The sequence below is a fragment of the Nocardia sp. NPDC058518 genome (genome assembly GCF_042719655.1).
Lineage (GTDB): Bacteria > Actinomycetota > Actinomycetes > Mycobacteriales > Mycobacteriaceae > Nocardia.
The window spans coordinates 135,140-250,482 of record NZ_JBHXNJ010000010.1 but is presented as its reverse complement, the minus strand read 5'-3'; the positions used below and the strand labels follow the sequence as shown (position 1 = coordinate 250,482).

91 protein-coding genes (1 of these 91 cut by a window edge) are annotated in these 115,343 nt (G+C 68.6%); 32 read left to right on the top strand and 59 right to left on the bottom strand.

Annotated elements, in window-relative coordinates:
* A protein-coding gene (locus ACFWPX_RS19735) for a PIG-L deacetylase family protein (RefSeq protein WP_378920188.1) crosses the window boundary here: on the bottom strand, positions 1–4 show its 5' end (the start). It extends 707 nt beyond the left edge of the window; the window shows 4 of its 711 coding nt (coding positions 1–4); the start codon lies at positions 2–4; its stop codon lies beyond the left edge, outside the window.
* A gap of 23 nt (positions 5–27) precedes the next feature.
* The gene (locus ACFWPX_RS19730) at positions 28–195 is read right to left on the bottom strand and encodes a hypothetical protein (protein WP_378920186.1); all 168 of its coding nucleotides are present in this window, start codon (positions 193–195) and stop codon (positions 28–30) included.
* Positions 196–359: 164 nt separating this feature from the next.
* Between ACFWPX_RS19730 and ACFWPX_RS19725 the strand changes: the two genes are divergently transcribed.
* Both ACFWPX_RS19725 and ACFWPX_RS19720 read left to right on the top strand, forming a co-directional pair.
* Positions 360–1,055 (top strand): maleylpyruvate isomerase family mycothiol-dependent enzyme, encoded by a 696-nt coding sequence (locus ACFWPX_RS19725; RefSeq protein WP_378928611.1) that lies wholly within the window; start codon positions 360–362, stop codon positions 1,053–1,055.
* 68 nt (positions 1,056–1,123) lie between these two features.
* Positions 1,124–2,617 (top strand): carboxylesterase/lipase family protein, encoded by a 1,494-nt coding sequence (locus ACFWPX_RS19720; protein ID WP_378928610.1) that lies wholly within the window; start codon positions 1,124–1,126, stop codon positions 2,615–2,617.
* A gap of 66 nt (positions 2,618–2,683) precedes the next feature.
* Here ACFWPX_RS19720 and ACFWPX_RS19715 read toward each other — a convergent pair whose 3' ends face one another.
* From ACFWPX_RS19715 to pgsA, 5 genes are all read right to left on the bottom strand, one after another.
* Positions 2,684–3,559 (bottom strand): hypothetical protein, encoded by an 876-nt coding sequence (locus tag ACFWPX_RS19715; RefSeq protein WP_378928609.1) that lies wholly within the window; start codon positions 3,557–3,559, stop codon positions 2,684–2,686.
* A gap of 105 nt (positions 3,560–3,664) precedes the next feature.
* Entirely contained in the window at positions 3,665–4,489 is an 825-nt protein-coding gene (gene pspA / locus ACFWPX_RS19710; protein ID WP_056811431.1) for a phage shock protein PspA, read from the bottom strand.
* Positions 4,490–4,684: 195 nt separating this feature from the next.
* Positions 4,685–5,137, bottom strand: a complete 453-nt coding sequence (locus tag ACFWPX_RS19705) for a helix-turn-helix domain-containing protein (protein WP_063004535.1) — start codon at positions 5,135–5,137, stop codon at positions 4,685–4,687.
* A 91-nt stretch (positions 5,138–5,228) separates the two neighbouring features.
* Complete coding sequence (locus tag ACFWPX_RS19700) at positions 5,229–5,720, bottom strand: CinA family protein (RefSeq protein ID WP_378928608.1); 492 nt, start codon at positions 5,718–5,720, stop codon at positions 5,229–5,231.
* Positions 5,717–6,352, bottom strand: coding sequence for a CDP-diacylglycerol--glycerol-3-phosphate 3-phosphatidyltransferase (pgsA, locus tag ACFWPX_RS19695; protein ID WP_378920176.1), 636 nt, complete (start codon positions 6,350–6,352; stop codon positions 5,717–5,719). The genes ACFWPX_RS19700 and pgsA overlap by 4 nt, the downstream gene beginning before the upstream one ends.
* Before the next feature lie 256 nt (positions 6,353–6,608).
* Between pgsA and ACFWPX_RS19690 the strand changes: the two genes are divergently transcribed.
* Positions 6,609–7,175 (top strand): amino-acid N-acetyltransferase, encoded by a 567-nt coding sequence (locus ACFWPX_RS19690; protein WP_378920174.1) that lies wholly within the window; start codon positions 6,609–6,611, stop codon positions 7,173–7,175.
* 28 nt (positions 7,176–7,203) lie between these two features.
* On the top strand, positions 7,204–7,488 hold the full coding sequence (locus ACFWPX_RS19685; protein WP_378920172.1) for a YciI family protein: 285 nt from the start codon (positions 7,204–7,206) through the stop codon (positions 7,486–7,488).
* Positions 7,489–7,552: 64 nt separating this feature from the next.
* On the opposite strand, the gene ACFWPX_RS19680 is transcribed toward ACFWPX_RS19685, so the two are convergent.
* Both ACFWPX_RS19680 and ACFWPX_RS19675 read right to left on the bottom strand, forming a co-directional pair.
* Positions 7,553–8,533 (bottom strand): TerC family protein, encoded by a 981-nt coding sequence (locus ACFWPX_RS19680; protein WP_378920170.1) that lies wholly within the window; start codon positions 8,531–8,533, stop codon positions 7,553–7,555.
* Between the two features lie 438 nt (positions 8,534–8,971).
* Complete coding sequence (locus ACFWPX_RS19675; RefSeq protein WP_378928607.1) at positions 8,972–11,524, bottom strand: DNA translocase FtsK; 2,553 nt, start codon at positions 11,522–11,524, stop codon at positions 8,972–8,974.
* A gap of 296 nt (positions 11,525–11,820) precedes the next feature.
* On the opposite strand from ACFWPX_RS19675, the gene ACFWPX_RS19670 reads away from it, so the two are divergent.
* The gene (locus ACFWPX_RS19670) at positions 11,821–12,204 is read left to right on the top strand and encodes a DUF4189 domain-containing protein (RefSeq protein WP_378920280.1); all 384 of its coding nucleotides are present in this window, start codon (positions 11,821–11,823) and stop codon (positions 12,202–12,204) included.
* A gap of 34 nt (positions 12,205–12,238) precedes the next feature.
* A complete protein-coding gene (locus ACFWPX_RS19665; RefSeq protein ID WP_378928606.1) occupies positions 12,239–12,793 on the top strand; it encodes a hypothetical protein in 555 nt (184 codons plus the stop codon).
* A 59-nt stretch (positions 12,794–12,852) separates the two neighbouring features.
* Here ACFWPX_RS19665 and ACFWPX_RS19660 read toward each other — a convergent pair whose 3' ends face one another.
* Positions 12,853–14,955, bottom strand: a complete 2,103-nt coding sequence (locus ACFWPX_RS19660; RefSeq protein WP_378928605.1) for an RNase J family beta-CASP ribonuclease — start codon at positions 14,953–14,955, stop codon at positions 12,853–12,855.
* On the bottom strand, positions 14,952–15,860 hold the full coding sequence (dapA, locus tag ACFWPX_RS19655; RefSeq protein WP_378928604.1) for a 4-hydroxy-tetrahydrodipicolinate synthase: 909 nt from the start codon (positions 15,858–15,860) through the stop codon (positions 14,952–14,954). Before dapA ends, ACFWPX_RS19660 begins: the two co-directional genes overlap by 4 nt.
* A gap of 114 nt (positions 15,861–15,974) precedes the next feature.
* Between dapA and ACFWPX_RS19650 the strand changes: the two genes are divergently transcribed.
* A complete protein-coding gene (locus ACFWPX_RS19650) occupies positions 15,975–16,421 on the top strand; it encodes a hypothetical protein (protein WP_378928603.1) in 447 nt (148 codons plus the stop codon).
* Positions 16,422–16,430: 9 nt separating this feature from the next.
* On the opposite strand, the gene ACFWPX_RS19645 is transcribed toward ACFWPX_RS19650, so the two are convergent.
* The 8 genes from ACFWPX_RS19645 to ACFWPX_RS19610 all read right to left on the bottom strand — a co-directional run bounded on the left by ACFWPX_RS19645 (position 16,431) and on the right by ACFWPX_RS19610 (position 23,230).
* Positions 16,431–17,630, bottom strand: a complete 1,200-nt coding sequence (locus tag ACFWPX_RS19645; RefSeq protein ID WP_378928602.1) for a winged helix-turn-helix domain-containing protein — start codon at positions 17,628–17,630, stop codon at positions 16,431–16,433.
* A gap of 40 nt (positions 17,631–17,670) precedes the next feature.
* The gene (locus ACFWPX_RS19640; protein ID WP_378920156.1) at positions 17,671–18,696 is read right to left on the bottom strand and encodes a hypothetical protein; all 1,026 of its coding nucleotides are present in this window, start codon (positions 18,694–18,696) and stop codon (positions 17,671–17,673) included.
* Complete coding sequence (locus ACFWPX_RS19635; protein WP_378928601.1) at positions 18,696–19,910, bottom strand: sensor histidine kinase; 1,215 nt, start codon at positions 19,908–19,910, stop codon at positions 18,696–18,698. Before ACFWPX_RS19635 ends, ACFWPX_RS19640 begins: the two co-directional genes overlap by 1 nt.
* On the bottom strand, positions 19,907–20,596 hold the full coding sequence (locus ACFWPX_RS19630; RefSeq protein WP_378928600.1) for a response regulator: 690 nt from the start codon (positions 20,594–20,596) through the stop codon (positions 19,907–19,909). Before ACFWPX_RS19630 ends, ACFWPX_RS19635 begins: the two co-directional genes overlap by 4 nt.
* Positions 20,597–20,697: 101 nt before the next feature.
* Positions 20,698–21,150 (bottom strand): flavodoxin family protein, encoded by a 453-nt coding sequence (locus ACFWPX_RS19625; protein WP_378920150.1) that lies wholly within the window; start codon positions 21,148–21,150, stop codon positions 20,698–20,700.
* A gap of 7 nt (positions 21,151–21,157) precedes the next feature.
* On the bottom strand, positions 21,158–21,655 hold the full coding sequence (locus ACFWPX_RS19620) for a hypothetical protein (protein ID WP_378928599.1): 498 nt from the start codon (positions 21,653–21,655) through the stop codon (positions 21,158–21,160).
* Positions 21,652–22,398 carry a 4-hydroxy-tetrahydrodipicolinate reductase gene (gene dapB / locus ACFWPX_RS19615; RefSeq protein ID WP_378920146.1) on the bottom strand — a complete coding sequence of 249 codons (747 nt, stop codon included), beginning with the start codon at positions 22,396–22,398 and terminating at the stop codon, positions 21,652–21,654. The genes ACFWPX_RS19620 and dapB overlap by 4 nt, the downstream gene beginning before the upstream one ends.
* A gap of 88 nt (positions 22,399–22,486) precedes the next feature.
* A complete protein-coding gene (locus tag ACFWPX_RS19610; protein ID WP_378928598.1) occupies positions 22,487–23,230 on the bottom strand; it encodes an AraC family transcriptional regulator in 744 nt (247 codons plus the stop codon).
* Between the two features lie 54 nt (positions 23,231–23,284).
* Between ACFWPX_RS19610 and ACFWPX_RS19605 the strand changes: the two genes are divergently transcribed.
* Positions 23,285–24,484, top strand: coding sequence for an MFS transporter (locus ACFWPX_RS19605; RefSeq protein ID WP_378928597.1), 1,200 nt, complete (start codon positions 23,285–23,287; stop codon positions 24,482–24,484).
* Here ACFWPX_RS19605 and ACFWPX_RS19600 read toward each other — a convergent pair.
* The gene (locus ACFWPX_RS19600; protein ID WP_378928595.1) at positions 24,468–25,574 is read right to left on the bottom strand and encodes an alcohol dehydrogenase catalytic domain-containing protein; all 1,107 of its coding nucleotides are present in this window, start codon (positions 25,572–25,574) and stop codon (positions 24,468–24,470) included. The genes ACFWPX_RS19605 and ACFWPX_RS19600 overlap by 17 nt on opposite strands.
* Before the next feature lie 135 nt (positions 25,575–25,709).
* On the opposite strand from ACFWPX_RS19600, the gene ACFWPX_RS19595 reads away from it, so the two are divergent.
* Positions 25,710–26,105 (top strand): VOC family protein, encoded by a 396-nt coding sequence (locus tag ACFWPX_RS19595; RefSeq protein ID WP_378920278.1) that lies wholly within the window; start codon positions 25,710–25,712, stop codon positions 26,103–26,105.
* A gap of 41 nt (positions 26,106–26,146) precedes the next feature.
* Here ACFWPX_RS19595 and ACFWPX_RS19590 read toward each other — a convergent pair whose 3' ends face one another.
* A complete protein-coding gene (locus tag ACFWPX_RS19590) occupies positions 26,147–27,367 on the bottom strand; it encodes an MFS transporter (protein WP_378928594.1) in 1,221 nt (406 codons plus the stop codon).
* Between the two features lie 80 nt (positions 27,368–27,447).
* Between ACFWPX_RS19590 and ACFWPX_RS19585 the strand changes: the two genes are divergently transcribed.
* Positions 27,448–27,789 carry an ArsR/SmtB family transcription factor gene (locus ACFWPX_RS19585; protein WP_378920138.1) on the top strand — a complete coding sequence of 114 codons (342 nt, stop codon included), beginning with the start codon at positions 27,448–27,450 and terminating at the stop codon, positions 27,787–27,789.
* On the opposite strand, the gene ACFWPX_RS19580 is transcribed toward ACFWPX_RS19585, so the two are convergent.
* The 6 genes from ACFWPX_RS19580 to ACFWPX_RS19555 form a co-directional block, all read right to left on the bottom strand.
* Complete coding sequence (locus tag ACFWPX_RS19580; protein WP_378928592.1) at positions 27,786–29,300, bottom strand: tetratricopeptide repeat protein; 1,515 nt, start codon at positions 29,298–29,300, stop codon at positions 27,786–27,788. The two genes, ACFWPX_RS19585 and ACFWPX_RS19580, sit on opposite strands and share 4 nt — an antisense overlap.
* 103 nt (positions 29,301–29,403) lie before the next feature.
* The gene (locus ACFWPX_RS19575) at positions 29,404–30,735 is read right to left on the bottom strand and encodes a M16 family metallopeptidase (RefSeq protein ID WP_378928622.1); all 1,332 of its coding nucleotides are present in this window, start codon (positions 30,733–30,735) and stop codon (positions 29,404–29,406) included.
* A gap of 264 nt (positions 30,736–30,999) precedes the next feature.
* On the bottom strand, positions 31,000–54,096 hold the full coding sequence (locus ACFWPX_RS19570; RefSeq protein WP_378928591.1) for a non-ribosomal peptide synthase/polyketide synthase: 23,097 nt from the start codon (positions 54,094–54,096) through the stop codon (positions 31,000–31,002).
* A 594-nt stretch (positions 54,097–54,690) separates the two neighbouring features.
* Positions 54,691–56,964 (bottom strand): polyribonucleotide nucleotidyltransferase, encoded by a 2,274-nt coding sequence (locus ACFWPX_RS19565; RefSeq protein WP_378928590.1) that lies wholly within the window; start codon positions 56,962–56,964, stop codon positions 54,691–54,693.
* Positions 56,965–57,363: 399 nt separating this feature from the next.
* Positions 57,364–57,633 (bottom strand): 30S ribosomal protein S15, encoded by a 270-nt coding sequence (rpsO, locus tag ACFWPX_RS19560; RefSeq protein WP_056811493.1) that lies wholly within the window; start codon positions 57,631–57,633, stop codon positions 57,364–57,366.
* Positions 57,634–57,759: 126 nt separating this feature from the next.
* Positions 57,760–58,728 (bottom strand): bifunctional riboflavin kinase/FAD synthetase, encoded by a 969-nt coding sequence (locus ACFWPX_RS19555; RefSeq protein WP_378912284.1) that lies wholly within the window; start codon positions 58,726–58,728, stop codon positions 57,760–57,762.
* A gap of 101 nt (positions 58,729–58,829) precedes the next feature.
* Here ACFWPX_RS19555 and ACFWPX_RS19550 point away from each other — a divergent pair, with 101 nt between their 5' ends.
* Positions 58,830–59,591 carry a metal-dependent transcriptional regulator gene (locus ACFWPX_RS19550; RefSeq protein ID WP_378928589.1) on the top strand — a complete coding sequence of 254 codons (762 nt, stop codon included), beginning with the start codon at positions 58,830–58,832 and terminating at the stop codon, positions 59,589–59,591.
* Between the two features lie 9 nt (positions 59,592–59,600).
* Here the strand turns inward: ACFWPX_RS19550 and ACFWPX_RS19545 are convergent, their stop codons facing one another.
* Complete coding sequence (locus ACFWPX_RS19545; RefSeq protein ID WP_378928588.1) at positions 59,601–60,437, bottom strand: hypothetical protein; 837 nt, start codon at positions 60,435–60,437, stop codon at positions 59,601–59,603.
* Positions 60,438–60,565: 128 nt separating this feature from the next.
* Positions 60,566–61,681 (bottom strand): LuxR C-terminal-related transcriptional regulator, encoded by a 1,116-nt coding sequence (locus tag ACFWPX_RS19540; RefSeq protein WP_378928587.1) that lies wholly within the window; start codon positions 61,679–61,681, stop codon positions 60,566–60,568.
* A 209-nt stretch (positions 61,682–61,890) separates the two neighbouring features.
* On the opposite strand from ACFWPX_RS19540, the gene ACFWPX_RS19535 reads away from it, so the two are divergent.
* Positions 61,891–63,429 carry an FAD/NAD(P)-binding protein gene (locus ACFWPX_RS19535; RefSeq protein WP_378928586.1) on the top strand — a complete coding sequence of 513 codons (1,539 nt, stop codon included), beginning with the start codon at positions 61,891–61,893 and terminating at the stop codon, positions 63,427–63,429.
* Between the two features lie 51 nt (positions 63,430–63,480).
* Here the strand turns inward: ACFWPX_RS19535 and truB are convergent, their stop codons facing one another.
* The 3 genes from truB to ACFWPX_RS19520 all read right to left on the bottom strand — a co-directional run bounded on the left by truB (position 63,481) and on the right by ACFWPX_RS19520 (position 66,198).
* Positions 63,481–64,413, bottom strand: coding sequence for a tRNA pseudouridine(55) synthase TruB (gene truB / locus ACFWPX_RS19530; protein ID WP_378928585.1), 933 nt, complete (start codon positions 64,411–64,413; stop codon positions 63,481–63,483).
* Positions 64,413–65,084, bottom strand: coding sequence for a 4'-phosphopantetheinyl transferase Npt (gene npt / locus ACFWPX_RS19525; RefSeq protein WP_378912290.1), 672 nt, complete (start codon positions 65,082–65,084; stop codon positions 64,413–64,415). The genes truB and npt overlap by 1 nt, the downstream gene beginning before the upstream one ends.
* A gap of 157 nt (positions 65,085–65,241) precedes the next feature.
* Positions 65,242–66,198: a metallophosphoesterase family protein gene (locus ACFWPX_RS19520; RefSeq protein ID WP_378928584.1), complete on the bottom strand. Its 957-nt coding sequence runs from the start codon at positions 66,196–66,198 to the stop codon at positions 65,242–65,244.
* A gap of 174 nt (positions 66,199–66,372) precedes the next feature.
* Between ACFWPX_RS19520 and ACFWPX_RS19515 the strand changes: the two genes are divergently transcribed.
* The gene (locus tag ACFWPX_RS19515; protein ID WP_378928582.1) at positions 66,373–67,254 is read left to right on the top strand and encodes a TerD family protein; all 882 of its coding nucleotides are present in this window, start codon (positions 66,373–66,375) and stop codon (positions 67,252–67,254) included.
* Between the two features lie 4 nt (positions 67,255–67,258).
* Here ACFWPX_RS19515 and ACFWPX_RS19510 read toward each other — a convergent pair whose 3' ends face one another.
* Positions 67,259–68,644 (bottom strand): MATE family efflux transporter, encoded by a 1,386-nt coding sequence (locus tag ACFWPX_RS19510; RefSeq protein ID WP_378928581.1) that lies wholly within the window; start codon positions 68,642–68,644, stop codon positions 67,259–67,261.
* 227 nt (positions 68,645–68,871) lie between these two features.
* Between ACFWPX_RS19510 and ACFWPX_RS19505 the strand changes: the two genes are divergently transcribed.
* Positions 68,872–70,056, top strand: coding sequence for an MFS transporter (locus ACFWPX_RS19505; protein WP_378928579.1), 1,185 nt, complete (start codon positions 68,872–68,874; stop codon positions 70,054–70,056).
* Here ACFWPX_RS19505 and ACFWPX_RS19500 read toward each other — a convergent pair.
* The 7 genes from ACFWPX_RS19500 to rimP form a co-directional block, all read right to left on the bottom strand.
* Complete coding sequence (locus ACFWPX_RS19500; RefSeq protein WP_378912295.1) at positions 70,040–71,038, bottom strand: bifunctional oligoribonuclease/PAP phosphatase NrnA; 999 nt, start codon at positions 71,036–71,038, stop codon at positions 70,040–70,042. The two genes, ACFWPX_RS19505 and ACFWPX_RS19500, sit on opposite strands and share 17 nt — an antisense overlap.
* A 116-nt stretch (positions 71,039–71,154) precedes the next feature.
* The gene (rbfA, locus tag ACFWPX_RS19495; protein ID WP_378912296.1) at positions 71,155–71,601 is read right to left on the bottom strand and encodes a 30S ribosome-binding factor RbfA; all 447 of its coding nucleotides are present in this window, start codon (positions 71,599–71,601) and stop codon (positions 71,155–71,157) included.
* Between the two features lie 90 nt (positions 71,602–71,691).
* The gene (locus ACFWPX_RS19490) at positions 71,692–71,985 is read right to left on the bottom strand and encodes a DUF503 domain-containing protein (RefSeq protein ID WP_358105906.1); all 294 of its coding nucleotides are present in this window, start codon (positions 71,983–71,985) and stop codon (positions 71,692–71,694) included.
* Between the two features lie 93 nt (positions 71,986–72,078).
* Positions 72,079–75,108: a translation initiation factor IF-2 gene (gene infB / locus ACFWPX_RS19485; protein ID WP_378928578.1), complete on the bottom strand. Its 3,030-nt coding sequence runs from the start codon at positions 75,106–75,108 to the stop codon at positions 72,079–72,081.
* Positions 75,109–75,216: 108 nt separating this feature from the next.
* Complete coding sequence (locus tag ACFWPX_RS19480) at positions 75,217–75,528, bottom strand: YlxR family protein (RefSeq protein ID WP_378912298.1); 312 nt, start codon at positions 75,526–75,528, stop codon at positions 75,217–75,219.
* A gap of 69 nt (positions 75,529–75,597) precedes the next feature.
* Positions 75,598–76,626: a transcription termination factor NusA gene (gene nusA, locus ACFWPX_RS19475; protein ID WP_378912299.1), complete on the bottom strand. Its 1,029-nt coding sequence runs from the start codon at positions 76,624–76,626 to the stop codon at positions 75,598–75,600.
* Positions 76,623–77,255 (bottom strand): ribosome maturation factor RimP, encoded by a 633-nt coding sequence (gene rimP, locus ACFWPX_RS19470; protein WP_378912300.1) that lies wholly within the window; start codon positions 77,253–77,255, stop codon positions 76,623–76,625. Before rimP ends, nusA begins: the two co-directional genes overlap by 4 nt.
* A 363-nt stretch (positions 77,256–77,618) precedes the next feature.
* Between rimP and ACFWPX_RS19465 the strand changes: the two genes are divergently transcribed.
* Together ACFWPX_RS19465 and ACFWPX_RS19460 are read left to right on the top strand one after the other, a co-directional pair.
* Entirely contained in the window at positions 77,619–78,194 is a 576-nt protein-coding gene (locus ACFWPX_RS19465; protein WP_378928577.1) for a hypothetical protein, read from the top strand.
* Entirely contained in the window at positions 78,191–78,622 is a 432-nt protein-coding gene (locus ACFWPX_RS19460; RefSeq protein WP_378912302.1) for a ferritin-like domain-containing protein, read from the top strand. The genes ACFWPX_RS19465 and ACFWPX_RS19460 overlap by 4 nt, the downstream gene beginning before the upstream one ends.
* Positions 78,623–78,735: 113 nt before the next feature.
* Here ACFWPX_RS19460 and ACFWPX_RS19455 read toward each other — a convergent pair whose 3' ends face one another.
* The 3 genes from ACFWPX_RS19455 to ACFWPX_RS19445 all read right to left on the bottom strand — a co-directional run bounded on the left by ACFWPX_RS19455 (position 78,736) and on the right by ACFWPX_RS19445 (position 83,345).
* On the bottom strand, positions 78,736–80,487 hold the full coding sequence (locus ACFWPX_RS19455; protein WP_378928576.1) for an acyl-CoA dehydrogenase family protein: 1,752 nt from the start codon (positions 80,485–80,487) through the stop codon (positions 78,736–78,738).
* A 127-nt stretch (positions 80,488–80,614) separates the two neighbouring features.
* Positions 80,615–81,361 (bottom strand): hypothetical protein, encoded by a 747-nt coding sequence (locus ACFWPX_RS19450; RefSeq protein ID WP_378928575.1) that lies wholly within the window; start codon positions 81,359–81,361, stop codon positions 80,615–80,617.
* A 235-nt stretch (positions 81,362–81,596) separates the two neighbouring features.
* Positions 81,597–83,345, bottom strand: coding sequence for a proline--tRNA ligase (locus ACFWPX_RS19445; protein ID WP_378928574.1), 1,749 nt, complete (start codon positions 83,343–83,345; stop codon positions 81,597–81,599).
* A 259-nt stretch (positions 83,346–83,604) separates the two neighbouring features.
* Here ACFWPX_RS19445 and ehuB point away from each other — a divergent pair, with 259 nt between their 5' ends.
* The 5 genes from ehuB (at position 83,605) to yaaA (ending at position 87,509) form a co-directional block, all read left to right on the top strand.
* Positions 83,605–84,492, top strand: a complete 888-nt coding sequence (gene ehuB / locus ACFWPX_RS19440) for an ectoine/hydroxyectoine ABC transporter substrate-binding protein EhuB (protein WP_378912309.1) — start codon at positions 83,605–83,607, stop codon at positions 84,490–84,492.
* 7 nt (positions 84,493–84,499) lie between these two features.
* Entirely contained in the window at positions 84,500–85,216 is a 717-nt protein-coding gene (gene ehuC / locus ACFWPX_RS19435; RefSeq protein ID WP_378912310.1) for an ectoine/hydroxyectoine ABC transporter permease subunit EhuC, read from the top strand.
* Entirely contained in the window at positions 85,213–85,860 is a 648-nt protein-coding gene (ehuD, locus tag ACFWPX_RS19430; RefSeq protein ID WP_378928573.1) for an ectoine/hydroxyectoine ABC transporter permease subunit EhuD, read from the top strand. The genes ehuC and ehuD overlap by 4 nt, the downstream gene beginning before the upstream one ends.
* Before the next feature lie 7 nt (positions 85,861–85,867).
* Positions 85,868–86,623: an ectoine/hydroxyectoine ABC transporter ATP-binding protein EhuA gene (ehuA, locus tag ACFWPX_RS19425; protein WP_378912312.1), complete on the top strand. Its 756-nt coding sequence runs from the start codon at positions 85,868–85,870 to the stop codon at positions 86,621–86,623.
* A 139-nt stretch (positions 86,624–86,762) separates the two neighbouring features.
* Positions 86,763–87,509, top strand: coding sequence for a peroxide stress protein YaaA (yaaA, locus tag ACFWPX_RS19420; protein WP_378912313.1), 747 nt, complete (start codon positions 86,763–86,765; stop codon positions 87,507–87,509).
* Here the strand turns inward: yaaA and ACFWPX_RS19415 are convergent.
* The 3 genes from ACFWPX_RS19415 to ACFWPX_RS19405 form a co-directional block, all read right to left on the bottom strand.
* Positions 87,499–87,891 (bottom strand): VOC family protein, encoded by a 393-nt coding sequence (locus tag ACFWPX_RS19415; protein WP_378912735.1) that lies wholly within the window; start codon positions 87,889–87,891, stop codon positions 87,499–87,501. The genes yaaA and ACFWPX_RS19415 overlap by 11 nt on opposite strands.
* Positions 87,891–88,172, bottom strand: coding sequence for an ArsR/SmtB family transcription factor (locus ACFWPX_RS19410; protein WP_378912314.1), 282 nt, complete (start codon positions 88,170–88,172; stop codon positions 87,891–87,893). Before ACFWPX_RS19410 ends, ACFWPX_RS19415 begins: the two co-directional genes overlap by 1 nt.
* Before the next feature lie 78 nt (positions 88,173–88,250).
* Positions 88,251–89,195, bottom strand: a complete 945-nt coding sequence (locus tag ACFWPX_RS19405; RefSeq protein ID WP_378928572.1) for a LysR family transcriptional regulator — start codon at positions 89,193–89,195, stop codon at positions 88,251–88,253.
* A gap of 50 nt (positions 89,196–89,245) precedes the next feature.
* On the opposite strand from ACFWPX_RS19405, the gene ACFWPX_RS19400 reads away from it, so the two are divergent.
* Complete coding sequence (locus ACFWPX_RS19400; protein WP_378928571.1) at positions 89,246–89,935, top strand: type 1 glutamine amidotransferase domain-containing protein; 690 nt, start codon at positions 89,246–89,248, stop codon at positions 89,933–89,935.
* Between the two features lie 35 nt (positions 89,936–89,970).
* Here the strand turns inward: ACFWPX_RS19400 and ACFWPX_RS19395 are convergent, their stop codons facing one another.
* Together ACFWPX_RS19395 and ACFWPX_RS19390 are read right to left on the bottom strand one after the other, a co-directional pair.
* Positions 89,971–90,603: a metal-dependent phosphohydrolase gene (locus ACFWPX_RS19395; RefSeq protein WP_378928570.1), complete on the bottom strand. Its 633-nt coding sequence runs from the start codon at positions 90,601–90,603 to the stop codon at positions 89,971–89,973.
* A gap of 70 nt (positions 90,604–90,673) precedes the next feature.
* Positions 90,674–91,351: an NADPH-dependent F420 reductase gene (locus ACFWPX_RS19390; RefSeq protein WP_378928569.1), complete on the bottom strand. Its 678-nt coding sequence runs from the start codon at positions 91,349–91,351 to the stop codon at positions 90,674–90,676.
* 86 nt (positions 91,352–91,437) lie between these two features.
* Here ACFWPX_RS19390 and ACFWPX_RS19385 point away from each other — a divergent pair, with 86 nt between their 5' ends.
* On the top strand, positions 91,438–92,082 hold the full coding sequence (locus tag ACFWPX_RS19385; RefSeq protein ID WP_378928568.1) for a LysE family translocator: 645 nt from the start codon (positions 91,438–91,440) through the stop codon (positions 92,080–92,082).
* Positions 92,083–92,104: 22 nt separating this feature from the next.
* Positions 92,105–92,953 carry an SGNH/GDSL hydrolase family protein gene (locus tag ACFWPX_RS19380; RefSeq protein WP_378928567.1) on the top strand — a complete coding sequence of 283 codons (849 nt, stop codon included), beginning with the start codon at positions 92,105–92,107 and terminating at the stop codon, positions 92,951–92,953.
* Between the two features lie 12 nt (positions 92,954–92,965).
* Here the strand turns inward: ACFWPX_RS19380 and ACFWPX_RS19375 are convergent, their stop codons facing one another.
* Entirely contained in the window at positions 92,966–94,588 is a 1,623-nt protein-coding gene (locus ACFWPX_RS19375) for a PucR family transcriptional regulator (RefSeq protein WP_378928566.1), read from the bottom strand.
* Between the two features lie 110 nt (positions 94,589–94,698).
* Here ACFWPX_RS19375 and ACFWPX_RS19370 point away from each other — a divergent pair, with 110 nt between their 5' ends.
* Both ACFWPX_RS19370 and ACFWPX_RS19365 read left to right on the top strand, forming a co-directional pair.
* Positions 94,699–96,189 (top strand): CoA-acylating methylmalonate-semialdehyde dehydrogenase, encoded by a 1,491-nt coding sequence (locus tag ACFWPX_RS19370; protein ID WP_378928565.1) that lies wholly within the window; start codon positions 94,699–94,701, stop codon positions 96,187–96,189.
* A gap of 131 nt (positions 96,190–96,320) precedes the next feature.
* Complete coding sequence (locus ACFWPX_RS19365; RefSeq protein ID WP_378928564.1) at positions 96,321–97,658, top strand: aspartate aminotransferase family protein; 1,338 nt, start codon at positions 96,321–96,323, stop codon at positions 97,656–97,658.
* A 51-nt stretch (positions 97,659–97,709) separates the two neighbouring features.
* Here the strand turns inward: ACFWPX_RS19365 and ACFWPX_RS19360 are convergent, their stop codons facing one another.
* Positions 97,710–98,294, bottom strand: coding sequence for a DUF1345 domain-containing protein (locus tag ACFWPX_RS19360; protein WP_378912324.1), 585 nt, complete (start codon positions 98,292–98,294; stop codon positions 97,710–97,712).
* A gap of 152 nt (positions 98,295–98,446) precedes the next feature.
* On the opposite strand from ACFWPX_RS19360, the gene ACFWPX_RS19355 reads away from it, so the two are divergent.
* Positions 98,447–98,860, top strand: a complete 414-nt coding sequence (locus ACFWPX_RS19355; protein WP_378928563.1) for a PPOX class F420-dependent oxidoreductase — start codon at positions 98,447–98,449, stop codon at positions 98,858–98,860.
* A 19-nt stretch (positions 98,861–98,879) separates the two neighbouring features.
* On the opposite strand, the gene ACFWPX_RS19350 is transcribed toward ACFWPX_RS19355, so the two are convergent.
* Complete coding sequence (locus ACFWPX_RS19350) at positions 98,880–100,340, bottom strand: MFS transporter (protein WP_378912736.1); 1,461 nt, start codon at positions 100,338–100,340, stop codon at positions 98,880–98,882.
* Between the two features lie 78 nt (positions 100,341–100,418).
* Positions 100,419–101,660, bottom strand: coding sequence for a uroporphyrinogen-III C-methyltransferase (gene cobA, locus ACFWPX_RS19345; protein ID WP_378912326.1), 1,242 nt, complete (start codon positions 101,658–101,660; stop codon positions 100,419–100,421).
* Positions 101,661–101,806: 146 nt separating this feature from the next.
* Here cobA and ACFWPX_RS19340 point away from each other — a divergent pair, with 146 nt between their 5' ends.
* Both ACFWPX_RS19340 and ACFWPX_RS19335 read left to right on the top strand, forming a co-directional pair.
* Positions 101,807–102,274, top strand: coding sequence for a nucleoside deaminase (locus ACFWPX_RS19340; RefSeq protein ID WP_378912327.1), 468 nt, complete (start codon positions 101,807–101,809; stop codon positions 102,272–102,274).
* The gene (locus ACFWPX_RS19335) at positions 102,271–103,230 is read left to right on the top strand and encodes an isopenicillin N synthase family dioxygenase (RefSeq protein WP_378928562.1); all 960 of its coding nucleotides are present in this window, start codon (positions 102,271–102,273) and stop codon (positions 103,228–103,230) included. Before ACFWPX_RS19340 ends, ACFWPX_RS19335 begins: the two co-directional genes overlap by 4 nt.
* 16 nt (positions 103,231–103,246) lie before the next feature.
* On the opposite strand, the gene ACFWPX_RS19330 is transcribed toward ACFWPX_RS19335, so the two are convergent.
* The gene (locus tag ACFWPX_RS19330) at positions 103,247–104,593 is read right to left on the bottom strand and encodes a DoxX family protein (protein WP_378928561.1); all 1,347 of its coding nucleotides are present in this window, start codon (positions 104,591–104,593) and stop codon (positions 103,247–103,249) included.
* Positions 104,594–104,794: 201 nt separating this feature from the next.
* Here ACFWPX_RS19330 and ACFWPX_RS19325 point away from each other — a divergent pair, with 201 nt between their 5' ends.
* Together ACFWPX_RS19325 and ACFWPX_RS19320 are read left to right on the top strand one after the other, a co-directional pair.
* A complete protein-coding gene (locus tag ACFWPX_RS19325; RefSeq protein WP_378912330.1) occupies positions 104,795–105,925 on the top strand; it encodes a phosphotransferase family protein in 1,131 nt (376 codons plus the stop codon).
* 2 nt (positions 105,926–105,927) lie between these two features.
* Entirely contained in the window at positions 105,928–107,031 is a 1,104-nt protein-coding gene (locus tag ACFWPX_RS19320) for a hypothetical protein (protein ID WP_378928560.1), read from the top strand.
* Positions 107,032–107,270: 239 nt separating this feature from the next.
* Here the strand turns inward: ACFWPX_RS19320 and ACFWPX_RS19315 are convergent, their stop codons facing one another.
* From ACFWPX_RS19315 to mqo, 6 genes are all read right to left on the bottom strand, one after another.
* Positions 107,271–107,687: a cobalamin biosynthesis protein gene (locus tag ACFWPX_RS19315; protein WP_378928559.1), complete on the bottom strand. Its 417-nt coding sequence runs from the start codon at positions 107,685–107,687 to the stop codon at positions 107,271–107,273.
* A 15-nt stretch (positions 107,688–107,702) separates the two neighbouring features.
* On the bottom strand, positions 107,703–109,145 hold the full coding sequence (locus ACFWPX_RS19310; RefSeq protein ID WP_378928558.1) for a cobyrinate a,c-diamide synthase: 1,443 nt from the start codon (positions 109,143–109,145) through the stop codon (positions 107,703–107,705).
* Positions 109,139–109,753 (bottom strand): cob(I)yrinic acid a,c-diamide adenosyltransferase, encoded by a 615-nt coding sequence (gene cobO, locus ACFWPX_RS19305; protein ID WP_378928557.1) that lies wholly within the window; start codon positions 109,751–109,753, stop codon positions 109,139–109,141. Before cobO ends, ACFWPX_RS19310 begins: the two co-directional genes overlap by 7 nt.
* 111 nt (positions 109,754–109,864) lie before the next feature.
* Complete coding sequence (locus ACFWPX_RS19300; RefSeq protein ID WP_378928621.1) at positions 109,865–111,958, bottom strand: VWA domain-containing protein; 2,094 nt, start codon at positions 111,956–111,958, stop codon at positions 109,865–109,867.
* Between the two features lie 162 nt (positions 111,959–112,120).
* A complete protein-coding gene (locus tag ACFWPX_RS19295) occupies positions 112,121–112,561 on the bottom strand; it encodes a GNAT family N-acetyltransferase (RefSeq protein ID WP_378928556.1) in 441 nt (146 codons plus the stop codon).
* A 2-nt stretch (positions 112,562–112,563) separates the two neighbouring features.
* Positions 112,564–114,168: a malate dehydrogenase (quinone) gene (gene mqo, locus ACFWPX_RS19290; protein ID WP_378928554.1), complete on the bottom strand. Its 1,605-nt coding sequence runs from the start codon at positions 114,166–114,168 to the stop codon at positions 112,564–112,566.
* A 153-nt stretch (positions 114,169–114,321) separates the two neighbouring features.
* Here mqo and ACFWPX_RS19285 point away from each other — a divergent pair, with 153 nt between their 5' ends.
* A complete protein-coding gene (locus ACFWPX_RS19285; protein WP_378928553.1) occupies positions 114,322–115,287 on the top strand; it encodes an alpha/beta hydrolase in 966 nt (321 codons plus the stop codon).
* The last annotated feature ends 56 nt before the right edge of the window (positions 115,288–115,343 follow it).

Sequence of the window (115,343 nt, the reverse complement as noted above, 5' to 3'; positions counted from 1 at the left end):
CCACCCCGCCATGCTAACCAGAGACGGCTAACTGATCGGGGTCTTGTCGCTGCCCGAGATCGCCTTGTACAGCAGGTACAGGCCGGTACCGATCGCCCCGATCACCAGGATGGGCATCAGCGCCTCGATCAGCGCGCCGAGAATCCAGAACGCGATCACCGCGACCACGACGATGCCGATGACTTTCAGAACCATGATGTGACTCCTCGCCAGCTCTACGACCGCTGTCCAGCGATCCGATATCTCGATGCTCCCACCCCGCGAGCTATAGATCACCAGGTCAGCACCGATATCCGGGTGTAGATCAGGGTTCACCCCGAGACCGGCACGGGGTCGGGTACCGGGCTACCGTGATCGGCATGGATTACTTGGCGTTGCTCTGCGCGAAGCTCACCGCCTTCGGTGAGCTCATCACTCCCGACACCGATCTCGCCGCGCCGGTGCCATCCTGCGGCGACTGGGTGTTCTACGACCTCGTCGACCATGTCGGGCGCGGCAATCTGTGGGTGGTCACCGCGGTGGCCGAGCTGCGCGGCGATTTCGAGGGCGAGCCGGCGCCGAAAGATCCCGCCGCCCTGCGGGAGTGGTACGAGTCGACCGCCGACGCCATGGTGACGTCGCTGTCCGCGGACGAGGACCAGGAGGCGTGGACCTTCACCCGGTCCATGCCTCGCACTGTCGGTTTCTGGCGCCGCCGCCGCGCCCACGAGACGCTCATGCACCTGTGGGACGGTCAGAACGCCCTCGGCAAGGCCGACCCGTTCGACCCCGATCTCGCGGTCGACGGCATCGACGAGGTCTTCGAGCTGTTCGCGCCCCGGATGATCCATCGCGGCCTCGCGGTCGAACCCGAGGTGGCGCTGCGGCTGCGGGCCACCGACACCGGCGGCAGCTGGACCTACGGTCCGGGCGAGTCCGTCGCCGACCTGGCGGGCACCGCATCGGACCTGCTCCTGGCCCTGTGGGCCCGCAAATCCGGCGACGACCCGGAGTTCACCTGGGACGGCGACCGCGCGGCGGGCGAGCGAGTGCTGGCCGGACCGCTCGTTCCATAGGCAAACGACTGACGACGAACCGGACAAGCGCCCATAATCGGGGCTCACCGCGCGTAGGAGGACTTCTCATGGAACCCATCGTCACGACCACGAGCGGCGCGATCCGCGGCCACACCGAGGCCGGGGTCACCCGCTTTCTCGGGGTGCCGTACGCGGCGGCGCCGGTCGGGCCGAAACGTTTCCAGCTCCCCGAACCCGCCCCGGCCTGGGCGGGCGTACGAGACGCGACCGAAATGGGCGCCACCTGCGCACAGACGCCGTATCCCGCGTATGCCGACGCGCTGATCGGCAGCGACCACATTCCCGGCGACGAGTATCTCAATGTGAACGTGTGGACGCCCGATCCCAGCGCCACCGGGCTGCCGGTGCTGGTGTGGATTCACGGTGGCGCGTTCACCCGAGGGTGCAACGCGAAGCCGATCTACGACGGGACCGCGTTCGCCCGCGACGGCGTGATCATGGTGGGGATCAACTACCGCCTCGGGGTGTCGGGCTTCGCCGTGCTCGAAGGCGCACCGTCGAATCGCGGTCTGCACGACCAGATCTTCGCGCTCCGGTGGGTGCGCGAGAACATCGCCGCCTTCGGTGGCGATCCCGGCAATGTGACGATTTTCGGCGAGTCCGCGGGCGCGATGAGTGTGGCGGCCCTGATCGCCGCGCCGCAGACGGCCGGGCTGTTCCACCGGGCGATCATGCAGAGTGGCAACGGCGCCGTCGCCGCCGATGCCGAAGACGCGCGCAAAGTGTCCGCCGCACTGGCCGCCGAGCTCGGAATCTCACCTACCGCCGAAGATTTCGGCGCACTCGGCCCGGACGAGTTGCGTGCCGCGCAGAACGCCGTCGCGCTGGCCGTGATGACCGACCCCGATCCGCAGCGTTGGGGTCCGTCGATCATCCAGCTGGGCGGGGGCATCATGAGCATGTTCCCGGTCGTCGACGACGACATCGTCGAGGGCACGCCGACCGAGGTCCTGCGCGCTCACCCCGACCGCGCGGTACCCCTCATCGCGGGCACCACGGCCGACGAGTTCCGCTTCTTCACCGTCCCCGCGGGCCTCGCCGCCGCCATCACCGCCGACACTCTCCCCTTCGTCCTCACCCGCTACGGCATCGATCCCGAAGTCGCGCAGACATATTCGACCGAGCGCCCCGACGCCACCCCCGCAGAGATCTTCAACGCCATCCTCACCGACTTGAGCTTCCGCGCGGGCACCTACGACTTCGCCGAGGCCAACGCCGTCACCGCCCCCACCAACGTCTACGAATTCGCCTGGCCCACCGATCTTCCCAGCCTCGGCGCCTGCCACGTGCTGGAAATCCCGTTCGTCTTCGACACCATCGATGACGCCCACACCCTCACCGGGCCCACCCCACCACAGTCCCTCGCCGATGAAATCCACGCTGCCTGGGTCGCTTTCGCCACCAACGGCACCCCCGGCTGGCCCCTCTTCACGTCCGACGAGAAGACCGTCCGGATCTTCGACGCCCCGGGCTCTGCCACCGTCACCGATCCTCGCCCCACAGAACTCGCGGCCCTGCGCAAGGCCATCGCCTCGGTCTGATCTCCGGTCGGCACGCCGTGTCTCGGACCGGTGTGTCGACCGCAAGCCGCGGCGGCTCGAGGAGCTCTAGCGGACGGAATCCGTTCCGCCGGCGAACAAGTCTGTGCCCTGGTCGGCCATTTCGGTCAGGGCCTGGGCCCAGCCGTCGAGGCGGTCGGCGGCTTCACGCAGGTCGGCGACGATGCCGTTGAACTGGTAGGCCAGGACCGAGTCCTCGGGGACCGCCAGGATGCGGGCCGCGGCGGCGACCAGCTGTTCGTATTCGACCACGCCGGTTTCCAGGCGGGTGAGCACGCCGAGGACCGTGGTTTTCAAGGCCGCGACGGTGTCGGGGTTGGCTCGGCCGACGGTGTCGGCGGCCTGTTCCATCGCGACCACGTCGGCGGCGAGCGCGTGCAGGGCGGCCGCACCGGAGCGGGCCGTCTCGAGCAGGTCGCGCAGTTCGTCTTCGGGGAGACGGCGGGTGCGCGCGATCTGGGCACCGAGGTCGTAGAGCGCCCGTTCGGCGCGGATCAGGCGCTGGATGGGAGCGCGCGCGGCCGATCGCAGGCCGGGCGATTTGCGGGCGACGAACGCCGCCTGGGGCAGGGGTTTGCCGCGCAATTCCAGATAGCGGCGGGCGGTGAGCGCGGTTCCGGTGACGAACGCGACGGCGCCACCGCCGATCACCATGACCGCCCAGGCGGGCGCCGAGATCACGGCCAGCCCGACCGCGCCGACCGTGGTGATGCCGGAAACGGTGCCCAGCTGGAAGCTGCGCCTGCGCACCCGGCGCCGACGGCGCAGCTCACGTTCACGCGGGTCGGCCCAGCGCCGTACCGCGACCATGGCCTGCTCGCCGACCCCGCGCAGGGTCGCGGGCACCGAGCCTGTCATCGCGGCCTGCGCGAGCGCCGCCGGATCCACGATCTCGGCACGTTCGCGCCGCATTTTCCCGCTCATCGCCTGTCCTTCCCCCGGGTGCCGGTCGTCGCGGAAACCGTTGATGGCGCGGCCACCGGGCGTCACCGCCGGGTTTCCGCGCCCTCGCCGGACTCCACGTACTGCTTACTGCTGAGCCGCTTGGCCCTTGTTGATATTCGGCGCCGGTGCGGCCTGTGGCTGCGCCGGGTCGATCGCCGCGTTGTTGTTGCCCGTGGGCAACGCGTCACCACGCATCGAGGCGCGGATCTGCTCGAGCTTGCTGTGCCCGGCCATCTGGACGCTGGCCTGCTGCACCTCCATCATGCGACCCTGCACCGTGTTCTGCGCCAGCTCGGCCGAACCGAGCGCGTTGGCGTAGCGGCGCTCGATCTTGTCGCGCACGGCGTCCAGGCTGGGCGTGGAGCCCGGCGCGGACAGGGTGGAGTCCATCTGCTGCAGCGAAGCCGAGACCTGCTCCTGCATCTTGGCCTGCTCGAGCTGGCTGAGCAGCTTGGTGCGCTCGGCGACCTTCTGCTGCAACATCATCGCGTTCTGCTCGACCGCCTTCTTGGCCTGTGCGGCGGCCTGCAGGGACTGATCGTGCAACACCTTGAGGTCCTCCACCGACTGCTCGGCGGTGACCAGCTGGGCGGCGAACGCCTCGGCGGCGTTGGTGTACTGGATCGCCTTCTCGGTGTCGCCCGCCGCCTGCGCCTGATCGGCCAGGGTGACGGCCTGACGGGCGTTGGCGTTGAGCTTCTCGACCTCGTCGAGCTGACGGTTCAGCTTCATCTCCAGCTGACGCTGGTTACCGATCACCGACGCCGCCTGCTGCGACAGCGCCTGGTGCTGACGCTGCGCCTCCTCGATAGCCTGCTGAATCTGGACCTTCGGATCCGCATGCTCTTCGATCTTGGAGTCGAAGAGGGCCATCATGTACTTCCAGGCCTTCACGAACGGATTAGCCATCGATTGATCCCGCCTCCATCTGTGCGTCGCTCGTGCGACTGGTGGTACGCGACCGTCACGCACCAGATACGTGCTTATCCTTCACCATGCGGCACCCGAACCGGAATGACCGGACCGATCGACGCCTGATGAGAATCTATCCGTTCTCATCAGCGGTGTGCAGCGTCTCGCGCGCCGGGCGCAGGGTTCGCCGCGTCACATTCCCTTCACCAGTACCAGCATCTCGGCCCTCGGGGCCGGGATGACGATGCGGGTGTCTTCGGCGATGCCGATGCGCGCGCCCTGCTCGGCCGCCGCGCTCGCGGAGGCGGATGCCTCGCCCGCGGCCGGTTCGGGCAGAGTCGCAGGCTCGGCTTCGGTCGGCTCGCGCTCGGCGGCGGGGCCGGTCAGCGCGGGTTCGCGCGGCGCGGAGCCGTCGGCGCCCGCCATCAGGGTGCTCACGTCCCACAGCACGCGCGAGAGCGGCACGTCGAGTGCCTCGCAGATGCTGGCGAGCAGTTCACTGGAGGCTTCCTTACGGCCGCGCTCCACTTCCGACAGATAGCCGAGGCTCACGCGCGCCGAGGTCGACACCTCGCGCAGCGTTCGATGCTGGGCGAGACGCGCACGCCGCAGACTGTCCCCGATTGCCTCCCGCAGCAGCGTCATCTCGTTCTCCTCCACCTCGTGTCACCGCCGTAGCGGTGCTCACCTCTTTCTGGCACAACGTCGAGCATGGACCGGTGGTTCCCGAACCCGGCTACTTCACACTGACACAGCGCAGCAACTCCCGCACCGCACTGTGCACCGCACCGAGTCTGATCGTCCACCGGTCACCGTGCAGTTTCAACCGGACCACTTCGCTGTGACGTGGACCGGCCAACCCGAGGTATACCGTGCCGACGGGATGCCCGTCCTGGGAATCGGGTCCGGCGACCCCGGTCAATCCCACGCCCCAGTCCGCGCCACACTGCTGCCGCGCCCCCACGGCGAGCTGTTCGGCGGTCGAGGCGGCGACCGGTCCGTCGGTGCGAAGGAGGTCGTCTTCGACGCAGGCCAGACGGCTCTTGAGGTCGGTGGCGTAGACGATCAACCCACCCCGCAGCACCGCGCTCGCACCGGGGACCCCCGCCACGGTGGCAGCCAGCAGACCCGCGGTGAGCGATTCGGCCGTGGCGACGGTCTGACCCGCCGCGTTCAGGGCCCTGACCAGTTCGGCGACCGGCGCACCGTCGACGAGCGGATCGCTCACGAGCGCGACCGTCCACCCGCCAGCCACACTCTGGCCGCCTGCCCCACGTAGTCCAGGCCGGTGACCACCGTCAGCGCCACGGCCAGGTACATCAGCCACATGCCCGCGGTGGCGAAGACACCCGAGAGCGGCAGCACCAGCAGCGCGATCGCCACGGACTGCACCAGCGTCTTCAGCTTGCCGCCGCGCCCCGCCGGGATCACCCCGCGCCGCACGACCACCAGCCGCAGCAGCGTGATGCCGATTTCGCGGCCGCAGATGACCAAGGTGATCCACCACGGCAGATCGCCGAGCACCGACAGCCCGATCAGCGCCGCTCCGATCAGCGCCTTGTCCGCGATGGGGTCGGCGAGCTTCCCGAAATCGGTGACCAGCCCGTATTTGCGGGCCAGTTGCCCGTCGAAGCGGTCGGTGATCGCGGCCACCCCGAAGACCGCCGCGGCGATGACCCGCCAGCGGGTGTCGTGCCCGCCCTCGGCGAACAGTGCCAGCACGAACAGGGGCACCAGCACGATGCGCGCGATTGTCAGCACATTGGCGATATTGAGCAGGGGAACCTGGGTCTCCGGCACCGGGTGCATCGGTGTCGGCGCACTCGACCCACGATCGATCTCTTCGGGTCGCACGCTCATCCTGTGTCTCTCCGGCATGCTCGGACGGCCTACGTGGTGACGCTTCGCAACCGCCTCCGGCCGCTGACCGCTCATGCCCTGCCCTCTCGGCACTCACCGGCACTGCGCCGAAATCCAACGGTTTCGCGAGCTGTTTGCCCGCACGATCGGTGCCACCCGATCCGGTCGTCGAGCCCGGCGCGATGCGAGGAGCGGAACGACAGGATGTGCGGCACATGTTCAGACTATCGGTAACCCGGCCGACTACTGTGCACCCATGACCTCACGGGGACCCTCGAGTAGTCCGACCAGCGACGCGCATGTTGTCGCGCCCACTGTGGCGCCTGTTTCCGGCGTGGTCGTGCGACGAGCGAGAACCTCCGATGTCCCCGAGATCAAGCGCCTGGTCGACGAGTACGCCGGCCGCATCCTGCTGGAGAAGAACCTGGTCACGCTGTACGAATCGGTGCAGGAGTTCTGGGTCGCCGAGCTCGACGGACAGGTCGTCGGCTGCGGTGCGCTGCACGTGCTGTGGGCCGATCTGGGCGAAGTACGCACTGTCGCGGTGGATCCCGTCGTCAAGGGCCGCGGAGTCGGCGGCGCGGTGGTCGAGCATCTGGTCACCGTCGCCCGCGAACTGCAGTTGCAGCGCGTGTTCGTGCTGACCTTCGAGGTGGACTTCTTCGGCAGGCACGGGTTCGTCGAGATCGACGGCACGCCCGTCACCGCCGAGGTGTACGCGGAGATGTGCCGCTCCTACGACACCGGTGTCGCCGAATTCCTCGATCTCAGCTTCGTCAAGCCGAACACCCTCGGCAACACCCGCATGCTGCTGACCCTGTAGAAACTCCATCGCCAGAAAGTGATCGACTGTGCCGATCTTCGCTGTCCACTACACCTACTCCGAGTCCACCGCGGCCGACCGCGCGACCAACCGGCCCGAGCACCGCGGCTGGCTGAACGCTCTCGTCGACGCGGGCACAGTGCTCAGTAGCGGCCCCTACCCCGACGGTTCGGGGGCGCTGCTGCTGTTCCGCGCCGAGGACGCGCCCTCGCTGACCGAACTGCTCGGCAACGACCCGTTCGCGAAGCTGGACCTGATCGACGCCGTCCGCGTGGTCGAGTGGTTGCCGGTGATGGGCGCCTTCGCCGAGTAGCGCGGCCCGGAGACAGAGCTGCCCGGAACCCTTGGAGTTCCGGGCAGCGTCGTCCGCGGTGGTGTCAGGCTTTGTCGGTGTTACGGGTGCGCAGCAGGCTCGCCACCGTCGCGATGACCAGAATGCCGATGATCACGCTCAGCGAGAACGCCGTGGAGATCTCCGGCACGCTCACGTGCTCACCACCGTTGATGAACCCCAGCGTGTTCTCGTGCAGCGCGTGCAGCACCAGCTTGACGCCGATGAACGCCAGGATCGCGGCCAGACCGTAGGACAGGTACACCAGGCGGTCGAGCAGCCCACCGATGAGGAAGTACAGCTGGCGCAGGCCCATCAGCGCGAAGGCGTTGGCGGTGAACACCAGGTACGGCTCCTCGGTGAGACCGTAGATCGCCGGAATCGAGTCCAGCGCGAACAGCAGGTCGGCGAAACCGATGGCCAGCAGCGCGAGCAGGAGCGGAGTCACCACGCGTTTGCCGTTGATCCGGGTGACGAGCTTGTCGCCGTCGTACTCGTCGGTGGTCGGCAGGACCCGCTTGGCCAGCGAGACGATGTAGCTGTCGCGCTTCTGCTCGTGTTCGACCTCGTGCCCGCTCTCGCGCAGCAGGTTGATCGCGGTGTAGATCAGGAACGCGCCGAACAGGTAGAACACCCAGCTGTAGGCGCTGATCGCGGCCGCGCCGACCGCGATGAACACACCGCGCATCGCCAGCGCCAGCACGATGCCGATCAGCAGCACCTTCTGCTGGTAGATCCGCGGCACCGCGAAGGTGCTCATGATGATGAGGAAGATGAACAGGTTGTCGACCGAGAGCGCTTTCTCGGTGACGAAGCCCGCGTAGTACTCCCCCGAGAACGTGCCGCCCCATTTCCAGGCGACGAACAGGCCGAACAGCAGCGCCAAGCTGATGTAGACGGCCGACCAGATGCCCGATTCCTTGAAGGTGGGCTCGTGCGGGGTGCGCACGTGGGCGAAGAAGTCGAAGACGAACAGGCCGAGGATCACCAGTCCGGTGATCACCCACTCGAGCGTGGTCACCTGCATGTGGTGGTCCGATCGATGAAGTTCATGTCGTCCATCATGCCCGAATTGTCCGTTTCAGTTGGCTTGCAGAACGATTGCCCGCCATGATTTCACACACATCAGCGGGCCACCCCACCGCCGCGCACGCGGAAAAGCCCTTTCGCCCGATTCACGACCGCTGCTACCGTCACCGCATCATCGGCGAACGATACAGACCCGAGAGGAGCGAGCCGTGTACGAATCCAGCGCGCAACTACTGCGCCCCACCGCGAAGCACCGGCTCTGCCCCGGTGTTCTGATGTCGGGTACCCGCCTCGTGCGCGCCCGCTTCACCGCCTGACCAGGCGATTCCCGCCCGGCCCCGTGTCCGGGCACCCTTCCCGACCATGAGCCGTGCCAGGTCCCTCCTCGTTCGTCGCCGCCTGCTTCCGGCACGGTCAGAGCAAACCGGGAACGGCGTTACTCGTCCTCGGACGCGCCCGGATCGCCGCCACGAATCGACCACAGCAAACCATCGAGCTCATCGGGCTTGACCAGTACGTCGCGCGCCTTGGAGCCCTCGCTGGGACCCACCACCCCGCGTGTCTCCATCAGATCCATCAACCGGCCCGCCTTGGCGAAGCCGACCCGCAGCTTGCGCTGCAACATCGAGGTCGAACCGAACTGCGAGGTGACCACCAGCTCCACGGCCTGCAGCAGCACGTCCATGTCGTCACCGATATCGGGGTCGACGTCCTTGACCTCGCCGGCCTTGGCCGCGGTGACACCCTCCTGGTATTCGGGTTCGGCCTGGGTCTTGCTGAACTCGACGACGGCCTGGATCTCCTCGTCGGAGATGAACGCGCCCTGCAGGCGGGTCGGCTTGCCCTGGCCCATCGGCAGGAACAGCCCATCGCCCATGCCGATCAGTTTCTCCGCGCCCGGCTGATCCAGGATGACGCGCGAGTCGGTGAGCGAGGAGGTGGCGAACGCCAGCCGCGAGGGCACATTGGTCTTGATCAGACCGGTCACCACGTCCACCGAGGGGCGCTGGGTGGCCAGCACCAGGTGGATACCGGCGGCACGCGCCTTCTGGGTGATCCGCACGATCGCGTCCTCGACGTCGCGCGGGGCGGTCATCATCAGGTCGGCGAGCTCGTCGACGATGGCCAGGATGTACGGGTAGGGCCGGTAGACGCGTTCGCTGCCCAGCGGGGCGGTGATCTTGCCCGATCGCACATTCTTGTTGAAGTCGTCGATGTGGCGAACCTTGTTGGCCTGCATGTCCTGGTAGCGCTGTTCCATCTCCTCGACCAGCCAGGCCAGCGCGGCGGCGGCCTTCTTCGGCTGGGTGATGATGGGCGTGATCAGGTGCGGAATGCCCTCGTACGGCGTGAGCTCCACCATCTTCGGGTCGATCAGGATCATCCTGACCTCCTCGGGAGTGGCCCGGTGCAGCAGCGAGATCAGCATCGAGTTCACGAAGCTCGACTTACCCGAACCGGTGGAACCGGCCACCAGCAGGTGCGGCATCTTGGCCAGGTTCGCCGAGACGAACTCGCCCTCGATGTTCTTGCCGAGGCCGATCACCAGCGGATGGTGGTCGTTGCGGGTGTGCGGCGACTTCAGGACATCGGCCAGGCGCACCAATTCGCGGTCGGCATTGGGCACTTCGATGCCGACCGCCGATTTACCGGGGATGGGCGCGAGCAGGCGCACGTTCTCGGTGGCGACCGCGTAGGCGAGGTTGCGGGCCAGCGCGGTGATCTTCTCGACCTTGACGCCGGGACCCAGTTCCACCTCGTAGCGGGTGACGGTCGGGCCGCGCACGAAGCCGGTGACCGCGGCGTCGATCTTGAACTGCACCAGCACCTCGGTGATGGCCTCGATCATCGATTCGTTGGCCGCGGAGCGCTTCTTGGGCGGGTCGCCGTCGAGCAGCAGGGTGAGCGGGGGCAGCGTGTAGTCGCCGTCGACGACCCGGTCGGTGACGAACTCCGGTTCCGGTAGCGGCAGCGGGGTCTGGTCGACCGGCTTGACCGCAGGCCGCTTACGCGCCGGTTTCGGCGCGGGTGCGGGCGCGGGCGGTTCCTCGATCGGCTTGGCATCGCGCAGCGGCGGTTCGCCCAGTGACTCGGTGACCGCGTCGGAGCCGCCGAATTCGTCGGGCGGGTAGTTGTCGTCGGGGTTGCGGCCACGGCGCCGGGTTCGGTTGCGGTGCACCGGGAATCCGTCGGCGTCATAATTGGCCGGATCATAGGGGTCGCTGTCGTCGGCGTATTCGCCGAGACCGAAGTATTCGCGCAGCTTGCCCGGTACCTCGCGCACGGTGGTCCCGGTGAGCAGCAGCACGCCGAACATCATGGCCAGCAACAGCAGCGGCAGCGCGAGCCAGGGTGTGAGGCCCTGGCCGAGCGGTCCACCGATCGCGTATCCCAACGCGCCCGCCGCCGTGGCGCGGCCGTCCGCGTCGGTCGGGGACCCGGCCGCAAGATGCCACACCCCCAGCGCGGGGAGCACGACGAGCAGCCCACCGAGGACCAGCCGTGGCCGGATCTCCGGATGTGGTTCGGTGCGCATCAGCACCACGGCGAGCGCGACCAGCAGAATCGGCGCCAGCACGGCCGCGGAACCGGCGATCGCGCGCACGACGTCTTCGAGGAACCGCCCGACCGGTCCGCCCGCCGAGAGCCACATCGCGGCGGCGATGATCGCGCTCAACGCGATGAGCGCCAACCCGATTCCGTCGCGCCGGTGCCCGTGATCGAGGTCGCCTGCCCGGCTCAGCGTGCGGGTGGTGGCACCGAGGCCACGCGCCAGCATGGTCCAGCTGCTCCCGATGCCGCGGCCGATCACCGCCAGGGGTGCGGTGTCGGAGGCGCGTTTGACCGGCCTGCGCACGGGCGTGGTGCGCCCACGTGGAGCCGCCGTCGCTCGCGGGGTCGCCGAGCGAGACCGCGCCGCCGGCGTCTGCCCCCTGGTCGATCCCGCCCGCGCACGAGAGGTCGTGGTGCTGCGGGACTTACCTGCCATGACCATCAGGCTAGCCGCTCCAACACCTCCGAGACCATCCGCAACACTGGTCCCACCCCGCTGACGGGCCCGATCCGACCCGGATGCGCAGGTCGCGGCGCCCCGGTCAGCGCGGGGAAATCTCGCCGGGAACCGCGTTTCGCGGGCCCGAACTTATGGAATCCTTGCCGAACTCCTCTATTTCGGCCGTTCTGGGCTCGCGATGCTGGCGCGAGCACCGGCCTGCTCGGTACTTTGACAGCGCTCTATCGGGTCGTCGACCCGTGCATATGAAGGGGACGCTACAAGTGAAGAGAATGCTCACCAGCGCGGCCGTGCTGGGTGCCACCGCAGTCGCGATTTTCGCGGGGCACATCGCACCGGCCCAGGCGCAGTCGGGCAATTACGGCGCCATCGCGGTGTCGGTCAAACCGGGGGTTTACGGATACGCAACGGATTACGGCAGCTACGCCGATGCCGAAGCCGGTGCCATGGCGGCCTGCCGCCGCGGCGGTGGCGGTGGCGGGTGCGATGTGAAGGTGTCCTACCGCAACGGCTGTGGCGCCATCGCGATCTCGCGCGGGTGGTGGAGCTACGGCTCCGCGTCGACGATCGGCGGCGCCAAACGCGAAGCGCTGAACAACAATCCGGGCAACGCCTACATCAAGCACTGGAACTGCACCAGCGGCTACCAGCTCTAGCCCGACCGTTTCGACCATGATCATGGGAGTTGTAGTGAATATCCGTCCAGTGAAAACCGCTGCCGTTCTCGTCGCGATCGTCGCGGCGCTCGGCCTCAGCGCGTGCAGTTCCGACGAGGGCTCGACCAGCAATGGCGCGGGCACGACGACCAGTAAGGGCGGCGCCTTCGAATCGGGCGACGCCAAGTCGGGCAAGGAAGAGGGTGGCGAGCCTGCGGCCACCACCGTGCCCAACCTGCCCAAGCCCACCGCCGCCGACCTCAACGCCCGGTTGACCAAGGCCCTGGCCGGTCAGCTAACCGGCGACGAGAAGAAGACCTACATCGAGGACGCCGACCAGGATCCGATGCTGGTCGACAAGTTCGTCGAGGCGGCAAAGCAGAACAATGTCAAGATCGTCATCACCACCGTCGGCGACCCCGCCGACGGCAAGCTCAAGGCGAATGCCGATGTCACGATCGACGGCACCCCGGTCAAGGATGCCTTCGTCGATTTCGTCGCCGAGGACGATTCCTGGAAGGTCTCGCACGTGTTCGCCTGCAATATCGTGAAGTCGGCCCAGCTCGACTCCGCGGCCTGCCAGGCCTGAGAACGAACGAAAACCGCCGAGCAACGTTGTCGCCCGGCGGTTTTCGGTTAGCGCATAGATCAGACGGCGACGACCGTCGGCACGATCATCGGGCGACGACGGTAGACGTCGGCGACCCAGCGGCCGACCACCCGGCGCACGCCCTGGGCGATGCGGTGGGTGTCGGTGATGCCCTCACCGGCCAGGCGCAGCAGTTCCGCCTCGACCAGTTCGTTCGCGCCGTCGAGCGCGGTCCGGTCGTCGGAGAAGCCGCGGCCGTTGAGCTCGGGCGTGCTGACCGCCTTGCCGGTGGTCGAGTCGATGACGATGGTGATCGAGATGAAACCGCCCTCGCCGAGGACCAGGCGGTCCGACAGGGTCGACTCGCCGACGTCACCGACCGAGAGGCCGTCGACGTAGACGTGCCCGACCGGCACGCGGCCGACGATGGAGGCGATGCCGTCGACCAGGTCGACCACCACGCCGTCCTCGGCGAGCATGACCCGCTCCTCGGGCACACCGGTCGCCACGGCCAGTGCGGCGTTGGCGCGCAGGTGACGCCATTCGCCGTGCACGGGCATGGCGTTGGTCGGGCGCACCGCGTTGTACAGGTACAGCAGCTCACCCGCGGAGGCGTGACCGGAGACGTGCACCTTCGCGTTCTGCTGGGTGATCACGGTCGCGCCGAGCCGGGCCAGGCCGTTGACCACGGCGAACACCGAGTTCTCGTTGCCCGGGATCAGCGAGGACGCCAGCACGACCAGGTCGTCGGCGCGGATATTGATCTGCCGGTGCTCGCCACGCGCCATCCGTGACAGCGCCGACAGCGGCTCGCCCTGCGAACCGGTGGAGATCAGCACCAGGCGGTTGCCGGGCAGGTTCGCGGCCTGATCGAGGGTGACCACGACATTGTCGGGCACCGTCAGGTAACCGAGGTCCTGCGCGATCTCCATGTTGCGGACCATCGAGCGACCGACGAAGCAGACCTTGCGGTTGTACTTCTGCGCGACGTCGACAACCTGCTGGATGCGGTGCACGTGGCTGGCGAACGACGCCACGATCACGCGGTTGGTGGCCTTGCCGATGACATTGTCGAGCACGCCACCGATCTCGCGCTCGGGGGTGACGAAGCCGGGGACCTCGGCGTTGGTGGAGTCGACCAGGAACAGGTCGACACCTTCGTCGCCGAGGCGGGAGAAACCGGCCAGGTCGGTGAGGCGGCCATCCAGGGGCAGCTGGTCGAGCTTGATGTCACCGGTGTGCAGCACCACGCCCGCACCGGTGCGGATGGCCACGGCCAGCGCGTCGGGAATCGAGTGGTTGACCGCGAAGTACTCGAGCTCGAACGGGCCGTGCACGGTGGTCTCGCCCTCGGCGACCTCGCGCAGCTTGGGCTGCAAGCGGTGCTCGCGAGCCTTGGCCGCCACCAGGGCGAGGGTGAACTTGGCGCCGATCACCGGGATGTCCTGGCGCAGGCGCAGCAGGAACGGCACGGCACCGATGTGGTCCTCGTGGCCGTGGGTCAGCACGATCGCCTCGACGTCGGCCATCCGGTCCTCGATGGGCCCGAAGTCCGGCAGGATCAGGTCGACACCGGGCTGCTGGTCCTCGGGGAACAGCACACCGCAGTCGACGATCAGCAGCTTGCCGCCGTATTCGAACACGGTCATGTTGCGGCCGATTTCGCCGATACCGCCCAGTGCGAACAGGCGAAGACCGTTCTTCACCAGCTTCGGCGGCGGGCCCAGCTTGTCGTGGGCGGCCTTCTCGCGCGGCTCGGCGACCGGTGCCGCACCTCGACCGCGACCGCCACCCTGCCTGCCACGACCGCCGCCGCGCGACTGCTCGGCGGCGGGCTTGGTCTTGGCTTCGGCCTGCTTGCCCTTGGCTTCGGTGGCCGGCTTGGTCCTGGCGCGGCGCGGCGCGGTCTTCTTCGCGGCGACGCGTTCCTCGGCGACGTTCTGCAGGTCGGTGCCCCCTTCGGCGGAACCGACCAGGTTCGCCTCGGCGGTGACCTCGGCGATCGGTTCGGCGATCGCCGGTTCCTTCGCAGCGGGGGCGGGCTCGGGGGCGACGACCTTCTTCGCCGCGGCCTGCACACTCTCCACCGGTGTCGGCTCTGGCGCACCGGCGGCGCGCGATGCCGAACGGCGACGGGGCTTACGGGCTACGGGTTCGGTCATGCCGACACCCCCGCGGCCTGCAGGTCCAACGCCAGTTCCTCCAGCTGTGCCTGCGTCGGCATCAGCTGGGGCAACCGGGGCTCACCTACGTCGATGCCGAGCAATCGGAGTCCTCCCTTACACATCGCCACACCTCCCAGGCGGGTCATGGCCGCGTACAGCGGCAGTAGTGTCGCGTTGATCTCTCGCGCCCTGGCCACGTCACCGGTGGTGTAGGCCTGGTGGATCTCGCGCAGTCGTTCCGGCACGAGGTGTCCGATGACGCTGATGAATCCGACCGCACCGACCGAGAGCCAGGGCAGATTCAGTCCGTCGTCACCGGAGTAGAAATCCAGATCGGTGGTCGCGATGAGATCGGCTCCGGAGACGAGATCGCCCTTGGCATCCTTCACCGCGACGATGTTGGGATGCTCGGCAAGGCGCCGGATCGTGTCGATGGCGATAGGCACCACCGACCTCGGTGGAATGTCGTAGAGCGTGACCGGCAGGGCGGTGGCGTCGGCGACCGCGGTGAAGTGCGCGATCAGGCCTTCCTGCGTCGGCCGCGAGTAATACGGCGTCACAACGAGCAGACCGTGCGCGCCCGCGTTCTCCGCGGCACGCGCCAGTTCGATCGAATGCGCGGTGTCGTAGGTACCCGCACCGGCGACCACGGTGGCCCGGTCGCCGACGCCGTCGACGACCGCACGCAGCAGGTCTGCTTTCTCGGTTTCGCTGGTGGTCGGCGACTCGCCGGTGGTACCCGAGATGATCAGCAGGTCGACCCCACGGTCGACCAGGTGTGCCGCCAGTGCGACACCGGCATCGACGTCGAGCTTGCCCGCAGCGCTGAAGGGGGTCACCATCGCGACACCTACCGTGCCGGACGCGCGCAGCTCCGTTGGCGTCGATTCACCGTTCGTCATGGTCAGAAAGGCTACCCGGTCGCCGGATGTGCCTCGACACCCTAGCGCCCGAAGCGGCTGCCGGTGGGTGTTTTTCACCTTGCGTGATGTCAGATATGACGTCACAATGATGTCATGGATCTGAATGCTCATACCGCGCGGTTGCGCGAGGAACTGATCGCCGCCGCCGCGCTCGGCGACGAGAAAACGCAGGCCACCGCCGCCGCCCTCGCCGCCGCAGTGGAGAGCTCGAGCCGCCTGGTGCTGTTCTCGGCGCTGTCGGAACTGGCCGCCGAGATCAGTACCGAACTCGGTGACCGCACCGTGCACGTCCGCCTGGAGGGCACCGAGGCGAAAGCCGACGTGCGCAAGAACACGCCGTCGGGGGCGGAGGAACCCCAGACTTTCGAGGAGATGACCGGCGATATCAGCCGGGTCACCCTGCGACTGGTCGAACAGCTCAAGTCGCGCGCGGAGGAGGCGGCCCAGCAGAACGGCCAGTCGCTGAACTCCTGGCTCTCCGGTGCCGTCAGTGGCGCGCTGAAGGATCAGATGCGCGGATACGGCGGCAAGGGCTGGTAGGCGCCACGTTCACAGCAGCGGGGCCAGGTCGCCGCGTTCGCCGATAACGACTTCGTCGAGTTCGAGCCAGTCGGCCATTTCCCGCAGCGCCCCGCGCAATGCCTGGGCGGTCTCGGCGGTGGCGTAGCCGGGTTCGGCGAAAGCGGCGGGGGCGAGTAATCGGCCGGTGGCGCGTTCGGCGCGCAGATCCACCCGGCCGACGAGCTTGCCGTCGACGAGCAGCGGGAAGACGTAATAGCCGTGCACCCGTTTGGGTTCGGGGGTGTAGATCTCGATCCGGTAGTGGAAGTCGAAGACGCGCTGGGTGCGCGGGCGGAAGAAGATCAGCGGATCGAACGGGCACAGCAGCGCGGTCCCGGTGATCCGGCGCGGGGTGGCGGCCTCCGGGTGCAGGTAGGCGGGCGCGTCCCAGCCGTCGACGTCGACCGGCAGCAGTTCGCCCGCGTCGACCAGGTCGGCGATCGCCGGGGCACTCTGACGACGGGCCAGACGGTAGTAGTCGCGCAGGTCGGCCTCGGTGCCGATGCCGAGGGCCCGGCTGGACCGGCGGATCAGCTCGCGCACGGCGTCGTCCTCGCCGATCTCCCGGTCGAGCACATCGGCGGGGACGACTCGTTCGGTGAGGTCGTAGTGCCGGGTGAACCCGACCCGGCGCGCGGTGGCCAGCTCGCCCGCGGCGAAGAGCTGCTCACAGATCATCTTGGTATCGCTCAGGTTCCACCAGGTCCCCTTCGGACGCGGCTTGTCCAGCTCCAGATGACGTTCGATCTCCCCCGCGCTAGCGGCACCCACCTCGGTCACGACATCGAGAATGTCCTTGCCCAGCGTCGGATTGCGGTCGACGACCTTGCGCATGCCCGACCAGCGCCCGTGCCGGTACTCCGCCATCCGCCAGCGCATCAACGGCCAGTCGGCGACCGGGATCAGCGCGGCCTCGTGGGCCCAGTACTCCACCAGCCCCCGCCGTGCCTTCGCGCTGTCACTCCAGGCGGCGCCGTCGAGCAGGCCACGATCGTAGGGGCCGATCCGGCTGAACACCGGCGCGTAATGCGCGCGCACCACCGCCGAGACCGAATCTATTTGCAGCAGACGGGTTCTGGCGACCACATCGAGCACGGCCCGACGCTTCGGGTTGGTCGGCCTGCGCTTGCCGAAGCCCTGCGCGGCCAGTGCCGTTCGGCGGGCCTGCGCCGCATTCATCCGCTGCATTGCCTCAGCCTGACACAGGGGTCCGACAGGTTTTCGGCGCTCAGGTGGAGACCCGGACCTCGCCCGCGGTGTCGATCTCGGTCCGTCGGTCCCCGCCCGGCGCGGCAGCCAGCACGGTCGCCACCCAGCGCCTGCCGACTGGCAGCACCCGCACGGTCACCGAGCCCGCTCCTGCCATGTCGAGCTCGCCGACCGCGGCTTCGATCACGTTGTGGCGCACCCATTCCGGCACACCGCGGAAGCCGCCGTCATCGAGCAGGGTGACCTCGACCCCGCGCGATCGCGCCCCGCGCGCCGCGGCGCTGAGCCGGTCGGTGACCAGTTGCGGCGCCCGAAGACCGTCGCGCAGTTCGGCTTCGAGCAGCCTGCACTGTTCGCGTTCGGTGTCGGTGAGCTCGATCCCCGCGGCGATGCGGGCGAGCAGTGGCCCCGCCACCCGGTCCAGCGCCCCCAGCTGACGATCACGTTCGGCGTTGGCCGCGGCCAGCGCGGCCTCGGTCGCGGCCCGGCGATTGGCCTCGCTGCGCAGTTCCCGCAGCGAACGCTGGGTGGGCCGGATGATCGACATGAACACCGTCACCGCGCCGACCGTGGCGATCGGGGTCAGCGCGCGCACCACGGTTTCGGCATGCCAGGTGGTGAACACACCCATCGTGATCAGCACCGTCGCGGCGGCGGCCACGCCGAGCCAGGCCGCGATTATCCGCCCGCGCAGGACCAATATCGCCAGCAGATACGACGTGGGATAGGCGGTCCACAGCTGATGGGAGAACCCCGACGCGCTCTCGAGCCACGGCACGGTCAGCGCCATCGCCGCGGGCCCCGCGCAGGCCACGAAGATCGTGGCGGGCCATGGCAGGGGATCCACCGGGAACACCAGCACCACCAGTGCCGCCACGGCCATCAGCACCAGCGCGGCGAACGCGGCCGCGGGCGGCGCGATATCGAAATTCACCCGCAGATACATCACGATGGTGGCTTCGAAGATCACCACGAACAGCCATGCCGTGCCGTCGCTGAGGCCGAACAGGTCGCGCATCGCGAACGGCAGATCACGCTCGACCATCAACTACCCCACACCAGAGTCACCACGGTCCCCGCGCCCGGCGCCGATTCCACGAATGCCGCGCCACCGGCGAGCGCGCGCATCCGTCCCAGGATGCTGCCCGCGATGCCCATCCGATCGGCCGACACCCGCGCCGGGTCGAACCCGGCGCCGTCATCGGAGAGCACCACCCGGATGCCCCCGGTCGCGATAGTGACCGACACGCCGCGCCGCACCGTGCGGCCTGCGACATCGGCATGGCGCAAGCTGTTGCGCACCGCCTCCGAGAGCGCGGCCCCGAGCACCTGGGCGGCCTCGATCGGCAGACACAGATCGGCCGTGCGCCGCGAGGACACCTGCACCGGAATCTCGGACTCCACCTCGCGCACCGCCTCGCGCAGGAACTCGATCGTCGCGGCGGCGTCGAGGTGGTCGATCTCGGGCGCGGTCCGCGACTGCTCGAGCTGTTCGAGGGTGCGCCCGGCCTGGTTGCGCAGCACCGACGAGGACTGTTGCGCACGCGAGGCTTCCAGCAGCGTCGAGAGCACCGCGTCGTGGATGAGCGCCGCGAAACGCGCGCCCTCGCGTTCCCTGGCCGCCGTCGCCGCGACCGCCGCCGCCCGGCTGCGCTGCCGGACCGCTTCCCGGTCGACACGTTCAGCGGCGGCGCGCGCGTACACCACACACCACAGGAACAGCGCTGCCACGCCGAGCGCCCTGGTGATGTCGCCGAACAGCGCCCCCATCGAACTGTCCGGTACGACAAGAGCATTCGACACACTGGTCGCCACCGCCAGCACCGCCCCGAAGCCTGCCGCAACGCGCCGCGGCCACGCGAGCCCCGCGGCCATCACACCCACGGCCAGTCCGCGATAGGGCCAGGACGCGAACGAACCGATGTGCACCACCGAATACACCAGCGGCGTCGCCACGGTCGCCGCGAGATAGCACACCGCGGCCGCGGCGGCGGTGTGCCGGATCGCGCGGGCGGTGCCGCGCGCCGACACGATCGCCAGCGCCCCGAACATCAGATACGCGGCCACCAGATGCAGTTCCGGCCAGAGGGACTGGTTGATCGGCTGAACCAGCACCGCGGGCAGTTCCAGCACCATCACGATCGTGGCGCCGGTCCCGATCACCAGCCCGAGTCTGCGCAGGATCTGTTCGGTCGCCGCCCGCGAGAATTCGACGTCACCGACCGGTGCGGGCGCCGTCGCGACCGCGAGATCACTCACGTGCGCTGCTGCCGCTCCGGCACGGGCAGCCACCCGTCCTCGACGGCCCGTTTGTACAGATCGGTCTTGGTCGGGGCCGGCCTGCCCGCGTCGGAGTACTTCTGCCGGATGCGGCCCAGGTAGTCGTTGACGGTCTGTTCCGACAGCCCGGTCAGCCGGGCCACCCGCGAGGCCTTCTCCCCCGAGGCGTACAGCATCAGCACTTCCTCCTGACGCGGGCTGAGCCCGACGTCGGAGAGCTTCGGATCACCGTCGATGGCCGCGGCCCAGTCGGTGGTCACCACCTGCTCCCCCGACGCGGCCCGGCGCACCGCCGCGACCACCGTCGCCACACTCTCGGACTTGCGCAGCACCCCGAGCACGCCCGCTTTGGCGGCGGAGCGGACCAGAAAGGCGTTGTCGGCGCCGGTGAAGACCAGCACCTCGATGCCGCGTTCGCGCAGTGCGGTGACATTGTCCTCGGGCGCCGACCCGTCGGGCAGACGCAGGTCGAGGACGACGAGATCGAGGTCGGTGGTCTCGGCGAGCAGCCCGGCGACCGATTCCGCCACCGCCACCAGCTCCAGATCGGCTTCGGGACCGAGCATGGCCGCCAACCCGATCGCCACGGACTCGTGGTCCTCCACCAGACCGACCCGTCGCACCGTGCGCGTCTGCTCCAACTCGCTCACCCGACCACTCCCCATCTTCGAACACCCACCGCGGCCAGCCCGCAACACGTCGGTCTCGAGTTCTACCGCATCCCGAGCCCGCGTGTCAGCCCACCAAAATTCGGGGCGGGCCCGATTCAGTCCATCAGACCAGCGGCGATGGTCGCACCGAGTTCCCAGCACTTCTCCAGATCCGCCTTGCTCGGCGGTCCCGAGACCACCACGGCCGCGGCGGCGCGCTGCCAACCCAACCCGGTGGTGATCCGCTCCACGCTGCTCTCGGCGCCTTCGGTGCCCTCGTTGCCGTGCAGGTAGAGGCCATAGGGACGGCCGCCGGTGGAGTCCAGACACGGGTAGTAGATCGTGTCGAAGGCGTGCTTGAGCGCGCCGCTCATGTAGCCGAGGTTGGCCGGGGTGCCGAGCAGGTATCCGTCGGCTTCGAGCACGTCGACGGCGGTGACCGCGAGCGCGGCCCGGCGCACCACCTCGACCCCCTCGATCTCCGGGTCGCTGGCCCCGGCGAGGACCGCTTCGAACATCGCCTGGGTGTGCGGCGAGGGGGTGTGGTGGATGATCAGCAACCGGGCCATGGGCTCGCTACTCTCCTGGGTCGCGTTCCAGTTTTTCCAGTGCCACCGCGCGGCGCATGGTGTCGCGGGCGCGGCCACGGTCACCGGCGTAGTCGTAGGCGCGGGCCAGCCGGTAGGAGGAGCGCCAGTTGTCCGGGTCGGCTTCCCACTCGGTCTTGATCTGGGCGAACAGGGCGTCGGCCGCGTCGCGTTCGATCCGGCCGGAGGGTCGGCGCGGCAGTTCCGAGGTGTCGACCTCGAGGCCCTCCTCGTGAATACGCCGGGCCAGCCGTTGATGATCGAACGCCGCGCTCAAGGTCGCCCACAGGATCCAGATGCCGACCACGGGCAGCAGCAGCATGCCGATGCCGATCGCGATACCCGCGAACGTGCCGTCGGCGATGTAGGCGATGGCGAGCCCGCCGAGCCGGACGAAATAGAACAGCAGCGCGACAACCAGAAATGCCACGACCGCAACGGTTTTCAGGACCTGCCGATCAGGTCGCTGCGCGTCGGAGGTGCTCACAGATCCAGGAACGGGTCGAGCCCGACGGTCAGACCCGGCCGCCCGGCGATCTCGCGCACCCCGAGCAGCACACCCGGCGCGAACGAGGACCGGTCGATGGAATCGTGGCGGATGGTCAGGGTCTCGCCCTGCGTACCGAACAGCACCTCCTGGTGGGCGACGAGCCCGGCCAGGCGCACCGAATGCACTCGCACACCGTCGACGTCGGCGCCGCGCGCGCCCTCGAGTTCGGTGGTGGTGGCATCGGGGCTGATCCCCACCCCGGCCTCGGCGCGGGCCGCGGCGATCACCGCGGCGGTGCGGTAAGCGGTGCCCGAGGGCGCGTCGGCCTTGTTCGGGTGGTGCAGCTCGATGACCTCGACCGATTCGAAGAACCGTGCCGCCTGCTCGGCGAAGCGCATCGACAGCACGGCGCCGATGGCGAAGTTCGGTGCGATCAGGACCCCCACCTCGGGCCGCTGCGCCAGCTGCCCGCGCACCTCGGCGAGGCGGGCCTCGTCGAAGCCGGTGGTGCCGACGACCGCGTGGATGCCGTTCTCGATCAGGAACTTCAGGTTGCCCATCACCACATCGGGGTGGGTGAAATCGACGACCACCTGGGTGCCGTTCTCGGTGAACGTCTCGAGCGCGTCACCCTTGTCGACCTGCGCCACCAGCTCCAGATCGGGCGCCGCCTCCACCGCCGCGCAGATCGCCTGCCCGACCTTGCCGCGTGCTCCGAGCACTCCGACCCGAATGGTCACCGCATCTCCTCGTCCTCGACTCAGCTTTCCCGGAAAGCCTATCGAGCAGCGGCGCACACACCGGCGCCGACCTCTGCCGGTCGGGGTACTAGCGGGGTCGGCGTGTTCCGGGAGTGTGTCCGAAGGTACGGCGGAAGACATCGATGAACGTACTGGCCGAGGACCAGCCGCACAGGTGCGCCACCGTGGTCACGGGAGTGTTCTCGGCCAGCAGGACAAGGGCGTGGTAGAGGCGCAATTGGGTGCGCCATTGCGGGAAGCTCATGCCGAGGTCGGCTTTGAAGAGGCGCGACAGCGTGCGATCACTGGCGCCGACCTGCCTGCCCAGCGCGGCCAGGGTGCGATCATCGGCCGGGTTCGCGTGCAGGATCTCGCACACTGCCCGCAGCAGCGGGGCGGTCGGTGTGGGCAGATACAGGGGCTGCTGGACCGAGGCTCGCAGTTGATCGAGCAGGACCGCGCGCAGTCGTGCGCGTTCCGGGCTGTCGTCGTGCGGGTTGTGCGTGTAGGCGAGGATCAGTTCCCGCAGGAGAGGACCGACGGTGAGCACGGTCGGCGCGTCGAGGCCGAGCGGATTGTCGGCGGCGGGCAGGCCGACCAGGTGCAGTTCGAGCTCGCCGTGCGCCTGGTGCGCGTGCATGGTGCCCGCGGGCACCCAGATGGCGCGCGTGCTCGGCGCGATCCAGACACCGGCGCTGGTCGTCACGGCCAGCACTCCGCGGCCCGCGTAGACGATCTGGTGGTCGTCGTGGCGGTGCGCGTCGATGGCGCCGCCGGGCATCATCGGTTGGGTGCGGGTCGGCGCTACCGGCACGTGGCGGATTTCCGTCATCAGTTGGCAGATTATCGGAAGCACGACAGATGGCTCGTCGATGAGCATGGTGACGTGGCAAAGAACCGAGCGATCGTCATGCTGTCGACCAGCCATTCCTGCGTGGACATCTATCAGGGCGCGGTGGCCGCACTCGTCCCGTTCTTCGTCGCGGAGCACGCCTACAGCTATGCCGCGGTATCGGGCATCGTGCTCGCCGCGTCACTGCTGTCCTCGGTGGCCCAGCCGGTGTTCGGCCTGCTCACCGACCGCTGGGCGATGCCGTGGCTCCTGCCGGTCAGCACGATCCTGGCCGGACTCGGCATCGCGCTGAGCGGACTGAGCGGCTCCTACGCCATGACCCTGGCGTTCGTGGCGGTGTCCGGGATCGGGGTGGCCGCCTACCACCCCGAGTCCGCTCGCGTCGCGCGGCTCGTCAGCCAGGGCAGTCACAGCGCGATGGGCTGGTTCGCCCTCGGCGGCAATCTCGGATTCGCGGCGGCGCCGCTCATGGTCACCGTCGTCATCGCCACCGACGGCCTGCACCTCTCGCCCCTGCTGATGGTGCCGGCGCTGGCAGGCAGCGTGCTGTGCCTGCCCGTCCTGCGCGCAGTGCGCAAGTCAGCCCTCGGTGGCGACGGCGTCATTGTCGGCACGAACATCGACGACAAGGCATCGTTCGTGAAACTGTCGCTGGCCGTGGCCTTTCGGTCCATCGCCTTCGTCGGCCTGAGCACCTTCATCGCGCTGTACGCCCAGCAACGAATGGGCGGCAACGTAACAGCAGGCACCACGGCACTGTTCGTGCTCTATCTCGGCGGCGCGGTGGGCTCCGTGCTGGGTGGCAGCCTGGCCGGCCGCTGGGATCGGGTTACCGTCGCCGGCTGGTCCTACCTGTGCACCGTCGCCGCCATCGCGGGGATCGTGTTCGTACCCGGCCCCGCGCTGTACATGTTCATCGCGCTCGCTTCCGTGGGGCTGTACGTCCCCTTCTCCCTGCACGTCACCCTCGGCCAGGACTACCTGCCCACGCGCGTGGGCACCGCCGCCGGGATCACCCTCGGACTGACGGTCAGCGTCGGCGGCCTGGCCACGCCGGTCATCGGAAGCATCGCCGACGCGACCTCCCTGCGAACCGCTCTGACACCGCTGATCCTGATGCCCGCGCTGAGCTGGCTGCTGCTGCGCACTTTGCCGGAACCCGTTCCGAGCCGACCACGCGGCGATCGACCTCGTAGTTCAGCCGACGATCCAGTTGTCAGTCGAAGACGATGACCTGACGAAGCGCCGCGCCGGCCGCGAGATCGTCCATCGCCTGGTTCACCTGGTCGAGGCCGATACGGGCCGAGACGAGCCGCTCCAACGGCAGCTTGCCCTCTCGCCACATCCGCACATATTCGGGAATGTCACGGGCGGGGACCGCGGAGCCGAGGTAGCTGCCGATGATGGTGCGACCCTGCGCGACCAAGGCCAGCGGCGAGATCGTGGCGGTGGCAGTGGGCGCGGGCAGGCCGACCGTCACGGTGACGCCACCGGGTGCCGTTGCGGCGACAGCGGTTTCGAACGCGCGCACGTTACCCGCCGCTTCGACCACCACGTCCGCCACCACGCCTTGCTCGGCGACCTCGCCCGGTGTGCACGCCACCGTCGCACCGAATTCGCGTGCGAGCGCGAGCTTTTCGGGCACGGTATCGACGGCGATCACCTCACCGAGGCCGAGCGAGACCGCGACGAGCACGGCCGCCATCCCCACCCCGCCGAGCCCGACCACCATGATCCGGTCTCCCGCACCGGGTTTCGCCGCATTGAGCAGCGCACCGCCGCCGGTGAGCACCGCGCAACCGAGCACCGCCGCCACCTCGGGCGGCACATCGTCGTCGACCGGCACCACCGAACGCCGGTCCACCACCGCGTGCGTGGCGAAGCCGGAGACTCCGAGGTGGTGCTGCACCGGCTCGCCGTCGCGGGTGAGCCGCCGCCCGCCGCCGAGCAGCTCGCCCGCGTTGTTGGCCACACTGCCCGGACCGCACGGCGTGCGCCCGTTGCTCGCGCAGCCAGGGCAGTCACCGCAGCGCGGCAGGAACGTCATCACGACCCGCTGCCCGAGCGTCACATCGTCGACACCGGCGCCCACCGACTCGACGATGCCCGCGGCTTCGTGGCCGAGCAGCATCGGTACCGGCCGCACCCGATTGCCGTCCACCACCGACAGATCCGAATGGCACAGCCCGGCCGCTTCGATCCGCACCAGCAATTCGCCCGGACCCGGTTCGGCCAATTCGAGGTCGCACACGGTGATCGGCTGCGAATCGGCGAACGGCGCCGGGTCGGCGATCCGTTCCAGAACGGCTCCACGAATCTTCATGCTCGCGACGCTACCGCGAGCGCCCTTTACAGGTTCCGGGATCTGTCGCTAACCTCGATCTCGGTGATGGTGCTCCTGTTGGCCGCCTCGTACCGAGCCCAGGGTCGGTGCCATCACGAAACAAGGAGAAATCCCCTGTCAGTGCAGTTCAATCACACCATTGTCGGATGTCACGATAATCGGGAGACCGCCGAGTTCTGGGCGGACATCCTCGGGTTGGACATAGGAAAAGAGTGGGGGCCGTTCATTCCGATCGCCCTCGATCACGGCGCGGCCTTCGATTTCGCCAAGGTTCCGCCCTTCGTTTCCGAGATCCAGCCACAGCACTACGCGTTCCTGGTCTCGGAGGCCGAGTTCGATGCGGCCTACGCCAAGATCCAGCGCTACAAGCTGGACCATTGGGCCGACCCCCAGAAACACGGGGTCAACGAGATCAATCACAACGACGGCGGTCGCGGCGTCTATTTCCTCGACCCCAACGGCCACTTCCTGGAACTGATCACCGTTCCGTACGGCGGCTGGCCCGAGTAGTCACAGCAGGCCGGTCCCTTCCGGGACCGGCCTGTCGGCGATTACCCGAGTTTCACGGCCGCGCGGGTGCCGCGCAGACCCAGCAGCGCGGCGCCGACACACGCCACCGAGACGCCCACGATGAACCAGGGGAACACCGTCGTGAGTCCCCAGGTCGTCGCCGCCCAGCCCGCTGCCAGCGTCGGCAATGCCATCGCCGAATAGGCCAGCAGGTAGAAGGCCGACATGGTCTCGCCACGGCGATGCGGCGGAACGACTTCGGACAGGTGCCGCAGCGACCCACCGAAACCGAGACCGAAGGTGGCGCCGAGCACCAGACCCGCGAGGACCACTACCGCGGGCTCTTTCGTGGCCAGCGCCGGAATGGTCGCGAGTAGTGCCGCCGCCATGCCGAGGTCGCCGATCACCGCGGCGCGACGGGCCGGAACACGGGTGGCCAGCAACTGCGCCAACGCGCCTGCCAGCGCGGTGCTCGCGACGACGACGCCACCGAACACCAGGTTGTGCACGCCGGTTTCGGCCGCGGCCAGCGACGGATACAGCGACAGCAGCACACCCAGCACCGACCAAGCGGCCATCACGCCGATCGCGGAGAACCAGAAGTCGGCCCTGATCTCGTGCGGCACAGACGGTTTCGAGATAGTGATGCGTGCTTTCACCCGAGCGGTGTGCGGTTCACGAAGGGCGAGAATGCCGGCCGCCGCGGCCACACAGACGACTGTGATCACCACATACGGCGTGCGCAACGGCGACGGCGCGTACTGCGCGAGCACCGCGGTGCCGAGAACAGCGATCGCGATGCCGACGTTGAACGCCACCCCGCTGAGCTGCCCGGAGCGCGCACCACGCTCGGGCCGCAGATCCAGCAGCGCCGCGGCACCCGCGACGACGGTGGCCCCGACTGCCGCCCCGTGCAATGCCCTGGCCAGCAACAACATCGGCACCGAATCGGCGAGCAGGAAGACGACCAGCCCTGCAATCATGGTCGCGAAGGCGCCGATCATCACCGGCTTGCGGCCGACCACGTCGGAGATCCGCCCGGAGACCAGCACCGCGCCGAGCGCCGCGAAGGCATAGACGGCGAAAACCATGGTCGTGGTCAGCGGCGACAGATGCCACTCGGTCTCATAGATCCCGTAGAGCGGGGCGGGCGCCCCGGAAACCCCGAGCGCCACCGCACTCGCGGCCAGGACGAGCCCGTACGCCCAGCGCTGCCCGGCCTCGACCGGCGCCATCGTTGTCGCCGCCACAGCAGCCCCCATCAGCAGAGTTTGATAACCATCGAACGAGCATCAGGCTACGCCGAGTATGATGAGTATCAAACCCCCGAGTGAGGTAACTCATGACACAGGCTAAAGATCTACCCCCGGCGCCGACCATGCCCGTCGCCGCGCTGCCCACCGTCCTCGGCGCCCTACACGACCCTGTCCGCCTGGAAATGGTCCGGCGCCTGAGCAACGCGGCCGCCCCTATCCGCTGCGCGGCCCTCTACGACGCGATCAACAAGTCCACCGCGACCCACCACTTCAAGATCCTGCGCGAAGCGGGCCTGATCGAGCGCCTGACCATCGACGGCCAGACCTTCCAGAACCTGCGTACCGACGCCATCGAGCACGCCCTCCCCGGCCTGCTCCCCTCGATCGTCGACGCCGCCAACCAAGCCGATGCCGCGCCTGCTCGCTAGCGTTCGGTCGGGGGTGGTGGCGCCGTCGCGCTCGGTAGTGGCCGGATCGGCGTCTGCAACAGCCGACTCGGGATCGTGGGTAGCGGTCGCCGCGTGGTCGTCGGTGTCGCCGGGGCCTCCACCAGTTCTCGACCGCGTACCTCGCCGCTGACGATCTCGCCGCCGCTCCACCACACAGCGACACCCGACCCCACCAGCGGCACCGCGATGAACAGCGATAACAGCGCGATCCCCCAGGTGTGGCGGAACGCGCGCCGGTCGAGCCAGACGGTGATCGCCGCCTCGATCAGGAGGGTGACGAGCACGATGCCGAACACCGCGGCCAGCGCGCCGAACACCGCGGGCTGGCGCGCCCATCCCCGCACGAACCCCGCGACGACGACCAGCGGCAGCACGCACACGCCGAGTGCGACGACCTGGATACCGGCGAAGTCGAGACCGTCGTCGGGATCCGGATCATCGAGACCACGCCGCATCCACGCCGTGAACAGCAGCACATGCCCGACGGCCGCGCCGAGGGCACCGAGCACCAGCAGGACGCACCCCACCCGCACCAGCCCGGCGAATTCCGACCGCATCACGATCGCGCCCAGGTCCACGATCAGCCCCGACATCGCCAGCGCGGCGAGCGCGAACAACACCCGAGCCCGCAGCACCCTGGCCCGCAGATAACCCGGCGGAAGTTGGCGGCGCAGCTTGCGAAACACCCCGTACCAGGCGAGCGGCAGCGCCGCGAACATCATCGGGGAGAGCACTCGCAACACGATCGGCGGCGCCCACATCGCCACGGCCGCATAGCAACCCGCGAACACCCAGACCCACGCCGCCAGTCGGAGCAGTGCCCGCCAGTGCACTTCGGCGAGCAAGCGCCGCGCCCTGGTATCGGTCGGCGCGTTCGCGAGCAGGCCGCGCAGGGTCGCGACGGCGGCGTTGCGGCCACCGTCGAAGCCGGCGAACTCCGCCCGCGCCTGCATGCGGAGCAGGTCGACGTGCAGGGGGTCGATCGCCAACCCCGCGGTGACGTGATGCCGCCCGGCTTCGGGATCGCCGAGCCGCTGATAGGTCTCGGCCGCCGAGCAGTGGACGTTGGCGTCGTTCGGCTCCAGCGCGACCGCTTCTACCAGTGCCGCGCGCGCCCGGTCCTTGTCCTTGCGTGGGCCGCTGGTGTGCAGCAATGCCAGCAACAGCAGTGTCGCCGCGTCGTGCGGTCGAAGCCTGGCCGCGGTGTAGCCGTGTTCGAGCGCAAGGTCCCACTCCTCGCGCATCGAGTACGCCATCGCCACCAGGACGTGCGCGCGGTCGGAATCGGGATCGGCGAGCAGCGCTTGTCCGGCGAAGCGCAGCGCGTCGTCGTACTCGTCCAGGTCATAGGCGATGTCCGCCAGTGCGACCAGCACCCGCGGATCGTCGGGTGCCGCCAGCAACGCCGTCCCGAGAATCCGCCGCGCCTCCTCGATCCGCCCGATCTCCTTGGCCACGCGAGCCCGCTCGAGCGCCACCTGCACCGGCATGACCGATCCCCTCCCCCTGTGCGACATCCGAGTGCACAGTACCGGCCGGGAATCGCCGAAGCCGAGCGTGCGACCGCTCAGGATCGCGACAAGGCCGAATTACTCAGCGTTCGACGAGCTTTCGTACCGAGGTTGGCAGATCGCGGGTGCGCTGGTACGGGCCCGACACCGCCGCACCGTAGGGACGGGCGAGCAGCGTGCGGGCGATATCGCTGACTTCCTCGGTGGTGACGGCGTCGATGCGGGCCAGGGTGGCCGACACACTGCGGTGGTTGCCGTAGCTGAGTTCGCTGCGGCCGATGCGGTTCATCCGGGAGGCCGAGTCCTCGAGACCGAGAACCAGTCCGCCGCGCAAAGAGCCCTTGGCCCTGGCACATTCGGCGTCGGTGACACCGTTGACCGCGATCTCGTCGAGCACGTCACGCGCCAACGTTGTTACCTGGCCGAGGTTTTCGGGCTGGCAGCCGAGCGAGACCGAGAACGCGCCGGTGTCGGCGAAGGTGTCGACGCTCGAGTACACCGAGTAGGCCAGGCCGCGTTCTTCCCGGATGCGTTGGAACAGACGGGAACTCAGGCCTCCGCCGACGATGGTGTTGAGGATCGACAGTGGCCAGCGTTGCTGGCCTTCGTGCCTGCCGAACGCGCGTACACCGAAGGCGAGGTGGGTCTGTTCGCTGTCGCGGTTGATCCTGATCAGCCCGGGTGCGCCCTGCGCGCGGAACTTGCCCTCGCGACGCGGCGCGGGTTCGGCGGCGGTGTCGAGGTGCGGCCCGAACGCGCGGTGCACCAGTTCCACGACGCGCTCGTGCTCCACATTGCCCGCTACCGCGACCACCATGCGCTCGGGCCGGTAGCGGCGCTGATGGAAGCCGCGCAGCTGGGCGGCCTGCATGTTCTCGATGGATTCGACGCTGCCGATCACCGGGCGCCCGATGGGATGGTCGCCGAACATGGCGGTGAGGAAGGAGTCTGCGACCAGGTCTTCGGGGTCGTCGTCGCGCATCGCGATCTCTTCCAGGACCACCTGGCGCTCCACGTCGACGTCGACCGCGCGGCACAGACCGTTGAGCACCACGTCGGAGACCAGGTCGACCGCCAGTGGGAGGTCCTCGTCGATGACGTGGGCGTAGTAGCAGGTCTGTTCCTTGGCGGTGAAGGCGTTGAGTTCGCCGCCGACCGCGTCCATGGACTGCGCGATGTCGAGGGCGGTGCGCGTCGGTGTCGCCTTGAACAGCAGGTGTTCGAGGAAGTGCGCGGCGCCTGCCACGGTGGGGCCCTCGTCGCGCGAACCGACGCCTACCCACACCCCGATGGAGGCGGAGCGCACGCCGGGCACGTGTTCGGTGACCACTCGCAGACCACCGGGTAGCACGGTGCGGCGAACCCCACCGTCGGTGGAGACATCATCAGCGGATTCGGTATTCGACTCGGTCAACTTCGGCTCTGTCACCCGATCCCCAATTGCGGCGTCTACATCGGACGCGGTATCCGATTCTGTCAGCTTCGGCTTCGTCACCCGATCCTCGATAGCGGCGTCCACATCGGGCGCGGTATCCGATTCGGTCAACTTCGACGTCGTCACCCGATCCCACCGGACGGCTGTTCTGGCATGGTTCCTCAACCTCTCGAATGGGAGCTGGCGACGTGCGCGAAATGCCTCACTACGCAGGCAGCAGGCACGAAGGCCGACTCCGCGATTCTATGCGCCCATCGCCCCCGCCCGTGCATCGGCCCTCGTCGCCGGGTCCTCGCTCGCGAACCCGCGGGCACCGGATCCGCGCCCGTCGAGGACCTGCGCGATCCGGGCCAGCGCCGCCTCGCCCGCCATCGCCCAGTGCGTGGCGTCGATGCCGTGCCGGTGCACTGTGCCCTCGACAGCGGTGGCCCAGCTCGCCGCGCCCCGCGATCCGCTCGGGTCGTCGACGGTGGCGGCGAAGTAGACGAGGTCGCCGTCGAAGCGACGCGGGCGGTAGTCGTCGACCATCCGCATCGAGGCGGTGGCGGCGTCGATGATGCGGGCGATGCGGGCGCGGTCGAGTGCGGCCAGTGGTCCGCCGATGCCCGCGGCCGCGGCGGCGAGGCCGTCGGTGTCGAAGGCGAGATCGGCACCGGCGAGGCCGCCGAGCAGGTCGCCGACGGTGGGCATCGGGGTCTGTTCGGGTCCGTCGCCGAGCCAGCTGTCCATCATGGCCAGCTGTGCCACCTGCTCGCCGTCGGCTTGCAGGCCGGTGGCGACGGCGTGGGCCAGTAGCCCACCCAGCGACCAGCCGAGCAGGTGATACGGACCCTGCGGCTGCACTGCTCGGATGGCGGCGATGTAGCGCTGCGCCCAGGCATCGATGGTGACGGGCAGCGGTTCGTCGGCGGTGAGGGCAGGCGACTGCAACCCGTAGATCGGGCGCTGCGGGTCGAGGTGGCGGGTCAGTCCGGCGAACGACCAGGACACACCGCCCACGGGGTGGATGCAGAACAGTGGTGCGCCGGTGCCGCCCGCACGCAGCGGTAGCAGTACCGCGAACGCGTCGTCGCTCGAATCGTCCTCGGCGCGTAGCCGTTCCACGACGACGGCGGGAGTGGGGTCGGTGAAGAACCACGCCACCGGCACCGTGCCGCCCAGCGCGTCACTCAGTCGCGAGGACAGCTGGACCGCGGTGAGGGAGTTGCCCCCGAGGTCGAAGAAGTTGTCGTCCATGCCGATTCGATCCAGTCCGAGCACCCTGGCGAACGCGCCCGCCACGAGTCGCTCGGTCTCGGTGATCGGTGCCCGATAGGTCGCTTGGCGAAGTTCCGGGCGTGGGAGGGCGCCGCGGTCGAGTTTGCCGGAGGCGTTGACCGGCAACGCGTCCAGCTCGAGTACCACCGCGGGCACCAGGTAACCGGGTAGTTCCGCGGCCAGGGTCGAACGCAGTGCCGCCCCGTCGAGGAACGAATCACCCTGCGCCACAGTGATATCGGCGGTGCCATCAGCGCTGGTACCGGCGGCGATACCGGCAGCGTCGAATGCCTGGCCGCGCGACGCGACGACGTAGGCGACGAGCCGATCCGCGCCGACCCCGGGTATTACGGCGGCCGCCGCCTGCGCGACCCCCGACTGCCGCTGGAGCGCGGCCTCGACTTCGCCAAGTTCGATGCGCTGCCCGTTGAGCTTCACCTGCGAATCGACGCGACCGACGTATTCCAATGCGGGAGTGCTTGATCCGCGCAGCCGGACAAGGTCACCGGTGCGGTACATCCGTGCACCGCCCGTTCCGAATGGATCCGGCACGAACCGCTCAGCGGTGAGTTCGGCGGACCCGATGTACCCGTGTGCGAGTTGCGCACCGCCGACATACAGCTCGCCGGTAACCCCGGGCAGCACAGGCCGCAAACGGGCATCGAGCACGTAGAGCCCGGTGTTCCACACCGGCACACCGATCGGCACCGTGACGAGGTCGTCGTCGGTCACCACGTGACTGCTCACCTGCACCGCGGTCTCGGTGGGCCCGTACAGGTTCACCACGTCCGCGCCGGTCAGCGCCCGCACCTGCTGAGCCAGTGCCGCGGGCAGGGCCTCGCCGCCCGCGAACACCCGTCGCAGCGACCCGCTCGCGATGCCGTCGGGCTCGGCGACATAGGCCGCGAGCAGGGTCGGCGCGAATTGCACTGTGTCGATGCGGTGTTCGGTGATCAGCTCGGCCAGGTAGGCCGGATCGCCGTGGCCGCCGGGGCGGGCGATCACCGTGCGGGCACCCACCCGCTGCGGCAGCAGCAGCTCCCAGATCGAGGCGTCGAAGGTCGTCGGTGTCTTGTGCAGCACGGTGTCGCCGGCGGCGAACTCGAAACGCTGTGCCAGCCAGTCGAGTTGGTTGACGATCGCGCGGTGCGACACACCGACACCCTTGGGCAGGCCGGTCGATCCGGACGTGAAGATCACGTACGCGGTGTGCTCGGGCAGTAGCGGCTGCACGCGCTCGGCGTCGGTGATCGGCCCCGCCGGGTAGGCAGTGAGGTCCACCGTGTCGAGGGAAACCGCGTCGAGCCCGCGCAGCGGGAGCTCGGCGCCGTCGCGGCCGGTGGTGAGCACGCACGCCGGTTGCGCGATCCGCAGGATGCGGGCGACGCGCTCGGCCGGATGGTCGGGATCCACCGGCACGTAGGTGCCACCCGCCGCCAGCACCGCGTACACCCCGACGAGCAGCTCTGTCGACCGGCGCACGGCGACGGCCACCGCGGAGTCCGGCCCCACACCGTGTTCGATCAGATGACGGGCGAGCCGGTTCACCCGCGCCGCGAACTCGGCGTAGGTGAGAACCGTGTCACCGTCGACGAGCGCGGGGGCGTCCGGTGTCGCAGCGACCTGGCGATCGAACGCTGTGGGCAGAACGTCGGCACGCCGGGTGACGTCCGGCAGTGTCATCTCGCTCGGCGCTGCGGCGACTCTGCGGTCGGATTCCGCTGAGCCGCGAGCGCTCTCGATGAGGGCGTCGGCTGCCATTGCGATCCGTGCACCGGCCGTGTCGGAGATCCGACCCGGATGCGCGGTGTCGCACCAGCTGTCGAGCATCCGATGGTCGTCGTCGGTGAGCAGGTCGACATCGCCGACCGATTCCTCCGGGTTCGCTGTCACCGCGTCGAGCATCCGCACGTAGCCGTCGGCGATGCGCGTCGCCGTCTCGGCGTCGAACAGATCGGTGGCGTAGGTCAGGCTCACGGCGCAACCACCGTCGGTGGTGCCGGTGAGTACCAGGTCCAGGTCGAACTTGGCGATGGCGGCGTCGGCTTCCAGTCCGGTCACGGTGAGGTCGGGCAGGACCACCTCGACCGGGCTCGCGGCCAGGTTCTGGAAGGCCAGCATCACCTGGAACAGTGGGCTGTGCGCGGCGGAGCGGTTCGGGTCGAGCACGTCGACGAGCCGCTCGAACGGCACCTCCGCATGCTCGAAGGCATCCAGGTCCACCCGCCTGGTCTCGCGCAGCAGCGCGGTGAACGAGGCGGCAAGGTCGACATCGGTTCGCAGCACCAGCGTGTTGACGAACATGCCGACGAGATCGTCGAGTGCCTGCTCACCGCGACCCGCCACCGGGGTGCCGATCGCGATGTCGCCGGTGCCGCTCAGCCGTGCGAGCAACGCGGCCAGCGCGGCGTGGGCGACCATGAACTCGCTGACGTCGCTGCGACGGGCCAACTGCCCCACCCGCTGCCAAACAGACTTCGGCACAACAGTGTCGATGCTCGCACCACGGTGCGATGCGACAGCCGGACGTGGCCGGTCGACGGGGAGTTCGAGCAGCCCGGCCAGCCCGGCCAGTTCGCCGCGCCAGAATCGCAGCTGCCGTGCGGCGACCGATTCCGCGTCGTCCTCGCTGCCCAGCACCGCACGCTGCCACAGCGTGTAGTCGGCGTACTGGACTTCCAGTGGCGCCCAACCGGGTTCGGTGCCCACACGACGGGCGAGGTAGGCGGCGGTGGTGTCGCGCAGCAGCGGCCCGGCGGAGAATCCGTCGGCGCTGATGTGATGGATCACCACGACCAGCACGACTTCGTCGGTGGCACAGCGCAGTACGCGCACCCGCACAGGCGGTGCGACGGTGACATCGAATCCACGCCCGATCTCGGCCGCGACGATCGCCGGTACCGCGATCGGATCGACGGTCTCCACCACCGGCGCAGGCACGAACTCCCACACCGTCTGGTGCCCGATCCCGTCGATCGCGGGGTAGGCCGTGCGCAGCACCTCGTGCCGGTCGAGCACATCGGTGACCGCGGCGGCCAGCGCACCGGCATCGACATCGCCGGTGAGCCGCACCGCGATCGGGATGTTGTAGGCGGCGGACGCGGGATCGAGGCGGTTGAGCAGCCACATGCGCTGCTGGGCCGCCGACAGCGGAATCCGCGCCGGTCGTTGGCCCGACATCAGCGCGATTCCCGCGCCACTGCCTGCCCGGCCGTCGAGCACCGCGGCCAGGTCGGCCACGGTGGTCGCTTCGAACAGGGTCCGCACCGGCACCCGGGTCGACAATGCCGCGCCGAGTCGGGCCGCGACCCTGGTCGCGATGAGCGAGTTGCCGCCGAGTTCGAAGAAGTCGTCGTCGAGCCCCACCTGCTCGCGCCCCAGCACCGCACCGAACACCTCGGCCACCGCCCGTTGCGCCGCACTGACCGGGGCCCGGAACGGCCTTGCCACGAATTCCGGTGTGGGCAAGGCTTTCCGGTCGAGCTTGCCGGAGGTGTTGAGCGGGAACGCGTCGAGCACGACGATCACCGACGGCACCATGTACGACGGCAACACCGCGCCCACGGCAGACCGCAGGGCAGCCGGGTCCAGCTCGGCGCCCGGCGTCGGCACCGCGTAACCGACGAGCCGATCACCGGTCGCGCTCGGCGAGACCACCGCCGCCGCTTGACTGACCCCGTCCAGCCCCTGCAACGCGGTCTCGATCTCGCCGAGCTCGATGCGCTGACCACGGAACTTCACCTGGAAGTCGATGCGTGCCAGGTAGACGAGCACGCCGTCGCGAGTCCAGCGCACGAGGTCGCCGGTGCGGTACATGCGGGCACCCGCCGTGCGGGACCCCGCGAACGGGTCGGCGACGAAGCGATCCGCCGACAGGTCGGGTCGGCCGAGGTAGCCGCGCGCCAACTGCGCACCGGCCAGGTACAGCTCACCGGCGACGCCTGGCGCCACCGGCCGCAACCGCTCGTCGAGCACATAGACCCTGGTGTTCCACTCGGGCACACCGATCGGCACGGTCTGCCCGGTCGCGCCGTCGGCAGGCCAGGCGGTCACCGATACGGCGGCCTCGGTGGGCCCGTACAGGTTGTGCACGGCCGCAGCCGATTTCACCCGCAGCGCCGCCACCGTCTCCGGGGTGAGTGCCTCGCCGATCGCGAAGACCAGCCGCAGGCTCCGCAGCTGATCGGCCTCGGCGTGCGCGGCGAACATCGCCAGCATCGACGGCACGAAGTCGACGACGGTGATCCGCTGCGCGGCAACCAGTTCCGCCAGGTACAGCGGGTCACGGTGTCCGTCGGGTGTGGCGAGCACGAGGGTCGCTCCGGCGGCGAGCGGAGCGAAGAAGCCCCACACGGACAGGTCGAACCCGGCCGCCGACTTCTGCAGGTACACGTCGTCGCCGTCGAGACCGTACTGTTCGATCAGCCAGGCGATCTGATTGCGAATCCCGGCATGGCTCATCGCCACACCCTTGGGCTTGCCGGTCGATCCGGACGTGAACAGCACGTAGGCGAGGTTCGAATCACGCAGCGGCGCAAGACGTTCGCCGTCGGCGACCGGGTGGTCGGCATAGCCGTCGGTGTCGAGGTCGTCCACCGTGACAACCCGCGGGTTCGAGCCGTCGGCCGCGAGGACGCCCCCGGCTGAGTTGTCGAAGCTCACCCCCGCCGATGCGCCGGATCCGACGACCGCAGCAGCGGCAGCGAACTGGTCCCGAATCGTGGTCAGTACGAGGTGGGGACGGGCGGTGTCGAGGACCTGCGCGATACGTTCGGCGGGGTGGTCGGGGTCGACGGGCACGTAGGCACCACCGGCGGTGAGGACCGCGTACATCGCGACGACGAGGTCGATCGAACGCCGCATCGCCAGAGCGACGAGGACATCGGGGCCGACGCCCTCCGCGATCAGATGACGGGCGAGCCGGTTCACCCGCTTGCCGAAGGCGGCGTATGTCAGTTCCGTGCCGTCGAAGACGAGCGCGGTGGCAGCGGGATGGGTCGCCACCTGAGCCTGGAAGGGCGTGAGCAGCGTCTCGGTGCGGTCGATTTCATGGGCGGTGGCATTCCACTGCTCGAGAATGCGGTGCCGCTCGGCGGGCTCGAGCACATCCAGGGAATCCAGCGCAGTGTGCGGTGCGGCGGCGACGGCGGTGAGCAGCCGTTCCAGACGGGCACCGATCGTCGCGGCGGTCTCGATGTCGAAAACGTCGTGCGCGAAGGTGAGTACGCCCGTGACACCGGCGGCGGTCCCGTCAGCCGCGTACTCGTCGCTGACGATGAGGTGCAGATCGAATTGCGACAGCTCGTTCTCGGTATCCAGCCCCGACACGGTGATCCCGGGCAGCGCCAGTTCGGCCCGCTCGAAGTTCTGGAACGAGAAGCCGACCTGGAACAGCGGATGCCGGGCGGTGGAGCGGGTCGGATCGAGCACCTCGACGAGGCGTTCGAACGGCACCTCGGCATTGGCGTACACCGCGAGGTCGGTCGCGCGCTGGCGAATCAGCAACTGCCGGAACGACTCTCCCGCCCGCAGGCGGGTGCGGAAGACCAGTGTATTGACGAACATGCCGATCAAGTCTTCGAGCGCGGCCTCGCCACGCCCGGCGACCGGTGTGCCGACGGTGATGTCGGCGCTGCCCGAGAGTCGCCCGAGCAGGGCGGCGAACGCGGTGTGCACGACCATGAACAGCGTGGCCCCGGATTCCCGAGCCAGCGCGCTGAGTCGGGCGTGCGTATCCGCGTCGAGTGTCACCGGCACGGTCCCGCCGGCGAGATCGCGCACCGCCGGGCGTGGGCGATCCAGCGGCAATGCCAGCTCATCGGGCAGATCGGCGAGTTCGCCGCGCCAGAAGTCGAGCTGGCGGGCGGCCATCGAGTCCGGGTCGGCTTCGTCGCCGAGCACGGCGCGCTGCCACAGCGCGTAGTCGGCGTACTGCACCGGCAGCGGCGTCCACCGCGGTGCCGCACCGTCGCGGCGTGCGAGGTAGGCCGTCATCAGGTCACGCACCAGCGGCGGCATCGACGAACCGTCGGCGCTGATGTGGTGCACCACCATGGCCAGCACCGCCTCGTCGGCGCTGATCCGGTACAGCACCACCTGCCACGGCACACCCGCGGTGACATCGAAGGTGGTGGCGGCCAGCGCCGTCACCGCTCCCATGATCTCGGCCGCGTCGACATCGTGAACCCGCAGTGCGACACCGGCTTCGGCGGCGGACAGGATCCGTTGCTCCGGTCCGGCGGCGGTCTCGGGGTAGAAGGTTCGCAGCACTTCGTGGCGACCGATGAGATCGTCCACCGCGGCGGCGAGCGCGTCCAGGTCGAGCACGCCGCTGAGCCGTACCGCGATCGGCACGTTGTACCCGGCCGAATCCGGATCGAACCGATTGAGGAACCACATGCGCTGCTGGGCGGGCGAGAGCGGAAGCGAAGCAGGGCGCTCCCCCGCCACCAGCGCGAGTCGGGCCAGGCCACCGTCGGCGTCGAGCGCGGCGGCCAACGCGGCAACAACCGGCGTCTCGAAGATCCGCGCCACGGGCACCTGCCGGTTCGTCGCCGCCCCGAGTCGCGCGGCGACCCGGGTCGCGATCAGCGAGTTGCCGCCCAGATCGAAGAAATCGTCATCGGCGCCGACCAGTTCGACACCGAGCACTTCGGCGATCACCGCGGCCACCAGTCGCTCCGACGGTGTCGCGGGTGCCCGGAATTCCCGCACAACCAGCGCGGGTGCCGGTAGCGCCCGCCGATCGAGCTTGCCGGAGGCGTTCACGGGGAACTCACCGAGCACTACGAATGCGCTCGGCACCATGTAGGCCGGAAGCGCTTGCTGCAATGCGACTTTCACCACATCGATGTCGATTACCGGAACGGTCTGGGCGCCATCACGAGCGCCGGAGACAGATTCGGCGGCCACCGACGTGGTGTCGGCGGACGAAGCGGGAGCATCGTCCGCCGGCTCCGAGCTGACGACCGCGACAGCGTCGAGATCCGAAATCGCACCGGTCGCCATCGCACCGGATTCCGATGTGCGGGTAGACCCGCTCTCCCGGCTCTGTTGCACGGGAACGAGATACGCGGTGAGGTAGTCACCGGTGCCGTCGTCGCGGACGGTGACCACGGCACGTTCGACGGTGTCGAGTCCGGCGAGTACGGCTTCGATTTCGCCGAGCTCGATGCGAAGGCCGCGCAGTTTCACCTGGAAGTCGGTACGGCCCAGGTATTCCAGTTCACCCGAGCGGGTGCGGACCACGAGGTCGCCGGTGCGGTACATGCGGTCGCCGGGGGCGCCGAGCGGGTTGGCGACGAAGCGGTCGGCGGACAGGTCGGGGCGGCCGAGGTACCCGCGCGCCAGCTGGACGCCGGCCAGGTACAGCTCACCCGGTGTGCCGACAGGAACGGGGCGCAGGCGCGCGTCCAGCACGTGCAGGGCGGTGTTGGCGACCGGGGCGCCGATCGGCACCGTGGCGATATCGGCGTCGGTGACCTCGTGGAAGCTGACGTCGACAGCGGCCTCGGTGGGTCCGTACAGGTTGTGCACGGCGATGCCGGGGATCAGCGCGCGCAGGCGCTGGGCATCGGCGGCGGGCAGAGCCTCACCGGAAGCGAACACCTGTCGCAGCGAAACACATTCGGCGGCAAGCGGTTCGGCGAGGAAGGCCGTCAGCATCGACGGCACGAAGTGGACGACGCCGACTCCGGTGCGGGTGATGAGCTCGGCCAGGTACGACGGGTCTCGGTGCCCGTCGGGCCGGGCGACTACGAGGGTGGCACCGATCTGCAAGGGCCAGAACAGTTCCCACACCGAGACGTCGAAGGTGATCGGCGTCTTCTGCAGCACGGTGTCGGCGGCGTCGAGCAGGTAGGCATCCTGCATCCAGTCCAGACGGTTGACAATCGCGGTGTGGGTAACCGCGACGCCCTTGGGCTTACCCGTCGAGCCGGAGGTGAACAGCACATACGCCAGGTCGGCGCCGCGCAGCGGCCGGATCCGATCGGCATCGGTCACCGGGTCAGCGGCGAACCCGGACAGGTCGAGCGAGGCGGGCTCGACAGTGCGCGTCGTGTCGGGCAGGGCTGGGCTCGAGCCGGTTTCAGGGAAGTCGGCGGCGGCCAGCACGCAGACGGGAGCCGCGGTCGCCAGGACATCGGCGATCCGGTCGGCCGGATGGTCGGGATCCAGCGGCAGGTACGCGGCGCCCGCGGCCTGCACGGCGTAGATGGCAACCAGCAGATCGATGCCACGCCGCAGCCCGACACCGACGACCGCGCCGGGTCCGACCTGCTCGGCGATCAGCCACCGCGCGAGGCGGGCGACACGAACCGCGAACTCGCCGTAGGTGATCCGCTGTCCCTCGAACTCGAGAGCAATCGCGTCGGGGGTGCGCGCGGCCCGCGCCGCGAACAACGAGACCAGCGTGGCGTCGGTGTCGAGCGCAGCCGCGGTGTCGTTCCACGCCGCGAGCTGCGCGGCCTCGGCGGCATCGAGCAACTCGATCTCACCGACCGCGACGGTGTCATCGGCGACAACAGCGCTCAGCACGCGCACGAACCGCGCACCGAACGACGCCACCGTGTCGACGTCGAACAGGTCGGTGGCGTAACGCAGCCACCCGCGCATTCCGGGTTCCCCTGCGGCACCGACGATCTCAGTGATCGCCAGGGACAGATCGAACTGGGTTGTCGCGGCGGGCAGCGCGAACTCGTCGATCCGTAACCCGGGCAGTTCGATGGTGGTGTCCTCGCGATGCTCGAACGCCAGCATCACCTGCGCGATCGGCGAATACGACGTGGAGCGAACCGGATTCAGCTCGTCGACCAGCCGCTCGAACGGCAGATCGGCATTCGCGAAGGCCCGCAGATCGGCCGCCCGCACCTCGGCGAGCAGCTCACCGAACCCGGCACCGGCATCGACCGCCGTCCGCAATACGAGGGTGTTGACGAACATGCCGACGAGATCGTCGAGCGCGGCATCGGCCCGCCCGGCGACCGGCGTGCCGACGAGAACGTCCGCACCGGCACCTTGACGAGACAGCAGCACCGCGAACGCCGCGTGCACCACCATGAACGTGGACACCCCGTGTCGGCGAGCCAGCGCCTCGATCCCGGCGACGACATCGGCGGGCACATCGAACCCGACAGCCCCACCCACACCCGTGCGTACCGGTGGCCGGGGCCGGTCGGTGGCCAGTTCGAGAACCGGTGCGATCCCGGCCAATTCGTGACGCCAGTGCGCCAACTGCCGTGCCAGCCGCGACTCCGGGTCACTCGCATCGCCGAGCACGGCATGCTGCCAGAGGGTGAAGTCCGGATACTGCACCGGCAGTGGCTCCCACACCGGTGCGATCCCCGCGGCGCGCGCGGCGTAGGCAGCGATCAGGTCACGTGCCAGCGGCGTCGTCGACACACCGTCGGCGGCGATGTGGTGCACCGCGAGCACCAGCACATGCTCGGTCTCGTGCGAACCCGCACAAGCCACAGCAGCGGGACGCGAAACAGCACCGCCCACCGCCTCATCGGATCGGCGGTCCGCAGCTGCGACCCGCGCCTGGCGACGCAGCAGCGCGGCGCGCAGCGGGGGCTGGCTGGTCAGGTCGTAACCCTCGCCGATGATGGTCCGCACGGTGTCGGCCAGATCGGCCTCGGCGATCTCGCGCACGACGGTGGCGGGCAATACCGCCTCGACGGGCAGGACGACCTGGGTCGGGCCGTCGGCGTCTTCTGGAAAGACGGTGCGCAGTGATTCGTGCCGGTCGAGGACATCGGCGAGCGCCGCCCACAGGGCAGCGGTGTCGAGGTCGCCGGTCAGGCGCAGGGCGATCGGCAGGGTGTAGACGGCCGATTCGGGATCGATCCGGTTCAGCAGCCACAGGCGAGTCTGCGCCAGCGACAGCGGGATTCGATCGGGGCGTGGTTCCACGACGGTCAGCGGCGGCAACTGTTCGAGGCCGGTGCCCGCCCGCTCGGCGAGTCCGGCGACGGTCGGTGCGTCGAACACGTCGCGCACATCCAGCGCACTGCCGAGGGCCGCGTTGGCTCGGGCGACGAGCCGCATCGCGAGCAGCGAATTGCCACCGACGGCGAAGAAGTCGTCGTTGGCACCGATGCGCGCCACCCCGAGCAGTTCCCCGATCACGCCCGCGAGAGCGGTCTGCGCACCCGGTCGCGGCGCCACGTATTCGGTGGTGGTGGACAGGTCGGCGGCCGGCAGCGCAGCCCGGTCGAGTTTGCCCGCGGAGTTGAGCGGAACAGTGTCGAGCACGACCAGGTGCGAGGGCACCATGTACGCGGGCACCCGGCCCGCGACGTGCGCACGCACCGCCACGCTGTCGACCTCGCCCGCGACGTACCCGACCAGACACTGCCGCCCGGCATCGTCGATGGCGGGCAGCACGGTCGCGTGGGTGACGCCGGGTGCGTCGCCGAGCGCGGCCTCGATCTCGCCCAGCTCGATCCGCAGGCCACGGATCTTCACCTGGAAATCGTTGCGGCCCAAGTAGATCAGCGCACCCGTCCGATCACGGCGAACGAGGTCGCCCGTGCGGTACATGCGGGCACCGTCGGCCCCGAACGGATCGGCGACGAAGCGGTCGGCGGTCAGGTCGGGCCTACCGAGGTAGCCGCGGGCCAGCTGGTCACCCGCGAGATACAGCTCCCCCGCCACACCGCCGGGCACCGGGTGCAGACGCTCGTCGAGGACGTAGGCGCGCACGTTCCAGGTGGGCCTGCCGATGGGCAGCTCGGTCTGCTCGACCGGTGCCGTGATCCGCTGGAAAGTACTGGTGATCGCCACTTCGGTCGGGCCGTAGGTGTTGTGCAGCTCGCCGGGGATCGCGGCGAGCACGGTGGCAGCCAGCGGGGCGGGCAGTTCCTCGCCACCCACGTGCAGCATCCGCAGCCCACTCAGCGCGTCACCGAGCCCTTCGGCCAGCATCGCGGCCAGCACCGACGGCACGATCTCCATGATGGTGATGCCCTGCTCACGCACCACCCGCGCCTGATACGCCAGGTCGAGGTGACCGCCTGGACGCAGCAGCACCAGCGGGGCACCGAGCAGGGCGGGAGCCAGCAGTTCCCAGAGCGAGACGTCGAAGGTGAGCGGCGCGCGCTGCAGGAAACGGTCCGCTGCTGTCATATTGTATTCGCCACGCAGCCAGCAGATTTCATTGACGACGGCGCGATGCGAGATGAGCACACCCTTCGGTGTGCCGGTGGAGCCGGAGGTGAACAGCACATACGCCGGGTGCTCGGGGTGCAGCGGCGCGAGACGTTCGGCGTCGGTCAGCGGAGCTCCGGTGACGGTGCCACGCACTGATTCCTCGAGCTGGGCGACGGTGAGCACCGGGAACCCGGTACGCGACGCGGCAGCGAAATGTACTGAGGCCGTGGCGGATCGGATGCCACTGTCCACATGGTCGAGGTCTCCGGCGGACGCGACAACGACGAGTCGCGGCGTAGCGGTCGCCAGCACCTGCCCGATGCGTTCGGCGGGCTGGCCCGCGTCGATCGGCACGTACACGCCACCGGCGGCGAGCACACCGTGCAGCACCACCAGCAGTTCGATGCTGCGCGGAACGGCGACGGCCACCGGTGTTTCCGGCCCGACTCCGCATTCGATCAACCGGCGGGCGAACCGGTTGGACCTGGCGGCGAGCGCGCCGTAGGTGATCTCGACACCTTCGAACACCGCCGCGACCGCCTGCGGATCACGCGCGGCCGCCGCATCGAGCAGGTGCGCCGCGAGTGGGGCGCGCACGCCCAGCTCAGCCAGTGCACCCTCGAGTGCGACCACATCGCCGTGGGGACCCACCGGCAGCGTGATCTCGTCGGTGTCCGCGAGCAGGGCGAGGTCACCGACAGCGGTGCCGGGCGCCGTGACCGCGTCCCGCAACACCCGCTCGAGCATCCCCACCATCGTCGCGACGGTCTCGGCGTCGAAAAGGTCGGTGGCGTAGCGCAGTTCGAGGTCGAGGCCATCGGGCGCACCGTCGGGCGCGAAACGGTCGACGAAGGTGAAGTCCAGATCCACTTCGATCGGCGCGTCCGGCAGCGCCAGCCCCGACAGGGTGAGACCGGGCAGCTCGAACGCGGTCCTGCGCTGGTTCTGCAGTGCGAGCGAGATCTGATACAGCGGCGAATAACCCTGTGACCGAGCCGGATTCAGCGCGTCGACCAGGCTTTCGAACGGCACATCGGCATTGTCGAAGGCATCGAGATCATCCGCGCGGACCTCGTCGAGCAGATCGCCGAAGCGGGTATCGGCGCGGACCCGCGCACGCAGCACCAGCGTGTTGACGAACATGCCGACGATGTCGTCGAGCTCGCGATGGCCGCGACCGGCCACAGGTGTACCGACAACGATGTCGGCACCGGCCGAGAGCCGCGCCAGCAGCACCGAAAGGCCCGCGTGCAGCACCATGAACGGGGTGGCGCGGTGCGCACGAGCCAGCTCCTCGATCCCGCGATGCAGGTCGGCGCCGAGGGTGGTGGTGAAGGTGGCGCCCCGGTTGGAGGCGATCAGCGGCCTGCGCCGGTCGGCGGGCAGCGTCAAGACATCGGGCAAGCCCGCGAGCCGGTGGGTCCAGTACCCGAGCTGGCGGGCCAGCGGTGCGTCCGGGTCGTCGGCACTGCCGAGTCCCTCGGTCTGCCAGAGCGCGTAGTCGGCGTAGTGCACGGCCAGCGCGGGCAGCCGCGGTGGCGCACCCGCCACGCGGGCGGCGTAGGCGGTGACCAGATCGCGAGTCAGCGGGCCCATCGACCAGCCGTCGGCCGCGATGTGGTGCACCACGAGCACCAACACGTGTTCGGTCGCCGCCACCCGGAGCAGTGCCGCGCGCACCGGCACCTCGGTGGTGATATCGAAACCACCGGCGAGGACGGCGACCACCGCCGCGGGCACGTCATCGGCGTCGACATCGGCGACAGCGAGGTCGGGCACGAACGGTGATCCGACGAGCTGCGTTGCCTGCCCGTCGAATTCGGGATAGGTGGTGCGCAAGGTCTCGTGCCGGGCGATCAGGTCACCCAGCGCACCGCGCAGCGCGTTCGCGTCGAGTTCGCCGCTGAGCCGGATCGCGACCGGAATGTGGTACGCGGCGGAGTCCGGGTCGAAGCGGTGCAGGAACCACATCCGCTGCTGCGCGGGCGAGAGCGGAATCCGCTGCGGACGTTGACCTGCCACCGGTCCACGCCTGCTGCCGGTGCCACGCAACGCGTCCAGCCGCACAGCGAGTCCGTCGACGGTGCTCGCCTCGAACAGTTCCCGCACCGGCACCCGAGCATCGAGCGCGGCACCGAGCCTCGCCGCCACCTGCGTTGCCAGCAGGGAGTTACCTCCGAGTGCGAAGAAGTCGTCCCCCGCACCGACCCGGTCGAGGTCGAGCACCCCGGCGAAGGTCGCGGCGACGACCCGCTCGGTGGCGGAGGCAGGCTCCCGATAGTCGAGCTGGCGAGATTCCGGTGCGGGCAGTGCCCGGCGATCGAGCTTGCCGGAAGCGTTGACGGGCAACTCGTCGAGGAAGACGTAGGCGCCCGGAACCATGTAGGAGGGCAGGGTCGCGGCGATCGCGGAGTCGAGGTCGGCGGTGGTGGGGACGGCCGAAGCGGCTGGCCCCGAAACAGCTGGCGCGACGTCGACCGCACGAACCGGATCGGCTCCGTCGGAATCGGTGCCGCTGACCGTGGCGGCGATGTCGGCCTCGGGTGCGCCGACAGATCGGACGACATAGGCAACGAGCTGGTCGGGCCTGCCGTCGTCGGAGCGGACCAGGACGGCGACACGGCTGATGCCCGGCACCGAGGCGATCGCGGCTTCGATCTCGGCGGGCTCGATGCGCAGTCCGCGCAGCTTCACCTGGAAGTCGGTACGGCCCAGGTAGTGCAGCGCCGGGCCGTCGGGTCCCGTGCGCCAGGCGACGAGGTCGCCGGTGCGGTACAGGCGTTCGCCCGTGCCGAAGGGGTCGGCGACGAAGCGTTCGGCGGTGAGGTCGGTGCGGCCGTGGTAGCCGTCGGCGAGCTGCGCGCCCGCCACATACAGCTCACCCGGGACACCCGCGGGGACGGGGTGCAGGCGCGAATCCAGCACGTACACACGGGTACCGGTGACAGGCACACCGATCGGCACCGTGGCACTGCGCTCATCACCGACCTCGTGCGTGGTGACCTGGATGGCGGTTTCGGTGGGGCCGTACAGGTTGACCACGGTCGCGCCGGTGCTCGTGCGCACCCGCCCTGCCAGGTCTGCCGTCAGCGCTTCACCACCCGCGAACACCAATCGCAGCGAATCCGCCTGCGCGGAGGCCGGTTCCGCCACGACGGCGGCGAGTACCGAGGGCACGTACTGGACAACGCTCACCCGATGCCGCACGGTGGCTGCCGCCAGGTACGCCGGGTCGCGATGCCCGTCGGCGGTGGCGAGCACCAGCCGCGCACCGACCTGCAACGGCCACAGCAGTTCCCACACCGAAGCGTCGAAGGTGAACGGTGTCTTCTGCAGCACCACATCGTCGACACCGAGCGGGTATTCCCGCTGCAACCACAGCAACTGGTTCACCGCGGCCTTGTGCGGCACGGCCACGCCCTTCGGCCTGCCGGTGGAACCCGACGTGAACAGCACGTACGCGAGGTGCTCGGGGCGCAGCGGTGCCACCCGCTCGTCATCGGTGATCGGATCACCGGACAGTCCCGACAGGTCGAGCGTGTCGACCTCCAGCACCGAATCCCCATCGGCCACACCACTTCCGGCCGATGTCAGCACACAGACCGGTGCCGTCTGCCCCAGCACATCAGCGGTCCGCTCGACCGGATGATCCGGATCGACGGGCACATACGCAGCACCGGCCGCAAGCACCGCATGCACCGCGACCAGCTGCTCCACACCACGGCGCATCGCCACCGCGACCAGCGAGCCCGGACCCGCCCCGAGCCCGATCAGATGGCGGGCCAGCCGTGCGACACGACCACCGAACTCCGCGTACGAAAGCTCCACTGCTGCCATGGAATCGACAGCGGCACGCAGCATCTCGGGCACTGCACTCCCGGCGCGGTGTGCGGCGATGGCATCGGCCGCGGTGGGGTCGGTGTCGACGACCACGGCGATCGCGTCGGGCGTTGCGGCAGCTCGGTCAGCGAGAAGCGAGGCGAGAGTCGCGGCGTGGTCGGTCTCGGCGGCGGTGTCGTTCCACGTGGTCAGGATGTGGGTCTGCTCGGCGGCGTCGAGGAAGTCGAGGTCGCCGACAGCGCGTGCCGGGTCGGCGAGGACGGCTGTGAGGATGCGGTCCAAGCGGGTACCGAAAGTGGCGATGGTGGTGGCGTCGAACAGGTCGGTGGCGTAGAGGAAGGCGCCGGAAATGCCGGTGGGAGTGCCGTTGTCGTCGCGGTATTCGGTGAGGGTGAGCTCCAGGTCGAACTTGGCGACGCCGGTGGGCAGGTCGAAACCGGCGACGGTGAGGCCGGGGAGCGCGAGTGCGCTCCGGGTGTCCTCGTCGAGGGACAGCATCACCTGGAACAGGGGGTTGCGGGCGGTGGAGCGAACCGGATCGAGGACCTCGACCAGGCGCTCGAACGGCACGTCGGCGTGGCCGAAGGCGGCGAGGTCCTTCTCGCGGACCTGGGCGATCAGTTCGATGAACGGAGTCGCGGGTGTCACCTCCGTGCGCAGGACGAGGGTGTTGACGAACATGCCGACGAGATCATCGAGCGCGCGCTCACCACGCCCCGACACCGGCGTGCCGATCGCGATGTCGGTGGTCGCCGACAGCCGTGCCAGCAGCACCGCGAACACAGCGTGCGCGGCCATGAACACCGTGATCCCCTGCGCGCGAGCGAATTCCGCCAGTGCCCGATGGGTCGCGGCATCGATCTCGACGCCGTGCATCGCACCGCGCCGGGAAGCGACCGCCGGACGGGTCCGGTCGGTGGGCAATTCCAGCTGCTCGGGCACCCCGGCCAGCGCGTCACGCCAGAACGAGAGCTGCTTCGCCGCCACCGATTCCGGATCGGCCGCATCGCCGAGCACGGCATGCTGCCACACGGCGTAGTCGGCGTACTGCACCTCCAACGGCACCCAACTCGGGACCTCACCGACGGCTCGCGTGCTGTAGGCCGTGAGCACGTCCCGGATCAACGGTCCGAACGAGAACCCATCGGCCGCGATGTGATGCAACACGATGACCAGCACATACTCCGCAGCCGAATTCCCCGCCGAATCAGCATGTGTTGCCACTGTGTTCGCGGCAACGCGGAGCAAGTTCGCGCGGATCGGGGCATCGACGGTGAGGTCGAAGCCGGTGGCGGCGAAGGTGCGTACGGCGTCGGACAGCTCGGCCGCGCCCACGATGTGGGGGTGAACCTCGGGGATGAGGCCGGTCGCGGGGAGGATCTCGGCGATTGCGCTCCCGTCGCGCTCCGGGTAGCGGGTGCGCAGGACCTCGTGCCGGTCCAGCACGTCGACGATCGCCGCCTGGAGTGCGGCGATGTCGAGGGTGCCGGTGAGGCGGACGGCCATCGGGATGTTGTCGGTGGCCGAGCCGGGGTCGAAGCGGTTCAGGAACCACATGCGCTGCTGGGCGGGCGAGAGCGGAAGCGGATCCGGGCAGCGCCCTGCCACCAGCGCGGGGCCGGAGCCCGTTCCACGCAGACGGTCGGCCGCCGCGGCGAGGGTCAGCACGGTCGTGGTGTCGAAGAGCTGACGGATCGGGATGCGGATGTCGAGGTCGGTGCCGATGCGTGCCATCAACCGGGTGGCGAGCAGCGAGTTGCCGCCCAGGTCGAAGAAGTCGTCGTCGCGACCGACCCGGTCCAGGCCGAGTACCTCGGCGAAGGCCGCCGCAACGACCTGCTCCGCGCCGGTTTCGGGCGCGCGGTAGACGGCGGCTTCGAAGACCGGTGCGGGCAGTGCGGACCGGTCGAGCTTGCCCACCGGGGTCAACGGCACGGCGTCGAGGGCGACGATCGCGGCGGGCACCATGTGCGCGGGCAGGTGCGCGGCGGTGTGCGCGATGAGGGTCGCGGTGTCGATCGTGGCTCCGGCGACGGGGACGACGTACGACACCAGCAGGGTCGCGCCCGCATCGGTGCGATGGCCGATGGTCGCGGCGAAATCGACGGCCCGGTGGCGGGCGAGCACCGCGTCGATCTCGCCGAGCTCGATCCGGAAACCGCGCACCTTCACCTGGAAGTCGTTGCGGCCCAGGTATTCCAGGTCGAGCGAACCATCAAGGCGCACCCAGCGCACGGTGTCGCCCGTGCGGTACATCCGATCACCGGGCACACCGAAGGGATTCGTGACGAACCGGCCCGCCGTGAGCGCGGGCCTGCGGTGGTAGCCGCGTGCGAGCTGCGCACCGGCGATGTACAGCTCGCCGACGACGCCGACCGGCACCGGTCGCAGCCGCTCGTCGAGCACCAGTTCGGTGGTGCCCTCCACGGGCGCGCCGAGGGTGACAGGTGTTGTCGCGCTGAGCGGTTCGCTGATATTGGTGACGATGGTCGTCTCGGTCGGACCGTATCCGTTGCGGAAGATCAGTCCCGGAATCGCGGCGGTCCAGCGTGCCACCAGTTCCACGGGGCACGCCTCACCACCGACCACCACCACCCGCAGCTCGTCGAGCCCCTCCGGGTGCACCGTCGCCAGCGCCGAGGGCGTGATGACCACGTGGGTCACCCGCTCGACCCGCAGGAGTTCACCCAGCTCCGCCCCACCGAACACGCCGGCGGGCGCGACAACCATCGTCGCCCCTTCGGTCACCGTCAGCAGCAGCTCGGCTACGGAGATGTCGAACGACGGCGACGCCACATGCAGCACTCGCGAGTCCGCCGACGCCAGATACCGCCCCGCCTGCACTGGCAGATACGCCGCGACCGCACCGTGCGGAATCACGACACCCTTGGGCAGACCGGTGGTTCCGGAGGTGTAGATGACATATGCCGGATCGAGCGGATCCACCGCACGTCCACCCGCCACGCCGTTCGAGAAGGTGTCATCACCTGGCGAGATCGCGTCGTCGATGCCATCGACCGCGTCGCGACTATCACCGACTACTGCATCGGCGCCATCTGAACCCGCCGAATGAGCATCTCCGACAACGTGTTCCGCCGCATCACCACCAGCGCACACGGCAGTGCGTGCCAGCGGATCGACCACGAGCCAGTTCACCGTGGTGGGCAGATCCGCCACCACCGCATCGATGGTGATGCCCGCCGCCGCGCCGGAATCGGCGAGCATGTGCGCGATGCGGTCAGCAGGGTAGTTCGGGTCGACCGGAAGGAACCCCGCGCCGGACTTCACGACAGCCCAGACAGCGGTGACCGAGTCAGCGGAACGCGGAATACTCACGGCGACAAGGTCACCGGCGCCGATGCCGAGATCGGTGAGGCGGGCGGCCAGATGTGTGGAAACGGCGTCGAGCTCGCCGTAGGTCAGGGTGCGGGCGCCGTCACGGATCGCGATAGCGGTGGGGTCGGCGGCGGCGCGAGACAGCACTTCCGGCAGCAAGGGGGCTGGCGTCGACGGGCCGCCGGAGCGGGTGGTCAGCTCATCGGGCTCGGTGTCGATCAGCAAGGGCAGATCGGCGACGGGAGTGTGCGGGGCGGCGGCGATCGCGGCGAGCAGGCCGGTGAAGCGGCGCACCATGGCGATGACGGTCGGCTCGTCGAATAGTTCTGTGGCGTAGGAGAATTCGCCGGACAGCCCGTTGGCCGCGGAATCACGCACTGTCACCGAAAGATCGAACTTCTCGATGTCGTAGGGCATGTCGACCGCGGCGGCGCGCAGACCGGGCAGTTCGAAGGTCGTCGACGGCAGATTCTGTAGCGACAGCGCGACCTGGAACAGCGGATGGCGACCAGCGGAACGCGACGGCGTGAGCACCTCGACGAGCCGCTCGAACGGCAGGCTGGTGTGGTCGAACGCGGCCAGATCCCCGGCGCGAACGCGGCCGAGCAGCTCGGCGAACGGTTCCGCGCCGCGCACCTGGGTGCGCAGCACAGCGGTGTTGACGAACATGCCGATGACGTCGTCGAGTTCCGCCGCACCGCGTCCGGCAACCGGACTGCCGATCGCCACATCGGCATTGCCCGACAGCCGCGCGATCAGCACCGACAGCGCCGCGTGCAGCACCATGAACAGCGTCGCACCGTGTTCGGCCGCAACAGCATTCAGCGCGGTGACCACCTCGGCGTCGAGCTCGAACTCGACCCGGCGCCCGTGCATCGACGCGACGGCGGGGCGAGGCCGGTCGGTAGGCAGACTCGACTCGTCCGGCAACCCCGCCAGCGCCTCACGCCAGAACGCGATCTCCCGCCCGGCCCGCGAGTCGGCATCGCCTTCCTCGCCGAGGACAGCACGCTGCCACAGGGTGTAGTCGGCGTACTGCACCGGCAACGGCGCCCACTGCGGCGCCGCGCCTTCGGTACGCGCGTAGTAGGCAGCCATCGTGTCACGCACCAGCGGACCGGCCGACCAACCGTCGGAGGCGATGTGATGCACCACCAGCACCAATACGTGATCACCGTCGACCTCGAACAACCTGGCCCGAATCGGCGGTGCGGCAGTGACGTCGAATCCGCGCAGGATCACGGCGGCCAGCACACCCGGAAGTTCTCGAGCACCGACGCTGACCGGGGCCAGGTACCTCGCCACACCGTTGACCAGCAGGTTTGCCTCACCATCGAAGCCCCCCGTGCCAGCAGCGCGGACTCCACCACCCACGCCGACCGCCTCACCGGCGTCGGCCGCAAAGAGCTCCGAGTTCGACTCGGCGACAAGCATGTCGAGTGCGTCAGCGGAAGTGAGCACCTGCTGCGTTCCCACTCCGTCGACCTCGGGATACACCGTGCGCAGCACCTCGTGCCGAGCGATCAGATCCCCGACCGCCGCCCGCAACGCCGCCTGATCCAGTACACCCGACAACCGCACCGCGATCGGGATGTTGTAGGCACCGGCCTCGGGATCGAACCGGTTCAGGAACCACATCCGCTGCTGAGCAGGCGAGAGCGGCACCACCTCGGGACGCGGGCCCACGACGAGCGCGGGCCGGTCGTCGACCACGCCACCCTCGACCAGCTTCGCGAGTACCGCGACGGTCGGGCTGTCGAAGAAGTCGCGAACATCCACACGCACACCGAAATTCGCCTGCAACCGGCCGATGGCCCTGGTGGCGATCAGCGAGTTGCCGCCGAGGCGGAAGAAGTCGTCGTCCAACCCGACGGTCTGCACCCCGAGCAGCTCGGCGAACAATGCGGCGACCGAGCGCTCGGTCGCCGTGCGGGGCTCCCGGAATGCCGCGGCGGCAACCCGGAAGTCGGGTTCCGGCAACGCTTTCCGGTCCAGCTTTCCGCTGGCATTGATCGGCATCGCGTCCAGCCGCACCAGCAGCGACGGCACCATGTACTCCGGCATCGACGCCTTGGCGTGCGCGATCAACTCGGCCTCGTCGATGGCCGCACCGTCGACGCTCACCACATAGCCGACCAGCGCCTCACCCGCGGCGTGCCGATGCAGCACCACCGCGGCATTGCCGACCCGCGGATGGGCGGCCAACACGGCCTCGATCTCCCCCAGCTCGATCCGCAGACCACGCAGTTTCACCTGAAAGTCGGTGCGCCCCAAATATTCCAGCTCACCACGCGACTCACGCACCAGGTCACCGGTGCGATACATGCGCTCACCGGCCACACCGTAAGGGTTGGCGACGAACCGGTCCGCGGTCAGGCCCGGCCGCGCCACATAACCGCGCGCCAGCTGAACACCCGACAGGTACAGCTCGCCGACAACCCCGACGGGCACCCGATCGAGGTTCTCGTCGAGCACCAGCAGCCCGGTGTCATCGGCCGGGCCACCGATCGGCACCGACACCTCGTCGAGCGCGGTCACCTCGTGCGCGGTGACGTCGACCGCCGTCTCGGTGGGCCCGTACAGGTTGTGCAGCGCGGTCGACGACAGCTTGCGCAGCCGCGCGGCGGTGGCAGCGGGCAGCGCCTCGCCCGAGGCGAACACCATCCGCAACGACGACAGATCCACCTCGGGACCCAGTTCACCGACGAACGCGGCCAGCATGGACGGCACGAAGTGAGTCACAGTGACGCCATGCGCCGCGATCAACGACGCCAGATACGCGGGATCACCGTGACGACCCGGTTCGGCGACAACGAGCCGAGCGCCGATCTGCAAGGGCCAGAACAGTTCCCACACCGACACATCGAAGGTGTAGGGCGTCTTCTGCAACACCACGTCGGCATCGGTCATGCCGTAGCAGCGCTGCCGCCAATCCAGGTTCGCCACGATCGCCGCGTGGGTCACCGCCACGCCCTTCGGACGGCCCGTGGAACCGGAGGTGAAGATGACGTAGGCCGTATTGCCTGCGCGCACCCCGGAAACCACTGTGCCGGGCGCCGCGTCCCAGTCGATGTCATCGGTGCGCAGAACCGGCGCGCCGTTCAGATCCGGTTCATCGCGGGCACGCGTCACGACCACCACCGGCCGCGCCACCTCGAGCACATAGCGCAGCCGGTCCACCGGATGATCGGGATCCAACGGCACATACGCACCACCCGCCCGCACGATCGCGTGCACCGCGACGATCAATTCGACGCTGCGTCGCAGCGCCAGTCCGACCAGCGTCTCGGGACCGACACCCAACTCGACCAGCCGCGCCGCCAATACCCGCACCCTGGCATCGAATTCCGCGTAGGTCAGCACATCGTCACCGAACTGCACCGCGACCCGATCAGGCGTCCGAGCCACCTGCGCGGCGAACCGATCGACCAGCGTCGCGGCGGCCACCACCTCCATCCCCAACGCGGCCATCGCATCACCGGCCAGCGAATCCAGCAGCACACCGAAGGTCCCCTCGGCGGCATCGACCACGCCGGGGAACAGCTCGGCGAGCACCACCTGCACGAGCGTGTCCGCGTCCAGTGCCCCACCGGTGAGCTCGGCCATCAGCGTGAGCTGGGCATCGAGATCGGCATAGGACACCGCGGTGCCGTCGAACTCGACCGCGATCCGCGCCGGATCCATCGCCGCGACCGTCGCCACCAGCGCTGCCAGCTGTTCTGTTTCCGCGCGCGCCGGAGTGGGGTTGGTCATCGCACACTGCCTTCCATTACCGGCCGCGGGTAACGCCACGCGGCCGCAACAAACTCTCGGAACTCCCCGGCTCGCACCTGGGGTGAGGTGGATCGGCGCGGGGGTGGCCAACCTCGGGCACCCTGCCCGAAATCCACCCGCTCACACCGGATTCAGTGCGATCGGCTATGACACGATCGCGGCAATCCGGTTCGCCGCCACGCAACCAGCAATGACTCGGTTATCTCCCGACCTCCATCGTCAACCCCGACACCTGAAACACGCGTCCGAACACGAGGAGAAGCGTATTCGTTTCAATAATAAACCGGACCAGATTCAGTCAAAATCACGGCTGGGCGACCCCCTTTTCGACGCCGAGAACGGTCCAGCGATCCGACCGCGTACGCCGAGCCGACAGCGGTCGGCGCGCAGCTCCCGATGGGCGGCGTCACGGCTGTCGACACAGATTCTTACTGTGTCCGGACACACTAAGTGAGACAACGTTGCATCACCGTTGCATCATCGTGATCCAGATCACGAACACGTTCGGCGCCGGAAACGACAAAACCCCCGCCGAACAACGGCGGGGGTTTCGTCAGTCAGCTGGAGCGAGGCCTACTCGGCTTCGGTGGTCTCCTCGACGGCGGCCGGCTCGGCGGCAGCGGCCTCGTCCTCGACCGGGATCAGCGAGATCTTGCCGCGGTTGTCGATATCGGCGATCTCCACGCGCAGCTTGTCGCCGACGTTGACCACGTCTTCGACCTTGGCGACGCGCTTGCCGCTGCCCAGCTTGGAGATGTGCACCAGACCGTCGCGGCCCGGCAGGAGCGAGACGAACGCACCGAAGGCGGTGGTCTTGACGACCGTGCCGAGGAAGCGCTCGCCGACCTTGGGCAGCTGCGGGTTGGCGATGGCGTTGATCATGTCGATCGCGGCCTGGGCCGACGGCCCATCGGTCGCACCGACGAACACGGTGCCGTCATCCTCGATGGAGATGTTGGCGCCGGTTTCCTCGGTGATCTGGTTGATCATCTTGCCCTTGGGCCCGATGACCTCGCCGATCTTGTCGACCGGGATCTTGATGGCCGTCACGCGCGGGGCGTAGGGGCTCATCTCGTCCGGATCGGTGATGGCCTCGGCCATCACATCCAGGATGGTGGTGCGGGCGTCGTGCGCCTGGTTCAGCGCACCGGCGAGCACCTGCGAGGGGATGCCGTCGAGCTTGGTGTCGAGCTGCAGGGCGGTGACGAAGTCACGGGTACCCGCGACCTTGAAGTCCATGTCGCCGAAGGCATCCTCGGCGCCGAGGATGTCGGTGAGCGCGACGTAGCGGACCTCGTCCTCACCCTTGTCGTTGGTGATGGTGTCGGAGACCAGGCCCATGGCGATACCCGCGACCGGTGCCTTCAGCGGCACACCGGCGTTGAGCAGCGACAGCGTCGAGGCACAGACCGAACCCATCGAGGTGGAGCCGTTGGAGCTCAGCGCCTCCGAGACCTGACGGATGGCGTAGGGGAACTCCTCCTGCGAAGGCAGCACCGGCATCAGCGCACGCTCGGCGAGCGCGCCGTGGCCGATCTCGCGACGCTTCGGCGAACCGACGCGACCGGTCTCGCCGGTGGAGAACGGCGGGAAGTTGTAGTGGTGCATGTAGCGCTTGGAGGTCTCCGGGCCGAGCGAGTCGACCTGCTGCGCCATCTTCACCATGTCGAGGGTGGTGACACCCATGATCTGGGTCTCGCCACGCTCGAAGATCGCCGAACCGTGGGCGCGCGGGATCACGTCGACCTCGGCGGAGAGCTGACGGATGTCGGCCAGGCCGCGGCCGTCGATGCGGAAACCGTCGGTGAGGATGCGCTGACGCACCAGCTTCTTGGTGACCGAGCGGAACGCGGCACCCAGTTCCTTCTCGCGACCGACGAAGTCATCACCCAGACGGGCGAGCACCTCGGCCTTGATCTCGTCGATGCGGGCCTCGCGGGCCTGCTTGTCGGCGATGCTCAGCGCCTGGTTCAGCTCGACCTTCGAGGTGCCCTCGACAGCCTCGAACACGTCGGGGCCGTACGGCGGGAAGAGCGGGAACTCCTGGGTCGGCTTGGCGGCCAGCGCGGCCAGGTCGGCCTGGGCGCGGACCAGACGCGCGATGAACGGCTTGGCGGCTTCGAGACCCTCGGCCACCACGGCCTCGGTCGGGGCCTGCGCACCGTCTTCGATCAGCGCGATGACCTTGTCGGTGGCCTCGGCCTCGACCATCATGATGGCGACGTCGCCGGTGTCGGTGACGCGGCCCGCGACGACCATGTCGAACACGGCGCCTTCGAGCTGCTCGACGGTCGGGAACGCGACCCACTGGCCACCGATGAGGGCGACGCGGACGCCACCGATCGGGCCGGAGAACGGGATGCCGGACAGCTGAGTCGACGCCGAGGCGGCGTTGATGGCCACCACGTCGTAGAGGTCGGCCGGGTTGAGGCTCAGGACCGTGACGACGACCTGGATCTCGTTGCGCAGACCGTCGATGAAGGTCGGGCGCAGCGGCCGGTCGATCAGGCGGCAGGTCAGGATCGCGTCGGTGGAGGGGCGGCCCTCACGACGGAAGAACGAGCCGGGGATGCGACCCGCGGCGTACATGCGCTCTTCGACATCGACCGTCAGCGGGAAGAAGTCGAACTGGTCCTTGGGGTACTTGCCTGCGGTGGTCGCCGACAGCAGCATGGTCTCGTCGTCGAGGTAGGCGGCGACGGAACCCGCGGCCTGCTTGGCCAGACGGCCGGTCTCGAAGCGGATGGTGCGGGTGCCGAAGCTACCGTTGTCGATCAGCGCGACCGACTCGAAAACTCCGGGCTCGACCTCGACCGCAGTCGAAGGGCGTTCAGTTGTCTGCGTCATATTCTCTTCTCTCGACCTCTCGTCTCGCTGGTCGCGCTGCCGTTTCCAGGCGTACTTTGTCCCCTGGTGGGCGCGAACCCAGCTGTCGTCAGCCGTACCGGACACGGACACGTGGAAACCCTCCTGGCGTCCACGCGCAGCACCCGGCCGTATCCCCTTGGAAGCGGCGACGCGGAGGCGGTCATCGATCGAAGCCCGACGGCGGCGAGACAAACGCCTGCCGAAAGGCCACTACCGAAGACCGACGCCACGCGGACGAATGCATACGGCTGTCACATGTTGTAATGCAGCCGGGAACCCGATGGTCCCCGAATACACGAATAGCCAACGAGAAGAAGTGTACTTCTTCCCGTTGGCCAGGTGTCGACCGCCTCGACGAGGAGGCGTGTCTGATTCAGATCAGCGACGCAGACCCAAGCGCTCGATGAGCGAGCGGTAGCGGTTGATGTCGTTGGCCTGCAGGTACTTCGACAGGCGGCGACGACGACCGATCAGGGCCAGCAGGCCGTGACGGGTGTGGTGATCGTGCTTGTGCTGCTTCAGGTGCTCGGTCAGGTCCGAGATCCGCTTCGACAGCAGCGCGATCTGCGCCTCCGGCGAGCCGGTGTCGGTGGGGTGCAGGCCGTATTCGGCGAGAATTGCCGACTTCTGCTCAGTGGTCAGCGCCATGTGGCTCGACTCCTATTTTCAGTTCCGCGCTCGAAGGTCCGGTTACCCGGGATGGGCGCCACCGCGGACCGCAGCAAACCCGAGGAGCCACTTTACTCGACACGTGGTGGCGAGGTGAATCCGGGCTCAGGCGTCGGCGGCGGTGAGGATTTTGCGCGCGGCCTCGACATCGCGGCCCATGGCCTCGACCAGATCGTCGATGGAGTCGAATTTGCGCATCCCGCGCAATTGTTCGACGAAATCGACACCGACATGCTGGCCGTAGAGGTCGGCCTCACCGTCGAGAACGAACGCTTCGACGGTGCGGGAGCGGCCGGAGAACGTGGGGTTGGTGCCGACCGAGATCGCGGCCATCGCGCGCTCACCGGGTGCGGCCCGACCGATGGTCGGGCCCGACCCGAGCACGGTGAACCAGCCCGCGTACACCCCGTCGGCCGGGATAGCGGCGTGCATCGGCGGGGCGACGTTGGCGGTCGGGAAGCCGAGCCCGCGACCACGGCCGTCGCCGTGCACGACGACACCCTCGACACGATGCGGGCGCCCGAGCGCCTCGGCCGCCGCGGCCATATCGCCCGCGTCGACACAGGCGCGGATATAGGTGGAGGAGAAAGTGACGGCGTGTTCGCCGAGCAGGGTCACCCCGTCGACCTCGAAGCCGAACCGCGCACCGAGGTCGCGCATCGTGTCGACGGTGCCCGCGGCCTTCTTGCCGAAGGTGAAGTTGTCGCCGACCACGACCTCGGTGACATGCAGACGTTCCACCAGCAGGTCGTGCACGTACTCGGACGGGGTGAGCTTCATGAAATCCTGCGTGAACGGCATCACGCAGAACACGTCGATCCCGAGTTCGGCGGCCAGCTCCGCGCGGCGGGTCAGCGTGGTGAGCTGTGCGGGATGCGAACCGGGTCGCACCACTTCCATCGGGTGCGGATCGAAGGTCATCAGAACCGAGGGAACCCCACGCTTGCCCGCCGCGGCGACCGCGCGGCTGATCAGCTGCGCGTGCCCCCGATGTACCCCGTCGAACACGCCGATCGTGAGAACGCAACGCCCCCAGTCCGCGGGCACGTCGTCGAGACTTCGCCATCTCTGCACAGAGCGAAGCCTACGCAAAGCGGTGCCCGAACAGAATTCCGGTCTGACCGGATCACCGGTGCGCGCCGTGCCGGTTCGCCGATGTGTCATTCCGGCCAGGGATGCCTAACATTGGTGATGTGCCAGCTAAACGAGATGTCGCGACCCGTAGCGCGCTGACGCAGCCCGCCGAGCAGGCCGAACTCGCCGCCACCATCGCGCCCGAACTATCGGCGGTGGCACAGGATTATCTGAAGGTCATCTGGACCGCCCAGGAGTGGTCGCAGGAGAAGGTGTCGACCAAGCTGCTGGCCGAGCGGATCGGCGTGTCGGCTTCGACGGTGTCGGAGGCGGTGCGCAAGCTCACCGATCAGGGACTGGTCGAACACGCCCGCTACGGCGCGATCACCCTGACCGAACACGGCCGTCGCGCCGCGGTCGCGATGGTGCGCAGGCACCGCCTGATCGAGACGTTCCTGGTGAACGAACTCGGCTACGGCTGGGACGAGGTGCACGACGAGGCCGAGGTCCTCGAACACGCCGTCTCGGACCTGCTCATGACCCGCATCGACGCGAAACTCGGCTACCCCGACCGCGACCCACACGGCGACCCCATCCCCTCCGCCGACGGCGCCGTCCCCACTCCCCCCGCCCGCCAGCTCAGCGACTTCGCCGCGGGCGAATTCGGCCGGGTGGCCCGCATCTCCGATTCCGACCCCGCCATGCTGCGCTATTTCGACTCCGTCGGCATCGCCCTCGACACCACGATCGAGGTAGCCGAACGCCGCGATTTCGCCGGCACCATCGCCGTCCGCATCGCCTCGGCCGAAACCCCTACCGAGCTGGGAACACTTGCCGCCGAAGCCATTTGGCTCACGGCGTAGTTCCCTGGATCAGCAGTTGAAGTAGGTGCGGAGGCGGTCCGGTACGCCGTCGGCGGAGGCCTTGGACCAGCAAGTGTCATGGGGGAACCTGACGTAGGTGGTCCAGGTTCCTGATGTGCGGGTGATGAGGCGCTGGTTGTCGCCGGGGGTATCCCAGCGGATGACAGCCCACTGCCCGTCGCAGTCCGGGATGGTCGCGGTGGGTCCTGGATCGACGCCGAGTTCGGATTCGATGGTGGATTCGGCGCAGGCAGGGGCTGGTTCGGGTGCAGTGTCCTGGAAGCGCAGTTGGCCGGTGGCCGTGCCACCCGGGGTGACCAGGAACAGTGTGTGCATGCCCTCGGGGACCGGATTCGTTCCCGAGGGCGCGGTCATCCCGAAGCGATAGCAACCGATTTCGGTGATGAAGGCCGCCCGGCCCTGCTCGTCGGTGACACCGTCGCGGCGCACCGTTTCCACCGTTTCTCCGACGGGGATGTCGTTGCTCGACGGATCGCACGGCTGCTGCAGCGAAAGGTGAACCGGCACACCGGGAACGGGGATGCCGGACAGGGTCACGGTGCGCAGGACGACAGTGCCGGTCGCGGGTTCGGGTGGCCTCGCGGTCACCGCGGGGGCAGTGGAGGCACCCACGGAATTCGACGGTCCGACCGGAGAAGCGGCGACCGGCGGCCCGGCCTGGGTGACCGCTGGAGCGGCGCTGGGAGTGGCGAGCGATTTCGGCGCGGCGATCGTGGTCGTCGGACGCGGCGATCCCTGCCCCTGCGGATCACCGCTGCCACAGCCCGCGAGCACCACCGTCACACCGGCGACGACACCGATCCAGGTCTTCCTGATCGCAGTCATGGTCTGCCCCTCCGCCGCGAAAGCTGTATATCTTCGCTATCGCCTGTTTCGGACAGGGCGTTAGCCGCGCGTCCAGTGCCACTGACAGCCGGCGTCACCGACGACTCCACGGATTCGGTGGGCGCGGCTCAGCTCGCGTGCCCGTCGAGCACACGCAGCGTGACCGATTCGGCCACCGGTTGCCGGAATTCGGTGAACAGGGCAGCGACGAGCTCACCACGACTGGTGACGCCCGTCTTGTCGAAGATGGACTTCACATGGTCGCGCACGGTGTGGGCGGAGACCAGCAGGTGCCGGGCGATGGCGGCCGTGGACAGTCCCGCCGCGATGAGTTCGGTGACCTCGAGTTCGCGCCGGGTCAGTTCATAGGCCGCGACGACGAGGGCGGCGACGTCCGACGGGGTCGCGTGTTGGATCACCAGCGCCGTCGTACTCGGTTCGCCGTTCGAGTCACGCAGGCACGAGGCGTGGCAGACGAGCCACTGCCCGGTCAGCGTGCGAATGCGGATGCGGGCGCTGTCGCCGGTGAGCCGCGCGCGGCCCGCCGTACTGAGAATCCAGACAGGCAACGGCAATTCGAGGCCGGAGTCGGTCGTCGTGGCCGGGCCGGGCGGCATCAGCGCGAGCAGCGCACGTGCTTCGTCGTTGACCGAGAGCAATGCGCCGTCGGCGCCGAACAGCAGCAGGCCGGGCGCGTGGATGCCGTCCGAGCCCGCGGTCGCCGGTCGCGCGAAGCCTCGCAGCCGACGCGCCATCGGGGCCGACAGTGCCTGCAGCACAGCGATATCGGCGGCGGCGAACGCCTTCCTGCCGCGTTCCCGGAACAGACTCACCTGCCCCCAGCCTTGCCCGTCCACCCGGAGCACGGCCCGCAACTCGTCACCGAAACCACGCGGCCGCATGAAGTTTCGATACAGCGGGCTCAGTGTCGGCCGGTCGCCTGTCACCGCGCGCAATCCGGCGACCGGTACCGGTGCCAGCGCGAGATCGCGGAACAAGTTGACGTGCTCGGCGAACAGCTCCGACTCCCAGTAGATCCCGCAGCCACCCTCGTGCAGGTTCTCCACCCGCACCGGCGCGGTGGTGAGCCCATTGACCGGATCGGTGGCCACCCACACCGCGGCGTCGAATCCCACCGTCCGGCGCAACCGGGTAGAGGTCTGCGCGAACAACTCGTGCGCGTCCTGCGCGGCCGCGATCCCGGTCAGCAGGGCGGTCATCGAGGGCGAAGCCGAGGCGGTCATGCACCCCATTGTCATCGGGTTCCGCACTCGGGGCCATCCCGCAATCGAGGGGGAAGCGGGGATTCGGTGGGCGCATCCCGCAAACGTGGGATTTCGCAGCGGTCCGCGCACGCCCACGCTGATCGAGGGGCGTGCACGACAATCGGCTACCCGTCGTCACGCCGTCGAATGAGCTTGTGCGGCAATGCCGTCTGACGTCAGGAGTCGATATGCGAATCGGGATCATCGGTGCGGGAGTTGCCGCGGTCGGACTGCTCGACGCGCTCGCGTCCGCCGACCGGGAACCGGGCACGATCACGGTGTTCGAGGGGACGTCGGCGCTGTGGCGCGGCCGTGCCTACCAGCACGACGTGCCCGCTGTGCGGGTGAACGCCCCGCCGGGGTTGATGTCGGTCCGGGCGAACGATCGTGGGCATTTCGAGCGGTGGGTGATGCAGCACCCGGATGCGGTGCGCTTCCTGGACCATGGGCTGGGACAGCCGATCGTGCCCCGCGCGATGTACGGGGAGTACCTGGAACAATCGGCGCGGGCGTCGATCGACCGGTTGCGCCGCGACGGATGGCAGGTCAGCGTCGTGAACGACCGGGTGAGCGGCCTCGCCCCAGAGCAGCCGGTGGTATTGCGCACCGAGGGCGGGTCGACGCATCCGGTAGATCGCGTGGTGCTCTGTGTCGGCAGCGGCCGCCCCCGTGACCAGTACGGGCTGACCGGCGCACCCGGCTACATCGACGAGCCGTATCCACTGGCGCACACCCTCACCGAGGTGGACCCCGAGGCTCGGGTAGCCGTGATCGGCAGCGGCCTGACCGCCGTCGACATCACCGCGGCGCTGAGCGCGAACGGCCATCGAGGTCCGATCACGTTGTTGTCGCGCAGCGGCATCCTGCCGTTCGTCCAGCAACGTCCACGACCACTCACACCCCGATACCTCACCCCGGCCGCCGCGCTCGACCTGGCAGCACGCGGTCCGGTCGAGTTCGCCGACGTGGTCGCGCTGCTGCGGGCCGAACTGGCTGACCTGGGTGAGGATTTCGACGAGTTCGCCGCCGAGATCCGCGCCACCGGCACCGAGGACCCGACGCACCGACTGCGCCGCCAGCTCACCGATGTCGATTCCACACTGCTCGGCCGGCGTCTGCTCACCATGGCGATTCGCACGATGGGCCCGATCCTGTGGCCCGCCATGAACGACGGCGACCGGACGATGTTGCGCACCGATCATCACCGCACGATCAGCAGCCTCAGCTCACCGATGGTCCCGCACAACGCGCAGATCCTGCTGCGCCTGCTGGATTCGGGTCAGGTCAGGTTGCGAACCGGAATCACCACGATCACCGCGGACAACACCGCGTTCACGGTGACCGACGAAGCCACCTGGCCGGCAGACGTCGTGATCAACGCCGTGAACCCACCCGCCTACGTCACCCCACAGGACACCGAAACACTGATGGCACGCCTACTCGACGACGGCACAGCGGAATTCGCACCCACCGGTGGCCTGCGCACCGAACCACGTACCCGCGCACTGCACACCGACACCTGGCGCGTCCTCGGCAACCTGGCAGCGGATTCGATGTTCATCGCCACGAATCCACCCGGCCTCGCCGCCGAAGCGGCGATGCTGGCCGAGCACCTGACGAAGGAATCCGGAACTCCGACGAGAGGCAGCGTCCGCGACGATGAGCATCTGACCTCTGCCAGCGGCGAATTCGCGGCCAAGGACCCTGACCGCGCCCGGTCACGGTAGCCCGAAGCGGGAATCGCCCGTCGCCGCATCGGCAGGCGACAGGCTCACCGGTCAGTCGCCGATTCCCCTCGGGCGCACCACCATGACAGAGCCCGCGCGTTTGCCGCTCTCCTCGAGAAGTGCGATGGCCCGGCCCCGTGGGTCGATGGCGGCGTAGACGCCCTTGATACCGACAGGTTCGAGCCAGCGACCGGTGCGCAGGTCGGTGGCCTGCGATTCGTCGATGTCGCGGAGCGGGAAGGCGGTACGGACGGCGGTGTCGATATCGAGGCTGAGCAGGGGCTGCTCGGCTTCGGCGGCCGCCGCGAGTTCTTCGAGGGTGCGGGCGTGTTCGAGGGTGAAGGGACCAACCCTGGTGCGGCGCAAGGCTGTCAGGTGACCACCCACGCCGAGGGCCGCGCCCAGGTCGCGAGCCAGGGCGCGGATGTAGGTGCCGGAGGTGCATTCGACCGCGACGTCGAGATCGACGAATTCGCCGTCGGCGATGTCGCGGCGGGCGAGAACCTCGAAGCGCGACACCGTCACCGGGCGGGCGGCCAGTTGCACCTCCTCGCCGGCACGCACGCGCGCGTAGGCACGTTCACCGTCGACCTTGATGGCGCTCACCGTGGCGGGAACCTGCTCGATGTCACCGGTCAGCGCCGCGACACCGGCCGCGATCTCGTCGTCGGTGACGTGCAACGCGGAGGTGGTCTCGATGACGTCACCCTCGGCGTCGTCGGTGTTCGTGGCCTGACCGAGGCGGATCGTCGCGGTGTAGGCCTTGGTGGTGAGGAGCAGCTGACCGAGCAGTTTGGTGGCCCGCTCCACCCCGAGCACCAGCACACCGGTGGCCATCGGGTCGAGGGTGCCCGCGTGACCGACCTTCTTGGTCTGCAACAGCTTCCGGCTGCGCGCCACGACATCGTGGCTGGTGAGCCCGCTGTCCTTGTCGACGATCACGAGACCGCCGAGCTCGCCGACCCGCGACACCCGTGCCGCCATCAGACGTGCGCGATCGCGGTCAGGATCAGCCCGTCGGCGATCAGCCAGGTGCCGTCGAACTCTGTCAGCGCGGCGCCGCCGTCGTTCGTCAGGCCGGGCACGAGCAGCTTCGTGTGGAAAGTACCCGAGCCCGAATCGTCTGTGCGGGAGTCGATCTCGAAGGTGATATGCGCGTCCTCGAAACCGAGCCAGCGCAATGTCAGCGGGAACCAGGCCTTGTAGGTGGCCTCTTTGGCGCAGAACAGCAGCCGATCCAGGTGCAGGCCCTCGCCGGGCGTGTCGGACAGCCACTCGCGTTCGGCGGGCAGACTGACCGAATCGAGCACGCCTTCGGGCAGGGTGTCGTGCGGTTCGGCGTCGATGCCGACCGAACGGAAACGCAGCGCGTGCGCCATCGCCGCGGCACGATAGCCGTCGCAATGGGTGAGGCTGCCGACGATGCCGCGCGGGAACAGCGGCATTCCGCGCTCCCCCTTGCCGATCGCGACGGGCGGCTCACCGAGCTGTTCGAGGGCGAGGCGAGCACAGTGCCGGGCACCGATGAAATCGCGGCGGCGCTTCTCCACGGATTTGGCGATGAGGTGCTCCTCGGCCGGATGCGCCGTCATGTCCTCCGGAAACACCAGCAACTCCGCCGAAGCCACACTCCTCGGCAATATCCTCTCCAGCAAGTGCTGTTCCGCCTCTCCGCGTATTTTGGCCAGATCTAGGCGCTGGTCGTTCAGCGTTGGCGTCTGGTGGTACCGGGATGGGCGAGTTTGCTCGTGCCCGGTGAGTTACCAATGTTCTTACGAAATCAGGCGGCTTGTCTTCTTGCAAATTTGCTGGTCAGATGCCTCGTCTGCGTTCGGCTTTTTCGCGCATCTCCGCTGCTGCGGCTTCCATCTCCGGGGTTACCTTGAAGTGGCCGCCCCAGGCGTTCAGGTCGCCTTCGGCGTAGACCGGGTCGGGCAGGATCTGGCGCAGGAGCGGGTTCGGCATACCTCGGCGTTTCCATTCGCGGGGGTAGCCGAGGGACACCTCTTCGAAGCGGACGCCGTCGTAGTAGGTGGTGCGGGGGATGTGGAGGTGGCCGTAGACCGAGCAGACCACGTTGTAGCTGGTGTGCCAGTCGGCGGTCAGGTCGGTGCCGCACCACAGCGAGAACTCCGGGTAGAACAGGATGTCGGTGGGCTGGCGGACCAAGGGGAAGTGGTTGATCATCACCAGCGGGGTTTCCGGGGGCAGCGCGTCGAGGCGGCGCTGGGTGTACTGGACGCGGGCGTGGCACCAGGCATCGCGGGTGAGGTACGGGTCCGGGGTCAGCAGGAACTCGTCGGTGGCGACGACATTGCGTTCGCGCGCCAGCGCCAAACCCTCCGCCTTGGTTTTCGTGCCCGCCGGTCGCCACGAGTAGTCGTAGAGCAGGAACATCGGCGCCAGGGTGACCCGGCCGCCATATTTCTCGGCACCCGAACCCGTCCACACCGGGAACGGGTCCTCCGGGGTGACGACATCGAGGTCACGGCACATCGCCACCAGATAGTCGTAGCGGGCGGCGCCGTGCATCTGCACCGGGTCCTTCGGCGTGGTCCACAGCTCGTGGTTGCCCGGCACCCAGATGACCTTGGCGAAGCGGCCGCGCAACAACTCCAGCGCCCACCGCACCTCCTCGGCCTTCTCCCCCACATCACCGGCGACGATCAACCAGTCCTCGGGCGAATCGGGAACGATCTGTTCCACCACAGGCTTGTTCCCCTGATGCCCCACATGCACATCGCTGACCGCCATCAACTTCGGAATCACCTGTCCACAGTGGCACACGCACCGCCGGGCAGTTCGCCGCCGGTCCGTTCCGGTCGGTCAGCGGCGACCGAGCACCGTGAACGAGGTGGCGACCGCACGCCATGCCAGGGCACGATGCAGCGGCTAGGGTTTTCCTGATAGCGTTGCGTCACTTCAATTTCGGGGGATCTTGTGTTGCTGGCAAAAGGGGGCAATCGTGTGCTGTCCGGCGGACGGGTCGAGGTTCACCTCGGCCTGCTGAACGGCCCGCTTCCGCAGCTGTTCGCGGTGTGCCTCGACGACACCGGTCGACTGCGCGCAGGGCCTGACCTGGTCGTCCCCAGCGAACGCTCGGCCGACGGCGCGGTCGAGGTCGTGGATGGTGCGGTGCGGATCGACCCCACCCGGGTCGACCCCGGAATCGCACGGGTGGTCGCCGTCGTCAGCGCGGGTGACCGCGGGTTCGCGGGCACCGAGATCCGGACCGTCGTGCGCGACGATGGCGAGGAGATCGTCGCGGTGAGCAGTGGATTCTCCGCCGAGAAGCTGGTCATGGCGGTCGAGCTGTATCGCCATCAGGGGCGATGGAAGATTCGACACCTCGGCGAAGGCTATGCGAACGGGATCGTCGGCCTCGCGCACGACATCGGACTCTCGCTGCCGACGCCGCCTGACCCCGGCAATGGATCGGCCGACGAGACGACCGGTTCAGCACACGACTTCGGCCGCCCGCGTACTCCCGGACCAGCTGGAGCGCCCGCGCCGACCGGCGGCGACGAATCGCTGAGTCCGGGTAGTCGGATCGCCGGTGTCCTGATGGGTCTCGCGATCTTGCTGTTCTTCGGTGCCCTCGCGCTCATCAGCCTCCCCGAGTCCGGAGATTCCGCGGTCAAATGCGGCACCGAGGTGATGGATGCCGACGACGTCTGCGTCACCGACCACACACTCCGCCATACCCGGGACGAACAGGCGGATATCAACGAGCGCGGCGACTTCCTCGGGCTCTTCTGCTTCGTCCCGCTCGCCCTGGTCGGGGCCGCGATCATCTACGGCTCGGTGAAGAAGGATCCCGACTAGCGGGTCAGGCCAGTTTCCCTGGCACCTCGGACCCGACCTGCGCCCACTTCCCCGACCGCGCTCGCAGGACCACCGCGACCAGCCGTGCCAGCATGAAGACGACCAGCCCCGACCAGATCCCGGCCACTCCCCAGTCGAAGACGAGGGAGAGCCAGATCAGGGGAAGGAAGCCGCCCAGTGCGGCGACGAGGGTGGCGGTGCGCAGGAAGGCGGCGTCGCCCGCGCCGAGCAGAACGCCGTCGAGGGCGAAGACCGCGCCCGCGACCGGGATCATGGCGACGAAGAACCACCAGATGATGTGGGTGCGGTCGAGGACTTCCGGGTCGTCGGTGAACAGGAGCGGAATCACTCCGTAGCCCGCGGCGAACGCTCCGGCAAGGACCAGGGCGAAGATCTCCGACCAGCCGGTGACCCGACGCGCGATGCCCTTGGCGCCGTGCGCGTTTCCCGCCCCGAGGGCCGCGCCGACCAGGGTCTGGGCGGCGATGGCGAGCGAATCCAGGGTCAGGGCAAGGAAATTCCAGAGTTGCAGGACCAGCTGGTGGGCAGCGACGGACGCGGCGCCGAAACGGGCGGCCACCGCGGCGGCGGAGACGAAGCAGATCTGGAAGGACAAGCTGCGGACGATGAGATCGCGGCCGAGCACGAGTTGAGCGCGCATCACCGCGAGTCGCGGGCGCAGCGAAACATGTTCACGCAGCAGGGCATAGGCGAACAGGACGCCGGAGACCGATTGGCCGACGAGATTGGCCACCGCGGAACCGGCCAGTTCCATCCGCGGCGCACCGAGCAGTCCGTACACCAGGACCGGACACAGCACCGCCGAGAGTGCCAGTCCCACAACCACATAGGTCAGCGGTCGGCGAACGTCCTGCACGCCGCGCATCCACCCGTTGCCCGCCATCGACAGCAGGATCAACGGCACGCCGAACAGCGCGATCCGTACCCAGCTGAGCGCCTCGTCGGCGATCTCACCACCGCCGGACAGCACCGAACACAACGGCACCGCGAACAACTGGATCACCGCCACGATCACCAGACCGACCGCGACACCCACCCAACTGGCCTGCACGCCTTCCTCGACCGCGCCCGTCCGGTCCCCCGCACCGTGTCTGCGGGCCGCGCGCGCGGTTGTCCCGTAGGACAGGAACGTCAGCTGGGTGCTCACCGTTCCGAGGATCACCGCGCCGACCGCCAGCCCGGCCAGGGCCAGGGCCCCCAGCCTGCCGACCACGGCGATGTCGAAGAGCAGATACAACGGCTCGGCAACCAGCACACCCAGTGTGGGCACGGCGATGCCGAGAATGCGCCGTGGCCCGGCCCGGTCGACCTCGCTGTCGGGCACGGTTTCATCCACCGGTTCAGCAGACCCCACACCGACCTCCCACATGCACTACGAACCATTGGCGCGAATGCTGCCGACCCCGCCGATGGTGGCACACGCCACCGACAACCCAGATCACCCGTGCGGACACTCCCCACCGATCAGCACGAAATCGCAGGTACGAAGCGTGGGCGGCGGGCAGGATGAGCAGCGATACTGGTCGTTCGCCCAGCTCGGGCGGGACGACATCACACCGCGGACGCCCGGTTCGCCCGAACAACTCAGGATCGACCATGGTGTTTGTGCAGCGATGGCGGGTGATCACGGCGTTCGCCCTGGTCGGCGCGGCGACCCAGCTGGTGTGGCTCACCTACGCGCCGGTGACGACCGTGGCGGCGGAGCACTTCGGTGTCTCCGAGTCCGCGGTCGGGTGGCTGGCGAACATGTTCCCGCTGCTCTACGTCGTGCTGGCCGTTCCCGCTGGAATCGCGCTGGATCGCTGGTTCCGGCCCAGCTTGATCGCAGGCGCGGCACTCACCGCGATCGGTGCGGCGCTGCGCCTGCTCGACGGTGGTTTCGCGATCGTGCTCATCGGTCAGACCGTCGTCGCGATCGCGCAACCGCTGGTGCTCAACGCGATCACCGGCATCTCCGGGCACTATCTCGACGAGAAGGACCGGCCGACCGGCATCGCGGTGGGCACCGCGAGCACCTTCGCCGGTATGGCGGCGGCGTTCGTGCTCGGCGCCGCGCTCCCCGCGGAAAGCCAGCTCACCACACTCACCGCGGTCGGCACGATCTTCGCGGCGCTGGCCGCGATCGCGCTCACCATCGAGTTGATGCGCGCGGGCACCGGGCCCGCGGCGAGCACCTCGACCTCGCTCACCGCGCTGCGAGCGACCGTCGGCGACCGGTATGTGCGCCGACTCTGCGTCGCCGTGTTCTTCCCCTTCGGCACTTTCGTCGCGCTGGCGACCTTCGGCCAGGCCTTGCTCGAACCGTCCGGTGTCAGCGCCGACGCGGCGAGCATCGTGCTGCTGGTGAATGTTCTCGCCGGTGTGGTCGGCTGCGCGGTGATACCGGTCGCGGTCCTGCGCCGCGGCATCGAACTGCCCGCCGTGATGGTCGGCCTCACCGCCAGCGCCGCCGCCTGTCTGCTCGTCGCCCTCGCCCCAGGCCTGGCAACGGGTTTCCTGGCCTTCGTCCTCATCGGCCTGACCCTGCTCCCCGCCCTTCCGATCGTCCTGGCCATGGCCGAACGCCACACCGGCGCCGCCGACGGCACCGCCGCGGGCCTCATCTGGATGACCGGCAACCTCGGCGGCCTCGTCGTGGCAGGTCTCACCGGCCTCCTCGTAGACGACCCGTCCCTGGCCTTCACCCTCTGCGCCGTCACCACGATCCTCGGCGTCCTCCTCGCGCTGCGCCTACGCCGCGACGAGCCGCGACCTGGCACGAGGATCAGCCCAGCGCGGTAATCAGCGCGCGCACAACGTCTTCGGCATTGCCGTAGGTGGTGTAGCCGGCGGCGAAGCGGTGGCCGCCACCGCCGAAACCGCTGGCGACCGCGGCGACGTCGACGCCGTCGGTGCGGCCGGGGGCGGAGTCGCGCGAACGCAGGGAGACGGTCCAGCGGTCGTTGTGGCCGCGGGCTTCCTTGAAGACCGCGGCGATGCCCGCTTCGGCGGTGGTGCGGATGACGTCGATGACGCTTTCGACCTCTTCGGGGCCCACGTCGTGGGTGTCGGCGGCGCGGACCAGCGCGTAGACGAGGCCGACACCGGCGGCGGATGGTACGACCACGGCGGTGGACAGCACCTTCGCCAGCATCGGGAGCCAGGCGTAGGGGTGGGTGTCGAGCAGGACACGGGTGATCTCGGTGCCATCGATGCCGGTGGCGAGCAGTCGCTCGGCCATGGCGTGGCTGCCGGGGCGGGCCCAGCGGAACGAGCCGGTATCGGTGACCAGGCCCGCGAACAGACAGTGCGCGATATCGGCGTCGATCTCCGCGCCCCAGGCATCGAGTAGCCGGGTCACCAATTCGGTGGTCGAGGCCGCGGATTCGTCGATCAGGTCGACGGTGCCGAACCCGTCGTTGGCGCGATGGTGATCGATCACCAATGTGGTTGCCGCACCGGGTAATCGGTCCGCGAGAGCACCGAGACGGTTGCGAGCGCCGCAGTCGACGACGATCAGCAGATCTACTTCGTGCGGCACCTGCGCCGGTGGCACGATCAGCCGCACCCCGGGCAGCGTGCGCAGCGAAGCGGGCAGCTCGGCGGGCTCGGCGAAGGACACGCACACCGGCACGTCGCGCCGGTGCAGCGCCAACGCCAGCGCGAGCCCGCTACCGACGGTGTCGGCATCGGGCTGCACGTGGCACAGGATCGTCACCGAACGCGCCGCCGCCAAAGCGGCGACGGCTGCGCCCAGTTCGATCCCATCGCGGACGCTGGTCATCCGGCGTCCACGTCGGCCGGTCCTCGGCCGGACACGGCGGTGCCCGCCGGGCAGGACTCGGCGCCCCGCGTGGTCACTCGGGCTACCGCCCCCGGGCGATGACCGGACATGCCTGCCTACTCGTCTTCGTCGTCGCGATCGGCCTTGTACGGGTCGGCCTCGCCCGCGTGCTTGGCGTTGGCGGCGACCTTGGCCACCTCGTCGTCGATGGCGCGAGCCCTGGCGAGCAACTCTTCCATCTCGCGGGCCACCTCGGGCACCTTATCGAGAGTGAAAGACAGGATCGGGGTGAACTTCACTCCGGTACCCGCGCCCACCTTGGACCGCAATACACCCTTGGCCGCGTCCAGCCCGGCGGCGGCTTCGACGTAGTCGGGTTCGGCGTCGATGGTCTCGCCCATCACCGTGTAATACACGTTCGCCTCGCGCAGATCGCCGGTCACCTTGGCATCGGTGACGGTGACGAACCGCAACCGCGGATCCTTGATCTCGTATTCGATCGCGGTAGCCACGATCGCGGAAATCCGCTTGGCGAGTCGGCGTGCCCTGGCTTGATCCACCATGGGAGTGCTCCTCTCTTCGGCGGCACGGGTGAGGCCCTACGTGGTTACGCAGGCTTCCGCCTCCGGGCCTTGACACCCGTGCCGCTGCCTCTAGTCTTCGGGTCCGAAGATCCGGCGGCGTACTGCCAGCAACTCTATCTCCGGACGCGCGGCAACGTGCCGCTCACACTTGTCGAGCACCTCGTTCAGGTGTCCCGCTTCCGCACTGACCATGGCCACCCCGAGCAGTGCCCGGCGGTGCAGGTCCTGATCTCCGGCTTCGGCGGCATTCACGCCGAAGCGCTTTCCCAGCTCAGCGAGGATCGGCCGGATCACCGACCGCTTCTCCTTGAGCGAATGCACGTCACCGAGCAGTAGATCGAATTCGAGCGCACCGATGAACAGCGGTGCTCACCTCCTGGTAGATGGGGTTACCGCAAGACCCCACGCCGCACCCGAGGAATCGGATGCGGCGTGGGTGCGGCGATATTGCGTTGATCAGTCGCGCGGCTTTTCACGAAGCTCGTAAGCCTCGATGATGTCGCCGTCCTTGATGTCGCTGTAGGTGACGGTCATACCGCACTCGAAACCTTCGCGAACCTCAGGAGCGTCGTCCTTCTCCCGCTTGAGCGAGGAGATGGTCATCGTCTCCGCGACCACTCGACCGTCACGGATCAGGCGCGCCTTGGCGTTGCGCTTGACCGAGCCGGAGGTGACCATGCAACCGGCGATGTTGCCGATCTTCGACGAACGGAAGATCGCGCGGATCTCGGCGCGGCCCAGCTCGACCTCTTCGTAGATCGGCTTGAGCATGCCCTTGAGGGCCTTCTCGATCTCGTCGATCGCCTGGTAGATCACCGAGTAGTACCGGATATCCACGCCTTCGCGGTTGGCCAGCTCAGTGGCCTTGCCCTCCGCGCGCACGTTGAAGCCGATGATGATCGCGTTGGAGGCCGACGCCAGGTTGACGTTGGTCTCGGTGACGCCACCGACACCGCGGTCGATGACGCGCAGACGCACCTCGTCGTCGATCTCGATACCGAGCAGCGCCTCTTCGAGGGCCTCGACGGTACCGGAGTTGTCGCCCTTGAGGATCAGGTTGAGCTCCGAAGTCTCCTTCAGGGCGGCATCCAGATCTTCCAGGCTGATCCGCTTGCGGCTGCGAGCGGCCAGCGCGTTGCGCTTGCGCGCATTGCGGCGGTCGGCGATCTGACGGGCGATGCGGTCTTCCTCGACCACGATCAGGTTGTCACCAGCGCCGGGGACGGAGGTGAAACCGATGACCTGGACCGGGCGCGACGGGGTCGCCGCGTGGACGTCCTCGCCGTGCTCGTCGACCATGCGACGGACGCGACCGTAGGCGTCGCCCGCCACGATCGAGTCACCGACGTGCAGCGTGCCGCGCTGGATGAGCACGGTGGCCACGGGGCCACGGCCGCGGTCGAGGTGCGCCTCGATGGCGACACCCTGGGCGTCCATGTCCGGGTTGGCCCGCAGGTCGAGCGAGGCATCCGCGGTCAGCAGCACCGCTTCGAGCAGCTGATCGATGTTGGTGCCCTGCTTGGCCGAGATGTTGACGAACATGGTGTCGCCGCCGTACTCCTCGGTGACCAGGCCGTACTCGGTGAGCTGCTGCTTGATCTTGTCCGGGTTCGCACCCTCTTTGTCGATCTTGTTGATCGCGACGACGATCGGCACATCAGCGGCCTGCGCGTGGTTGATCGCTTCCACCGTCTGCGGCATGACGCCGTCGTCGGCCGCGACCACGAGGATCGCGATATCGGTGGCCTTCGCACCACGAGCACGCATGGCGGTGAACGCCTCGTGACCCGGGGTGTCGATGAAGGTGATCAGGCGCTCTTCCTCGTTGAGGTTGGTGAGCACCTGGTAGGCACCGATGTGCTGGGTGATGCCACCGGCCTCGCCCTCGGCGACGTTGGCCTTACGGATCGTGTCGAGCAGTCGGGTCTTACCGTGGTCGACGTGACCCATGACGGTCACGACCGGCGGACGGTGTTCGAGGTCGTCCTCGCCGCCGGCGTCCTCGCCGTAGGTGAGGTCGAACGACTGCAGCAGTTCGCGGTCTTCGTCCTCGGGGCTGACCACGTGGACGACGTAGTTCATCTCGCCGCCGAGCAGCTCGAGGGTCTCGTCGTTCACCGACTGGGTCGCGGTGACCATCTCGCCGAGGTTGAACAGTGCCTGCACGAGAGCAGCGGGGTTCGCGTCGATCTTCTCGGCGAAGTCCGACAGCGACGCGCCGCGGGCGAGACGGATGATCTCGCCGTTGCCGCGGGGCAGCCGCACGCCACCGACGGCGGGAGCCTGCATGTTCTCGTACTCGGCGCGCTTGGCCCGCTTCGACTTGCGACCACGACGGACAGCGCCGCCGGGACGACCGAACGCGCCTGCCGCGCCACCACGGCCACCGGGACCACCGGGACGACCGCCGCCGCCACCGGGACGACCACGGAAACCACCGGCCGCGGGAGCACCGGCACCGGCGCCGGGAGCGCCGGGGGCACCGCCACCGCCACCGCGGTAGCCGCCACCGCCGCCGCCACCACCGGGACGGCCTGCGCCGCCACCGCCGGGAGCGCCACCGGGACGACCCGGACGGCCACCGGCCGCGGGGCCGGGACGTGCGGAGCGCGCGGGCATGGCACCGGGGTTCGGACGCGGAGGCATCGAACCCGGGTTGGGACGGGGACCACCGGGACGCGGGGCACCGCCCTGCGCGGCGGCCGGACGCTGACCCTGGCCGCCACCCTGACCGGGGCGGGGACCGCCCTGACCGGGAGCCGGACGCGGGCCACCCTGACCGGGAGCCGGACGGGGACCGCCCTGACCCGGAGTCGGCCGCGGACCACCCTGCGGGGCGGGACGCGGTGCCGGACGCTCACGATCGGGCGCCGAGCTGAACGGGTTGTTGCCGACGCGCGGAGCCTTGGGCCCCGGCTTCGGGCCGGGACCTGCCGGACGCGGACCCGGTGCGGCCGCACCGGGGGTTGCCTGACCCGGACGGGTCTGGCCCGCGGCGGGAGCCTGTGCCGGACGCGGCGCGGCGGGAGCCGGACGCGGACCGGGCGCGGGGGCGCCTGCGGGCTTGGCGGCCGGAGCCGACTGCGCGGCGGCCGGAGCGGGGCTCGCGGGTGCCGGAGCAGCAGGCTTCGCCTCGACCGGAGCGGCCGGTTCGGCCTTCGGCGCAGCCGACGCGGCAGCAGCAGCTGCCGGGGCGGGAGCGGCCGGAGCCGGACGCGGACCGGGGCGGGGGCCACCGGGGGTGGGCTTGGCAGCCGGACGGGCTGCTGCTGCCGACGACGGGCCGGGACGGGCCGCCGACTTGGCATCGGCCGCCGGAGCGGACTTCGACGCCAGAGATTCGCGCAGACGACGTGCGACGGGTGCTTCCACCGTCGAGGACGCCGACTTCACGAACTCGCCTTGCTCCTTGAGCTTCGCGAGTAGTTCCTTGCTTGTGACACCGAGCTCTTTAGCCAACTCGTGCACGCGGGCCTTGCCTGCCACTGCTCTCCTCACTGAGAGGCCGAGCAGTGACGCCGCCTAGGTAAGGCGGGCCCGCACGACCTCGGGTTATCTCCGACGGACGTTCATCGTTGGTGCTTCACGGTGTGCTCATGAGTGCTCGTGCCTGTTCTCGAGGTACTGCTCCAGGGCTGAGATATCCAGATTTCCGGACACTCGTAGGGCTCTGCCGAATGCTCGGCGCCGCTCTGCGGAACGCAAACAAGCTGAAACGGGGTGCAGCCAGGCACCCCGTCCGGGAAGTCTGCGCCGCGGATCGGGAACAATCGCGACATCGGTGTTCCGATGCTGCGCAACGATCCGCAACAGGTCGGCAGATGGCTCACGCTGACGGCATCCGATACAGGTGCGAACGGATTGCGCGGGCCGGTCCTGTACCCACTCTACCGGTGACCCGGTCATAACGACGAACCCCTCCCCTCCGGAAGTTACCAACATGTCATCCGCAGGCAGGGATTCGATGTGCCTGGATCAACTACGGTGCGCTTCCGGCCGGGTGGAGTCGTCCGGTTGCGGAGCCGCGTCGCTGCGGATATCGATGCGCCAGCCCGTCAGACGGGCGGCCAGGCGGGCATTCTGGCCCTCCTTGCCGATGGCGAGGGAGAGCTGGAAGTCCGGCACGATCACGCGGGCAGCCCTGGCGTCGGGATCGACGACAGTGACCGATACCACCTTCGACGGCGAGAGCGCATTGCCGACGAAGGTCGCCGGATCCTCGGCGTAGTCGATGATATCGATCTTCTCGCCCGCCAGTTCGCTCATCACGTTGCGCACGCGCTGGCCCATCGGGCCGATGCACGCGCCCTTGGCGTTCACGCCGGGCACGGTGGACTGCACGGCGATCTTGGAACGGTGTCCCGACTCGCGGGCCACCGCGACGATCTCGACGGAGCCGTCGGCGATCTCGGGCACCTCGAGCGAGAACAGCCGCCGCACCAGGTTCGGGTGGGTACGCGAGAGCTGGATCTGCGGGCCACGCGGGCCACGCGAGACGCCGTAGACGTAGCACTTGATCCGGTCGCCGTGCTCGTAGGTCTCCCCCGGCACCTGTTCGGCGGGCGGGATCAGCCCCTCGGCGCCGTTGGCCTCGCTGCCGATGCGAACCACCACGATGCCGCGGGCGTTGGCCCTGGCGTCGCGCTGGACCACACCGCCGACGATCTCGCCCTCATGGGTGGCGAAATCACCGAAGGACTTCTCGTTCTCGGCGTCACGCAGCCGCTGCAGCACCACTTGGCGGGCGGTGGTCGCGGCGATGCGGCCGAACCCCTCCGGGGTGTCGTCCCATTCGGAGACGAGGTTGCCGTCGGCGTCGAGTTCGCGCGCCATCACCCGCACCACACCGGTCTTCTGGTTGATGTCGATGCGCGCGTTGGCCTCGTGGCCGTCGGTGTGCCGGTAGGCGGTGAGCAGCGCCGACTCGATCGCCGAGATCACGGTCTCGATCGAGATGCCTTTGTCGGCGACAATCGCCCGCAAGGCTTCGATTTCAATATTCATTCCGCAACCCCTTCGGTGGGAGTGTCAAGGTGTTGTCCTGGCGCGGCCAGGTCGGCGGGCTCTTCGCCCGGTACCGGGCGGCCCGGCGCGATGCCGCCGGCGAGTTCGAGTTCGGCGGCGCCCGGTGCGTTGAATTCGACCTGGACGACGGCCTCGGCGATATCGGCGATCCGAACAGGAACGCGATGCGGCTTCGCCTTGCCGCCGATGACGAGTGCGATGGTGGTGGCGTCGTCGGCGAGCAGGCCGACGCGCGCGTCGAAACGGGCCTTGCCCTCGATCCGCTCGGCACCGTCGGCCAGCTTGACGCGGACCTTGCGGCCCTGTGCGCGCCGCCAGTGCCGTTCGGTGGTGAGCGGGCGCTCCACGCCGGGCGTCGTCACTTCGAGCAGATAGGCGGATTCGCCGAAATCGCCTGCGGCATCGAGAAGTTCGGACATCTCGCGGCTGAGCGCGGCGATGGCGTCCAGGTTCGCCGTGCCGTCGCTGTCGACGGTGACCTTCACCCGAACCGGAGCCAACTCGCCGTTGCCCGCAGCCACGATCGCGACGCCCTCGAGGTCGAATCCCCGGCGTGCGACGAGCTCAGCGACAAGCTGGCTCACCCTTTCCTCGGTGGGCATCGGCATATGGGCGGCTCCTGGTTCAGTTGTGACGCGATCGGAAATATCTACGCCGAAGGTCTAGCGTAACGCGCTCAGAGAGTGTAAAGGACCAGGCGCTGGGCGCTGCGCACCGGTCCGGCTCGGCGTGCCCGAGGTGTGTCGCCGCGCGCGCGAGCTACCCGCGCGCGATCTGGCACGATGGTGCACGTGCCCCACCGCCATACCGTCCCGCCGAGAGCCGGGCGACCTTCCGGCATGCGCTCCGACCGGCACGAACCCCATCAGTTACGGGTCGAGCCTGCCACCGCGCACCTCGCCGGGTCGACGTCGGCTCCCGCCGGCGCGACCCCGTCGCACCTATCCGCCATAGTGCCGCATCCCACACCGGTGCAGCAGTTTTCATCATCGGCGCCCGCTCCGGTCGACACACGGTCGACCTGGCGCCGCCGCACACTGCTCCGACTGGTCGGCGCGAGCGCGATCGGCATTCCCGCGGTGGCCGCGCTGGCCGCCTGCGCCGAGGACGATACCGTGCACGCGCCGGATCCTCTTGCCGCGCAAGAGGTTCTGGCCCGAGCCGATGCCGCCGCCGCGACGGCCGCGATCGCGCTGGCGCCGCAGTCGAACGCCGCGCTGAGCACGATCGCCACCGAGCGCACCGCCCATGCCGACGCGTTGCGCACCGAAATCGACCGGGTGATCGGCGTCTACGGCGACGGCACCACCCCCGTCCATCGCACGGGGTCGCTGACCGTGCCCGGTCCCGACGGTTCCCCGGTGCCCGCCTCGGAAGTCGAGACAGCGGCCGCGCAGCCTGCCACCGTCGCACAGCTGCGTGATCAGCTGGTCCGCTCCCAACAGTCCGCCGCCGCCCTGGCCCGCACCGAATCCGGTTATCGCGCAGGACTTCTCGCGTCGATCAGTGCGGCCTGCGCCACCCAGGCAGGAGTCCTGCTGACATGACCGAACAGCGAAAGTTCCTGCAGAACGCGCTCGATGCCGAGTACGCCGCCGTCTACTCCTACGGCCTGATCGCCGCGTACGCCAATTCCGACCGGGCCCGCCTGGTCGCGGAGTTCAGCGCCGCGCATCGAGCACGCCGCGACGCCACCGTCGAGCTGCTCGAAGCTGACGGCACGGCACCGGGCGCCCCCGGCGCCGCCTATACCCCACCCGCACCGGTCGACGACCCGATCCCGGCGGCACATCTGGCGGTGAGCGTCGAATCCGATTGCGCCGCAGCGTGGTACGCGGTGGTCGAGAACGCGACCGACGAATCGGTGCGCGCCACCGCGACGGAAGCGCTCACCGAAGCCGCCGTCCGCCGCGCCCGCTGGCAGACGATTCTGGGGGCGACGCCGGTCACGGTCACTTTCCCCGGCCGGGCCTAGGCGCCGGCTCCCCTCGCGGGCGCCCGGCTTGGACGGCCACCGCTCATCGATGTCCGCCGGTTCGGACAGAAGTCCCGGGTGGATCCAGCGACCCACCCGGGACCGGCCGCCTGCTACGGGCGCATCGCGTACGCGCCGTCGTAGGCCGCTACCTGCTGCCACACCCGGTCGAACCGTTCGGCGTCGGCGACCGGGCTGCGCAGTGCCCCGATCGCCCATGCACGCTGCGCCTCGGTGACCGACGGCTTGCCGAGCACCGCCGTGGCGTGGGTGTTGAAGTCGCGGATCTGGAAGTCGAAGATCTGGTCGAGCACATCGCGGTCGAGGCCGGTGAGCTCGGCCTGCTCGAGGATCAGCTGGCCGTAGACCACCGTGGAGAACAGGTGGCCGATGGTCAGCATGAAGTCCAGGTCCTTCTGCTGGGCCGCGTCGGGGGCCGCGGTGAGCAGCAGGCTGCGCAGCGCTCGAGCCTGCTCGTAGAACCGGCCGACATTCGGGACCTCGGCTGCCTGCTCGTAGGCGGGGGTCCAGTCGGCGAACTGCACCTTGCCCGCGCCGCGTGCCGGACCCTGCTGCCAGAAGAACGGCTGGTCGCCGGCTTCGAGGTTGGTGCCGATCGCCGGGTATTCCTTCGGGTTGAGCAGGTAGTTCGGCATGAACTTCAGGATCTGGCCCACGTTCACGTGCACGGTGCCCTCGAGGCGCGGCAGGTGGTTGATGTAGCGCGAGGCCTGTGCGAAGTAGGTGGCCTTCTCGAAACCCTTGGCCGCCAGCACATCCAGCAGCAGGGTCATCGCGACCTCGGCCTCGGAGGTGACCTTGGACTTGGTCATCGGGTTGAACAGCAGGTAGCGGCGATCCTCGAGCGAGGCGCTGCGGAAGTAGTCGACGGCGCGGTCGCTGAACAGCTTCATCGCGATCAACCGCGAGTAGGCGTCGACGAAATTGCCACGCACATGGGCGAAGTCGGTGACCGGGTTGCCGTAGAGGATGCGGTTGTTGGCGTGGGTGATGGCCTCGAAGAACGAGTGCTCGACCATGCCGATGCCACCGTGGCAGAGGTTGAACTTGCCGACATTGACGGTGTTGAGCGCGGCCGAGAAGGCCTCGGGCCCTTCGTGGAGCAGGTCGGCGGCGGTCACCGGGTAGTTCTCCAGCCGGAAGTGGCTGACATACATCTGACCGTGGATGACGCTCTCGATCAGGTGGTAGTCGTCGTGGCGGCTGTCGGCGGCGAACCAGATGTAGCCTTCGGGGCCCTCGACGTCAGCGCGTCGGGAGAACACCGACACCATCGAGGCGACGTTGCCGTTGCCGATGTAGTACTTCTCGCCGCTCGCCCGGAACAGGATGCCCGCCTCGGCGTCGGCGCTGCCCGGCTCGCTCGGGGTGAGGATCAGGTCGGTGTTGTAGATATCGGCGCCGTGGTCGCGCTCGGACAGCGCGAACGCCATCACCTGACCGTCGTCGAGGTCGGCGGCGGCCTTGCGCTTGGCGATCTCGTTGCCGCTCTGCCAGATCGGGCCCAGGCCCAGGATGGTGACCTGCTCGGCGTACCAGTACGCCAGCCCGTAGAACCCGAAGATCTCCGCCAGGGCCGCGTTGCGTGCCGCGTCCCAGCGCTTGTTCGGGTCGCCGTCGGCGTAGGCGGCCGGGGTCAGGAAGGTCGCGAACAGCTTTTCCTTGCCCACGAACTCGAGGAACTCCGAGGTCCACACCGCGTCGCGATCCTCGACCAGCAGCTGCGCCTTGCCCTTGGACTCGAACCACTCGATGGTGGCGCGCAGCAGCCGCCGCGTCTCGGCATCGAAATGCTGCGGGTCGTAGGTGGCCGGGTTGAACAGCAGGCTGGGCGAACTCGTCATGCCGTTAACTTATCAGCGCCGCCCACTCGCCACGCCGACCCTCGCACCCGCTACCAGCACTTTCGCCTACGTAGCCGTAAGTTCGAGCCGCCCGGCTCCTGTTCGGCGACACCCAGCGCTGGGGCGATCACAGCGTCGCCGGGGTCGGTTGTTCCCCGACATATCCGGCGCGCCGGAATCGATCCAGCCCGAGTTCGCTCCCGAGCTCCGCTCGCATCCCAGGGTTGCGCACGTAGAAGACGAACAGGTGGTAGACCCGGGTCGGGTCGGTCTCGAGGTCGGTGTGGACGATGTCGATGGTTCGGTAGCCGGTGTCGGCATCGCCGGTGACGAGGGAGATCACGTTGGTGGCGCTTCCGAATCTGAGCCCTTCCTTGCGGCTTTGGGCGCCGACCGCCGTGACATCCGGCCAGGCAACGCTGGTCGGCCCCTTGCCATAGTCGATCGCGATGCCCTTTGGCGTCAGCACGATGCCGACGTTACCGAGGGTCTTGCGAGGGTGGTATGTGGCGAAGCCGAGGAGGAGGGCGAACAATGCGGGAAGGGAAGTGAGGAAGAAGAACGCGGCTCCGGTCGACCAGTCATCGTTCAAGGATGCGATGAATTGCCAAAACCCAGCCCCCAGCAGGACCACTGCGAACGCTATACATCCCAACAAACTTCCGGTCGAGGACGGGCGCGTCACGGGCAGCACGAGTGCGGGGCCCGCATCGGTGGCACGAATGTCAGCGACCACCGGAGCGGTTCGGGGCAGCTCCGACCATCCCCAGCCGGTGAACACGGCGGCCAGGGTGCCGACCAGCGAGAGCCCGAAGAGTCCTATCGCCACCGATTCCGGCTCTGTCACCATCGTCAAGATCAGGCCGAACACCATCGGCCACAAAACCAGCGCACACGCGAACGGCAACACCACATACCGATACGCGCCGAATGCCTTCCGCTTCCACTCCTCCGGAAGCGGCAAATCAGACGTACTCCGATACCTACCCACAATGCCCCCCACTACGATCCAGCACGCCTACGCGGTCGCGGATCTGATTCCGGCCACTAATAGCAACTACGACAAAACGCGCCGCCCCGGAAATGGGACGGCGCGTCTCAGAGCGAGGTCAGCCGCGGATCTTGGCGGTGACCGCGCTGACGGCGTCTTCGGCCGGGATCTCCTCGGCTTCGCCGGTGAAGCGGTTGCGCAGTTCCACCTTGCCCTCGGCCCAGCCGCGGCCGATGACGAGAATCCAGGGCATGCCGAGCAGTTCGGCGTCCTTGAACTTCACGCCGGGTGAGGCGGTGCGGTCGTCGAAGAGGACCTCGAGGCCCTCGGCGTCCAGGCCGGCGACGACGTGTTCGGCGCCGTCGCGGGCGGCGGCGTCCTTGTTGGCGATCACCACGTGCACGTCGAACGGGGCGACCTCGGCGGGCCAGCGCAGGCCCTTCTCGTCGTGCTGCTGTTCGGCGATCACCGCGACCATGCGGGACACGCCGATGCCGTAGGAGCCCATGGTGAGGCGGACCGGCTTGCCGTTCTCGCCGAGCACGTCGACGTCGAAGGCGTCGGTGTACTTGCGGCCGAGCTGGAAGATGTGACCGATCTCGATGCCGCGCGCGGACACCAGCGGGCCGGCGCCGTCGGGCGAGGGATCGCCGTCGCGGACCTCGGCGGCCTCGATGGTGCCGTCGGGGGTGAAGTCACGACCGGCGACCAGGCCGACCACGTGCTTGCCGTTGACGTCGGCGCCGGTGATCCAGGCGGTGCCGTCGACGACGCGGGGGTCGACGAGGTAGCGAACACCGTTGGCGGCCAGACCCTTCGGGCCGATGTAGCCCTTCACGAGGAACGGGTTGGCGACGAAGTCGGCCTCGGTGAGCATCTCCACCTCGGCGGGCTCGACGGCGGCGCCGAGACGCTTGTCGTCGACCTCGCGGTCGCCGGGGACGCCGATGCCGAGGATCTCGGTCTTGCCGTCGGGGTGGCGCAGCTTCACCATCACGTTCTTCAACGTGTCGGCGGCGGTCACGGTGCGGTCGAGGACCTTCGCCTCGTTGGCCCAGTCGACCAGCGTCGCGATGGTGGGAGTGTTCGGGGTGTCGTACTCGACCGCGTCGGCCTGGCCCTCGATGGGCAGCGGCGCGGGCGCGCGCGTGACCACGGCTTCCACGTTCGCCGCGTAGCCGGACTCGACGCAGCGCACGTAGGTGTCCTCACCGACGGGGCTGGCGGCGAGGAACTCCTCGGACGCACTGCCGCCCATGGCACCGGAGGTGGCGGCCACGATCACGTACTCGACCCCGAGCCGCTCGAAGATCGCCTCGTAGGCCTTGCGATGGGTGGCGTAGCTGTTGGTCAGACCGTCGTCGTCGATGTCGAAGGAGTAGGAGTCCTTCATCACGAACTCGCGGCCGCGCAGGATGCCCGCGCGGGGCCGTTCCTCGTCGCGGTACTTGGTCTGGATCTGGTAGAGGGTGACCGGCAGATCTTTGTAGGAGTTGTACTCACCCTTCACGGTGAGCGCGAACAGCTCCTCGTGGGTGGGCCCGAGCAGGTAGTCGCCGCCCTTGCGGTCCTTGAGCCGGAACAGGCCGGGGCCGTACTCGGTCCACCGGTTGGTGGTCTCGTAGGGCTCGCGCGGCAGCAGCGCGGGCAGCGAGATCTCCTGGGCGCCGGTGGCGTCCATCTCCTGGCGCACCACGTCCTCGATCTTGCGCAGCGTGCGCAGACCGAGCGGCAGCCACGAGTACACGCCGGGGGCGACCCGGCGGACGTAGCCGGCGCGAACGAGCAGTTTGTGGCTGGGCACCTCGGCGTCGGCGGGATCGTCTCGCAGGGTGCGCAGGAACAGGCGGGAGAGGCGGGTGATCACGGATGCACAGGGTAGTCCCTGGTCCGGGCCGGGCGACAGCCGATTACCACCTGGGCGCTGCGCCAGACCCCGAAAACCGGTTCCGGCAAATGAGCGCATATCAGGTTACCCATTGCAAATCTATTTCAATCATCAGATAACAACCTGATAACGTAACCGCATATCGCAATTCCGAGATGACTAGATTTTCCCTATAAGTCAATTACGCACTTACAACAGAAAATTGGTGGCGGCGACGCTACCCTTGCGAGAGGTCACAATGGCTGAGACGAAATCCATGTCGAAGCGCTGTACAGCAGTGTTCGCCGGTGCCGCGTTGGTGGCCGCGGCCCTCGCCGGATGCACCAAGACCGAGACCACCGAGAGCGGTCAGCTCCTGCAGTCACTGAAGGACAAGGGCACGATCACCGTGGGTTTCGCCGGTGAGGCGCCCTATTCGTTCGAAGACGGAGGCCAGCTCACCGGCGCGACCGTGGCCCTGCACAAGGAGATCTTCGCCAACCTCGGCATCAAGACCGTCGACGGTGTGCAGACCGAGTTCGGCGCCCTGATCCCCGGCTTGCAGGCCAATCGATTCGATGCGGTCAGCGCCGGTATGTCGATCTTGCCGAAACGCTGTGAACAGGCATCTTTCAGCGAACCGGAATTCATGTACACCACCGCGCTGATGGTGAAACCCGGTAATCCGATGAATTTGACGGATATGCAATCGATCAAGTCGAGCGGCGCGAAGATGGCCGCGATGACCGGCGCCATCGAATCCGATTACGCCAGCTCGCTCGGCATCGACGCCACCCAGGTCGGTACCCCCCAGGACGGCATGGACGCGGTCACCTCCGGGCGCGCCGACGTGTTCGCGCTCACCGCGATCTCGCTGAACTGGCTCAAGAGCCACACCCCCAACGCCGCGGTCGACGTGACACCGTCGTTCGTGGCCGTCATCGACGGCAAGCCGCAGGTCGGCGCCGGTGGCACCGTGTTCCGCACCACCGATCCCGATCTGCTCGCCGCCTACAACGCCGAGCTGACCAAGATCACCGGCGACAAGGACAAGTACCTGTCGATCGTCGGGAAGTTCGGGTTCACCGAACGTGAGCTGCCGGATCCGAAGTACACGACGGCCAAGCTGTGCAAGGGCGAAATCTGATCCACGCATGAGCAATTTCGACGCGGTACGCGATGCCCTTCCCGCGCTGTGGAAGGGCATCGTCGTCACGCTGGAGCTGACCATCGGCGGCGCGCTCCTCGCGTTCGTCCTCGCCCTCGCCCTCGGCACCACCGCCCGCGTGCGCAATCTCGCGGCGCGCGGCAGTGCCCGGGTCATGATCGAATTCTTCCGCGGCACTTCACTTCTGGTGCAGATCTTCTGGCTGTTCTATGTGCTGCCGCTACTCGGCTACAAGCTCGACCCGCTCTTCTGCGGCATCCTGGCGCTTGGCCTGAACTACGGCGCCTACGGTGCCGAAGTGGTGCGTGGCGCACTCAACGCGGTGCCGCGCGCGCAGTTCGAGGCGGCGGTCGCGCTGAATTTCAGTCCGTGGCAGCGGATGCGCAGGGTGCTGTTCCCGCAGGCGTGGGCGCTGATGCTGCCTTCGTTGACCAATCTGCTGGTCCACCTGCTCAAGGGCACCGCGGTGGCGTCCTACATCACCCTGCACGACCTGACCTACGAGATCGGTGACCTGCGCAAGACCACCAGCGACACCCTGTTCTCCTTCGGTGTCGGCCTGGTCATCTACTTCGTCCTGGGCTACCTGCTCACCCTCGGCATGAACCTGCTCGAAACCCGTGCCAAGACCAAGCTGGGTCGCGGGGCCTCGCTCAAAGAAGTGCTGAGCCTCGCCCCCGATGACACGAAGGTGGCGCCATGACCGCGGAATGGAGTTGGGAGCGCGCCCGCGAGGCGCTACCGGTGCTCTGGGACGGCTTCCAGATCACGCTGCTGGCGACGGTGCTCGGCTTCGCGCTGGCCGCGGTGCTCGGGCTGGCGATCGCGATGATCCGGCGCACGATGCCGCGCCCGATCGCCGCACCGGTGCACGCGGTGAGCGAGTTCATCCGCCTCACCCCGCTGGTCGTGCAGTTGCTGTTCGCCTACACGCTGCTCACGCAGTTCTCGGCGTTGCAGATCGGCGTCGTCGTGCTCGGCATCCACTATTCGAGCTACCTGGCCGAGGTGTACCGGGCCGGGATCGAGGCGGTGCCGAAGGGGCAGTGGGAGGCGGCGCGCGCGCTGTCGCTGCCGCCGACACGCACCTGGGGTGCGGTGGTGCTGCCGCAGGCGATCCGGGCGAGCCTGCCCGCGCTCGGCACCAACGCCGTCTCGATGTTCAAGGACACACCGTTCCTGTTCGCCATCTCGGTCGTCGAATTGGTGACCGCCGCACAGCAATTCGGCGCACGCAACTTCGCGTACCTGGAGTCGATCACGATGGCCGGGGTGTTCTTCCTCGTCGCCAGCTACCCGACGTCTGTGCTGATCAGAAGACTGGAGAAGCGACTTGCCTACTACTGATGACGAGATGATTCGATTCGATCAGGTGGTCAAACGCTTCGGCGCGCTCACCGTGCTGGACGAACTCGATTTCAGCGTCCGGCGCGGGGAGAAGGTCACCCTGATCGGGCCGTCCGGGTCCGGCAAGACCACCATCCTGCGGCTGCTGATGACCCTGGAGACGATCACCGACGGCGTGATCTGGGTCGACGGTGCACCGCTCACCCATACCGAGCGCGGCGGAAAACTGGTGCCCGCCAAGGAGAAACACCTGCGCGCGGTACGCACCAAGATCGGCATGGTGTTCCAGCAGTTCAACCTGTTCCCGAATATGACGGTGCTGGAGAACATCACCGAGGCGCCGATTCATGTGCTCGGCAAGTCGAAAGACGAAGCGCGCGAACGTGCTCGGCATCTGCTCGACGTGGTCGGGCTGTCGGACAAGGCGGACGCGCATCCCTCGCAGCTGTCGGGCGGGCAACAGCAGCGGGTCGCGATCGCGCGGTGTTGCGCGATGGACCCGAAGGTCATGCTGCTCGACGAGGTGACTTCGGCTTTGGACCCGGAACTGGTCGGTGACGTCCTCGACGTGTTGCGCACGATCGCCGAGACCACCGATATCACCATGCTGATCGTCACCCACGAGATGCGCTTCGCCCGCGAGGTGTCGGACCGGGTGCTGATGTTCGACTCCGGCCGGATCATCGAGCAAGGGCCACCGGAACAGATCTTCGAGGCGCCGACCAACGAGCGCACTCGTAAGTTCTTGGAGGCGGTGCGCTGAACTCGGCCGCAGCTGAACACAACTCGAGGCGGGTGCCGGTGCCTCTGCCTGCCCTGGGCGAGGCTGCCGACAGCGGCAGCTCGGTCCAGGGCGGGGCGGGGCGAGGTGGCAGTTTCTCCGGCGATTACCGTTGACGATCGTGCTGGTGCTGCTGCCTCCCTCCGAAACCAAATCCGACGGCGGATCGGGCGCGCCGTTGAACCTCGACGATCTCGCGATGCCGCAGCTCAGCGCGGTCCGCGACAAATTGATCACCGAAGTGGTGCAGCTGGCGGCCGACCCCGCGCAGTCGGCGGCCGTACTCGGATTGGGCAAGGGCGCGGACGCCGAGGTTGCCCGCAATGCGAGCCTGCGCACGTCGGCGACGCGCCCGGCCTTGGAGCGCTACACCGGTGTCCTCTACGACGCGCTGGACGCGACATCGTTCACCAAGGTGCAGCGCGCCAAGGCCTACGCGCGGCTGGGGATCGGTTCGGCCCTATTCGGCGCAGTCCGCGCGGCGGACCCCATTCCCGCCTACCGCCTCTCCGGCGGCACCAAACTCCCAGGACTGCCGACACTTTCGGCGGTATGGCGCGATGTGTTGCCCGACGCCCTCTACGCGGAAGCCGCGGGCGAGCTCGTGATCGACCTTCGCTCGGGCACCTACCAGCAGCTCGGCCGAGTCCCCGACGCCATCACCGCCAATGTCCTCACCGAACACCCCGACGGCTCACGTACCGTCGTCAGCCACTTCAACAAGCATCACAAGGGCCTGCTCGCCCGCGCCCTCGTCCTCACCCGCGCCGATCCCACCGACATCCGCGGCGTCGCCCGGGTAGCCACCAAAGCGGGCCTGCGAGCCGAAATCGCCTCCCCCACCGAACTTCTGATCATCACTGGCTGACGGAGGCCATGAGCTGGATGAGGTTGCCGCAGGTGTCGTCGAAGACCGCGGTGCTGACCGGGCCCATGGGGGCGGGGGCCTGGGTGAAGAAGACGCCGCGGTCGAGCAGACGGCGGTATTCGGCGTCGAGGTCGTCGACGGTGAAGACGATGACGGGGATGCCCTCGGCGCTCAGTGCCGTTTTGTAGGCCTTGGCCGCCGGGTGCTGGTCGGGCTCGAGCAGCAGCTGGATGCCGTCCACGTCGGCGGGCGAGACGAGGGTGAGCCAGTCGTATTCACCGACCGGGACCTTGTCTTTGACCTGGAAGCCGAGCACGTCGGTGTAGAAGGCCTCGGCCTTGGCCTGGTCGTCGACGAAGACGCTGGTCACTCCGATGCGGATCATGGGTCCTCCTGAGAGATCGGCCATCGCGCCGACACCGCCCGCAGCGGCGTGAAATCGGCGTGATGGAACTTGTATCGGCCTTGTCGGCGGGTATGTACGAGACCGGCGTCCTCGAGCACGCCGAGGTGCTGGGTGATCGCCTGGCGGGACGAGCTGATGTCGTGCTTGCTCACGAGGCGGGCGCACAGTTCGAACAGGGTTTGCCCGTCGCGATCGGCCAGTTCGTCGAGAAGCGCGCGTCGTGTCGAGTCCGCCAGTGCGGTGAAAATATCGGTCACTCGGCACGCTCCGTTCACTCCCCTCGAACCATAGGCAAGCCCACACTTGCCTGTCAAGCGCAAGCAGTGGCTTGCCTGTCATGCGCCGCACCCCGCCCGCCACCCTCGGGCCGCCTCCACCAATCGGGCGTGAACCAGGTCGACGTGTGGTCGCGACGGCGCGCCGACCCGGCGAGCGAGGAATCCGGTGTTGATCGGCGGGTCGACGGGATCGAGCAGCGTCACCAGCGTTCCGTCGGCCAGTTCCCGGCCGCACAGGTAGTGCGGAAGCACACTGATCCCCGCCTCCGCGACGATCGCGGCGAGCACCGCGCGGAGGTCGCCGACGATCAGAGCCGGCTCGGTTTCCAGGCGGGTCTCGAAGACGTGGCGCCAGTAGCGGCGCAGGATCGGCAGATCCGCGGCGTAGCTGACGAGCGGGATGCCAGCCAGCGCGATCGGGCCGTCGGCGCGCAGGCGTTCGGTGTCGATGCGCTCGGCTATCGAGGGTGCGGCGACAAGGAGGAATTCTTCGTCGACGAGCGGTTCGGCCAGTACGGTCCGCCCCCGCGGGCGAGTGGTGGCGAACACCAGATCCAGCGCGCCCGACTGTAATCGGGCGAGCAGGTCGTCGGTGAGCCCGGTGCTGACGGTGAGCCGTACGCCGTCGGCGACCAGTGGTGCGAGCGCGGGCACGACCTTGGCGGCGAGCATCTCCGCCGGTCCGCCGAGCAGCACCGGCGGCTCGGGCGGCGCCGCACGGTCGGCCGTCGCACCGCTCACGACCGTTTCCAGCGCCTCGAGTGGGCCGCTCACCCTGGCCGCGAGCTCGTGACCGGCGGCAGTCGGCGACACCCCGCGGGGCAGTCGTTCGAACAGCGGCCTGCCGAGGTGCCGTTCGAGCGCCCGGATCTGCGTGGTCACGGTCGGCTGGGACAGCCCCACCTGGGCCGCGCCCGCGGTGAGCGATCCGGTGCGGAAGACGGCCAGGAAGGTCCGCAGTTGCACCAGATCCATCGAGCCATCGGCTGACCTATGTCTCATATAGACAATCCTATTGGTCAGGAGATGTCATCGACCCTAGCGTTGTTCCCATGGCAAACATCCTGTTCGTTCTCACCGGCGCCGATCATTGGACACTGGCCGACGGCACCGAACATCCCACCGGCTACTGGGCGGAGGAATTCACGGCGCCCTATGCGGCCTTCACCGGGGCGGGCCACACCGTCACCGTGGCCACCCCGGACGGCGTGATCGCGGCCGTCGACCAGGCCAGCCTGGCCCCCGAGGTCAACGGTGGCGCCGACGGCGCGGCAGCGGTCGCCGAGATCATCTCCGGCGCCACCGCGTTGCGGAGTCCGCTCGCTCTCGACAAGGTCGACCTCGCCGACTACGACGCCGTCTTCTACCCCGGCGGTCACGGCCCGATGCAAGATCTGGCCGTCGACCATGTCTCGGGCACGCTCCTCAACGACGCCCTCGCCTCCGGCAAACCGCTCGGCATCGTCTGCCACGCCCCCGCCGCGCTGCTCGCCACCGCGGAGTCGGGCAGCTCCCCCTTCGCCGGCTACCGGCTCACCGCGTTCAGCAATGCCGAGGAGACCCAGGCAGGCTTCGCCGACAAGGCGAAGTGGCTGCTCCAGGACCGGCTGGTCGCACTGGGTGTCGACTACCGCGAAGGCGAACCGTGGGCCCCGCACATCGAGGTCGACCGCAATCTCTACACCGGCCAGAACCCCGCCTCCGCGAGCCCACTGGCCGCCGAAATGCTCACCGCTCTCTGACAAGTCGCACAGGCTGTACCGACCGGACGGTTACCTCAGCTGATCACCGCGGTGAGTTCGGCGAGTTCGGCCGCCAGGTTGGCACGGGCGATCGCCTCGTAGCGGTCGTGGGCGAGGTCGGTGCGGAACAGTCGGGGCTGGTTGGCGAGATTGCGCAGTACCGACGCGCGGCCTGCCCGGAACAGATCGTCGGGGACATGGGCGTATTCGGCCCGGATCGCGGTGGTGTAGGCGGTGTATTCCTCTGGTGTGCCACCGAGAACGACCAGGTCGGCATCACAGAGCACCGCGCCGTTCGCATCGCCCGGCTGCGGGTTGTGCCCACGGGTCAGTACCACGAGCCGCACCACCTCCTCGACCAATGCCGTTGCGGCACCGAGTGATTCGAGGATGTCGCGACCCAGGTCGGCGCTGCGCTCCTCGTTGTCGGCCCGAGCGACGGCGTAGATCGCGTCGTGGAAGAACGCCGCGTACCGCACGGCATCGATATCAGCTGCGGCACCGGCGAATTCGTCGATGGCCGCGAGCATCACCGCCAGGTGCGTGCCGGTGTGGTAGCGGCGGTGCGGCTCGCCGTACCGCCCCACCACCCCGGCACCGATTTGTTCGGCTCCGACCCCGGCCAACGCGATCCACCGGTCGATCAGGTTCTGCGACAACGCACTCATACAACAAGTTTCGTCGTCGGCACCGACGCCCACAACCCCCGATTCCTACCTGGTACGCACCCGAAAGGGCTCAGACCTCGGCAGCGGCGAGGGCCGCACGTACCTCCTCGGCGCTGCCACGCTTCGAGGCGGGCGGCCAGTTGCCGTCGGCGACGGCGTAGGGGTGGATGTAGACCGGTGTATCCCGTTGGGAGCGGCGACTTTCGGCGAGGGAGCCACCGTCGACCACGTCGTAGCCGATGGTGTCGATGAGGTCGGCTGCCAGCTTCTTGGCGTCGGGGTCGTCGCCGAAGATGGGCAAGGCGGAGCGGTCCGCGGCGCCCGCGGGCCGGGCGAGTTCAGCGAGGTTGGCGTAGACGATGTTGTTGAACGCCTTGACCACCTTCGATTCGGGAAGGTGTTGTTGCAGCAGTTCGCTGGTGGTGGTCTCGTCGGCGTCGAGTTCCGGGAACGCACCGTCGCGGTCGGGATAGTAGTTGTTGGTGTCGACCACGACCTTGCCCGCGAGCGGTGCGACCGGCACCTCCCGATACGCCTTCAACGGCACGGTCACCACCACGAGATCACCGGCGGCCGCCGCCTCGGCCGGGGTGGCCGCCCGTGCCCGCGGACCCAGCTCGGCGACCAGATCCGCCAAGGTCTCCGGTCCGCGCGAGTTGCTGAGCACCACGTCATAGCCCGCGTCCACCGCCAGCCGCGCCACGGTGGAACCGATATGTCCGCTACCGATCAATCCGAGTGTCGTCATGCGCGGAACAACCGCCACCACCGCGCGGTTGTTCCCGGCTCATGTGGACCATTGTCACCGCTCGAGCCGCCGGATAACGTGGGGCGATGGTGTCTTCGGCTCATCTGGCGTCGTTCGCGGGTTTGGCGTTTCTGCTGGTGATCGTGCCAGGGCCGAGCGTCTTGTTCACTATCGGCCGTGCGCTCACCGTCGGACGGCGATCGGCGCTGATGACCGTGCTGGGCAATTCGGTCGGGGTGTACGGACAGGTTGTCGCTGTCGCGTTCGGATTGGGCGCGGTGGTGGCCGCGTCGGCGGCGGTGTTCACCGCGATCAAACTCGTCGGGGCCGCCTATCTGGTCTATCTCGGTGTGCAGGCGATTCGGCATCGCGGCGCGCTGCGGACGGCCTTTCATGCCGAACAGAACGTGGATTTCCACAGTCCGATGACGGCGTTCCGGGACGGTTTGATCGTCGGCGCCGCCAACCCGAAAACCATTGTCTTCCTGGCGGCGCTGCTGCCCCAGTTCGTGGACACCACACGCGGTTCGGTGCCACAACAGATGCTGATCCTCGGGCTCTGCATCCCGGTGTTCGGCCTGATCTTCGACTCGCTCTGGGCGCTCGTGGCGGGGTCGGCGCGGTCCTGGTTCGCCCGGTCACCGCGCCGCCTCGCCGCCGTCGGCGGTACCAGTGGCCTGGTTATGATCGGGCTCGGCACGTCGCTGGCTCTCACCGGCCGCAAAGACTGAACTACGACCGTCAGGATGTTCGATGAAGAGCTTGCTGCTCGCCGGTGCTGTAGCGCTGATGTTCTCGGTGTCGACGCACGCCGTGGCGCAGGCCGAGCCGCGACCGGGTGCCGTCTACGTCGCGCTCGGTGATTCCGGGGCGGCCACGACGGGTGCGGTCGATCTCGACCTCGCCGCACCGCTGCGCTGCGTCCGTTCCACCTCCAACGCACCGAAACTGGTCGCCGAGAGGCTCGGGCTGGCGCTGGACGACCGGACCTGCAGCTCGGCGAAGATTCCTGATCTGTACACCTCGCAGGGCGCGGGGATCGCCCCGCAGTTCGACGCGCTCGGTCCCGCCACCGAGATCGTCACGCTGCACATGGGCGCCAACGATGCCGACATGACCGAATACATCCTCGGCCATTGTCATGCGGGAGCACTCAGCGGTGGGTGCGCCGCCGAAGCGGATCCGGAGTGGGACAACAAGATCGACGCGATCGCGCCCGCCTACGCCGCCGCACTGGCCGACATCACCCGGCTCGCGCCCAACGCGACCGTCTTCGTCGACGGCTGGCCCACCTACCTCACGAACACCAGCTGCCCGGCCATGCTCGGCCTGCTCCCCGCCGATGCCGCCTACATCCAGTCCAAGTTCGAACGCCTCAACACCGTCGTCGCGCGGGCGGCCGCCGCCCACGGCGCCGTGTACATCGATACCGTCGCCGCCTCGCGCGAGTTCGGGATGTGCGCCGCCCCGGCGACCCGCTGGTTCGATCCGATTCTGGCCGATCAGACCCTGCTCCCCTATCACCCCACCCTCGCCGGGCAGCGCGGCGTCGCGGACCTGATCGTCGCCGCCGTCGAATCGGCCGGAGTCCTCGCCCGCTGACCTCGCCGCGGTCTAGAGCTTGTCGCCGCCCGCGGTGAGGTCGCGCACGAGCAGCGCGGCGTGCAGGGAGGTGCGCGATTCACCGTCGTCGAGGTCGACAGCGAGGATGCGTTCGATGCGGTCGAGACGGTCGTAGAGGGTGGGTCGGCTGATCGCGAGTGCCTTGGCGAGTTCGGTCTTGTTGCCCGCCAGGTCGAGGAAGCGGCGCAGGGTGCCGGTGAGGTCGGCGGTGTGGCGGATGTCGTAGCGCAGGAGCGCGCCGAGTTCGGCCTCGGCGAAGCTCTGCACGCCCGGCTCGTCGCGGATCGACGAGAGCAGGCCGCGCAGGCGAATATCGGCGCTGCGGAAGAACATTCGGCTCGGCACCGTCGTCATCGACTTGGCCACCTCGGCAACACCCGCCGCGTGCGCGAGCCTGCCCGCGGTATCGAGCAGAGAATCGGAATCGGCGCCGGCACCGATGACCGCACGACGCACGCCCTCGACCCGGCGGATCTCGGCCAGTACCGCGGAACACACCGGTACCAGACGATCATCGACATCGCCGCCGCGCGACACCGCGAGGATGACGGTGACCTGCTCCCCGTCGGTACCACCGCGCGTTCGCCGGTGTTCGGCCGCGCTGAGCGCCGACGCGTCGGCCAGGCCGAGAGCGTGCGTCACCGCTTCGACGATCGACTCGCTCCGTCGTTGCGCCGCCACCGGATCCGTCGTCGACTCGGTGTCGATCTCGATCGCCAGCGGCACGTAGCGGGCACGCCGGTGCAGCCCGAGGGCGGCAGCGCGCGCCTGTGCGTCGCGCTCGTCGGTGACCCGCCCTTCCACCAGGTCGGCGATCAGGCCGGTCTGTGCCTGCCGGTGCAGCCCGAAGCGGTCCTTGTCGATCATCCGGTGCAGGGTGATGGTTTGCGCGGCGCGTTCGAGCACCATGGCGACCCGCGCGGTATGGGCACGGCCGGTGCGCAGGATCAGCCTGCCCCAGCGCTGTGTGTGCGGGCCGACGCCGACCACGCCGGACCCGTCGGGCAGCAGCCGCGACATCGACTCCCAATCCTCGAGCAGCGCAGCCGAACTGATGTGGCGGGCAGTGGCTGCCAGCACTCGATGCGAGAGGTCTTCCAGCACCACCGACGCGTCGAGCATGCTCGCGGCGGTCTGCACGATCTCGGCCAGCGCGGCGCGGCGCACACTCAGCTCGGTGAAGGTCTCGTGCACCGTGCGCGCGAACTCGAGTTCGGCGTACTGGTCGGCGACGATCGCCCGGTGGACGGCTTCGGTGATCTCCACGAAGCGGGTCACCCGATGCAGCACGATCACCGGCAGCCCGAGTTCGGCGGCCGTGGCGGCGACGACAGGACCGAGTTCACTCACATAGCTGCCGAGTTCCACGACCAGTCCCGCGATACCGGCGGCGGACAGGGATCGCAGGTAGGCGATCCGCGCCTGCTCGGGAGCGGCGAGTGCCTGCCCGGTGGTCAGGATCAACTCCGAGCCGACCAGGAGGTCGGCCACCGAGGCCTGGTCGCTGACATGCACCCAGCGCACCGGCCGGTCCAGGTTCGCGGCACAGATGACCTCGGGTTGCCCGGCTTGCATCACCGGCGTCGCGAGCACATCGGACACGGTCAACAGCACTGACGAATCGTAATACGAATCCCGGAATTGTGTACAAATCGTCGCCCCGCACCGACCTCGGGATAGACCAGGGTGGAAGCATCACACCACTGGGGCGAAACGAGGCATCCATGCAGTCCATCGGCCATTGGATAGACGGCAAATCGGTGAGCGGTACCAGCGAGTCCACCGCGCCGGTGACCAATCCCGCCACCGGTGTCGTCACCGGGGAGCTGGCGCTGGCGAATGTGGCCGATACCCGCGCCGCGATCGACGCCGCGACGGTGGCCTTCGCGTCCTGGCGTGACACCTCGCTCACGCGCCGCACCCAGGTGCTGTTCCGGTTCCGTGAGCTGCTCGCCGAACGCCGAACGGAACTGGCCGCGATCGTCACGGCCGAACACGGCAAAGTGGCCGCCGACGCGCTCGGCGAGGTGACCCGTGGTCTCGAGGTCGTCGAATTCGCCTGTGGCATTCCGCATCTGCTCAAGGGCGGGTTCACCGAGAACGCCTCGACCGAGGTCGACATCTACTCGATCCGTCAGCCGCTCGGCCCGGTCGCGATCATCGCACCGTTCAATTTCCCCGCCATGGTGCCGATGTGGTTCTTCCCCCTCGCGATCGGCGCGGGCAACACGGTGGTGCTCAAGCCGAGCGAGAAGGATCCGTCGGCGGCGCTGTGGCTGGCGCGGCTGTGGCAGGAGGCCGGGCTGCCCGACGGTGTGTTCAACGTCGTGCAGGGTGACAAGGTCGCCGTCGACGAACTCCTGGACAACCCGGGGATCAAGGCGGTGTCGTTCGTCGGCTCTACCCCGATCGCCAAGTACGTCTACCAGCGCGGAACCGTGGCGGGCAAGCGGGTGCAGGCGCTCGGCGGCGCGAAGAACCACATGGTGGTGCTGCCCGACGCCGATCTCGACCTGGCCGCCGATGCCGCCGTGAATGCCGGTTTCGGATCGGCGGGTGAGCGGTGCATGGCGATCAGCGTGGTCGTGGCCGTCGGTGGGGTGGCCGACGAACTGATCGCCAAGATCAGTGAGCGGGCCGCGAGCATCGTCACCGGCGACGGCACCAGCGGTGCCGAGATGGGCCCGCTGATCACCCGCGCGCACCGGGACCGGGTGGCCGAGTATATCGACGCGGGCGAAAGCGCCGGTGCCCGTGTGGTTCTCGACGGTCGCAACCTCACCGTCGACGGTGCGCCGGACGGATTCTGGCTCGGCCCGACGATTCTCGACGAAGTCACGCCCACCATGAGCGTCTACACCGACGAGATCTTCGGCCCTGTGCTGTCGGTCGTGCGGGTCGGCACCTACGAGGAGGCGGTGGCACTGATCAACGCGAACCGCTACGGCAACGGCACCGCCATCTTCACCAACGACGGCGGCGCGGGACGCCGATTCCAGCACGAGGTGGAGGTGGGTATGGTCGGCATCAACGTCCCGATCCCGGTGCCGATGGCCTACTTCAGTTTCGGCGGCTGGAAGAACTCCCTGTTCGGCGACTCGCACGCGCACGGCACCGACGGCGTGCACTTCTTCACCCGCACCAAGGCGGTCACCGCCCGCTGGCTCGACCCCAGCCACGGTGGGCTGGAACTCGGCTTCCCGCAGAACAAGTAACCGTTCTCGACCCGCCCCCGACTCTGGACTGACCGGAGGGTGCGACGAAGGAGTACCCGTAGGGAGGGAAGAGTCGGGGTTACAGGGTCGGGAACTGCGGCGCCAGCCGCCAAGAAAACAGGAGACTCACGATGACGCTTTCCGACGAGGCCGCTCGCGCCTACGAACTCGACCGCCGCCATGTCTTCCATTCCTGGTCCGCGCAAGCGGCTCTCACACCGACGGTGCTCACCGCCGCCGAGGGTTGCTACGTGTGGGACGGTGAGGGCAATCGCCTGCTCGACTTCTCCTCGATGATGGTGAACACCAATATCGGCCACCAGCATCCGAAGGTCGTCGCCGCGATCCAGGAGCAGGCGGCCACACTGTGTACTGTCGCACCGCACTTCGCCAACGACGCGCGCTCCGAGGCCGCCCGCCTGATCAGCGAACGCACTCCCGGTGACCTCGACACGATCTTCTTCACCAACGGCGGCGCCGACGCGGTCGAGCACGCCGTCCGGATGGCGCGACTGCACACCGGCCGCTACAAGGTGCTCTCGCGTTACCGCTCCTACCACGGCGGCACCGAGACCGCGGTGAACCTCACCGGCGACCCGCGCCGCTGGCCCAACGACCACGGCAACACCGGCACCGTGCACTTCTTCGGTCCGTTCCTGTACCGCTCGGAATTCCATGCCACCGACGAGGCGCAGGAAACCGAGCGCGCACTGGAGCACCTTTCGCGCACCATCGAGATGGAAGGTCCGGCCACCATCGCCGCGATCGTCCTGGAGTCGGTGCCGGGCACCGCGGGCATCATGGTGCCGACCCCGGAGTACATGCGTGGGGTGCGCGAACTGTGCGACAAGCACGGCATCGTGTTCATCGCCGATGAGGTGATGTCGGGCTTCGGGCGGACCGGAAAGTGGTTCGCCATCGACAATTTCGATGTCGTGCCCGATCTGATCACCTTCGCCAAGGGTGTGAACTCCGGTTATGTCCCGCTCGGTGGCGTGGCGATCAGCGCGGCCATCGCGGCGACCTTCGCCAACCGGGCATATCCCGGCGGGCTCACCTACTCGGGCCATCCCCTCGCCACCGCCGCGGCCGTCGCGACGATCAACGCGATGACCGAAGAGCGCATCGTCGAGAACGCCGCCGACATCGGGGCGAAGGTCATCGGACCCGGCCTTCGCGAACTGGCGCAACGGCATCCGAGCATCGGTGAAGTCCGCGGGCTCGGCGTCTTCTGGGCACTGGAACTGGTCCGCGACCGCACCACCCGCGAACCGCTCGCCCCCTACGGCGGCACCAGCCCCGCGATGAACGAACTGGTCGCCGCCTGCCGCGCCGGCGGCCTGCTGCCGTTCGTCAACTTCAACCGCCTGCACGTGGTCCCGCCCTGTGTGATCACCGAAGCCGAGACCAAGGAAGGGCTCGCCATCCTCGACCAGGCACTCACCGTCGCCGACGCGCACACAGTCTGACCCGGCACGCGGCGGGCGTAATGCGCCCGCCGCGTGCGTGATTCCCCGTCGCTACCCCTTCAGCCAGTCGATCGCGATGGCGACGACGGCAGCGTTGAAGAAGAAGCTCAGCACGGCGTGAGCGGTGACGCGCCGACGCATCGACCGATTCACCACCGTCACATCCGACACCGCGAACGAGGTGCCGATGGTGAACGAGAAGTACACGAACTCCGCCAGCTGCGGCACCGGGCACTCCGGGAACCGCAGTCCCCCGTCGGCGAACTGGGCCTGCGCGTAGATCTGCGCGAACGCGGTGTGCAGGAGCAACCACGACATCAGCACCGTGGCCGCCGCGACAGCATTGTCGGCCTCGCTGTCGCGGGAACCGATCATGATCATCCCCGCCGCCAGCCCGGCGCCGCTGGCCACCATCGCGAAAGTGGTTGTGTACCAGCGTGGACCGATCCACTCGACGGAGTCGTCGGGCAGGTCGCGGTGCAGCAGCAGCCATCCTGCCGCGACATAGGCCACCGCGAAGAGATTCCAGACCAGCAGCAGGCCGATCCCGCCGCTGGTCCACGAGAACAGCAGCAGCCAGACGACGCCGAGGGCGGTCAGCCCCAGTTCCAGTACCCACACCACCGTGCGACTCATGGCCGCAACGTCTACCACGCCGCGACGCGGACCCACCGACACCGCGCCGCCGGGGAAGTCGGCATCGACCCACCTGAACGAGAGACGCCGCCCGGCTACCGGATCGGATCGGCGCCGGAATTCCCGGACCGGACCAGGCGTTGTCGAAGAGCGTGACCGATACCGCAGTGCTTTCCGACGAGCTGAAGTCCTACCTCGACGAGGAGAAGGTCTACGCGACCGTCGCCACGGTCGGGCCCAACGGGCATCCGCATCTGACCGTGGTCTGGATCAAACGCGAGGGCGATGATCTGCTGTTCTCCACCACCGTCTCACGGCAGCAGGCCAGGAACCTGGTGCGCGACCCGCGGATCACCGTGATGGTGAACCCGCCGGAACGGCCGTTCCTCTATGCCGAGGTCCGCGGAACCGCTACCACCACACCGGATCCCGAACGGGCGCTGCCGGACGAGATGTCGCTCAAATACACCGGCAAGCCGTATCGCGAGTTCAACCCGGCATCGGTGAACGATGCCGAACGAGTCGTCATCCGCGTCACCCCGACCAAGATCACCGGACGCTTGTGAGTCGCGCGCCCGGCGGAGGTCAGCTCCGCTGGGCCTCTTCCTGCGCGTGCTGCGCCTGCACCAGCTGTTGCGGGCTGTAGCGCACGGTGAGTGCGACGAGCGCGGCGGCGGCGGCAATGACCGCGCAGATGAACAGCACCAGCGTATAGCCGCTGTTGAGGGCCTCGATCTGAGCGGGCGTCTTGTTCGCACCGGGGGCGTCGCTGCCACCGAGAGACAGCGTGCGCGACGCCGCGATCGGGCTGAGCAGACCGATCGCGATCGGCGTCGCCAAGCTCATGAACATCTGGCCCACCGCCGAGAGCGGGCCGATGTTCGACGGCGGAACCCCGACCAGCACGCAGAGCGGAGCGAGCACGATCGCCACCCCGACGCCGAAGCCGATCACCAGCAGCAGCGGCAACAGGGTCGGCAGGTACTGCACGTGCCGGTCCAGCGTCGACCCGAACAGCAGGCCCGCGGCGAGCACCACCGCCGCGGCAGCGAGCAACCAGCGCGGCGCGATCACCAACGCGGCCTTGGACGCCACGGCACCGCCGACGCCGATGCCGATGGTGAACGGGATCGAGGCGACACCGGCCAGCAGCGGGCTGTAGCCGAGCACGTTCTGCAGCAGTTGGGCGACGAAGAACGTCATCGCGCCGAGCACCGCACCGGCCAGGAAGATCAGGACGAAGGTGGCGACCCGGTCGCGGCTGTCGAACAGCGACCACGGCAGCAGCGGATCGGATTCGCGGCGCTCGGCGAGGACGAAGACCACCAGCAGGACGAAACCGCCGATCAGCGAACCGAGGATCAGTGGGCTCGTCCAGCCCATGGCCGGGCCTTCGGTAGCGCCGAACACGATCGTCGCGCAGGCCAGGGTGCCCAGGATCGCGCCCTTGATGTCGAGCGGGGTGCGGTGGTGGGCGGTGTCGGTGAGCGTGTAGATCGCGCCGAGCACGATGAGCGCGCCGATCGGGACGTTGATCAGGAAGATCCAACGCCACCCGACCTCGGTCAGCGCACCACCGACGATGAGACCACCGACCGAACCGATGCCGGCCATCGAGCCGACGATCGCGATCGCCTGATTCCTGGCAGGTCCGGGTGCGAATGTCGTCGCGACCAATGCGAACGCGGTCGGTGCCGCGATCGCGGCGCCCGCGCCCTGGAGGGCGCGCGAGATCAGCAGCATCGCCTCGCCGTTGGCCAGACCGCACGCCAGCGAGGCCGCGGTGAACAGGCCGACGCCGTAGATCAGCATGCGTTTGCGGCCGAACGCGTCGCCGAGCCTGCCGCCGAGCAGCATCAACCCCGCGAAGGTGAGACCGTAGGCAGTCACCGTCCAAGCGCTACCCGAACTGGACAGCCCCATGTCCTGCTGCAGGCGCGGCAGCGCGAAGATCACGACGGTGCCGTCCAGCACAACCATGAACTGCAGACCGCTCAGCACGAGGATGGCCAGGCCGAACGCCCGCTGCTTCACCGGATACTGCATCGTCGCAGCGGGTTTATCGAGCACAGTCAGGCAGTGTAATTGGCGCACCGGCAACGAGTGGGCGCGCCGTCGGTGAAGCTAGTCGAGGCCGAAGCCCGCCGTGGGACCGATGACGATGATCGCTGGCGGGCGGATGCCCTCTTCCTTGACCCGGTCGGCGACCGTGGCGAGGTCGGCACGCACCACGCGCTGGGTGCGCAGTGTGCCCTCCTGGATGACCGCGGCGGGTGTATCGGCCGGGCGACCGCCTTCGAGCAGGGCGGCGGCGAACTTGTCGATCCGCTCGACCGCCATCATCAGCACGATGGTGCCGCGCAGTTTGGCCAGCGCCGACCAGTCGACGAGCGAATCGGGGTGCTCGGGGGCGACGTGTCCGCTCACGACGACGAACTCGTGGGTCACCCCGCGATGGGTCACCGGGATACCTGCCGCGCCGGGGACCGAGATCGGACTGGTCACGCCGGGCACCACCGTCACCGGGATACCGGCCGCGGTGCACGCCTCGAGTTCCTCGTACCCACGGCCGAACACATACGGGTCGCCGCCCTTGAGCCGGACCACGAACTTGCCCGCCTTGAAACCCTCCACGAGCGCGAGATTGATCGCCTCCTGCGCCATCGACCGGCCGTACGGGATCTTGGCGGCGTCGATCACCTCGACGTGCGGGCCGAGTTCGGCGAGCAGCTCCGGCGGGGCGAGCCGATCGGCGACGACCAGATCGGCGCGCGCGAGCAGCCTGCGACCACGCACGGTGATCAGGTCGGGATCGCCGGGGCCGCCGCCGACGAGCGCGACGCCGGGGGGCACGGGTTCCGAATCATCGGTCACCACACCGGATTGCAGCGCTTCGAGCAGACCGTTGCGCACCGCGGCCGAGCGACGGTGCGCGCCGCCGGCGAGTACGCCGAGCGACAGCCCGTCGTAGCGGGCGGTCGCGGGGGTGACCGCGGTGCCGTCACGGGCGATGTCGGCGCGGACGCAGAAGATGCGCTTTGCGGTGGCTTCGGCAACCACGGCGGCGTTGGTCTCTGGTTCGTCGGTGCAGGCCATCGCGTACCAGGCGCCGTCGAGATCGCCGTCGGCGTAGGCGCGCAGTTCGACGCCGAGTTGCCCCGCCGTAGCCATGCCCTCGACAGCCGGAGTGACCGCGCGGCTGATCACGTGCACATCCGCACCGGCGGCCACGAGCAGCCCGAGTCGGCGCTGGGCAACGGTGCCGCCGCCGACCACGACTACTCTGCGTCCACGAAGATCGAGCCCGACCAGGTAGTTCGGGTCGCCTGCGGGCGGGGTCGATGCGGTGTCAGCGGTGTTCGGCACAGTGTCCCAGCCTAGTTCCTGGCTCGCCGCGGCCCGAACGCACCCGCCGACAGACACATCGCGGATCGACGGTGCAGCCCCCGCTTCCGCTCATCATGTCGCGGCGCGGTGTGCGCTCAGTGCCGGCAGGTAGGACAGTGGAGGCCATGACCCAGCCGCACGCACTCCTGGACGTGGCCTACGACGAAGCCCTGCTCGGGCTGGCCGAGGGTGGTGTCCCCATCGGCGCCGCCCTGTTCGACGCCGACGGCACCCTGCTCGGCCGCGGCCACAATCGCCGCGTCCAGAACGACGACCCGAGCGTGCACGCCGAAACCGATGCCTTCCGCGCCGCGGGCCGCCGCCGCGACTACCGGCCGACGATCATGGTCACCACGCTGTCCCCGTGCTGGTACTGCAGCGGGCTGGTCCGCCAGTTCGGGATCGGCACCGTGATCATCGGCGAGGCGCGGACCTTCCACGGCGGCCACGACTGGCTGGCCGAACACGGGGTGAAGGTGATCGTCCTCGACGACCCGCGCTGTGTGTCGCTGATGACCGACTTCATCGCCGAGCGCCCCGACCTGTGGTTCGAGGACATCGGTGTCGCACCGACGAAGGAGACACCCGCATGAGCGGCATCGCCTCGGTCGATCTGGCCAGCTGGCGCGCGGGCGGCGACGCGGCGCGGGCCGTGGAACACGAGGTCGACGAAGGCCTGCGCCGGGCGGGGTTCCTCCTGGTCCACGGTCACGGCATCGATCCCGCGTTGCCCGGCGCGGTCCGGGCGGCCGCACGCCGGTTCTTCGCGCTGCCCGACGAGGTGAAGCAGCGGTACGCGGTGACGGTCGGCGGCCGCGGCTGGATCGGTCCCGGGCGCGAGGCCAACGGTTACGCCGAGGGCACCGAGACCCCGCCCGATCTCAAGGAGACCTTCGCCGTCGGCGCCGACACCGCGACGGGCGATCCGGCGGTCGACCGGATGTGGTTCCTGCCCAATGTCTGGCCCGCCGAGGTGGTGGAGCTGCGCGCACTGCTCACCGAGTACACCGCCGCCATGCGCACCCTGTCCGACGAACTGCTCGCCCTGTTCGCCGCGGCACTCGCCCTACCGGCCAACCCGTTCGCCGACCTGGCCGCACTGCCGACCTGGACCTGCAATATCAACCACTATCCCCCGCTGACCGACGTCGGCGCGCCGGAGCCCGGCCAGTTCCGGATCGGCCCGCACACCGATTTCGGCACCGTCACCGTGCTGGACCGCGAGCCCGGCGCGGGCGGGTTGCAGGTGTACACCGAGGCCGAAGGGTGGGCCGACGCTCCCTACGATCCGGCGGCGCTGACCGTGAATATCGGTGACCTGCTCGCCTATTGGAGCGGTGCGCGCTGGCCGTCGGGCCGCCATCGCGTGCTGCCGCCGCAGCCCGACGCACCCGAGGAGGACCTGGTCTCGCTCATCTACTTCTACGAGCTCGACCACGACGCGGTGGTGACTCCGCTCGCCCCGCCGATCGGGCTGGTGGAGCAGGGGCCGCCGGTGGTATCGGCCGATTTCCTGCGTATCCGGTTGGACGCCATCACCATCGGCTGACACCCCGGGCGCGAGATCATCCGAAGTACGGCTGGTTCTGTACCCAGCGGAATTCCGTGCCGCGCAACGGGAAGCGCTCGAGGTCGGTACGGGTGAGGGTGACCGCGGCGGGGCGGCCGTCGAGTTCACCGCGAAGGGTCAGCATGTCGTCGGAGGCCCGCTCGATGGTGAATGTCGCGTAGGGCGCGGGGGTTTCATCGGGGCCGGTGGGTGCCGCGGCGAGCGTCATCGTGTTCGCCGCCGAGTCGGTCGTGGCCAGCACCGGCACGATGGTGTCGTCCATCCGCTGGTAGCCCGCCGAGCCCACGTCGATGACGAGGCGTTGCCAGCGCACCGGATCGGTGGTGAGCGGCGGGACCGGGGCCCCTTCGACGCTGAACTCGCCGACTTCCCAGATGCCGTAGAGCTCGGGTTTCGGTGCGCCGCCGCCGTATTCGCGCCAGCTCTCCGTCCCGGCATAGATCATCCCCACGGTGATCCACAGCCCGACCGCGACTTGCACCACGGCGGCCCACCGGTTCGCCCGCCGGGACGAGAACAGCGGTGGTTGCACAGCCGGTCCCGAATCTCGTTCCAGCACGAGAACATTCGCCAGCCTGCGGGCTTGCGGGGCGAGCAGCACCAGCCCGATCAGCAGCAGGTGCCCGGCCAGCATCTTCACCGGGACGTCGAAGGCGAGGTTGAGCAGGAACACCTGCGCCATGCTGATCACGCTCAGCATGGCGCCCAGCGTCGCCGTGCGCGGCCAGAACAGCAGCAGCCCCGCGAGTACTTCGGCCGCGCCAAGCGCGATCTCGTAGGCGGGTGAGGATCCGACTTGCGTCCACAACATCGCCATCGGTGTCAGATCACCGACGCGAGTGAGCAGGACGATCAGCGAGGGTTCCGGCATCTGCGTCGGGATCAGCTTCGCGAAACCGTAGAACAGCATCTGCCCGCCCGCGAACAACCTCATCGCGGTGAGAAACCAGCTCAGCAGCCGTGGATACGCGCGCCTGCGCCGGTCCAGCACCGACCACACCACCGTGATCAGCACCGCGACCACCAGGAGCAGTCCGCACTGAATCCAGATCGCCGCCTGGTCACCGCTGCCGTTCATGGCCAGCTCGGCCTGCACCCCGAACACATGCTCGCCGATCCAGCCGCTCACCGGCTCGAGCGCGATCATCTGCCAGAGCATGACCTCCTCGGGCAACCACAGCGCGAAGACGCCGAGGAAGACGAAGGTGATCTGGGCCATCCACAAACAGAACAGACCGAGGTAGGCGACACTGAAACGGAACGCGAGCCGGGTGACCGGATGCCAGGTCGGAGCCGGTGGCGGTGCGCTCGCTATTTCGTCGTGCGTACGCTCCGTGGTCACTGCGGACACCCGTGCCTCCCCATCGAGATCGTTTGATACCGAAGCTAATCGGCGCCCTCTCCGGACGCTTCCGGGAAAACCCCGATCTTTACCCTGTCAACCCTGAATCTCACTCACCGACGCCAGGCTTACATTCCGGACGGTCTTCCGGTACGCCAGTACTGCAACGCGTTATAAATCGTCGAAAAGGGGAACGCACTTATGTCCGACGATCCGGACCACACCGCACAACACTCGCTCACCGTCACCGAGCGTGATCTCGACGAGCTCGCCGAGCAGTTGTCGCAGTGGTTGTCGGGCAGGGTCGGCGCCGACACACCCGCGAAGGTCACCGACCTGAGCAAGCCGACCACCGGCGGCATGTCGAGCACCACCATCCTCTTCGATGCCGAGTGGTCGGTGGGCGGTGTGGTCGAGAGCGGTTCGTTCGTCGCGCGGATGGCCCCCGAGGACGGTTCGTTCCCGGTGTTCCAGTCCTATGACCTGTCGCTGCAGCACCAGGTGATGGCCGGTGTGGCCGCGGGGTCGGATGTCGCGGTACCGCCGCTGCGCTGGCTCGAACTCGACGAATCCCTCTTCGGCACACCCTTTTTCGTGATGGACAAGGTCGAGGGCCGCGTGCCTGCCGACAATCCGCCGTACGTGTTCTTCGGCTGGGTTTTCGACGCGACCGTGGCCGAGCGCGAGCAGATCGCCGACTCCACCGTCGAGGTGATCGCGCAGGTGCACGCGATCGACGACATCGCTGCCCGGTTCCCGTCGCTCGACGGCGAAGGTTCCGCGCTGCGCAGGCATTTCGAGGCCCAGCGCGCCTGGTACAAGTGGGCGCTCACCGACGACGGTGTCGAGATCCCGCTGATCGAGCGGACTTTCGAGTGGCTGGAAGCGAACTGGCCCGCCGAGACCGGCCCCGAGGTGCTCAACTGGGGCGACGCCCGCCCCGGCAACATCCTGTTCGACGGCTTCACCCCCGCCGCGGTCCTGGACTGGGAGATGGCCACCTTCGGCCCGCGCGAGCTGGATCTGGGCTGGGTGATCTTCATCCACCGCTTCTTCCAGGACATCGCCACCCGCTTCGATCAGCCCGGCCTGCCCGACTTCCTGCGCCGCGACGCGGTGGTGGCGAAATACGAAGAGCTGACCGGGCATTCGGTTCAGAATCTCGACTTCTACATCATCTACGCCGCGCTGCGGCACGCGATCGTGATGGGACGGATCAAGCGCCGGATGATCCACTTCGGTGAGGACACCGTGCCCGACGACCTCGACGACTACGTGATGCATCGCCTCAGCCTCGAGGCGCTGCTCGACGGCACCTACGAGTGGGACTGACTATGAGCGCGATCATGCCCGTCCCGCTGGACGAATACCCGGTCCATCAGACCCCGTTGTCGCTGGCCAGGGTGGCCACCAGCGACCGGAACTTCTACGACCGCTACTACTTCAACGCCTTCGACCCCGCGGGCGAGGCGATGCTGATCACCGGTTTCGGCGTGTACCCGAATCTGGGTGTCGTCGACGCGTTCGCGACGGTGCGCCACGGTGACGCCCAGCGCAGCGTGCGGTTCTCCGACGCGCTCACCTCGCGGGATCTGAACACCGCCGTCGGTGGGTACCGGATCGAGGTGATCGAGCCGCTGCAGAAACTGCGTGTGGTCTGTGAGCACGACGACCTCGGTTTCGACCTGACCTGGACCGGCGCGCAGCGCGCGGTGCAGGAGCAGCCACACCTGATCCTGTCCGGCACGCGACCGATCATCGAGGCCTCACGCTTCGCCCAATTGGGCTCGTGGGAGGGCACTCTCGCCGTCGACGGCATCGACTACACGGTCGACCCGGCGGTCTGGACGGGCAGTCGCGACCGGTCATGGGGCATCCGGCCCTCCGGTGAGCCGGATCCCGCCGGTCGGCCGACCGGCATGGACGGTTTCTGGTGGCTTTACGCGCCGCTGCGGTTCCAGGACTTCTCGATCGTGGTGATCGTGCAGGAAGAACCCGACGGCACTCGCACGCTCAACAACGCCGTCCGGATCTGGAACGACGGCCGCAAGGAACAGCTCGGCTGGCCCCGCATGCACTGGACCTACGAGCCGGGCACCCGGCACCCGAAGTCGGTGCGCCTCGACATGACCACGCCCGACGGGAAACCGCTCGAGGTCGAGGTCGAATCCCGTCCCGGCATCGCCCTGCACGTCGGCTGTGGTTACGGCGCCGACCCCGACTGGACCCACGGCCGCTGGATGGGCGAGAACTGGTCGCTGTCGAGCGCCTACGACCTCACCGACCCCGCGATCAAGGGCCGCACCCCCTACGGCGTGATCGACCACATCGGCCACGCCCGCTGCGGTGACGCCGAAGGGTGGGGCCTGTTCGAACACGCCTCCATGGGCCGCCACGACCCCACAGGTTTCGCCGATTGGTCCTCCGTCGCCCCTTGACGGACTTTCGCGCGAGAAGAAAAGGCGCCGCCGCGACAACGAGGTCGCGGCGGCTCCGATTTTCTTATGCGGCCGCACCGGGTGCACCCGAGCCTTGCGCAGCCGCGCCGGGTCGGGTCGGGTCGGGTCGGGTCGGGTCGGGTCGGGTCGGCGAGCTTCGCGCAGATCGCGGCCGTGCGCGGTCCTAGCGGATCCAGCACTGCGGTCGGTCGATCTTGCCCAGCGAAGTGATTCGGGCATCAGGGTCGACGCGATAGCGATGCCGCTGCGACGACTATCCCATCGACGATTGTTCTCCCTCGGACGAGTTCACCGCCGCCCGCGAGCAGCGCCGCCGCTTCCGCGACATTGGGGGTGCCGACCGCTGCCGATACACGGTCCGAACTGTGCTCGGTGTCGACCTCGGCCAGCTGCTCGGCGGTGAACGCCACGACTGCCACACCGAGAGTCGCTGCGGCGGAAAGAATGCCGGGTTCCCTCGCTCGCCGATCGAGTGTCGCCAAGCAGGCGATGGTGGTGTCGCCGACGACCGCCCGCACCGCGCGAACGATCCGCTCCGCCTCGGTTCCCGGCCGTACGCCGATGCCGACGGCCGACGCCGAACCCGACGGCGCATCACCGGTCGCCGGTTGTCGCTCGCCGTCGGAGGTCGTCATCGTCGCCGTGTGCCGTCAGCGGTCGAATCGTCTTGCGGCGCTGACGAATCGGGCGATGGCGACGGGATTTCCCGCCGGATGGGTGTGTAGGTAGGAGGCGTGCACCTGGCGAATCACGGCACCTTCGGTCATGGAACTTGTTGTCCGCCAACCCCAGGCAGCGTTCTCCGCGCCGGTGCGGGACAGGCGGGTGCGGTGGAATTCGTGACCACGCACCCGGTCCCCTGCACGCCACAGTGCCGAGTCGTGCAGGGCGACGGCGTCGCGGTAGCCGAGCGTCAGGCGCGGGCCGAATTCGGCGTCGGCGTCGATGACCCCTGCCATCTGGTGGCCGTCGAGGGAGCGGGTGAGGTAGAGCAGTCCCGCGCATTCGGCGTGGATCGGCAGGCCCCTCGCGGCACCGTCGGCCACTGCGGTGCGCAGGCGTTCGTTGGCGGAAAGCTGCCCGGCATGCTCTTCCGGAAAGCCGCCGGGAAGTACCAATCCCGCTGTTTCTGAAGGGAGTTCGTCGGAGAGCGGATCGAAAACCGCCACTCGGGCGCCGGCCGCGGCCAGGAGTTCTCGATGCTCGGCATAGCCGAAGGTGAATGCCGGACCGCCCGCCATCGCGATCAATGGATCCCTGCCCGAGACAACATCCGAGCGCGCGGTCGACGGCTCGGCAGCGGATTCCGGCGCGGTATCGAACGAGATCGATTGATGGTGGGCGTCGGCGAGTTCGACCTGCGGGTCCCACGCGGGACCCTGCACCGAGCCACCCGCCAGGGCAACGATCGCGCGCAGATCCACGTGAGCGGCAACGAGTTCGGTCATCGCGTCGACGGCGGCGGTGGCGGCGGTGCCGTGTTCGACGGCGGGGATGAGGCCGAGATGGCGTGAGGGGACTTCCAGTTCGGCCATGCGGGGCAGGGCGCCGAGGACAGGGAGGCCGACGCGGTCGCAGGCCGCACGCAGGACTTGTTCGTGGCGTTCGCTGCCGACGCGGTTGAGGATCACACCGCCGAGGCGGACCGAGGAGTCGTAGGTGGCGAAACCGTGCAGGAGCGCTGCGAGACTCTGGGAGTGACCGCGGGCGTCGACCACCAGAACCACCGGTGCCCCGAGCAGCCCGGCCACCTGTGCGGTGGAACCCTCGGCGATCGCGTCGCTCCGGTTCTCGTCGATCCGGCCGTCGAACAGGCCCATCACGCCCTCGACGATCGCGATATCGCAGCCCTGCGCGCCGTGCCGATACAGCGGCACCACCCGATCCTCGCCCACCAGAACGGGATCCAGATTTCGCCCCGGCCGCCCGGCCGCGAGCCCGTGATAGCCGGGATCGATGTAATCGGGCCCCACCTTGAACGGCGCCACCTGATGCCCGGCCCGCCGCAGCGCACCGATCAGCCCGGTGGCCAGCGTGGTCTTCCCGCTTCCCGATGCCGGAGCAGCGATCACCACGGCGGGGGCGCTCACCATTCGATACCGCGCTGGCCCTTGCGGCCCGCGTCCATGGGGTGCTTCACCTTCGTCATCTCGGTGACGAGATCGGCGGCCTCGATCAGGGCCTGGGGTGCGTCGCGACCGGTGATGACCACGTGCTGGTTACCGGGACGATTGGTGAGGGTTTCGACGACCTCGTCGATGTCGACCCAGCCCCATTTGAGGGGGTAGGTGAACTCGTCGAGGACGTAGAAGCGGTGCTGTTCGGCGGCGAGGCGGCGGGAGATCTCCTGCCAGCCGGACAGGGCGGCGGCCGCGTGGTCTTCCTCGGTGCCGTGCTTGCGGGTCCAGGACCAGCCTTCGCCCATCTTGTGCCACTCGACCGCGCCACCCACACCGGTCTCCTCGTGCAGGGTGCCGAGGGTGCGGAACGCGGCTTCTTCGCCGACCTTCCACTTGGCGCTCTTCACGAACTGGAAGACCGCCACGTCGAAGCCCTGATTCCAGGCTCGCAACGCCATCCCGAACGCCGCGGTGGACTTGCCCTTACCCGGTCCCGTGTGCACGGCCAGGACCGGCTGATTGCGCCGCTGACGGGTCGTCATGCCGTCCTCGGGCACACTCTCGGGAACACCTTTGGGCACTGGTCACTCCTCGTCATCTTTCGCACTGACGCGCGTGTTCGCGGCGCACGGTGGCCGCGGGGCCAGTTCGTCACCATTTCTATCAGGGCGCGCCCGTGGCGCTCACACGCTCTACGCCGCGCGGGCGGGTAGGCCGGTGGCCCGGACCACGTCGGCGACCGTCTCGCCGGTGAGTTCGTTCAAGCGCAGGTAGCGGGCGCGCAGGTCGCGGGCCAGTTCGGCGGCCAGGCCGAGGCGGATCATGCCGCGTTCGCAGTCGATGACCATCGCGGTGTGGCCTTCGGCGGCCAGCAGTGCGGCGGCGGTGCGGGCGCGCGGGAGGGGATCGATGCCGCCGGTGGCGCGGCCGTCGGTGAGCAGGACCAGCATGGGGCGGCGGCGGGGGTCGCGGACATGTTCGCGGGCGATCACCTCGCGCGCCTTCAGCAGGCCCGCGGCGAGCGGCGTTTTGCCGCCGGTGCGCATCCCGGCAAGCCGACGGACGGCGATGTCGACCGAGGAGGTGGGCGGCAGGACGAGTTCGGCTTCACTGCCGCGGACACTGATCACCGCCACCTTGTCGCGGCGCTGGTAGGCGTCGCGCAGCAGGGTGACGATGGCGCCGGTCACGGCGGTGAGGCGGTCACGGGCGGCCATCGAGCCGGACGCGTCGACGACGAAAACGACCAGATTGCCTTCTCTGCCTTCGCGATACGCGCCCCGTAGGTCTTCGGCCGCCAGGGCGAGTGGGCCGCTGAACCTGCCGCGCTCGAACTGCTTCGGCGCGGCCGCGAACACCGTGCCGAGCAGGTGCAGGCCCGTGGACGGGTCGGCGTCGGGGCGGACGGTGCGGCCGGTGCGGGTCCGGGCGCGCGAACGTCGGCCGGGGGCACCCTCGCCGATACCGGGGACCTCCCAGCGCGGGGCAGGCTTGGCTGCCGAAGTCGGTGTGCCCGATAACCTTTCGGGCCCGGGTCGCGAACCGTTCCCGGTGCCGTCATGGCTGGAGCCGTCCGACCGGTCGCCGGAACCGGCACCGTTCGGTCCCCCACCGTCCGGGCCCGATCCGTCGGGTCCGCCGCCGGGACCACCGCCGTCGGGGCCACCATCAGGCCCCTCGTCATCCGGACCTTCGCCATCCGGGCCGCCACTGCCCCGCGACCTCTCATCGTCCGGGTCACTGGGGTCCACCCCATCTTGGCGGCCCGAATCACTGCCGTCGGCCTGGAGTTCTTCCTCGACCCTGCGGCCGCTCCCCTGATCGCCCGATCCACGCGGACCGTCGAATTCCTGGTCCCCCGAAGCCTTTTCGACCTCAGCGGCCGCGGCGTCCATCGCCTCATCGAGCTGCTGCTCGCTGATCCCCGGCTCGTCGAACGGATCTCGCCGACGACGATGCGGCAGTGCGAGTTCCGCCGCGATCCGCACATCGTCCTCGGTGACCCGATCCCGTCCACGCCACGCCGCGTGCGCGGTAGCGGTCCTGGCGACAACCAGGTCGGCGCGCATCCCGTCGACATCGAAGGACGCGCACAGCGCCGCGATCCGGCGTAGCTCCGAATTGTCCAGCGCGACTTCGGGCAACCGGTCCCGCGCGGTCAGAATGCGTTCGGCCACCACCTGATCGGCGTCGACATAGCGGGCGGCGAACGCGGCGGGGTCGGCCTCGTAGTCCAGGCGGCGGCGCACCACCGCCATCCGCACGTCGACCTCGCGCGAGGCCGCCACGTCGACGGTGAGCCCGAACCGGTCGAGCAACTGCGGCCGCAACTCCCCCTCTTCGGGGTTCATCGTCCCGACCAGAACGAATCGCGCCGGATGCGAGTGCGAGACACCGTCACGCTCGACGTGCACCCGCCCCATCGCCGCCGCGTCGAGCAGCACGTCCACCAGATGGTCGTGCAGCAGGTTCACTTCGTCCACGTAGAGCACGCCGTGGTGGGCCGCGGCCAGCAACCCGGGACGGAACGCCTGTTCCCCGTCGCGCAGCACCCGCTCGAGATCCAGCGAGCCGACGACCCGGTCCTCGGTGGCGCCGACCGGCAGTTCCACCAACCGCGCGGGCCTGGCTCCGGTCTCGTCGACCACGGGTGGCAGCAACTGCGCGAGCGCGCGCACCACGGTCGACTTCGCCGTGCCCTTCTCACCCCGCACCAGCACCCCACCGATCCCGGGGTGCACGGCCGACAAGATCAACGCCAGCTGCAGCCGCTCCTGCCCCACCACAGCGGAGAACGGGAACCCCGCCTCACCCGCCGCACGCGCGACGGTGTGCGGACCAGCGGCAACATCAGCAAAACCAGGCACACACCAACTCTATGCGGGCCGTGATCGGCTCCTGCCCCCGGGCATCAGCACCCCGTGGACGCCGACCCCGGCGAAAGAGTTCTAACCGCGCCGCATCGGCGTGTGCATGATGCCGTCGTCGTCGTACTCCGGCCCGTCGACGGCGAAACCGAACTTCGCGTACATATCGACCAGGTGCGACTGGGCATCCAATCGCACGGTGGCCGAACCGGTTTCGGCCAGCGCGGCCCGCATCAGCCGGGTGGTGTACCCGTGTTTGCGAGCGAGCGGCGCGATACACACCCGGCCGATGCGGTAGCTGGTCGCACCGTCGACGACCTCTTCGAGCAGGCGCAGGGTGCCGAGAACCGAGCCGTCATCGAGCCAGAAATGCCGGGTCGACGCCAGCAGGTCACGCCCGTCCAGCTCCGGATAGGCGCATTCTTGCTCGACGACGAACACATCAACGCGAAGTCGCAACAGCCGGTAGGGGGTGGCGGCGTCGAGATCCGCCGCCCACGACCGTCTCAGTTCGACGCTCACACCTACGCGTAGCTCACGATCTGCTCGTGCGCGGGCGCGTTGTGGCCGTCCAGCTTCAGCGACTTGCTGGTCCAGTCCCACACTTCCTGGAACAGGGCCTGGTTCTCCGACAGCTTCTGTCCGAGCGAGGGGATCATCTGCTGCAGCTGCGGCGTCCAGCCCGCGTACTGCTGCGGGAAGCAACGCTGCATCACGTCGAGCATGGCGGTGACACAGGTCGACGCACCCGGCGACGCACCGAGCAGACCGGCGATGGAGCCGTCCTCTGCGGAGATGACCGCGGTGCCGAACTCGAGCACGCCACCGATGCCCTTGCGACGGATGACCTGCACACGCTGCCCGGCGGTGATCAGCTCCCAGTCGCGGCCCTGCGCGCGCGGCAGGAACTCCCCGAGCACGCCCACCTTGCCGTTCTGCGACTTGAGCAGCTCTTCGACCAGGTACTTGGTCAGACCCAGCTCGGTGAGACCGACGCCGACGAGCGAACCGATGTTGTTCGGCTTGATCGACTTGAACAGGTCGGCGTTGGAGCCGTCCTTGAGGAACTTGGGGGTCCAGCCGGCGTACGGGCCGAACAGCAGGCCCTTCTTGCCGTTGATCACGCGGGTGTCGAGGTGCGGCACCGACATGGGCGGCGCGCCGACTGCGGCCTTGCCGTAGACCTTGGCCTCGTGGGCGGCGATCAGCTCGGGGTTGGTGGAGCGCAGGAACTGGCCGCTGATCGGGAAGCCACCGAAGCCCTTGGCCTCTTTGATGCCGGCCTTCTGCAGCAGCGGCAGCGCGCCACCACCGGCGCCGACGAAGACGAACTTCGCGTTGATGGTGCGCGACTGGTAGGTGCGCAGGTTGCGGACGGTGACGTTCCAGGAACCGTCGGACTGCTTGTCGAGATTGCGGACCTCGGTGCCGAAGGCGATCTCGCCGCCGGAGTAGCCGATGTAGGCGAGCAGCTGCTTGGTGAGCGCGCCGAAGTCGATATCGGTGCCGCCGTCGGACCAGTTCAGCGCGATCGGGTCGCTGAAATCGCGGCCCTTGGCCATCAGCGGCAGGCGCGCGGCGAACTCGTCGGGGGTGTCGATGTACTCCATCCCGCGGAACAGCGGGTGCGGCGCCAGCGCCTCGTAGCGCTTGCGCAGGTAGTCGACGTTGTCGGCGCCGTGCACGAAGCTGACGTGCGGGATGGGGTTGATGAAGCCCGCGGGGTCGTCCAGCACGCCGGTGTCGACGGCGGAGGCCCAGAACTGGCGCGAGACCTGGAAGCGCTCGTTGATGTCGACGGCCTTGCTCACGTCGACCGAGCCATCGGCGTTCTGGGGGCTGTAGTTGAGCTCGCACAGCGCCGAGTGGCCGGTACCCGCGTTGTTCCACGGGTCGCTGCTCTCCGCGGCGGCGGCGTCGAGCCGCTCGAACACCGAGATCGTCCAGTCCGGCTGTAGCTGCCGCAGCAGCGCGCCCAGCGTGGCACTCATGATGCCTGCGCCGATGAGAACTACATCGGTCTTTTCACTCTTCGCAGCGTTCGGCACGGGTAGATCGACTTCCTTGTCCTTCTCAGCTACCCACCGGCGGGTGAGTTCGCTTGGCGCGGGCGCTTTGGCGGTGTTCATGCGACTCGCGGTGAATCGCCGGGAGGTAGGTTACCCGTCGTTCACCTGATGCCAATTGTGCACCTCAGCCGAGCACACTTCTGCAACGGACCTCCCGAATGTGATGAAAACCAAGCCTGCACGTCACCGCGACCCCGGGATAGATTGAGCAGTGTGACGAACGAAACCCTCGCCGACCGGACCGACGAGCAGTGGCAGCCCGATGTTCTCGGGACCGCCTATCAACAGCGGACCCTCCCACTCGGTATCGACCCCGACGGTGAGGGCGAGGTGGTGGCCACGCTCGTGCGCTATCTGCCCGATGCCACGGCACCGGCCGTCGAGCCGACCGTGCTCTATGTGCACGGGTTCACCGACTACTTCTTCCAGGAGCACCTGGCCGAGCACTTCGCGGCGCGCGGGCACCGGTTCTATGCGCTCGACCTGCGTAAATGCGGACGTTCGCGGCGGGCCGGGCAGAGCGCGCACTACGTCAGCGACCTGGCTTTCTACGACGACGAGCTGAGCGAGGCGCTGCGGATCGCGCGCGAGGAGACCGGCAACGATGTGCTGATCGTCGCGCATTCGACCGGTGGGTTGATCGTGCCGCTGTGGCTGGACCGGCTCGAGGCGGCGGGTGGCAGCGCGGCGGCGGGTGTGGTCGGGGTCGTCCTCAACAGTCCCTGGTTCGACCTGCAAGGACCGTCGTTCTACCGCACCGTCGGCACCCCCGTCATCAACACGGTCGGCCGGTTCCGCGCCTTCGCCCAGCTGCCCGCCGGTGTCAGCACCGCTTACGGCGACAGCCTGCACAACAGCCGCGCGGGTGAGTGGGATTACAACCTGGACTGGAAGCCGCTCAGCGGTGAACCGGTGCGGCTGGGTTGGCTGCGCGCCATTCGCCGAGGACAAGCGCGCCTGCACCAGGGCCTGACCATCGGTGTGCCCGCGCTGATCCTGCGCTCACGGATCACCAAGTTCGCCCGCGAGCACTCCCCCGCCGTCGACGTGGCCGATGCCGTGCTCGATGTGAAGCAGATCCAGCGCTGGGCGGGCTGCCTGGGCGAGCGCACCGCCATAGTGCCCGTCGGGGGCGCCCCCCCCCCCGGGTTGCGGTGCTGTGTCTTAATAAAAAAATAAGCAGCCGACGGAAAGAGAGGTGTTTATATAGGTGGGGGGCGGGGGAGTAAAAAGGG

What these genes read in the sequence shown, in the direction of transcription:
- ACFWPX_RS19730 (WP_378920186.1), bottom strand. Translation starts at nt 195, where the DNA reads ATGGTTCTGAAAGTCATCGGCATCGTCGTGGTCGCGGTGATCGCGTTC.
- ACFWPX_RS19725 (WP_378928611.1), top strand. Translation starts at nt 360, where the DNA reads ATGGATTACTTGGCGTTGCTCTGCGCGAAGCTCACCGCCTTCGGTGAG.
- ACFWPX_RS19720 (WP_378928610.1), top strand. Translation starts at nt 1,124, where the DNA reads ATGGAACCCATCGTCACGACCACGAGCGGCGCGATCCGCGGCCACACC.
- ACFWPX_RS19715 (WP_378928609.1), bottom strand. Translation starts at nt 3,559, where the DNA reads ATGAGCGGGAAAATGCGGCGCGAACGTGCCGAGATCGTGGATCCGGCG.
- pspA (WP_056811431.1), bottom strand. Translation starts at nt 4,489, where the DNA reads ATGGCTAATCCGTTCGTGAAGGCCTGGAAGTACATGATGGCCCTCTTC.
- ACFWPX_RS19705 (WP_063004535.1), bottom strand. Translation starts at nt 5,137, where the DNA reads ATGACGCTGCTGCGGGAGGCAATCGGGGACAGTCTGCGGCGTGCGCGT.
- pgsA (WP_378920176.1), bottom strand. Translation starts at nt 6,352, where the DNA reads ATGAGCGTGCGACCCGAAGAGATCGATCGTGGGTCGAGTGCGCCGACA.
- ACFWPX_RS19690 (WP_378920174.1), top strand. Translation starts at nt 6,609, where the DNA reads ATGACCTCACGGGGACCCTCGAGTAGTCCGACCAGCGACGCGCATGTT.
- ACFWPX_RS19680 (WP_378920170.1), bottom strand. Translation starts at nt 8,533, where the DNA reads ATGCAGGTGACCACGCTCGAGTGGGTGATCACCGGACTGGTGATCCTC.
- ACFWPX_RS19675 (WP_378928607.1), bottom strand. Translation starts at nt 11,524, where the DNA reads ATGGCAGGTAAGTCCCGCAGCACCACGACCTCTCGTGCGCGGGCGGGA.
- ACFWPX_RS19670 (WP_378920280.1), top strand. Translation starts at nt 11,821, where the DNA reads ATGCTCACCAGCGCGGCCGTGCTGGGTGCCACCGCAGTCGCGATTTTC.
- ACFWPX_RS19660 (WP_378928605.1), bottom strand. Translation starts at nt 14,955, where the DNA reads ATGACCGAACCCGTAGCCCGTAAGCCCCGTCGCCGTTCGGCATCGCGC.
- dapA (WP_378928604.1), bottom strand. Translation starts at nt 15,860, where the DNA reads ATGACGAACGGTGAATCGACGCCAACGGAGCTGCGCGCGTCCGGCACG.
- ACFWPX_RS19650 (WP_378928603.1), top strand. Translation starts at nt 15,975, where the DNA reads ATGGATCTGAATGCTCATACCGCGCGGTTGCGCGAGGAACTGATCGCC.
- ACFWPX_RS19645 (WP_378928602.1), bottom strand. Translation starts at nt 17,630, where the DNA reads ATGCAGCGGATGAATGCGGCGCAGGCCCGCCGAACGGCACTGGCCGCG.
- ACFWPX_RS19640 (WP_378920156.1), bottom strand. Translation starts at nt 18,696, where the DNA reads ATGGTCGAGCGTGATCTGCCGTTCGCGATGCGCGACCTGTTCGGCCTC.
- ACFWPX_RS19630 (WP_378928600.1), bottom strand. Translation starts at nt 20,596, where the DNA reads ATGGGGAGTGGTCGGGTGAGCGAGTTGGAGCAGACGCGCACGGTGCGA.
- ACFWPX_RS19625 (WP_378920150.1), bottom strand. Translation starts at nt 21,150, where the DNA reads ATGGCCCGGTTGCTGATCATCCACCACACCCCCTCGCCGCACACCCAG.
- ACFWPX_RS19610 (WP_378928598.1), bottom strand. Translation starts at nt 23,230, where the DNA reads ATGACGGAAATCCGCCACGTGCCGGTAGCGCCGACCCGCACCCAACCG.
- ACFWPX_RS19600 (WP_378928595.1), bottom strand. Translation starts at nt 25,574, where the DNA reads ATGAAGATTCGTGGAGCCGTTCTGGAACGGATCGCCGACCCGGCGCCG.
- ACFWPX_RS19590 (WP_378928594.1), bottom strand. Translation starts at nt 27,367, where the DNA reads ATGGGGGCTGCTGTGGCGGCGACAACGATGGCGCCGGTCGAGGCCGGG.
- ACFWPX_RS19585 (WP_378920138.1), top strand. Translation starts at nt 27,448, where the DNA reads ATGACACAGGCTAAAGATCTACCCCCGGCGCCGACCATGCCCGTCGCC.
- ACFWPX_RS19580 (WP_378928592.1), bottom strand. Translation starts at nt 29,300, where the DNA reads ATGCCGGTGCAGGTGGCGCTCGAGCGGGCTCGCGTGGCCAAGGAGATC.
- ACFWPX_RS19570 (WP_378928591.1), bottom strand. Translation starts at nt 54,096, where the DNA reads ATGACCAACCCCACTCCGGCGCGCGCGGAAACAGAACAGCTGGCAGCG.
- ACFWPX_RS19565 (WP_378928590.1), bottom strand. Translation starts at nt 56,964, where the DNA reads ATGACGCAGACAACTGAACGCCCTTCGACTGCGGTCGAGGTCGAGCCC.
- rpsO (WP_056811493.1), bottom strand. Translation starts at nt 57,633, where the DNA reads ATGGCGCTGACCACTGAGCAGAAGTCGGCAATTCTCGCCGAATACGGC.
- ACFWPX_RS19550 (WP_378928589.1), top strand. Translation starts at nt 58,830, where the DNA reads ATGCCTAACATTGGTGATGTGCCAGCTAAACGAGATGTCGCGACCCGT.
- ACFWPX_RS19545 (WP_378928588.1), bottom strand. Translation starts at nt 60,437, where the DNA reads ATGACTGCGATCAGGAAGACCTGGATCGGTGTCGTCGCCGGTGTGACG.
- ACFWPX_RS19540 (WP_378928587.1), bottom strand. Translation starts at nt 61,681, where the DNA reads ATGACCGCCTCGGCTTCGCCCTCGATGACCGCCCTGCTGACCGGGATC.
- ACFWPX_RS19535 (WP_378928586.1), top strand. Translation starts at nt 61,891, where the DNA reads ATGCGAATCGGGATCATCGGTGCGGGAGTTGCCGCGGTCGGACTGCTC.
- truB (WP_378928585.1), bottom strand. Translation starts at nt 64,413, where the DNA reads ATGGCGGCACGGGTGTCGCGGGTCGGCGAGCTCGGCGGTCTCGTGATC.
- ACFWPX_RS19510 (WP_378928581.1), bottom strand. Translation starts at nt 68,644, where the DNA reads ATGTGGGAGGTCGGTGTGGGGTCTGCTGAACCGGTGGATGAAACCGTG.
- ACFWPX_RS19505 (WP_378928579.1), top strand. Translation starts at nt 68,872, where the DNA reads ATGGTGTTTGTGCAGCGATGGCGGGTGATCACGGCGTTCGCCCTGGTC.
- ACFWPX_RS19500 (WP_378912295.1), bottom strand. Translation starts at nt 71,038, where the DNA reads ATGACCAGCGTCCGCGATGGGATCGAACTGGGCGCAGCCGTCGCCGCT.
- rbfA (WP_378912296.1), bottom strand. Translation starts at nt 71,601, where the DNA reads ATGGTGGATCAAGCCAGGGCACGCCGACTCGCCAAGCGGATTTCCGCG.
- ACFWPX_RS19480 (WP_378912298.1), bottom strand. Translation starts at nt 75,528, where the DNA reads ATGACCGGGTCACCGGTAGAGTGGGTACAGGACCGGCCCGCGCAATCC.
- nusA (WP_378912299.1), bottom strand. Translation starts at nt 76,626, where the DNA reads ATGAATATTGAAATCGAAGCCTTGCGGGCGATTGTCGCCGACAAAGGC.
- rimP (WP_378912300.1), bottom strand. Translation starts at nt 77,255, where the DNA reads ATGCCGATGCCCACCGAGGAAAGGGTGAGCCAGCTTGTCGCTGAGCTC.
- ACFWPX_RS19460 (WP_378912302.1), top strand. Translation starts at nt 78,191, where the DNA reads ATGACCGAACAGCGAAAGTTCCTGCAGAACGCGCTCGATGCCGAGTAC.
- ACFWPX_RS19455 (WP_378928576.1), bottom strand. Translation starts at nt 80,487, where the DNA reads ATGACGAGTTCGCCCAGCCTGCTGTTCAACCCGGCCACCTACGACCCG.
- ACFWPX_RS19450 (WP_378928575.1), bottom strand. Translation starts at nt 81,361, where the DNA reads ATGGTGTTCGGCCTGATCTTGACGATGGTGACAGAGCCGGAATCGGTG.
- ehuB (WP_378912309.1), top strand. Translation starts at nt 83,605, where the DNA reads ATGGCTGAGACGAAATCCATGTCGAAGCGCTGTACAGCAGTGTTCGCC.
- ehuC (WP_378912310.1), top strand. Translation starts at nt 84,500, where the DNA reads ATGAGCAATTTCGACGCGGTACGCGATGCCCTTCCCGCGCTGTGGAAG.
- ehuD (WP_378928573.1), top strand. Translation starts at nt 85,213, where the DNA reads ATGACCGCGGAATGGAGTTGGGAGCGCGCCCGCGAGGCGCTACCGGTG.
- ehuA (WP_378912312.1), top strand. Translation starts at nt 85,868, where the DNA reads ATGATTCGATTCGATCAGGTGGTCAAACGCTTCGGCGCGCTCACCGTG.
- ACFWPX_RS19405 (WP_378928572.1), bottom strand. Translation starts at nt 89,195, where the DNA reads ATGAGACATAGGTCAGCCGATGGCTCGATGGATCTGGTGCAACTGCGG.
- ACFWPX_RS19400 (WP_378928571.1), top strand. Translation starts at nt 89,246, where the DNA reads ATGGCAAACATCCTGTTCGTTCTCACCGGCGCCGATCATTGGACACTG.
- ACFWPX_RS19395 (WP_378928570.1), bottom strand. Translation starts at nt 90,603, where the DNA reads ATGAGTGCGTTGTCGCAGAACCTGATCGACCGGTGGATCGCGTTGGCC.
- ACFWPX_RS19390 (WP_378928569.1), bottom strand. Translation starts at nt 91,351, where the DNA reads ATGACGACACTCGGATTGATCGGTAGCGGACATATCGGTTCCACCGTG.
- ACFWPX_RS19385 (WP_378928568.1), top strand. Translation starts at nt 91,438, where the DNA reads ATGGTGTCTTCGGCTCATCTGGCGTCGTTCGCGGGTTTGGCGTTTCTG.
- ACFWPX_RS19380 (WP_378928567.1), top strand. Translation starts at nt 92,105, where the DNA reads ATGAAGAGCTTGCTGCTCGCCGGTGCTGTAGCGCTGATGTTCTCGGTG.
- ACFWPX_RS19370 (WP_378928565.1), top strand. Translation starts at nt 94,699, where the DNA reads ATGCAGTCCATCGGCCATTGGATAGACGGCAAATCGGTGAGCGGTACC.
- ACFWPX_RS19365 (WP_378928564.1), top strand. Translation starts at nt 96,321, where the DNA reads ATGACGCTTTCCGACGAGGCCGCTCGCGCCTACGAACTCGACCGCCGC.
- ACFWPX_RS19360 (WP_378912324.1), bottom strand. Translation starts at nt 98,294, where the DNA reads ATGAGTCGCACGGTGGTGTGGGTACTGGAACTGGGGCTGACCGCCCTC.
- ACFWPX_RS19350 (WP_378912736.1), bottom strand. Translation starts at nt 100,340, where the DNA reads ATGCAGTATCCGGTGAAGCAGCGGGCGTTCGGCCTGGCCATCCTCGTG.
- ACFWPX_RS19340 (WP_378912327.1), top strand. Translation starts at nt 101,807, where the DNA reads ATGACCCAGCCGCACGCACTCCTGGACGTGGCCTACGACGAAGCCCTG.
- ACFWPX_RS19335 (WP_378928562.1), top strand. Translation starts at nt 102,271, where the DNA reads ATGAGCGGCATCGCCTCGGTCGATCTGGCCAGCTGGCGCGCGGGCGGC.
- ACFWPX_RS19325 (WP_378912330.1), top strand. Translation starts at nt 104,795, where the DNA reads ATGTCCGACGATCCGGACCACACCGCACAACACTCGCTCACCGTCACC.
- ACFWPX_RS19320 (WP_378928560.1), top strand. Translation starts at nt 105,928, where the DNA reads ATGAGCGCGATCATGCCCGTCCCGCTGGACGAATACCCGGTCCATCAG.
- ACFWPX_RS19315 (WP_378928559.1), bottom strand. Translation starts at nt 107,687, where the DNA reads ATGACGACCTCCGACGGCGAGCGACAACCGGCGACCGGTGATGCGCCG.
- ACFWPX_RS19310 (WP_378928558.1), bottom strand. Translation starts at nt 109,145, where the DNA reads ATGGTGAGCGCCCCCGCCGTGGTGATCGCTGCTCCGGCATCGGGAAGC.
- mqo (WP_378928554.1), bottom strand. Translation starts at nt 114,168, where the DNA reads ATGAACACCGCCAAAGCGCCCGCGCCAAGCGAACTCACCCGCCGGTGG.